Here is a 115,343-nt window from a genome sequence, read left to right on the forward strand (position 1 = left end):
GCGCCGCCAGCATGGTTGCCAGTCTTTCGTTCAGCGATTGCAGCGTGATCTGGTCGAGAAGCTTGCCGGTCAGTTGCATGCGCGCCGTCGGATCAGACAGGACACCGCCCTGCAGCACGGTGGATGTGATGCGGTCTTCCCATTCGGCGAAACTGCGCGCCTCGGCGGCAGCGACATTGCGGGCATTGGCGTCGCGTGCGGCCGCAATGGCCGTGTCGAAATCCGCCTGGGAAATGCCCGAGCGGCGAAGACGCTCCGCCACCTCCAGCAGAATGCCGGCGGCAGCGGCATGATCGCGCGTCCTGCCGTTCAATGCCAGGATCAGCCGCTTCTCCGTCGGCTCCTGCATGACGAAGCTCAGTCCGTCGAGCCTTGCGGCATAGGCGGGTGCAAGCCTCTCCACCTGCTGTCGGACGAGCCGGTTCAGCAGGTATTTTTCAAGATAGGCCATGGCACCTTCATCGGTGTCCCGGTCCGGCATGGGCAGCCGAAAGGCATAGGTCACCTGCGAGGTCGTGCCCTTCTCGTCCTGTACCACACCGCCGCTAAGCCCCTCCTTCAAGGGGAAGGCGAGATAGGGACGAGCCGGCTTCGGCTTGGCCGGCGCATCGCCGAAATGGCGCTCGATCGCCGCTTGCACAGATGGAGCGTCCACCGCGCCGGACACGATCAGCACCATGTTCGAGGCCATATAGTAGCGGGAATAGAAGTCGCGCATATCCCCAACGGTGGTGGCCTCGATCGTCTCGCGCCGTCCGATGGTCGGCCGGTCCACGTAACGCGAACCGGCGCGCAGCACGGCCTTCTTCTGCCTGTTGATGCGCTCGGCCGGCCCCTCGCCGCGTCGCCATTCTTCCAGAATGACCCGTTGCTCCTTCTGCCAGTCCTGCGGGTCGAACCGCGGCCTCAGCACCATGTCGGCCAGCAGGGCAAGCGCAGCATCCATACTGACGGTGTCGCGCGGGCGCGTGCGGATCATGAACTGGGTTTCGGTTTCGCGGGTCATGGCATTGATCTCGCGCCCCGTTCGCCAGCCGATCGTATCGAGATAACGATGAACGGTTTCCGGATGGGAGGCCGTCGACTGAAACACCATGTGCTCGATCATATGCGCGATGCCGCTCGGCCGGTCTTCATCGACGGAGCCGGCGCCGACAATCAGGCGGATGTTGAAGGGATCGGCCGGGTTGCCGCTATCGTGAATGAAATAGCGCAATCCATTGGGCAATTCGCCGCGCACCAGCCGCGGATCCCATTCCAGCGTCTGCGCATGGATAAGGCCAGCAGAGGCAAACAGAACCGCAAACGCAACGACGACCTGGAGGAATTCGGACCGAAGCCGGACGGAAAGGAGGATCGCGCCGACCGAGACCATCAGAAGGTTGCCTTTGCGCCGATCCACACCGTGCGACCGATGATCCAGGGGTGATCATCGCTGGCGGTGGCATTGCCGATCTCGTTGAACAGGTTCTCGACCTTGATATTCACCGAAAAGCTGCGGTCGTCCTTCTTATAGGCGGTGTAGCTCGCGGCCAGATCGAAGGTGAGCAGGCCATCGAAGTCGTAATCCTCATAGATTTCGTGGCTGATCCCGTTCACCGTGATGTTCGTTTCCGTGGATTTTACACCCGTATAGGCAAAGTTGTAGTTGGCGGAGAGGTTCACATTCAGCCGCTCCTCGAACCAGGTGCTGGCAAGCCCCGCCTGCAGGCGCACGGGAATATCCATGTTGCCGGTGACGACGCTAAACCCCTCCTTGGTGTAGGACTGGTTCTTGTACCAGACATATTTGTCGTCCAGATCACTCTCGAAATAACTGTTGTTGGACACCTCGCGCTGCGACCACGTTACCGATGCATTGAAGGCAAGCCCGTCCAGACCGGCAATTCCGGGCGTCGCGAGGTCCCGGGTATATTCCGCCGAGACAGACTGATAGGCGCCGGTCCCATCATTGGTGAGGATGGCCGGACCCGACGAGGTGGGGTTTTGCGTGGCGTACTGGTCCTTCGCGCGGCGGTCGAGATAGCGGATGCGCCAGTCGCCATCCAGAAGCGGCTCCGTGCCGGACAGGGACAGGGTGAACTCGTCGGTATAGGGGGTGTCGAGACCGGAGGCGCTGTTGACGTAATAGGTGGCCGTAGTTGGCCTCCAGGTATCCGGAACCGTCGCACCGGTGCGTGAGCGCGTAAATGTCTGCGGGCGCGGTTGTCCGTCACGGATGGCGAAAGCCAGCGACTTTGCATCGTAGTAGCGGTTGTAACCGGCAGAAACCGCAAAATCCTGCCATGGCGTCACCGTTACGACCGCACGCGGCGCAATGTCGAGGTTTTTCATGTAGTCGTCGTAGGAAAGGCGGGCACCGGCGCGCAGTGTGAACCAGTCCCATTTTTGCTCGACTTCGCCGTAGGTGTTAAAGCTGTTCAGAGAAGCCTTGGTGTTGAAGGCCTTGTAGATCGCCTTGCTTGCAGCAAATTGCTCCGGCGAGCAGGCTTCGGCATTCCCGCAGTTGAACGCGGAGATACCAGTCACCTCGCCAAGCGTGGTGTAATTCTGGAAGTAGACGGCTTCTTCCGGTCGACGGCGATGGGCTGTGACATGCGAATATTCGGCCCCGAGCAGAAACGTGCCATTGCCCACGTCTCCGGTCAGCTCCTGTGACCAGTCCCACCTCTCCTGCCCCTGCTCCAGATCGCCACCAGTGGCACCTTCATAGCAAACCTGCGTGCCGCTCGTCATCGGAAGGCCTGTCTGGCACCAGCTGGACTGTTCGGTTGCCTGCCAAAGCAACTGCCCGGCGCGCCAGTGCGCCTGATCGTATGCGTAACCAATATTGCTGCTTTTATCGTTCAGCGAATTGGATGTGCTGAAGCCGAGCTTGGATTGCAGCTTGACGTTGGAGAGCGCCAGACCGCCCAGTTCCAGATCCTCGAACTCGTAATCGTGCTGCAGCTTTGAGGCGAAGGACCGTTTGCTGAGATCGATCGCCATGTCACGCCAATCGGTGTTTTCCCAGCTCCGGTTATAGCGGGTATAGACCCCTTCCAGCGTGAAATCGCCGAAATCCGTCTCAGCCAGAACCTGACCGCGATAGAATTCATTCTTTGAATTTTCCTCGATGTCGCGGTCCTGGGTATAAATGTAGTTGCGCTCCTTGTTCGTCACGCCGGACGAACGGCTGTATGCGCCGAGCACGGCGATGTTGTCCGTAAGCGGGCCGGTGAGCGTGATGGCGGTACGCCGCTGCAGATATTCGTTCCTGGCCACGTTTGCCGGATTCAGCCCGTCATCGGTGCCGAGGATGAAGCCGCTCCAGTCGCTGGTCGTGAAATCGGTGCTGACGCTGCCGCGCAGCCGGTCCTTGCTGGCATTCTGCAGGTCGTAGGAAACGACACCCCCCTGGAAATTGCCGTATTTTGCCGAGGCATTGCTGTCGATAACCGTCACCTGTTCCACGAAATCGCTCGGCACATAGATCGTCTGCGAATGCAGGTCGAACATGCGGTCGGCATTGGGCGGCGATTTGTCGTCCTCCAGATCAGCGCTGGTTCCATAGCGATCCTGGCTGCCGGTCACGGTGTTGATGTCCATGCCGTTCAGGATGAAATTGTTCTCATAGATGCGTGCGCCGGAAATCGAGACTTCCCGCGGGCGAAGATCGATCACGGTCTGGTCTGTTGCGCCCGCCGTGGTGCTGATGTCGTTCTGATACTGGGCGTTCGGCAGGTTTCTGAGCATGCCGTTTGCGTCACCGCCCTGGCTGCGCAAGGCGATCTGCCCGCCGGACAGCGTACTCGTGCCCGTGTCGGCAAGGCTGTCGGTACCAAGCTTGACGCCATTGCCGTTGGCCTGGACCAGAACCGGATCCAGAAGCGTCGAACCGTCGTCCACCACCGGTGCATTCGCCTGGCTGCCCTGATCGAACAGGATGACCGAATCCGCCCCGGTCAGCCGCATACCGATTCCTGTGCCCTCCAGCAGTATCTGAAGCGCCTGCTGCGGCAGATGCCGCCCGGCAACGGCAGAGGATTGCTTTCCACCTGTCAGGCCCGCCGGATAGCCGATCTGCCAGCCCGTCAGCCGGATGAAGGTCTTCAGCGATTGCTCGAGCGGCTGCGCGGGAATGCGAAACTCCTGCGGGCTTGCCGCGCCGGCCGCCTGCGGCAGCGTCTGGCCGAGCGCCTGCCCTGTCAATCCCATCCCGCCCGTCATTGCCGATGCCCCCAGCAGCGCCGCAATGATCCCCGCGCGTCTGGCGCACATCCCCATGGTCATGTTCGTCTCCTGCATGCCGTCGCCATGATCGTTCATGGCGACGCCCCGTTCCGGTCACCGCCGCGTCATTCGGCGGTGGCGGCAGTTCTCGACTGCCCCCGCAAGCATCGACGTTGGACCTGCTGAAACCTCACAAAGAAAGTTGAGAAATCAGCGAATGATTACGAAGCCGCCCGGCAGCCATGTGGCCTGGCCGCCAGCGGCGGCGGCAATGCCGCGGACGAGGGCATCCGGCCGGTCCAGCCGGAAGTTGCCGCTGATGGCAACGTCGAGCAGCGACCGGTTGAGAACGACGATCCTCTCCGGCACGCTGTCTTCCAGATCCCGCAGCACGTCGCCCAAGCGTTTGCCGGCAAAGGCATAGCGCCCGTCCAGCCAGCCCAGCGCCTCATCGCTGTCGAAGGTGGAAACAGCCGATATGGTCTTGCTGTCGGCTCGCACCATCTGCCCGGGTGCGAGGCGCCTGACGGGCAGCGACGCATCGTGATGCACCGCCTCCACCACGCCCGACTGCAGGGCGATCATGTCATCCTGCGGCTCCAGCTTGACCGCAAACCGCGTTCCGACAACCCATGTATCGCTGAAGCGGCCAGCCACGCGAAACGGATGGGCGGCATCATGCACGACATCGAACCAGGCCTCCCCGTCGAGAAGGGTCACGTCGCGCCGCCCGCCGTCAAAATCGAGCGTCACCGCACTGTTGCCGTTCAGGATCATGCGCGAGCCATCCGGCAGACGGATCTCCGCCCTTTGCCCCACATCGGTGCGATAGTCGGCGCGCATGCGCAGGATCAACGGACCAGCGAATTGCAGCGCGCCGAGGGTCAGCAGAAGGACCGCGGCAACAGCCTGCCAGTGCCGCGCAAGCCCGGCCAGTCTCCAGGCTCTTCGCGGGGGCACGACAGGCCGGGCAGTGGTGGAACAGACCTGCCACTGGCGCGACGCATCGAGAATGACTGGATCCGCCCAGACCGCCTCCACCTCGCGAAAGGCCGCCAGATGCGCCGGGGATTCCGCAAGCCAGGCGCGGAAGGCGCGGCCCAGGCTGTCCGGAACCGTCTCACCGTGGTTCAGCCGCAGATACCAGTCGAGTGCTGCATCCATATCCGGATCGGCATGCCGATAGTCTTCATCCGACCCGAATCCCATGGCCGTTTCCCTCATCATTCAGCCTCCACGCGCAGGAGACGGCAGATCACACGTCTCGTGTAGATGACGTTTCGCACGCGCAATCCACCCAAATTTTTCCCGCCGTGACGGATATCGCCCATCCTAGCCATCCCGCTGCATCCGCCTTTTCAGGTCCACGAACATGCCCATCACCATTTTCATGTCGTTGAAGACGGTGTTGGGCGAGACGTTGAGATGCTGGGCAATCTTCGGATAGGACCATCCCTCCAGCCGGCTGAGCAGCCAGATCTCGCGGGCGCGTGGCGGCAGCTTTTCGAGATGCTGCATGATCAGACGCAGATCGTCCTTCGCATTCAGTTGCTGCTCCGCCGACGGGCCGATGTCGGGAATCGATTCCAGCATCTCGGCCGGAAGATCCGAGGCGAGACGCCGCGACGCCGTCTTGCGGCTGCGCAGATGATCCAGCGCGAGATTGCGGCCGATCTGCCAGAGGAAGGCATCCAGATTGTCGGGCGACGTGGTTTCCAGCGCCTTGCGCGCCCGCAGGTAGACTTCCTGCGTCAGGTCGTCTGCAGCCGCCTGATCCCGGATGATCGCGGCAATACTGCGGGCAAGCCGTCCCCTGAGGGACAGATACACAGCATCGAGCCTATCCATGATGTTTGACGAAGAGCGACACTTCGATCCGTTTTTAACATGACTTCCTTACTCGCCTTTATGCGCCGGACGCGCATCGGTCAATTCTCCGTGCCCGAGATTCGCGACGGATGCGGCATGCCTCCCCTTCGGCACGATCAGCGGCGTGCCGGTGACGGGGTCTGGAATGATGATGGAGGACAGGTCGAAGACCACGTCGACCAGATCTTCGCTGACGATGGCAGACGGCGGCCCCTCGGCAACGACTGCGCCATCCTTCATGGCGATCAGATGCGTGGCATAGCGGCAGGCGTGGTTGAGATCATGCAGCACGGCGACGATGGTGCGGCCTTCCGCATTGAGATCGGCCAGCAGGTCCATCAGCTCGATCTGGTGGGCAATGTCGAGGAAGGTGGTCGGCTCGTCGAGCAGAAGGATCGGTGTCTGCTGCGCCAGCACCATGGCGATCCACACCCTTTGCCGCTGGCCGCCGGAAAGCTCATCCACCAGCCGAGCGGAGATCTCCGTCACACCGGTTGCTTCCATCGCCGAAACCACCGCCTCCTCATCGGCCTTCGACCATTGCCGCAGAAAGGACTGGTGCGGATAGCGCCCGCGCGCCACCAGATCCGCCACCGTGATGCCATCGGGTGCGGTGGAGGACTGCGGCAGAAGGCCAAGCCGGCGGGCGGCCTCTCTCGCCGGGATATCAAGCAGGCTGCGCCCATCGAGGATCACCTGGCCGACCGATGGCACAAGCAGCCGCGACAGGGCTCTGAGCAGGGTGGACTTGCCGCAGGCATTCGGCCCGACAATCACGGTGAAGGCACCATCGGGAATGGCAACAGAGAGATCGCGAGAGATCGTGCGCTCGTCGTAACGCAGCGTCACATTATCGGCGTGCAGGCGCGCGGGTGTGGAGCGGTCGGGCGTGGGTTGAAGATGTGTTTTGGTCATTTGCGACCCTCGCGAATGAGAAGCCAGAGGAAGTAGACCCCGCCGATGCTCACCGTCATGACCCCGACGGGAAGCTGCACGCCCAGCGCATGCTGGGCGGCCCAGTCTGCGGCCAGAAGCATCAGTCCGCCGGTCAGCGCCGAGGGAAGCAGCGCCACACCGGCCGAGCGGGTCATGCGCCGGGCAATCTGCGGGGCGCAGAGCGCGATGAAGGAAATCGGCCCCGCCGATGCGGTCACCAGCGCCGTCAGCGCCACGCCCAGCACCATCAGCAAAAGCCGCGTGCGGCCTGCATCGACGCCAGAGGCCAGCGCCGCATCCTCGCCCAGTTCCAGCTGGCGCATCGGGCGCGACAGAAAAAGCGTCAGCGGCAGCAGCACACAGAGCATCAGTGCAACGGGAAGAAGCTGCTCGGTTCCAAGCCCGTTCAGCGAGCCCGCCCCCCAGATGGCAGCCGCCATCGCCACGGCAAGATCCGCCTCGCGGATCATCCAGGCATTGAAGGCAGACAGCATGGCGGCAACGCCAATGCCGACGACAATCAGCCGAAAACCTTCAACGCCCTGCCGCCAGGCCAGCAGATAGACGGCGGTTGCCGTGATTATACCGCCCGCCAGCGCGCCAAGCGCCGTCTCATAATATCCGCCGGAGAAGATGAGGATCACCATCAGCGCGCCGGTATAGGAGCCTGCGGAAAAGCCGATGATATCCGGGCTTCCCAGCGGATTGCGCGTCAGGCTCTGGAAGATCGCCCCGCTTGTGCCGAGTGCCGCCCCCAGCAGGATGGCCAGCGCCACACGCGGCAGCCGCCATTCCACCACGATCATGCGCACCATATCCTCGCCCTTACCCGCCAGCGCCCAGAGCACCTGGTCGAGCGCAATGGGATATTTGCCGCTCAAGAGCGACAGGCCCGCAAGGGCGGCGGTGAGACCCAGCAGAACCAGCATCAGGATGAGCGCACGGCCATCGAGGCGCCACGATAGGCGGTCAGAGAGCAAACGCACGGTCAAAAAGGCGCGACCGAAGTCGATCTTCGGGGAATGAGGGGGGTGAGAGTGAGGCCGCGAACGCGAAGATGGCACCGTCATAGCCCGCCCGCCTGTCTGCGCCGGGAAAGCGCAATCAGCACCGGCGCGCCGAGAAAGGCGGTGACGATCCCCGCCTCCAGCTCGCCCGGATAAAGCACCAGCCGCCCGGCAATATCGGCAATCAGCAGCAGCACCGGCGCGTAGATCATCGTCATGGGCAGGATCAGGCGCTGGTCCGGACCGGTGAACCAGCGCACCGCATGCGGCACCATCAGGCCGATAAAGCCGATCGGGCCGCAGGCAGCCGTTCCCGCTCCGGCCAGAAGTGTCACGGCAAGGAGCGTCAGGATCCGCGTGCGTACAAGGCTGGCCCCCAGCGCCCGGGCGAGATCCTCACCGAGTGCCACGGCATTCAGCGACCGGGCGCTCAACAGCGCAATCACAAGGCCAATGCCGATCAAGGGGCCAATCGCTATCACCACTGCCATGTTGCGCCCGGCCACCGAGCCGATCGACCACTGGCGCATGGCATCGAAGGCCTGCGGGTTCAACAGCGTGATCGACGAGCCGATGCCGCCCAGCACCGCCGACAGCGCCACACCCGCCAAGACGAGACGCACCGGGGTTGCGCCCCCGCGCCCGGCCATTGTGCCCCCCGCCATGCCCAGCCCATAGACAGCCAACGTCACCAGCACCGCGCCGAGAAGTGCAAACCAGAGATAAGCGTCAATGGACTGAACGCCGAACAGGCCGACCGCAAGCGTCACGAAGAAAGCCGCCCCGGCATTGACGCCGAGGATCCCCGGATCGGCCAGCGGATTGCGCGTCGCCGCCTGGATCAGCGCCCCCGACACCCCGAAGGCTGCCCCGCACAGAAGCGAAAGCAGCGTGCGCGGCAGGCGGTAATCCATCACCACGATATGATCGACCAAGTTACCATCATAGGCAAAAAGCGCATCGACCACCGTGGAAACCGCAACCGGCCTTGCCCCCAGCACAAGGCTTGAGAGCGACAGAACCACCAGCAGAACAAGGCCGAACACGGCCATGGCAAGGCTTCGTGTCTGAACACGTTTGACGGCTGCGGCCCGATCACCGGCATCGACAGACAGGGCCATCATCACACCCCTCATACTGTTCAAACCCGGGCCTGCCCTTCGATCCAGTAGCCGACCGCATCGATGCGGTGCTTGTCGAAACCGAGCGCATCGCGGAAATGCTTGCGGCACTCGGCCACCGCCCTGGCTTCGCCGGCGATATAGATATAGCCCGGCCCTTCCGGCAGCGTGGTGATCTCGCGCGCAATGCGCGGCAATTCCGTATAGCCCGGCCGCTCCGGCTTCAATCCATGGCAGGCGTGCCAGCTCACCTCGACATCGGCCAGCGTGTCGATCATCTGACCGATCTCCTGACGATCGGCATCCGACGGGATCTCCACATGCACCACCGCGCGGAAGCCTTGCGGCAGTTCCTCCAGCACGCGGCCAACGGCGGGAAGGCCGGTGATATCCGTCAGCATCAACAGCCATTGGCTTGCCTTCGGCAACCAGAACCGCCCTTCCGGATTGCAGATGCCGACGATATCCCCCACCTTGGCCTTCATCGCCCAGCCGGCTGCCACACCACCCTCATGCACCACCATGTCGAGCACCATCTCGCATGTTTGCGCATTCCAGCGGCGCACCGTATAGGGCCGGTTCGGCGCATAATCCGCCCCCTCCGGCATCTCCCACCGGCCGTTCTCCTTGAGCACCGGCAGCACCACCGGCGTCGCCTCATCCGCCGGCACCGCCAGACGCACCCACTCATCCGGATGTCCGCTGCCCAGCAACCGCTCCCCACCCTCCAGCTTCAGCACCACGCGGATCATCGACGGCGTCAGGTGCCCGATCGACACCACCGAGGCCAGAAAATTGTCCTCCACATAGGCCGCGTGATCGTGATCCTCGACGCCCGAAAGAGCCTCTGCGTTCGCGTGCATGCTAGTGTGCCTCTGCGTGGGCGGCGGCTTCCATGCGCGGAAGGAAGCCGGGAAATGCGTAAGGAATGGCCAGAACATTCGGCCAGGAGGCGGCCCAGATCTCTGTTGGATCATCGAGCGCGACGTATCGACCTTCGCGCACAGGCGAGAACATCTGGAACAGGCGCTGGCTTTCCAGGGCCGGTCGGGCACCGGGCTCGTACCACATGACCAAGAGATCGGCGGCAACGCTTTCGAGGTCTTCGATGCTGGCATCGGCTGCAACATGTCCGGCGTTTGCCTTGGCAAGCCGACTGACGCCAGGCGACGGCCGCATACCGATTTCAGTCATCCAGTCGACCCGCGTTTCGCCCGGAAGATAGACGACAATCCGGCTGCTGCCTTCAAAATACGAACCGAAGGTGAAGCTCTTGCCCTTGAGAACAGGATAGGTATCGCCAAAGCTACGCAACAGGCCCTGTGTCTCGGCAATAAGCAGCTGCGCCCTGTCCTCCATTCCGAGAATCGCGCCGGCGATTTCCGTCTGCTCACGCCATCCGGCTCGCCATGGCCCGCTGCGATAGGCAATGGTCGGGGCGATTTGGCTCAAACGCCCGTAGGAAACAGCGTCGAGTTGCGAGAAGACGCCGACAATGAGATCTGGCTTCAGACGCGCAACATCTTCAAAATCGATCATGCTGCCATCCAGCAGGTCCGGCTTTTGGCCTCCAAATTTCTGCTCGCACCAGGGTGTCATGCCGCTGGGAAACATGCCGGAATAGACAATTGCTATCGGCTTGTGTCCGAGTGCAAGAAAAGCGGCCTCGTCACCGTAGCCGATCGTGACAAGTCGTGTCGGCCTGGCCTGCAGTTCGGTACGACCGAAGGCATGTTCAATGACCCTTGGATAGGCGCCAGCTTGCGCCCGGCCGAAAGACGGCGGCACCAGCAATGCCGCCGCGCTCATTGTCAATGCGCGTCTTGTGAGGTGCCTCACGATCAGAACTTGAACTTGGTCGAGACGCTGAAGCTCCTTGGCTCGCCATAATAGCCGGTATCGAAATTACCGAGGCTGACGAAGTATTTTTCGTTCAGAAGATTTTTGACATTGAACGTCACGTCGATCTTGTCCGTGACTTTGTATTTTGCCATCAGATCGATCAGAAACACGTTCTTCTGGGATATATTTTCGTAAACATTGGCCGGACTCCAGGCATAGCCATAGATCTTATCCTGCCAGCGCACACCGCCACCGATGGTCAGCCTGTCCCATTCGCCCGGAAGGGTGTAGGTCGTATAGAGCTTGACGACGCTTTCGGGCGCGGCCGTCTGAAGGAAGGTGTAGACCCTTTCACCATTCGCCTTGCGAGCATGGGCATAGGTATAACCGGCATAGATGTTCCAGTCGGGGCGGATCTCGCCGGACGCTTCTAGTTCGAAGCCCTTTGTGGTGACGCCATCGGCAGCCGTGTAATAGTACTCACCCGTATCGGCATCGATTCCGGCCGTCTCTGCGACGTTATCCTGCTTGATCATGAAGACAGCCGCACTTGTGTTCAGCCGGCCATCCAGAAGCGCAGCCTTTACACCCGCTTCGTAGCTATTGCCCTCTTCGGGATCCAGATAGGCGCCGCTGATGGTCTGGTTCTCCTGCGGCTTGAAAATGCTGGTATAGCTCGCATAAACCGAAACGCTTTCAGTCAGGTCGTAAATGACGCCAAGATAGGGCGTAAGTTCGCCTTTGGCCGAATACTGGCTGGCGCCACTCCAACTGGAGGACGCATTGTCGTAAGATCCCTTGTCATCGTAGTCATACCAGCTGATACGGCTGCCCAGAACGAAAGATAGATCATCCGTCGGCCGCAGGCGGGTCGCGGCGTAGGCTCCGTACTGCGTCAGGCTGGTTTCATACCTGCCGGTCAGGTCGAAATCGGGCTCATCCGTGTTTCCGTCCCAAGTGAAGAAGTTCGGCACAGCCGGATCATAGTTCACACCGCCATAGCCATACAGCGGCCCCTTGGTCGTTTTGCGCGATGCCGTTGCCCCGAACATAAAATCATGCTCTCGACCGAACAGCTCGACAGGGCCGGACAACTTGGCGTCGACAGTATCCTGAACCAGTCGGCCGACATATTTCCCGACATATTGGTAGACACCCGCACCCGTTATCGGGTCGGGATAGCCGCTGCCCGCAGAACCCAACACGCTGTCGTGTCCGTTGCGTCGGTGATCATAGGTCAGGCTGGCCTTCCAGCCATTGTCGAATTCATGATCGAGCGTCGCAAAGATGTTGCTGGTGTATGTTTCGCGCCTGCTCCAGTCAGTTGCAGGATTTGTCGATACGTCGAAATCAGTGCGGCTGCCGTCACTGTAAAACATGGGCAGGCCCGTCCAACTGGAACCTCGGGGCCTGGTGCGCTGGTAGTCAGCACCAACCGACAGGGTTGTATCGTCCCCCAGGTCGGCTTCCAGAATACCGTAGAGGGTGAATGATTTCTTCTCGTAATGGTCAAGATAGGATTCAGCATCCTCGAACGAACCTGCCACTCGGCCCCGCAACGTACCGTCCGGATTGATAGGACCCGATAGGTCCAGTTCGGTCCGGTAGGAATTCCAGGACCCGGCAGTTCCGGTCAAAGATCCTTGAAATGTGTCTGTCGGTCGTTTGCGCACCAGATTAACGGCGGCTCCGGGGCTCCCTGCCCCTTGCATAAGACCATTTGCCCCCTTCACGATCTCCACACGGTCATAGATCGTCATGTCGGGATTGCTCAGACCGTAATCATAGACACCCTCATTCTGAATGACGACGCCGTCATACTGGAACTCCCCCACGGTGAACCCGCGAGCGAGATACTCCGTCCGGTCGCTGTCATATTTCTGGATAGCAATGCCGCTTGCCGATTCCAGCGCATCCTGCAGAGTCGTACTCGCCTGATCCTCAAGACGCTGACGCGTCACCACAGTGACTGACTGCGGCGTCTCCCGGATGGAAAGTGGCAAGCCAGTCGCCGTGCTCATCTGCGAGGTCGTATACGATCCCGTCCCCTCCGTTGTCGCCCCCTGCCCCTGCACCAGAACCGTCTCCAGCACCGTCGAGCCATCGGCCGTAACAGCCCCTGCGCTCGCCGCCTGCGGATCGACGAGAGCGGCCGAGCCCGGGCCGCTGATCCGCACCGTGATGCCGGTGCCCTGCACGAGTTGCTGCAGCGCAGCCGCCGGCGTCAGGTTGCCGGAGACGGCGGTCGAGGTTTTGCCAGCGGCGAGTGCCGAGGAATAGCTGATCTGCCAGCCGCTCTGGCGGATGAAAGCGTTGATCGCGGCAGACAGCGGCTGGGCGGGAATCTGGAAGCTGAGGGTTTGCGCGGCGCCTGCAACGGCCTGTGCCTGGGCCTGCGCGGCGTCCGGGGCAAAACCCGCGAGGCAGGCCAGCATGCTGGATGCCAGAAGCACCTTCACCCTGCGGCGGCAAGGCTCGCCATCCATCATCTCAACACGTGAATTTGTCCCCGATACCATACTCATCCAACCCTCTTTCCAGACATCGAGCCGGGCGCGCAGCCGGCGCGTCCACCCCTTCTGTCAGCAAGGACGCAGCAGGGTTTGCAAACCGGCAAAAAAAGATGAGACTTTATCGAAGGATTATCAGGCCGCCGGGAAGCCGGTAAAATCCGACGCCTGCCGCATCGGCAAGCGTCCTGAGCGCGCCCTCGACATTGTCGAGACGATAATTGCCGGTGACCATCAAGCGGTTCACGCGCTCGTCAACCACCATGATCGGCCCGCGATGGTAACGGCGCAGTTCCTGCAGCACCGTGCCGAGAGGGGCGTCTTCGAAGATGATGCGCCCTTCCCGCCAGGCAAGCATGGTGGACGGGTCTGCCGCGTGCACCGGAGATACGGCGGACGCCGTGATGCTGACCGCCTGGCCCGGCGCGAGTTCCGCCCTGTCCCTGTTATCGCACAGACAGAGAACCTCAACGCGGCCCCGTTCCAGCACCACCTCATCCTCGTCATCACCGGTTTTGACGGAAAAGGCCGTGCCCAGCACCTCCACCTCGCCATAATGGCCGCTGACGGTGAAGGGATGGGCGGGATCGTGAACGACATCGAAGAAGGCTTCGCCGCGCAGCAGGCGGATGTGCCGCCGACCGGCCGCAAAATCGAGCGCCACCGCCGTGTCCGTGTTCAGCATCATCGTCGAACCGTCCGGCAACGGAACCGTCGTCTGGCTGCCGGTCGCGGTCAGGTAATCCGCCTCAACGGCAATGGTGAGCGCCGGATACTGCCAGATGCTGACAGAAAGCAGAACCGAGGCGGCGAGTGCTGCGGCGGGCAGCGGCCAGCGCCGGGCTTTCGGCTTGACCAGCACACCCCGATCGACCGGCAGCGTTTTGACCGCGTCGACAAAGGGCTTCGAATTCCATAGGGTCTCGAGACTGCGAAACTCCGCCGCATGCCGGGGATCCTCTGTCAGCCATGCCTCGAACGCCGCTTGTGTCGCCACATCCGGCTCGCCGTTGCGCAACCGGGCGAACCAGTCGAGCGCCTGATCCGCCGGATCTGCAGGGGCGGATCCGGCGTTCGTCCCGTCCGTGTCGTGTGCGTCCTGATGTCCCACTCAGTCGATCCGATCGAAACGTGTTTGCGGGGTCCTGTTACCTAGACGCGCGGAGGTTGCCAATCCGGCAAAATCCGCGGCCGGACAGGAGATCCGGACTGCGCCATCGACTGTGCGGGCGGGCGGGAGGCTCGGTGAGGCTGGCATGGGCTTCTTCACTTTCGGTCCAGACGCGCCATGGCATCCCGGCAATGGGCCATGGCGAGTTTCAGGTCGTTGAAGACGGTGCGTTCGGAAATGCCGAGATGTTCGGCGATCCGGACATTCGACCACTCTTCGATGCGGCTCAGCACCAGCACGGCCTGCGCGCGCTGAGGCAGGCCCGATAACGCCGCCTGGAACGCGCCGAACGCCTGCTTTTCGATCAGCGCCTGCTCAATGGAGGGAATATCAGCCGAAATGTCGGCAAGCAAACGCTCGTCCAGTCCTTCCACCTCGGCGCCGGCCCGGGTCTTTCGCCGTCTGAGATGGTCGAGGGCAAGATTGCGGGCCGTCTGGTGCAGAAAGCCTTCGAGATGTTCGACGCGACCGTTTTCCACGGCCTTTCGCGCGCGCAGATAGGTCTCCTGCGCCAGATCCTCCGCTGTCTGGGGATCGCGCACGATGCGCATCACCGTCCACAGCAAGGAGCGCCGATGCGCTGCAAAAATCGCGTTCAGTACGGCCGGCAAGCGCTCGGCCCCCGGCAGATCGTCGGCACAACAGTGCGCATGGCCGCGCCATTGACGGTTGGATGCGGCAGGCGCCGTTCCCCCTGCTGCGTCCCTGCCCGGTTCACAAGAAGCATCATCTTTTCGACCAAAGCCTTGCTCTTCGCCGACGCCAGGCCATGGCGCCGCCGCGAAGGCGGACAAGGCGACGCTCAAAGCCCTTCATCGCCTACTAGATCAGTTGCAGGACGAGCGCCACAAAAACATGACGGTAAAACACATGTTTCTTGACCCATCTTGACGACGCACCATCAACAATGGTGCAGACCGTTTCGTGCGCCGCATGGCGAAGGCAAGGGAGAAGGCGACCAGTCGCCGTCACTGCCGGCGCCGCACGGCAAAACGGCACGGTGCCAGGAGCACCGTGCCGCCGTAAAAAAACAGGGGATATGCCTTACCAGCAGCAGAACCCGCCGTCGACGAGGAGATCGACGCCGGTGACGAAGCTTGCCGCATCCGAAAGCAGGAAGACGGCCGGCCCGACCATTTCATCCACGCTTGCCATGCGCTGCATCGGGGTCTGTTCTTCAAACAGTTTCGTCTGATGAACCATCTCCGGCCGGGTGTTCATCGGCGTTGCGGTGTAGCCGGGGCTGATCGTGTTGACGCGAATGCCGCGACCGACCCATTCCATCGCCATGGACTTCGACATGTGGATCACGCCCGCCTTGGAGGCGTTATAATGGCACTGGTTCAGGCCGCGATTGACGATGACCCCGGACATGGAGGCGATGTTGATGATGGAGCCGCGACCGTTCTTCAGCATGGCGCGCGCTTCGGCCTGGCAGGACAGGAAGACGCCCTTCAGGTTGATATCCATCATCGTCTGGAACTGGGCCTCCTCCATCTCTTCGGCCGGGTTGGCATTGGCGATGCCGGCGGCATTGACCGCCAGCGTCAACGGGCCCAGTTCCGCTTCGGTCCGCGCCACGGCACCGTTCAGCGCCTCCGCCTGGGTGACATCTGCCGCGATCTCGATGCTGCGGCGGCCGGCGGCCTGCACGAAACGCGCGGTCGTTGCCAGACCGTCGTCAGTACGGCGGTCGAGCAGCGCGATATCCGCGCCGCACTGTGCCAGGCCGATGGCGATCCGCTGGCCAATCCCGCTACCGGCGCCGGTCACCAGTGCCACATTTCCCGACAGATCGAACAGCTTCGGCGCGTTCAAGCTCATTTCCGACATGGATGTTTCTCCTGCAATTCAGATTGTGGCCAGTTCCATGACCGAAACGTCATTTGCGTTTGCGCGGTCCAGGATGCCGGCCTGTTTTCCCTGTGCCATGACCATGATCCTGTTCGAGACCCCGAGAACCTCCTCAAGATCCGAACTGACGACGATGACGGCGATGCCCTGGCGGGCCAGATCCATGATGGTCTCGTAGATCGAGGAGCGGGCGCCGACATCGATACCACGGGTCGGCTCGTCGAGAACCACCACCTTGGGATTTCGCGCCAGCCACTTGGCGAGCACCACCTTCTGCTGGTTGCCGCCCGACAGTTCGCCGGCATTCTGGGTGCCTCGGCCCTTGACGCCGAATCTCCTGATGTAGGTTTCGGCAAAGGCGGCCAGCCGGCCGGCGGGAATCCAGCCCCTGGTGGAAACGGCGTCGAAATTGGCATAGCCGATGTTTTCCTCGATCGAGTGATCGAGGACCAGGCCCTGCAGCTTCCGATCCTCCGGCACGAGAACGAGGCCGTTGCGAATGGCGTCCCGCGGCGAACGGGGCGTGATGGTCCGCCCTTCGAGAACGACCTCCCCGGCAGAAATCGGATCGGCGCCGGTAATCGCCCGGACCAGCTCGGTGCGGCCTGCCCCGACCAGCCCGGCAATGCCGAACACCTCGCCGCGCTTCACCGAGAAGCTGATGTCGGAGAAGGTTCCTGCGGAAGATGCGAGGCCGCGAACCTCCAGCATGTCGTCGCCCGCAGGCTCCGGCACGGCAGGAAACATCCGCTCGAGGGAGCGGCCGACCATTGCCTCGACGATGCTGCGGACGGGCACGTCCCCGCTGTCGAATTCCTGAACCTTGGCGCCATCGCGCATGACGACGATGCGGTCGGCAATCTGGCGGATTTCCTCGAGCCGGTGGGAAATATAGATGATGCCGACCCCATCGGCCTTCAGCCGCTCGATCTGGCGAAACAGCAGCTGCGTTTCCTCGCCGCCGAGTGCAGCCGTCGGCTCGTCGAGAATGAGCAGCCGGGCATTCAGCGTCATGGCCTTGGCGATCTCGATCAGCTGCTGGCGGGCTGTCGACAGGCCATCGACCAGGCGACGGGGAGACACGTCGAGCCCCAGCCGCCGAAGGCCGGCCCGCGCCCGCTCCTCCATGGCCTGCCGGTCAACACGCCCCCCCTTTGTCAGATAACGGCCGACAAAGACGTTTTCGGCAATCGACAATTGCGGCAGGAGCTTCAGTTCCTGATGGATCATCCCGACGCCGGCATCCATCGCCGCACGCGGGGTGGCCGGCGCATAGGGAGCGCCGAGCCACGTCATGTCACCGGATGTCGGCTGGACGGCGCCGGAAATAATCCTCGAAAGGGTTGATTTTCCTGCGCCGTTCTCGCCGAGCAACGCCACGACTTCACCGGCCCTCACATCAAGGTCGATGCCGTGCAGAACCTCCATGGATCCGTAGACCTTACGGATCTGTCGAAGGGATAGGATCGTCGAGGGGCCTTTGGCAGTCATGGCATTGTCTTCCGGTCTTGATCAGGGATGCTCGGCGACAAACTTCGCGGCATTCTTCGGCGTCGTCAGGAAGCCGGGGAGCAGTTGCTCGGCCGGAAGCTTCTCGCCGGCTGCGAGCTTGATGGCGCTGTCGACGGCGAGCCGGCCGATGCCACGCACCTGCTGGGTCGCCGTTGCATCGAAACCGCCTTCGGCGAGGATCGGCAGAGCCGTCGTATCGCCGTCGAAGCCGCCGATATAGACGCGCTGCGAAACGCCGGAAACCTTGACGGCCTGTGCGGCGCCGAGAGCCAGGCCATCAGCCTGCGCGAAGATCAGCGACACATCCGGATGCGCCTGAAGCAGGTTCTGGCCAATGTTCAGCCCCTCGGCCTGCGACCACTGCTCGCTCCACTGTTCCGCGACCAGATTGACGCCGGAATTCTCCTTGATTGCCTTCATGCAGCCCTTGGTGCGCTCGACTTCCGGCGTCGTGCCCTTCTGGCCGTGGATCATCAGCATCTTGCCCTTGCCGCCGGCCAGACCGATGATGTGCTTGCACACTTCGTAGGCCGAGGTGGCGTTGTCGGTTGCGATGAAGGTATCGCCCGGCGCTTCATCGGCATTGCGGTCGACATTGACCACCGGAATGCCGGCCTGCTTTGCAAGGCGCGTGGGAACGGCAGCGGCGGCGGCACCGGCGGGAATGTAGATGAAGGCGTCAATATCCTGCGTCAGCAGGTCCTGAACCTGACTGACCTGGGTTGCGCTGTCGTTCTTGGCGTCGACGGTGACAACCGCGATGCCCTTCTCCTTGGCATAGGATTCGACGCCGATCTTGATCTGGTTGAAATAGTCGGCCTGCAGGTTCGAAACGGCCAGCCCGATCTTCTTCACCTCGGCGGCCGAGGCGCCGAGCGGATTGAGGGCGGTGGTTGCCAGCGCTGCGGCTGCCAGAATCATGCTCTTGATTTTCATGGTAGATCTCCTCCGTATGGTTCGGGCCCCCTGCTACCATCGCAGGGCCGAAGTTGTGCCTGACGATTTGCCTGGCGGTGAACTGGCGGCGCGCCGCCAAACTGGACCGGGGCCGGTGCGTTACCTCCGCTTGACGGCTTCGGCTGCGACTGCAAGAGCGATGACCACGCCGATGACGACGGCCTGCGTGAAGGGCGAGACGCCGAGAAGGTTGAGGCCGTTGCGCAGCACGCCGATGATCAGCACGCCGATGATGGTTCCGAGGATGCCTCCCTTGCCGCCGCTGAGGCTCGTGCCGCCGATGACGACGGCCGCGATGGTGTCGAGTTCATAGGAAACGCCTGCCGTCGGCTGGACGGAGTCGAGGCGCATGGCGAGAACCACGCCCGCCAGACCCGCAAGCAGTCCCGAAACCACGTAGACGCCGATGGTGTAGAGGTTCACATTGATGCCGGCCAGCCGCGCGACTTCCTGGTTGCCGCCGATCGCATAAAGGGAGCGGCCGCCAGACGTGTAGCGCAGATAGACCCAGCCCAGAACGAAAACGACCAGCATCACCGCCACGGTCAGCGTCAGGAAGCCGCCATATCGCGTATAGGCGAGCAGGCTGAACCAGGACGGAAAGCCGACGATCTGCTGGCCGTCGGTGATCATGTTGGCCAGACCGCGCGCAACCGACATCATTGCCAGCGTCGCGATGAAGGCCGGAACGCCAAGCGCCGTGATCAGGATGCCGGAGATCGCGCCGGTCGCCCCCGCAACGGCAAGGGCAATGAGGATGCCGAGCGCAAGCGGCAGACCGACCTGGTTGGCGAGATAGCCCATCACCATCATGGCCAGCGCCAGCACCGAACCGACCGCCAGATCAATGCCGCCGATCAGGATCACCATGGTCATGCCGACCGCCATGATCCCGAGCACGGTGATCTGGTCAAGAACATTGAGCAGATTGCGCACCGACATGAACTTATCGGTGGCAAAGGAGAGGAAAATGCAAAGCACGATGAGGCCGACAAGCGGCCCGGTCGTGCCCCTCAAAGCCGACAGGGCACTCGAGCCCGTGCTGCGATCTTGGTCTGCCGCTGAAGCCGACATCCAGTCCTCCCATGCTGTCGCTGGCCTCGCACTTGCCAGCATAATTATTCAGTAATGTCTGTAAATTCGTAACGCACCGATTGTCCGGCTGTCAACGGGGCTTCGACGCCGCAACAGAACTTTTATTTCGAGCATTCGGCTTGACACTCGCGGATCAAATGCAATTATATAATCGACGGCATATTTATTCACTATGAGGTTTTCATGCACCCGAACGATCTCGACCGCATTGCGAGACAGATACGTCTTCGCGATCTCCAGGCGGTTTATGAAGCGGGCGCCGGCCATATCGGCGGAGAAATGTCCGCAATCGACATTCTGACGGCGCTCTATTTCCGGGTGCTGCGCATCTGGCCCGACCAGCCGAAGCATCCGGACCGCGACCGCTTCGTGCTGTCGAAGGGCCATGTCGCCCTGGCGCTCTACGTGACGCTTGCCAAGCGCGGCTTTCTTCCGGAAGCCGAGATTTCGACATTCCTGAAGCCTCATTCGCGGCTCAACGGACATCCGAACTGCAACAAGGTTCCGGGCGTCGAGACCAATACCGGCCCGCTCGGCCACGGGCTGCCGGTGGCCGTCGGCATGGCGAAGGCCGCCAAGCTCACCGGCGCGAGCTATCACACCTATGTGCTGACCGGTGACGGCGAGATGCAGGAGGGCTCCAACTGGGAGGCGATTTCGTCAGCCGCCCAGTTCGGTCTCGGCAACCTGACGCTGATCATCGACCACAACCGCTTCCAGCAGGGCGCCGCCCTGCGCGACACCAACAACATGGCGCCCTTTGCGGACAAGCTCGCCGCCTTCGGATGGGACGTTTCCGAAATCAACGGCAATGCAATGGCGGAAATCGTGCCCGCCCTGGAACACCGTTCCGATCGCCCGCATTGCATTGTCGCCCACACCAACAAGGGTCACGGGATCTCCTTCATGCAGGACAAGGTCGACTGGCACCACAAGGTTCCGAGTGCCGAACAATACCAGATTGCCCTGGCCGAACTTTCGGAGGTGCTGTGATGAACGCCGCAACGACGTCTGAGAAACTTCACGACTGCCGTGACGCCTTCGTGGCCGTGCTCGAGCGGCTGGGTGCCGAGAATTCAAGGGTGGTTGCCGTGTGCAACGATTCCGTCGGCTCCTCGAAACTCGGCGGCTTCAAGGCGAAATGGCCGGACCGGCTGGTCAATGTCGGCATTGCCGAGCAGAACATGGTCGGTGTCGGCGCCGGGCTTGCAAATGGCGGCCTGCTGCCCTTCGTATGCGGCGCCTCGTGCTTTCTCACCGGCCGCTCGCTGGAGCAGGTGAAGGCGGACATTGCCTATTCCAACGCCAATGTGAAGCTGGTCGGCATTTCCTCGGGGATGGCCTATGGAGAGCTTGGCCCCACCCATCACTCCATCGAGGATTTCGCCTGGATGCGCGTGCTGCCGAACCTTCCGGTGGTTGCGCCCTGTGATTCGATCGAGACCGCGGCAGCTGTCGAATGGGCCGCCCGCCATGAGGGCCCGGTCTTCCTGCGGCTTTCGCGCGTCGGCGTTCCGGACCTGCTGCCCAAGGGGCATGTGTTCGTACCCGGCAAGGCCAACACGTTGCGCGACGGCGACGCCGTGACACTGATTGCCAACGGCACGCTCACTCATCGCATGATGAAGGCCGCCACCCTTCTTGCCGCGCGCGGCATCGAGGCGCGGGTCCTCAACATGGCAACGGTCCGCCCGATCGATGTGGACAGCATCGTGGCGGCCGCGCGCGATACCGGTGCGATCCTCACCGCCGAGGAACATTCCGTCTATGGCGGGCTCGGTTCCGCCGTGGCCGAGGTCGTGGTCGCAGAGGCACCGGTGCCGATGAAGATCCTCGGCGTGCCAGGCATCTTCGCACCCACCGGATCGGCCGAATTCCTGCTCGACGAATTCGGCATGTCGCCTCCGGCCATCGCCGAGGCAGCGGAAGAACTTGTGGCACGAAAGAGCAGCCGCGGGTAACGACCTGATCGAGATTTTCGGGGGTGCCGCCGGACGACACGGCTGCACCCTGCACTGTCCGGAGCCGACATGACAACCGCCATCCTTGCCATCGATCAGGGCACCACCAATTCCAAGGCCGTGCTCGTCTCGTCCGAGGGGGAAATCCTGGCGCGCGGGGCCTCTCCCGTCGGGATTTCGCATCCGCAACCGGGCTGGGTCGAACAGAACCCGCAGCGTATCTGGGCCTCCGTGCTGGAGGCGATCGCCGCATGCCTCGACAGCGCCCCGGCGGCAAGCATCGCAGGCATCGCAATCTCCAACCAGCGGGAATCGGTGACGATCTGGGACGCAGAGACCGGAGAGCCTCTCGGCCCGGTCGTCAGCTGGCAGTGCCGTCGCAGTGCGCCCGTCTGTGCCGAACTCAATGCGGCCGGACATTCCGCACGCGTCGAGGCGCTGACCGGCCTGCCGATCGACCCGATGTTTCCCGGCCCCAAGATGAAATGGCTGCTCGACCGCGCCCCTGCAGGCCGTCCCCTGCGGATCGGCACGATCGATTCCTGGCTGATCCACCGCCTGACCGGTGGGCTCGTGCATGCCTGCGACGCGTCGAACGCGGCCCGCAGCCAGCTTCTCGACCTGAACCGCAATGCCTGGAGCGAGGAGCTTTGCGAGCTTTTCGGCGTGCCGCAGGCGGTGCTGCCGCAGGTGCGCGACAGCGCCTCGCGCTTCGGCGAAACGCTGAACGTGCCCGGTCTGCCGGACGGCATTCCGATCGCCGCGGCAATCGGCGACAGCCACGCCGCCCTGTTCGGCCATGGCGCCTTTGCCCCGGGCGACGGCAAGGTCACCTTCGGCACCGGATCGTCGATCATGACGACCCTGCCGCATTTCATCGCTCCCCGCAACGGCATCACCACCACGGTTGCCTGGTCGCTTGCCGGCCAGCCGACCTATGCCTTCGAAGGCAATATCCTCGTCTGCGCCGCTTCGCTGCCCTGGATGGCGGAGATCCTCGGCCTTGCGGATGTGCAGGCGCTGATCGATCTCGCCGAAACGGCTGAGCCCGAAGGGCCGGGCTTCGTTCCCGCCTTTGTCGGCCTCGGCGCCCCGCACTGGCATGCCGATGCGCGCGCCCTGTTCTCGAACATCAGCTTCAACACCAGCCGCGCACAGATGGCACGCGCGGTCACCGATTCCATCGCCTTCCAGGTTCACGATGTCTTCAAGGCGATGTCGGCGCAGTCACCGGCACCACTTGGCCGGCTCTATGTCGATGGCGGGCCGAGCAGGAACGTCTTCCTGATGCAGTGCGTGGCAGACATGCTCGATCATCCGGTGATCCAGTGCGATGCCGCGGAAGCCTCTGCGCTCGGCGCCGCCTATCTTGCCGGCCTCACACTCGGGCTCTGGCCCGATCTCGATACCGTCTCTGCCCTGCCTCGCAAGACAGTCAGGCTGCAGCCTCGTCCTTCCGATGCAACCGCACGCCTTGCCACGTGGCGCGATGCAATCTTCCGCTCGACCGTTTCCATGACTTCATCTAAGGGTGAATAAAAATTCACCCAGCGGAGGGACCATGGGACGTCTCAACGAGCTTCGACTTATCGCCCGTGTCGCACAGATGTATCACGCCGAAGGGAAGCGGCAGGCAGAGATCGCCGAGATCATGCACATGTCGCAGGCGACGGTCTCGCGCATGCTCAAGCGCGCCGAGATGGAAGGCATTGTGCGCACCACGATCATTCCGCCGCCCGGCACCTTTGCCGATCTGGAGACCGCCCTGCGCGACCGCTACGGCCTCACCGAGGCGATCGTCATCGACTGTTCGGAGGATCGCGACGGGGCGATCATGGCCCGCATCGGCGAGGCGGCGGCACATTTTCTCGAAGTCACCCTGCAGCAGGACGAGATTATCGGCGTCTCCAGCTGGAGCCAGACCATCCTGCGCATGGTGGACAACATCCATCCGCTGAAGACCAGTCGGGCCAAATACATCGTGCAGATCCTGGGTGGCATGGGCGAGGCTTCGGTCCAGACCCATGCCACCCAGCTGACGGCCCGCCTTGCCAAGCTGACCGGCGGCGAGCCACGGCTGCTGCTCGTTCAGGGGATCACCTCCTCACGGGAAGCCAAGCTGGTTATGCTCGCCGACCCGGTGGTGCGCGGCACCATGGATCTCTTCGGACGGCTGACGCTTGCAATCATCGGCATCGGCGCCGTCGAGCCATCGGAATTGCTGGCGCGGTCCGGCAACGTGTTCTCCCGCCAGGAAATGGCCATGCTTCATGAGGCAGGCGCGGTCGGGGAGATCTCCTTCCGCTTCTATGACCGCGACGGCAAGCCGGTCGAGACACCGTTGAACGACCGGGTCATCGGCATTTCGCTCGAGGATCTGAAGAGGGCGGACCGCGTGATGGCGCTGGCTGGCGGGGAATCGAAGACACAGGCAATCGCGGGTGCACTGCGGATGGGCATCATCGACGTCCTCGTCACCGACAAGTTTACCGCGGCCCGGCTGACATCCTGATCCCCCGGAAGGGACGGCGTGTCGGACCGGCTGCATAAAGGAGGAGCAAGACCATGCAGCGTTTTTCCGGCCAGACCGTCTTCGTGACCGGCGGCAACAAGGGGATCGGACTGGGCATCGCCCGGCGTTTCGCGGAAGAGGGAGCCAAGGTGGCGATTGCGGCAATCGACAGCGACACTGCCGAGGCCGCCTTGCGACTGGCGGAGGAAACAGGAGCCGAGACAATCGGCCTCCAGCTCGACGTCACCCAGGCCGAGGCTGTCAGGCAGGCCTATCGCGAGGCGGAGGCGCGGCTTGGCGCGATCAGCGTGTCCGTCCAGAATGCCGGCGTCATCACCATCGCCAGGGTCGAGGCGCTGACAGAGGCGGAATGGGATCTCAATCTCGACGTCAATACCAAGGGCGTCTTCCTGTGCTGCCAGGAGGCTATCGCCCGCTTCCGCGCCAGCGGCACAAAGGGGCGGCTGATCAACACCGCTTCCGGCCAGGCCCGCCAGGGCTTCATCTACACGCCCCATTATGCCGCCTCCAAATTCGGGGTCGTCGGCCTGACACAGAGCCTCGCCAAGGAACTGGCGCGCGAAGGCATTACCGTCAACGCGATCTGCCCCGGGATCATCCACACCGAGATGTGGGACTATAACGACCGCGTCTGGGGCAAGATGCTCGGCGACTACGCTCCCGGCGCCTTGATGGCCGAATGGGTCGAAGGCATCCCGATGGGTCGCGCCGGGACACCGGCCGAAGTCGGCGCCCTCGTTGCCTTTCTCGCGTCCGCCGACGCGGCCTATATCACCGGCCAGACGATCAATGTCGATGGCGGCCTGATCATGTCCTGAATGCCTCGCGGCCGCATCGGCTTGCGCGGCTTGAGGAAGCGTTGCCCACCCGTCAGCCGCCCGTCACTCGACGGACGGCGGAGGAGACACCGGAAGCATCAGGGATGTTCGGGCAAGCCTGCCGAGGGCGGCTCTTCATGACGCATTTCCAGACATCGGCATCGCCCCGGCCGGCCCTGGCACAGGGTGTCTAGGCTTTTCCATCCCGTCGCACGTCTTCGATCTCCGGCCAGGCCCCGGCGGCCGCTGCCATAAGGGCGGGCGTCGCGGCGGCGACCCAGGGAATACCGCTATCGCCACGCGTGCCGATGCGGACGTCAAGACCCGCCTCCCTTGCCAGAACCACGCCGCCGGCAATGTCCCACATCGTCGTGAGTTTCTGCAGATGCCCGTCGAAGATGCCGCGTGCGGCAAAGGCAAGCCCGATCGATGTGGAACGGATGGATTCGACCACCCAGCCCGCATGTCTCAGCCCTACATTGAGCGCCGCCACTTCCCCGGCATCGGCGGCCGCGCTGTCACCAAGCGACATGACCTGCACCGCCTCGAACGGCACGTGGCGGGAAAACGGCTTGCCGTTCACCAGCAGCCCCGTTCCATCGGCCGCGGCATACACATCGCCGAAAACCGGAATGGCAACGATACCGAGATCCGGCCGCCCCTGGCGCACGAAGCCGAGGGAAATGCCCCAGAGCGGCGAGCCGCGCAGGAAATTTGCGGTGCCATCGATCGGATCGATGATCCAGTAGCCCTCGTCGGCCACGCCGCCCATTTCCTCGCCCAGCACGGTTTCGCCGGGAAAGGCTGTCGCCAGCCGCTCCCTGACCAGCCGTTCGACGGCCGTGTCCGCTTCCGAAACGAAATCCTGAAAACCCTTCGCCCGGGTGGCGATGGTATCGCGCGCCTCGAAAAAGCGAAGCGCAAGGCCCATCGCTTCCTCGATGATGGCGGTGGCACGCGCGAGACGCCCGCTTATCGTCTCCATGATCTGCCGCCCTCCGTCTGAACGGTCTTCAGCCAGGCCTTGAAGGCTTCCACCTGATCCGTCTGAATGGCGCCGACGCCGACCTCTGCCAGCGCGCCCCACACGGCTTCGGGATCGGCGAGCGCATGCGTATCGTTGAAATCGAGGCAATGGGAGACGTCGAGCGTGTTGATCCAGAGGCGGATATTCTGACGCTCCAGTTCGGCGCGGCCTTCGGCCAGGTCGGCAATATCGGTGAACTTCACCTCGATCATCGGCGCCCGCAGCGTCTCGATGCGACGCAGATCCTCGGCAAACATGCCCTTTCTGACCCGGAACATCGGCATGTGCGGAATCTTGCCGAACCAATCGGCATCCAGCACCTCGAACGGGCCGGCTTCGGGGTCGATGTCGGTCTTCACCAGCACCTGATCCTCAACGCCGAGCCGAAGCACCGTTTCCATCACCTGAGGCAGGTCACGGGCGAACTTGGTGTCGATATTGACGGTGATCTTGCCGCGCGCCTCTTCCAGCAGTTCTTCCAGCGTCGGCACGCAGGCGTCAGTCACCTCGGCACTCTCGCCGCCCGCGCCGGTCTTCAGCCTTGCGGCGCGAACCACGGCAAAGGGCAGTTCGCTGACGGTGCCCCTGCCCGTCGTCGTGCGATCGAGCGTTTCGTCGTGAATGACGACCAGATGGCCATCGGCGGTGGCCTGCGTGTCGATCTCGATCATTTCGACGCCTGCGGCAACGGCGGCGCGAACGGAGGCGAGCGAATTTTCGGCGGTTGCCGTCCACAGGCCGCGATGGGCAATGGTCAGGATGGCCGGATTGTCGCGCGAGCAGAGGGCAAGGACATCGGGGGAGCGGGAGGGGTCGGCGAAGGCTGCTAAGGTTTGATGCATGGTTTTCACTTTCGGCTGTTGTGTCGATCGGGACGGGTCCCGGATCAGATTTTCCCCATGCCCGCCGCCATCAGGTCGTCGCGCAGAATGCGGCCGGCGACGATGAACACGACAAGTGCAGGAAGAAGCAGGATGAAGGAGACAATCGAGGCGAGCGGAAGCTGCATCGAATAGGGGTCGAGATACATGTAGAGCTTGATCGGCAGCGTCTCGACGACCGGCGCCCCGACGATGAAGGACTTGTCGAATTCCTCGAAGCTGCCGATGAAGGACATGAGCCCTCCGGCGAGCAGTCCGGGCACCGCAAGCGGCAGGATGATGTGGAGGACGATGCCGACCGTTCCCGCCCCCAGCGATCGCGCCGCGTGGATCAGATCGTCCGGAATGGTCTCCAGCGTCGCCGTCATCAGCCGGATCATCAGCGGCAAGGTGCCCACGATCTGCACGAGAATGACGCCCGTCACCGAATAGGCGAGACCGAAGAGAAGGAACACCTGCCCGATGCCGACAGCCACGACCAGGCCCGGAATGATGACCGGCGCCAGGATGAAGATCTCCACAAGTCGTTTCAGCCGGAAGGGAAAGCGGGCCATGGCCCAGGCCGTCGGCAGCGCGATGGCGGCGGTCAGCACGGTGACGACAACGGCAATCAGGATGCTGTTGACGGTCGCGCGGATCAGGCTGCCATCGCCGAGAATGCCGGCCCAGCGCGCCGTGGTGTAATCCTTCGGCACGATGAGCGGCGGAGACCAGCCATCGGCGATGCTCCACAGGAACATCAGGGCCAGCGGCACGGCAATCGCGAGGATCAGTGCGCCATAAAGCCCGATCGTGACAAGGATACGGTCTTCCGGGGTGAAGACACGGCGGCGGGGCATGGAAGCGGTTTCAATGGCAAGCGCGTTCATGATGCATCTCCGCGGTTCTGGCCCGTGCCGATGCGGGACGTCAGCGAGTAGTAGAGAAGAAGCACAGAGACGGCGAAAAGGCTCAGCACCATGCCCATGGCATAGACCTGATTGAAACGGCCCTGGTTGAACTCCTTGACCATGAGAACCGAAAGCGGCCGTGCCGTTGGCGGGCCGACGATATCGGGAATGGCATAGGACCCCATGGAGCCGATGAAGGTCAGCAGGATGGCGGCGGTGATGCCGGGCATGGCGAGCGGAACTTCCACGATGAAAAAGGTCTTCAGCCGCGAGGCGCCGAGCGTGCGGGCAGCGTTGCGGATATCCTCGGGGATTGCGGCAAAGGCGCTGGTAATGATCAGCGTCATGAAGGGAACCTGCTTCCAGACACTGGCGAGAATGACGCCGATGCCCCAGTCGTCCCGAACGAGTTTCGGCAGTCCGAGCCCGAGCGGCGCAACCAGACGGTCAAGGAAACCGCCCCTTTCGAAGACGACGATTACCATCAGGCCGACGATGATGCCCGGCACCGCCATCGGCAACTTGTAAAGCCCGCTGAACAGCTTGCGGCCGAAGAAGCTTCTGCGGATCAGAAGCGCCAGCGGCACGGAGGCCGCAAGCGACACGATCACCGGCATCACGCCGTAATAGATGGAGGTCGAAAGGCCACGCATCATCGAGGCGCGGGTGAAAATCCGCTCGTAGAACACCAGCGTGAAGCTGCCATCATCCTGCCTGAAGCTGCCGATCAGCGCCGACAGCAGCGGGCCTCCGAAGAAGACCAGAAGATAGCCCACTCCCGGCGCGAGGAGGAGGAGAAGCTGCGCGCGCCTGTCGCGAAGGAGCCCACCCATCAGGCCGCCTCCTGTGCCGTGGTGCCGTTGAGACGGTGCACCGGGCCCGGAAACTGCAGGGTAACCCGTCTGCCGGTCTCGATCAGGTGTTCCACGCCGGACTGGCTGACCCTGATCCGGCGACCGCCGATCTCCACCGTATAGAGCGCATTGGCCCCCATGAAGGAAACGGCGCAAACCGTGCCGGAACCGGCCTCGTCGGCGCAGATGTCGATGTTCTCCGGGCGGACCGAAACCTGGATATCACCTGTTGCCGGCGCATCAAGCGCCACGGATTGTCCCCAGGGCAGTTGCGCCTCGGCCCCCCTGGCGACGACCGGCAGAAGATTGGTCTGGCCGAGAAAGGTGGCGGTAAAGACGTGCTTGGGTGCCCGGTAGAGTTCGAGCGGCGTTCCGGTTTCCACCACACGGCCTTCATTCATGACGACGATCCGGTCAGACATGGCCATGGCCTCCGCCTGATCATGCGTCACGTAGAGACTGGTGGCACCGATCCGGCGGTGAAGCTCGGTCAGTTCATGGCGCAGCGTATCGCGCAGCTTGGCATCAAGGTTGGACAGCGGCTCATCGAACAGAAGCAGGCTGGGCTGCATGACAATGGCGCGCGCCAGAGCCACGCGCTGCTGTTGCCCGCCGGACAATTGCCGCGGCATGCGATCCACCAGGCCCGCAAGATTGCAGATCTCCAGCGCATGGGCCATGCGGCGCGCCCGCTCATCCTTGCGAACCTTCTTCATCTTGAGCCCGAAGGCGAGATTTCCGGCCACCGACATGTGCGGAAAAAGCGCGTAGGACTGGAACACCATCGCGACATCGCGCGCTTCCGGCGGCGCCTGATCGATGCGCTTGCCGCCAAGGTGGATCTCGCCGCCGGACGGTTGGGTGATCCCGGTGAGGATGCGCAGCAGCGTTGACTTGCCGCAACCCGACGGGCCGAGAATGGTGACGAATTCGCCGCGTTCCACGGCGATGGATACCGGGTGAAGGGCCCGGCTCGGACCGTAGTCCTTGGTGATATTGCAGATCTCGAGTTCGCTCATGCGAGCGTCCCTCCTGAAGACGGCCGGATTGCCGGACCGCGCCAGGCCCTGCGGCCCGCACGGTCCGGCGATCCGGGTGGCGTTACTGGTTGAGGACCTTTTCATCGAGCGCTTCTGCAAGCGCCGTGGACATATCCCAGAAGGCCGGCAGCGACAGGCGCGGATAGACGCTCTGCGGCAGAACATGTTCCTGCACCGCCTTGGGCATGAGGTCGTTCGTGACATCGGTGCGCGGCGAGCGCGAGGCCTTGGTTTCCAGCTTCCAGAGCTGGAATTCCTTGCTAATCGCCATATCGATCAGAAGCAGGGCCGCAGCGACATGCTTGGCATTGGCAGGCACGAACATGGCATCGCCGGAGCCGACCTGGCCCTTCTCGAGAAGCGTCAGGCGGAAGCTGTCCGGCAGCTGCTTGGTGCCGAGGAAGGTCATGACCTGATCTTCCCAGACGGTGCCCATGTAGAGCTGCTGGTTGTTGATGAGGTTGAGCGTGTCGGCATTGCCGTTGGTCAGTTCGGCCACGGCCAGAAGGCGTCGGTAGTAATCCCAGACCGGATCAAGGCACTTCGATTGCATGGCCCAGTCTTCGGCCTGCTGCAGCGTCTGGTTATAGTCGGTCAGCTGCTTGCGGCAGTCACCGCTCAGATAGTTGAGCGCCACGGAATAGATGAAGCCGCCGCCCGAACCGCCCTTGGCCGGCAGCGTCACGCCGAGGCGCTTGGGGTTCTTTTCAGCCCAGGCAAGAAGCTCCTCGAAGCTTTTGGGAACGTCCTCGGCCTTCACGAATGCGGAATCATAGCCGATTGCCGTCTGGTTGAGATGAACCAGCGGAAAGCTGCCGCCATGCGGCTTGCCGAACACCGTCTTGGCCAGTTCCGGATCGTAATTGGCCATGTTGGGCAGGATGCTGGTCAGCGAGATATTGCCGACCACGCCCTTGGACGAGAGAAGCGGATAGCTTCCGCCGCCGGCGAAATAGGCGTCGACCGGCGAATCCTGCCCTGCCGCCTGCACCGCGATCAGCTGCTGGTTGGCCTGATCGCCCTTCACGTCGCTATAGGCGACCTTGATGCCATACTTGGCCTCGAAGCGGGTAATCAGCTCCTTCCACGTATCGGCGAAACTGCCGGCGAAATTGTACATCGTCACCGAGCCCTCGGCTTTGGCAGCCGGAACGACGATGTCATAGAAATTTTCGCGCGTGACCTTCGACAGATCGAAGTCGAGATTCTTCATGTTGCTGTCGGCAGCAAGGCAAGGCGCCGCCATCGCCGCCAGCGCAAGCGCGGCGGCCGCCAGAAATTTCGTGCTCATGAAATGGTTCCTCCTGCGGACCCGTTGTGATGACCGGATCCAATTAATACACTTTAGGTGTAATATTTGTGACAGTCCAGTGAAATGATGTCTGGGAGCGCACAGACGTGTTGCGGCCCCTCCGCCGAGTCGCTATCGAAAGCCATGATGACCGATGGGACGCCACGCCAGTTTCTTGACCGCCAGCCGCTTGCCAGCGAGAACGAGCGTCTCATTCTGGATATCGTCCGGCGCCATGGGCGCATTCCCCGGGCGGCGATCACCGGCCACACCAACCTCACGCAGCAGTCCGTGCATCGGCTGATCGAAGGGCTTATGGAGCGTGGGCTTCTGCGCACCGGCGCAGCACTGAAAGGCACGCGCGGCCAGCCGAGCCCGACTATCGAACTGGTTCCGGAAGCGGCCTACTCGCTCGGCATCTCCATCAACACCGACTCGGTGGTGATCTGCATCGCCGATTTCCGCTGCAGCCTCCTCTTCGAGGAAAAACTGAAGATACTGCCGAACGACCGGGAGGCGACGCTTGCCGCGCTGTCGCTCGCCCTGGAGCGATTGCTGGCACAGCACGGCATCCCGCGCGAGCAGCTGCTCGGCCTCGGTTTTTCCATGTCCGGTTTCTTTGTGTCGGAAGATCGCGTCTTCAACGCACCGGAACCGCTGCGGGACTGGTCGCTGATCGACCTGAAGCCGATCCTCGAGACACGCTTCCGCCTGCCGGTCTGGCTGGAAAACAATGCCACCACGGGCGCGATCGGCGAAAGCCTTCTCGGCGCGGGTCTGTGGTGCCAGACCTTTGCCTATCTGTCCTTCAATTACGGGTTCGGCGGCGGCCTGATCCTCGGCGGCCAGCCCTTTCACGGCTTTCACGGCAATGCTGGCGAGTTCAGCGGCATCTACAATCCGGATGAGGGACCAAGACGCCCGGCGCTGCAATACCTGATCGCGGCGCTGCAGAGGAACGGCGTCGACATCAACTCGATCGACGCGCTCTACCAGCAGTTCGATCCGGCATGGCCGGGCGTCGAGGAATGGCTTGCCGAGACTATGCCGCAGGTGGACCGTCTGGTGGCCACCCTGATTGCGGTTCTCGATCCACAGGCAATCGTCTTCGGCGGCCAGATCCCACCGGCACTCGGCCAGATGATGATCGACCGCACGCACCTGCCCTCGCAGCGGGACCATCGCTACGGCGTGGGGCCGAAGGAGGCGAAACTCGTTCTCGCGCAGGCGAAGGGCGATGCCTCCGCGATTGGCGCGGCATTGCTGCCGCTGAGACTGCGTTATTTTGTCTAGCACGCCGCACGTTTGATGCGCCGTCCCTCCGGCCTGGCGAAAACTGCGCCGATCCGCCCATAGGGCGTTTGGAAATCGCAGCGCGTCCGACGGAATTCCGGAGACTGTCACAGGCTCCTGCCGGTGATCTGCCCAGGCGGGACCATGAGCTTCGACAAGGCCGCTTCAACCGACGGGAGGATCCTGCGTCCTGTCATGCGCGGGCATGAACCATCCGCAGGCAAGACGAACCCGCCGCGCCGGGCCATCCGTCCCCTTGCTCCCCCTGCAATCGCACGACGGGAAAATCTTGCGATCATATCCATAAACATACCAATCGGTATTGACTTGGATCAAATTCTGCCGTTGATTGGAACAGAGATTTGGGAGGAGGAACCCACTTGTCGCAGATAGCACGGATTGCGCGGACAGTCGCCGCGCATGAGCATCATACTATTGCCGATATTTTCGCTCGATCACTGGAATCCGCTGGAAACCGTCGCTTTGCAAAAAGCAGCGATGCCGACCTGACCTATGAAGAGGCAGCCTTCGCAGCAGGTGCGATCGCTTCTCGACTGGGCAAGGCTGTGGCCGAGCGTCCGGTCGTCATCCTGATGCCGAACAGCGTTTCTTTGCTTGTGACATACCTTGCGGTATTGTCATTGCGTGGAGAACCGGTACTGCTGAACCCGCTTCTGCCGCCCGCCACACGCCATCATCTGATTGCGAAGCTTTCGCCGGCTGCGGTGGTCACCGCGCAGGCGATGGGCGACCAGGACGCGACGTTGCTGGTTGCCGACCGCGATCTTGCCGGACTGGCACAGGAAGGCAGAAGGCTCTGTCTCGATGCACATCCCGATGATGTGGCCGTCAACCTCTACAGCGGCGGAACGACGGGCGTGCCCAAGCGTGTCGTTCACACGCACCGGGGCATGGTGGCAGCCGTCGAGCGGATGGAATGGGGCTGGCCCTCGCGGGATGGCGATGTGTGGCTGCCGATCGCCCCATTTACCCATGTCTACGGTTTCCTCATGGGGGTCACCAACCCGATGCTGAGGGCCGGCAGCATCATCATTCCCGATCGCTTCCACCCGGCGACAATCATCGACCTGATGCGTGAGCATGCGGTCACCGTCTTTGGCGGTGGTCCGCCGGCCATCTATCAGGGCCTGCTGTCGGTTCCGGGCATCGGGCCCGAAAGCCTGCCATCGCTGCGGGTCTGTCCCGGTGGTGGGGCGCCGTTTCCGACGGAACTGCACCGTCGCTGGCAGGACGTAACCGGCCTTGCCATCCACGAAGGCTATGGCATGACCGAGATCGCACCGATTGCGGTCAACACGCAAAGCGAAGGCCTGCGCATCGGTGCCGCCGGCAAGCCTTGCCCCGGAACAGAAGTCGAGATCGTCGATACCGTCGGGGGCACACGGCGTCTCGGCTGTGGCGAACCCGGCGAGATCCGGGTGCGCGGGCCCCATCAGATGACGGGCTATGCGGACAATGCCGAGGAAACCGCATTGATGGTGCGTGACGGCTGGGTCTATACCGGCGACATCGGCGTCATCGACGAGGACGGTTTCCTTACCATCACCGACCGCAAGAAAAACGTGATCTTTCACAAGGGTTTCAACGTTTTTCCGCGCGAGATCGAGGAAGTGCTCGTCTCGCATCCGGCTGTAGCGGCGGCCAGCGTCGTGGGCATTCCCGACGCGCGCTGCGGGGAAATCGCCGTGGCCTTCGTGGTGGCGCGCGATGGCGTGGAGGCTGAAGCACTCACCGCCTTCTGCGCCGAAACGCTGGTGCCCTACAAGCTGCCGAGCCGCATCGTGTTTCTGAAACAGCTGCCTCTGACCCCCGCCGGCAAGCCGGACCGCATGGCCATGCAGGCGTTCGCATCACAGTCCAGTTAACGTCACCACAACGCAGGAGAGGATGCTTGTTCATGACATACTCAAAGGTATTGAATCGTCGTCAGGTGCTGACCGGTGCGGCCGGGGCCGCCGCCATGGTGGCGCTGGGGCGCCCGGCGCGGGCCGAAACGGTGGTGCTTCGCTATAATCAGTGGTTCCCGACGGCGCACTGGTCGCAGTCCGGCGGTCTCTACAAATGGTTCGACAAGATCAAGGAGGTCACCGGCGGCCGGGTGGTTGTCGAACCCTCTGCAAAGCCGCTTGCACCGCCGAACCGCAATTATCAGGCGGTGGTCGATGGCATAGCCGATCTGGCCTGGGGGCCGCATGGTTATGCACCCGGCGTCTTTCCGCTGAGCGAGATGGTGGAACTGCCTTTCATTACCAAAAATGCTGGCATTTCCTCGTCGGCTTACTGGCGGCTCTGGAAGGAGAAGCTGGAACCCACCGGCATGCAGAACAATGTCGTGACGCTGGCCATGCATGTCACCGCGGGCGGCAACATCCATATGAACAACGGCATCATTCGCGCGGCCAGCGATCTGGCCGGAAAGAAGATGCGGGTTCCCACGCCCGTTGTCGGTCGCGTGCTGCAAAAAATGGGCGCGGTTCCCATCAACGGGTCGCTCGGCGAACTGCGCGAAATGATGTCGCGCGGCATCATCGACGGCACGGCCATCTCATCGGAACTGACGGTCGGCTTCAAGGTCGATAAATTCGTCAAGTCGGTCACGGAAGTCCCCGGAGGCATTTTCTCCAGTTCGGCCTTCATCATCGTTTCCAATGCAAAGTGGGCGCAGATTTCGGCCGCCGACCAGAAGGCCATCCTCGATATCTCGGGCGAGCCGCTGAGCCGCTACATGGGTGATCTCTGGCAGACCTTCGACGATGAGGCCAAGGCTGCCTTCCGTAAGGAACTGGGCAGCAACTACATCGATGCCTCCCCGGAGTTCATCAAGACACTTCAGACAGAGTTCGAAGGCGAGCAGAAAGCATGGCTGGATGTGGCCAGCGGCCTTGGCCTCGATGGCAAGGCGGCACTGGATTTCTATCAGGCGCAAATTGCAGCGTTGAGCAATTGAGGGGTGACCGGAATGCGTAACGCCTTCGCCGCCATTGCTGGCGGCTGTCGCATGGTGACACTGGCCAGCCTGTTGCTGCTGGTGGTGGTCACGGCCATCGATGTCGGCGGGCGGGTGCTGTTCGGCAGCCCGCTCGGCTTTGCCTACGAGCTGATCGGCGTGCTGCTCGGCCTGTCCGTCTATGCCGGACTGGTCGAGGCAAACCGGACACGACAGCATATCCGGATCGACCTCGCCGACGGCCTGCTTGCCCGTCACCCAAGGCTGGACCGGGCCGCGGACCGTCTGGTCTGGCTGTTGGAGTTCGGCTTTTCGCTGCTGCTTGCGGTGATGGTCGCGCGTCAGACCATCGTATTATACGGCTATCAGGAGAACTTCATGTTTCTGCCGATGCCGAAGTGGCTGCCGCTGGCAGTCGTCGGCGGCCTGCTGGTAACCTCTCTGGGGTCCTTCGCGGCGCATCTGGGCGGTGACGCCGTCACCGGAAAGGACGGCGCAACATGCTGATCACTCTCTTGAGCTTCATTGCACTGGCCGTTCTGCTTTTCCTGCGCACGCCGATTGCGGTTGCCACCGGCCTTGTCGGCGTTGCAGGGCTTGCCGTTCTGCAAGGCTGGACAGCGGCACTTTCACAGGTTGGCATCATCGCCACCGAGACAGTGTTGACCTACGAGTTTGCGGTCATCCCGCTCTTCATCGTCATGGGTGCCTTCATTGCTCGCTCCGGCATTGCGGAAGAACTGTTCAATGCCTGCTACGCGCTGGTCGGGCACTATCGCGGCGGGCTTGCTCTTTCCACCATCATCGCCTGTGGCGGTTTCGGTGCTGTCTCCGGCTCCAGCCTTGCAACCGCAGCCACCATGTCCGGGATCGCTTATCCGCAGATGAAGCGATACGGCTATGCCGATACACTTTCCACCGGCTCGATTGCCTCCGGCGGCACGCTGGGCATCCTTATTCCGCCCTCCATCGCGCTGGTGTTTTACGGCATCATGACGGAGACGGATATCGGCGAACTGTTCATGGCGGGCGTCGTGCCGGGGCTTGTCGGCATTCTGCTCTACTGCGCGGCCATTCTCTATGTCGTCTATCGCGATCCCTCGGCTGGTCCCGCAGGGGCCGGGCTGAGCTTCAGCCAGCGCCTGCGTGCGCTGGCCGGCATCTGGTCCACCGTCGCGCTGTTCGGTGTGGTCATGGGCGGCATCTATGCGGGTCTTTTCTCGCCGACGGAAAGTGCCGGTATCGGGGCGGCAGGTGCTCTCTTCATCGCCCTTTTGCGCGGCAAGGCCAGCTTCGAGATGGTCGCTGCGTCGCTGCGCGATGCGATGAACACCACCGTTTCGCTGATGATGATCCTGATCGGCTCCTTCATCTTCGCCAATCTGGTGAATGCCGCGCGCCTGCCGCAGGCTCTGGTTGGCTGGGTGGAAGGTCTGGGCGTCGCGCCGATCGTCGTCATCCTGCTGATCGTTGCCATCTATGTCATCCTCGGTTGCGTGCTGGAATCCATCTCCATGATGCTTTTGACGGTGCCGGTCTTCTATCCGCTGGTGGCAAGCCTTGGCTACGACCTCATCTGGTTCGGCATCGTCGTTGTGGTCGTGGTGGAAATCAGCCTGATTACACCGCCCGTCGGGCTCAACGTCTTCGTCCTCAAATCCGTGCTTCCAGAGGTGCGGCTGACGACGATCTTCCGCGGCGTCATGCCATTCGTGATGGCGGATTTCATCCGGGCGGGGCTCATCATCGGCCTGCCCTCCCTTTCACTCATGCTGCCGGCGCTGATGCGCTGAACAACGAGGAAAGCTCATGCTTGACAGAACCAACCACTCCCTGACCGTGATGGCCGCCGGCCATCGGACCAATGTGCACCGCCAGGGCACCGGACGCCCCGTCGCACTTCTCCATGGTTCCGGAGCCGGTGTCTCGGCCTGGGCCAACTGGCGCAAGGTCATCGCCCCGCTCTCGCAGGATTTCGATGTCGTTGCACCCGATATTGCAGGCTTTGGTGCCACAGAACTGAAGCCGGATACCCAATACAATATCATGCTGTGGGTCGAGCATTTCATCGGTATTCTCGATGCCCTGGAGATTGCGAAAATCTCGATCGTCGGCAATTCCTTCGGCGGTGCGCTCGGCCTGATGACGGCGATCAACCACCCGGAGCGGATCGACCGGCTGGTGCTGCTCGGCACCCCCTGCGGCCGGTTCCCCATGACCGACGGACTGAAGGCGCAGGGCGATTTCGACGGCACCATGGAGAGCCTTCGCCACGCGATGAGCTTTTTCCCCTATGACGCTTCGATCCTGACGGAAGACCTGATTGCCGCCCGCTTCGAGGCCGCCACGCGCGATGGCGCGCTGGAAGCCTTCCGCAAGCTGATGCCGCCGCCAAGCGGCGACAACCCGGAAGTGCGCGGCATTCCGGAAAAGCTGCTGCGCCAGGTGAAACACAAGACGCTGATCCTGCACGGCCGCGAGGACCGCGTGGTGCCCTATCAGCGGGCGCTCGACATGCATCAGTGGCTGGAGAACTCCGAACTGCATTCCTTCGGCAAATGCGGCCACTGGGTACAGATCGAGCGCGAGGCGGAATTCATGACATTGGTAACGGCATTCCTGGGAGGAGAGGCATGAGCCGTAATTCACTTGAAAAGGTCCTGTATGACCTGTCCACATCCGGCGCCAACAAGAAGGCCTTCAGCGCCGAGCCGGAAAAATTCCTGTCACGCTACCAGCTGACGGAGGAAGAACGGGCGCTGATTACCGGCTACAAGGTGCGCGAGATCGCCGATCGCGGCGTCAACACCATGCTGACCTGGGGCTTCTGGCTGCAAAGCGGCCGGGCCCAGCGTGACTACATGAAAATCATGAAGCGAGAGGAGGCTTGAGCCATGGCTGAGATCGTCGGCGGTTTCGTCGTTCCCCATAACCCGATCATGTTCTACGAACCGGATGCCCCCAGCGCCGCGCAAAAGCAGGTGGTGCTGGATGCCTATGCGGCAACGGCTGCCCGCATCGCGGAGCTGAAGGCAGACACGGCCATCATCATTGGCTGTGACCACTACATACTCTATGGTACTGAGTGCCTGCCGCGCTATGTCATTTCCACCGGTGAAATGGATGGTCCGGTGGATCAATTGCCGGGCCTCAAGCGCGCACCGATTGCCTGCCATGCGGAGCTAGGCACGCATATCTGCCGCGAAGGATTCGAGAGCGGCTTTGACTGGACCGTCGGGCGTGCCATGGCGGTGGATCATTCGGTGGCCATTCCGCATCATTACATGGTCAAGCCCAATGCCGGCATGAAGTCAGTCGCTGTCATGCTGGCCTGCGGCGTCGATCCCTATCTGCCGATGAAGCGGGCCTGGGAACTGGGCGAACAGATTGCCGCAGCCGTCAAAAGCTTCCCCGGCAATGAGCGCGTGGTCGTTATCGGTTCCGGTGGCATTTCGCATCACGTGGGCGATGAGCGTATGGGCGAGGTCAACCCGGATTTCGACGGGCGCGTTCTGGCCGCCATCACTTCCGGCGACAAGCAGGCCATGCTCGGCTTCACCGATGACATCATCCTTTCGGAAGGCGGCAATGGTGCCATGGAAATCCGCACCTTTGCCTGCGCCATGGCGGCGGTCGGTGCCGCCGGCGGCAAGGTTGTCGCCTATGAGCCGATCACCGAATGGGTGACCGGCATGGGCTTTGCCGAACTGAAGGCAGCTGCGTGATGATGGCGGATGCACTCGACATGGTCCGCATCTGCGACCTTTCCGAGATTGGCGAGGAGATCCTCAAGGTTTCGCTGGAGGGGCACAAGCCCCTCGGCGTCACCTGTCTCGATGGGATCTATTACGTGTTTCCTGACACTTGTCCGCACGCCAATGAATCGTTGTCGAAAGGCTGGATCGAGGATGGCCGCGTCGTCTGTCCCGTGCATTTCGCCGAATTCGAACTCGGCAATGGCGCGGTTCACAACGGCCCGTCCGGCTGCGCCAGGCTCACCTTCTACGAATGCGAAGCCCGCATCGACGGGCTCTACGCCAGACTGACGTCATGAAGCCGAAGGCTGCAAGCAAGGAGCCCATGCCATGTGTGAACACGATCAATGCACCAGCCATGCCGGCCAGAAGCCGGACATGCGCCCGGTTTATCCGAAGGCCGGCAGCTATCCGCACTTTGCCAAACTCGTCGATACGCAGAAGGCGCAGGTGGATCGCAAGGTCTTCCACGACCAGGAGATTTACGAGGCGGAGCTGCGCCAGATTTTCGGGCGCGCCTGGCTGTTTCTGGCGCATGAAAGCCAGATCCCGGAGCCGGGCGACTTCCTGCGCACCTATATGGGCGAGGATAATGTGATTGTGGTGCGTCAGCGCGACCGCTCCGTCAACGCCTTCCTGAATTCCTGCCCGCATCGCGGCAACCGGGTGTGCATGGTGGATGCCGGCAAGAAGGCGCGCGGCTTCATCTGCAACTATCACGGCTGGTCCTTCGGCATCGATGGCGGGCTGCGCGGCACCGATGGCAAGGTCTATGATTCTGATGCGACCTTCGACAAGGGAAGCATCGGCCTCACGCCGGTTGCCCAGATCGCCTCCTACAAGGGCCTGATCTTCGCCACCTTCGACCCTGATGCGCCGAGCCTGGAAGAGTTTCTTGGTGATTTCACCTGGTATCTCGATGTGATGCTCGACAATGACGAGGGCGGCACGGAATTCATTGGTGGGGCCATCAAGTCTGTCATCGACTGCAATTGGAAATTTCCGGCCGAGAACTTCGTCGGCGATATTCTGCACGCCTTCTGGACACACCAGTCCGGTGCGCAGGCCATTCTGGGCGGCGGCGTGGATCTCGGCGCGCGCTATGACGAGCTCGCCTTCCAGGCCTCCGTCTACGGCCACGGCATCGAGACCAATCTCGACAAGGTGGGCAATACCCGCACGCTCGGCTATCCGGAACTGGTGGATTACGTCTTCTCCCGCCAGAAGGCGATGGCCGACAGGTTGGGCGAGGTGCGCGCCCGCATGGTCGGTGCGGTGTCTTCTGCCACCGTCTTTCCCAATTTCTCCTTCCTGCCCGGTCAGGCGACCTTCCGTGTCTGGCACCCACGCGGGCCGGACAAGATAGAGCTGGTGGTCTGGACGCTCGTCAACAAGAACATGCCGGAGCACATCAAGGAGCTTTACCGCAAGGGCGTGATGATGACGTTTTCGCCCGCCGGTGTGTTCGAAATGGATGACGGCGAGAACTGGGAATATTCCACCCGCGTCAATCAGGGTTTCGTCACCCGCCAGCAGCCGTTGCACTATGCGCTGGGCGTCGGCACGCGCGATGACAGCCGCGACCTGCCGGGCATCATCCACAAGGGATCGCTGAACGACGCCAACCAGCGCCTCTTCTATACGCGCTGGGCTGAATTCATGCGTTTTGACAACTGGCACGACCTGCAGAACGGTGAAACCGCTCCGCCGCAGAGAATGGCCCAACGTCAGGCGGCGGAGTGAGACCATGCTGGATATTGCAAGACCTTTTTCCGATTTCACCCGCTATGCCGATGCAGACACCGAACGACAGGTGACGCGCTTCCTTTATGCGGAAGCCCGCACGCTGGACCGTGAAGCCTACGAGGAATGGCTGGATCGCTTCATCGACAAGGATATCCGCTACTGGATGCCGGACATGGAAACCCGCCGTCGCGACGACCGGCGCGGTGCGTTCTGTTATGGCGAGGCGGCCTATTTCGACGACAGCTGGGATGAGCTTCATGTCCGCGTGAAGCGTTACAACGAGCCCTCCGCCTGGGCGGATAATCCGGCCACGCGCCACGCCCATCTCATCAGCAATATCGAAGTGTTCGAGACGGATGATCCGCAATTGGTAGCCGTCTGCTCTGCCTTCACCAATGTGCGCAACCGCAACGAGACGGACCAGGACATCATCCACGGGCGGCGCGAAGACGTGCTTCGACGTCACGGTGACGGCTTCAAGCTTTCACGCCGGCGCATCTTCATCGTGCAGAACGTGCTTCTGTCGAAAAACCTCAACACCTTCCTGTGAGCGTATCATGACCCGAAGATTGGAAGGTTATGGAGCGATCGTCACCGGCGGTGGCAAGGGGATCGGCCGCGCCGTGGTTGACCGGTTCGTGGCGGAAGGTACGCGCGTCGGCGTGCTGCTGCGCTCGCAGGCTGACGCGGATTCCCTGAGAGAGCAACACGGCGACGCGGTTCTGCCGGTGCTGGGCGATGTGCGCAGCTGGGCGGATAATCAACGGCTGGTCACGCAAACCGTCGCAGCATTCGGCAGACTTGACGTGCTGGTGCCGAATGCCGGCGTCTATGATTTCTCCGACCGGTTCGAGACAATCGCGGGTGAGGATCTGGAAGCCCGCTTCCACGAACTCTTTTCCATCAACGTGCAGGGTTATCTGCTGGCGGTGCGGGCCGCGCTGGAGCCTCTGCGTGAAGCGCAAGGCTCGGTGATCTTCACGCTGTCCTCCTCCAGCTTCTATCCCGGCGGCGGCGGCGTGCTCTACGTATCATCGAAGCATGCGCTGGTCGGCACGGTGAAGCAGTTGGCTTTCGAGCTGGCCCCCGACATCCGCATCAATGCGGTTGCACCGGGCGGCACGCGCACCAATCTCGGCGGCCTGGATGCCGCCGGCGACGGCCGTTCGCTGGCCGATATTCCCGGCTTTGATGCCATGGTGGCCAAAACCGTGCCGCTCGGCTTCCTGTCCGAGCCGGAAGACCATGCGAGCCTCTATGTCACGCTCGCCTCCCGCACAGAATCCCGCTTCGTCACGGCCGAAATCATCCGCTCCGATGGCGGCTTGATGGTGCGCGGTGGTGGGCGCAAACGAAAGGAAACTGCATGACCTCGACACGAACGGTCATCACGGCTCTTCAGGGCCGCATGCGACTGCCAGTGATCACCGCCCCGATGTTTCTGGTCTCCGGGCCGGAGCTGGTGATTGCTGCCTGCAAGGCCGGCATCATGGGCGCCATGCCCGGACCCAATGCCCGCACCACGGCTGATCTGCGCCAATGGTTCGAAACGATCACCGCCTCGGTCGGACCGGAAGATGGCCCCTGGGCCTTCAACATGATCACCCATACGAGCTATGGCCGCTTCGATGAGGAGATCGCGCTCGTCGAGGAGTTCCGGCCGAACATCGTCATCACCGCGCTTGGCGGACCGCATCGCGTGACTGAGACGGTGCATGGCTATGGTGGGCTGGTGTTTGCCGATGTCAACTCGCCCACCTATGCTCGCAAGGCGGTCGAAAAGGGGGCCGACGGCCTCGTGCTGGTCTGCTCCGGGGCCGGCGGTCACACCGGTGAATACGCCATGCTGCCCTTCATCGATGAGGTCCGCAGCTTCTTTGATGGCCCACTGATCGTCGGCGGCGGCATCTCGACTGGGCAGGCGGTGCGCGCGGTGGAAAATCTCGGCGTCGACTTTGCCTATGTCGGAACACGCTTCCTGGCGGCGCGCGAAACCATGATTTCCGACGAATACCGCCAGATGGTCGTGGACAGCCGGATGGAAGACCTGATTGCCTCACGCGCCATCACCGGTGCGCTGGGCAACTGGATGAAGGCAAGCGTTGCCCGCGCCGGCATTGCCCTCGATGACATGAAAACTGAAACGAAGATCGATTTTTCCGGCGACATGCATTCCGGCTCGAAGGCCTGGAAACATGTGTGGAGCGCCGGCCAGGGCGTCGGCGTCATCGAGCATGTCGAAACCGTCTCCGACATCGTGGACCACTTGGCGACAGGCTATCTCGCAGCCGTCGATGGCGAGCGCCATCGCACCCGATTTGCCGAGAAGAACAGGCAGAGGAAAGCAGCATGACCATCTATCAGGAAGCCGCCGATCGCATCTGGCAGGCGCGCCAAACCGGCATCCCTTGCGCTCCCATCCGGGACCTCCTGGGCGAAAGCGATGTCGCCGGGGCCTATCGGGTTCAGGAAATCAACACGCTGCGCCGCTTGCAGGAAAGCCGTATCGTCGGCGCCAAGATCGGCCTCACCTCCAGGGTGGTACAGAAGCAGCTTGGCGTACATCAGCCGGATTACGGTCTGTTGTTTGCCGATATGGACGTGCTGAATGGCGGCACCGTTGCCTGGGGCGAACTTCACCAGCCGAAGGTGGAGGCGGAAATCGCCTTCATCATGGCGCGCGACGTGCTCGACGCGGATGCCTCGTCAGGCGAGGTGCTGGCGGCGATCGACTATGTTGTCCCGGCGCTCGAAATCGTCGGCTCGCGCATTGCCGGCTGGGATATCCGCATCACCGATACGGTGGCCGATAATGCCTCCTCCTCGCATTTCGTGCTCGGTCCTTCGGCCCGGCGTGTGAATGAGGTGGACATGCTGAATTGCGCCATGACGCTTTGCTTGAACGGCGAAGAAAAATCGAGCGGCAAGGGTCGCGCCTGCCTTGGCTCGCCTCTTTCCGCCCTCACCTGGCTGGCACGCACCATGGCAGCTCAGGGGCGTCCGCTGAAGGCGGGCCAGGTGGTGCTGTCGGGGGCTCTTGGGCCGATGGTGCCGGTCAATCCGGGTGACCAATGCACCGCGCATATCGAAGGGCTTGGTGAAATCAGCGTGGAATTCGGGGAGAAGTCGGCATGAGCAAGGTCAAATGCGCCATCATCGGCTCCGGCAATATCGGCACGGACCTGATGATCAAGATCATGCGCCTGTCCAAGGTGCTGGAATGCGCCGCCCTCGTCGGCATCGATGCCGCCTCCGACGGTCTGGCGCGCGCGCAGCGTCTGGGCGTCGCGGTGACCCATGAAGGACTGGATGGGCTGCGCGCGCTGCCCGGCTACAAGGATATCGCCATCGTCTTCGACGCCACTTCAGCCGGTGCGCACAAGCGCCACAGCGAGGTGCTGATTGCCGATGGCAAGCAGGTGATCGATCTGACACCCGCCGCCATCGGTCCCTACACCATTCCACCCGTCAATCTGGATGCCAATCTCGATGCGCCGAATGTCAATATGGTCACCTGCGGCGGGCAAGCGACGATCCCGATCGTGGCGGCCATTTCAAAGGTCACGAAAGTGCATTGGGGCGAAATCGTCGCCTCCATCGCCTCGAAATCCGCCGGACCCGGCACGCGCGCCAATATCGACGAATTCACAGAAACGACGGCTGCCGCCATCGAGCAGGTCGGCGGCGCCGAAAAAGGCAAGGCAATCATCATTCTCAATCCGGCGGAGCCACCGCTCATCATGCGCGATACGGTGATCTGCCTGACCGATGACGCGGATCGTGATGCTATACGTGCCTCCATCCTTTCCATGGTGGATCAGGTCAGATCCTATGTTCCGGGCTACCGCCTGAAGCAGGAGGTGCAGTTCGAGCGGATCGGCGGCAATGCACCTTTGTGGATCCCGGAGCTTGGCCGTCATGTCGACGGATTGAAAGTGACCGTGTTCCTCGAAGTGGAGGGTGCCGCCCACTACCTGCCGGCCTATGCCGGCAATCTCGACATCATGACGTCTGCGGCACTCAAGACCGCGGAGCGCATCGCAATCCTGCGCAACTGGTTCAAGGAGGCCGCGTGATGGCAAAGCTCTTCATTCACGACGTGACGCTGCGCGATGGCATGCATGCCATCCGTCACCAATACGATCTTGGCCATATCCGTGACATTGCGCAGGCGCTGGACGAGGCGGGCGTCGATGCGATTTCGGTCGCCCATGGCGACGGGTTGACCGGTTCGACCATGACCTATGGCTTCGGGCGCCATACCGACAGCCAGTGGATCGCCGAGGCTGCCAAGGTGATCAAGCGGGCAAAGCTTGCGACGCTGCTGCTGCCCGGCATCGGCACGATCCATGATCTGAAGAAGGCACATGATCTGGGTGTCACCTCCGTGCGGATCGCCACCCATTCCACCGAAGCCGATGTGTCCGCCCAGCATATCGCAGCCGCCCGTGAGATGGGCATGGATGTTGTCGGCTTCCTGATGATGTCGCACATGACGGCACCCGAAGTTCTGGCCGGTGAGGCACTGAAGATGGAAAGCTACGGTGCCCATTGTGTCTATGTCACAGATTCGGGCGGTGCCATGACCATGCGCGATTATGCCGCCCGGGTTACGGCGCTGCGCGAGGTTCTGAAACCGGAGACGGAGATCGGCGTTCACGCGCACCAGAACCTGTCGCTGGCAGTGGCCAATTCGATCACGGCGATCGAGCATGGGGCAACCCGCGTGGATTGCTCGCTGGCGGGCATGGGGGCTGGTGCCGGCAATACCCCGATCGAGGCCTTCGTGGCGGTTGCCAACAAACTTGGCATGCAGCACGGCTGCGACCTCTTCAAGCTTCAGGATGCCGCCGACAATCTGGTGCGCCCGCTCCAGGACCGCCCGGTCCAGGTGGACCGCCAGACGCTGTCTCTGGGCTATGCCGGTGTCTATTCCAGTTTCCTGCGCCATGCGGAAAAGGCCTCTGCCGATTATGGCGTGGATGCCCGCGACATCCTGATGGAGCTGGGCCGCCGCCGCATGGTGGGCGGCCAGGAAGACATGATCGTGGATGTGGCGCTCGATCTGGCCCGCGCCTCGGCATGATGCATGGCCCCGCCCGGGCAGAAAGCCCGGGCGGGACATAGGTCAGCGGTTGGATTGCTCTTCGGGAGCGCTCAGGATCTGCATCGCCTTTTCAACGAATTCCTTGTCACTCAAAGGCTTCAGCGTCTTATGCAGAATGGAATCGCCCATCATCAGGCAATAGGCGAGATAAGCGCGGGTCCGGGCTTCGGCCTGCGAAAAACCCTCGGCGCGAAAAAGCTCGGCGAAGTATTCCAGGCGAATATGATCGACTTCCTCGACAGCTTCACGCGGCAGGTCCACGCGACGCCCCCAATCGCGAATGCTCATTTCCACCTGAGCAAAGGCTGGCGAACGCGGCATGCGCGGCAGCGCCATCAGGCTGCGCAGGCGGGAAAAGCCCGACTCGTTGATGCGCGATATGTTCTGGATCACGTTCAGCGTCATGCGGCGCTGCCAGCTCTTCAGCATGGCTGCAAGCAGGTCCGCCCGCGTCTTGAAGTGCCAGTAGAAGCTGCCCTTCGTCACACCCAGCTTCTGGCAAAGCGTATCGATGCGGATGCCGCGTACGTTTTCCCGAACGAGAATATCCGTTGCCGCCTCCACCCAGTCACTTTCGGTCAAGGGGCTGTCCTTCAGCCTTCGCGTCCGGCTGCGGGCGGTATTGGCAGGCGGGGCATCAGCGGCATGGCGGGGGGTGTCTTCAAGCGTACCGGATTGCTTGTCTGGGGCGCCTTCACTCACGGCAGAACCTTCATTTGAAATTTCAGCATTCCAAACCTTACGGTATGGATCAATGATATGCGAGGGACTATGACGGAAAAAAACGTGGTTATCGTCGGCGGCGGTCAGGCGGCGGCGGTCTGCGCAATGGCCTTGCGGGAAAAGGAGTTTGCGGGTCGGATCATCATCATAGGAGATGAGCCGCACGCCCCCTATGAACGGCCGGAGCTTTCCAAGAAGCTTGTCAGCGGCGAATGCAGCCTCGAAACCGTCACCATACTGGATGACATCCGCGCCGAGAAACACGGGATCCGGCTGCTGACCGGTTGCGCCGTGCAAGGCATTGACCGAGCCGCCCGAACGGTGCGGACACAAGCGGGAGAATTCGCCTATGACCGGCTTGTGCTGGCGACCGGTGGCCGCGCACGACATCTGGAGCAGGCGGCGGCAACAGGTCTGCCCGTTCTCACCATCCGGACAGCTGCGGATGCTGCGCGGCTGCGGCAGCATTTGGAGCCAGGCCGGCATGTGGCCGTGATCGGCGGCGGATGGCTGGGCCTGGAAGTTGCCGCCAGTTGCCGTCAGGCCGGCTTGCAGGTCGACGTTCTGGAGGCATCGGCGCGTCTTTGCAGCCGCGTGGCTCCCCCTGCCCTGTCGCAGGCCCTGGAAACCTTGCATACGCAAAACGGTGTGCGTCTTCATTGCAATGCGGCCATCGCTTTTCATCCGGGCGGGCTTGTCGTCACCGGGAACACGGAAATCCGGCCGGATTTTCTGGTAACCGCCATCGGCATGGACGCCAATGATGAACTGGCCGCGAGCGCAGGTCTGGCAACAGAACGCGGCATCCTGGTCGATAACCTGTTCCAGACCGAAGATCCCCATATTCTGGCGATTGGCGATTGCGCGGCGCAGCGCGTGCCGGAAGGCGGCACCGTACGTCTGGAATCCTGGCAGAACGCCAATCATTCGGCCCTTGTTGCCGCCTGCCGGATCGCAGGCATAACGCCACCGACAGCCGAGGCACCCTGGTTCTGGTCCGATCAGTTCGGCAAGCGGCTTCAGATGGTCGGCGATCTGCTTGCCGCCGATGACATCGTCGAGCGGGTGACGGGACCGGACGAGCGCATGGGCTTCCATCTGCGGGACGGGATTGTCACGGGTCTTTGGGCACTGGGTTGCGTGCGCGACTTTGCCCAGGCGAGGCGCTGGCTTGCACAGCAGACACGGATTTCCGCCGCGCGACTGTGCGATGCCGGACTGCCATTGAAGGCAGCACTTGCTGCGTAACGACCGGTTCGTCCGTGCGACAGGGGATACGAACCGTAAGTCACGATGCCTGCGACCTCGTCGTCGCCGCGTGTCGGAGAACCGAACCATTTCGAATGTCCTTGCACCAAGCCGGGCCTGGCGTTTCGCCACCGTCTGCACTCTATTTCGAATGCGGGCGGATCATGTTTCGAAGATCGACAAGGCGTTCAAGCGTTTGGAGCGTCGGCTCGGGTTGTGTTGCGCAATAGGCGATGTGCAGCAACTCGATCGCGAAGACGGAGGGGGCATGCAGGGCGACCAGTTCCTTCTTGCTGCGCGGCAGCACCAGCACCTCCGTTGCGTGACCGCGCAGCGGCGTGTCGCTTTTTCCAAGCACCATCATGATGGGGACCTCAAGCCGTTCCGCTTCGGCAATGGCGGCCATTGCCTCCCGGTGAGCCCTGCCGTGCAGAAGCATGACCAGCACGTGTCCCTTGCGCATGGCAAGAATCTGTTCCGCAAGCGCGATGCCGGTTGCATTCAGCGAATAGCTTGGCAATCCGGAGCGCGAAAACAGGCGTGCACCGTAATCCGCGATGATGCCCGATGCCCCGATACCGAAGACGCCCAGTCCTTCGGCGGCCCCCAGATGTTGCGCGATGGCCGCAATGGCACGCCGGTTCTCCGCAGAGGACAGCGCATCCACGGTCGTCGATGTCGCATGGAGCACGAAGTCCAGCGCCTTGTTGACGTGGCCGTCCACATCGCGAAGCGTTGCCGCCATCTTCTCGATGGGCGAATCCGTTTCGCCGAGCCAGGCTTCCAGAACATCCTTCAGTTCGCGCAGCCCGCTGAAGCCCAGTGACTGGATGGCGCGAATAACGGTTGCGTCCGACGCCCCGGTCTCGAAGCCGATCTCGAGTGCGGAAAGTCCGAGGACCCGGTGTCGGTGGGCGTCGATGAACTCGACAACCTTCAGGAGGCTGGGAGACAGGCGCGCGCGGCGCTTTGCAAGCTGGTCTCCGAAGCGGTCCTTGAAGCGAACGGGTCTTTCCTGCGATGACATGGGACGATCCGGTCTTTCACCGCTCCTGCGTTTCACTGTGGCCCGTCATCTAGAACAGACCGCAAAGCCAAGACAAGAGCGAGGTCCGGCAGCCGCTTTCGCCCTGCGCCGTTATCTCGCCGGGATGGCGAGGCCGGTTGGCTCCGGCGCCGTTCGATAGCCCGGCGGCCTTGGGCCAAGCGCCGTCTGCACGATGGCGACCATGCGCGACAGGGCCGCATAGGAGTTCGAAATCGCCTCTTCGCGGGGGATCAGGATATAACGCCCATTGCGGCAGGCGGACAGAAACCTGCAAAAGCCCGGCACCATTCTTTCCATGGCTGCAATCTCTGCCCTGGCGCCCTGTTTGCGGTCGGAGCGGTAGGGGTCAAAAATCACATCGGCATCGAGATCCGGCAGTCGCTCGGTGCTGACGACAATGCTCTGGCCTTCAGGAATGTCATCGATCAGCGGCGGGAAGCGGAAGCCGGCATCGCGCAGCACCTGCCCGATCGCGCGGTAGCTCTGGTAGACATTGAGCTTGCCGCGGAGGGGCTGGAAAACGGAAACCACGTGCTTTTCCGGCTGTACCTCTGCCTTCATCAGGGCGAGCTGCGCGCGGTAACGGCTGTCCAGCCGCTTGAATTCGGCTTCTTTTCCGGTGGCAGCGGCAAGCAGGGCATAGACATGCGGCGCGCCGAGATCGGAATTGATGACAATGGTCGGCGCGAGTTTTTCAAGCTTCTCCACCGGCGTCGCACGGGAAATCTCCGTGACAATCAGATCCGGCTTCAGCGCGGCAACGGCCTCCAGATCGATCTCGGCGGCACCGATGAAGGCAATGTCGCTGTTGTCGAAATCGATTCCCGTCAGGAGTTTCGACGAGCGCAGATAGGGCTTGCCATCGCCGGCAAGCCGCCCGTGGCTGGCAATCGGCATGGCACCGAGTTCGATGAGCGGGATCGTGACGTCGATGTCATAATCCGAGACGATCCTTTCCGCAGGGCGCGTCAGCGTCACCGTGCGCCCGCGGTCGTCGACGATCGTCACTGCCCTTGCGACAGCCGGCGCCATCACCAATGCGGCAAGGATCAACGTAAGGAGGCCGGATCGTATCACAATGTCATATCCTGTTTCGACGAAGCCAGAGGAGAAGGATCAGCACCGGCGCGCCAATCGCTGCCAGAGAAATGCCGACCGGCAGGCGGATGGGGGCGAAGGCGACGTTGCCGGCAAGATCGGCAACCATGACCAGCAGCGCCCCGATAAGTGTGGCACAGATCAATCGACCCGCCAGACCCTGCCTTGGCAGGAAACGAGCCATGTGTGGCGCAACCAGGCCGACAAAGCCGAGCCCGCCCGCGACCGACACGCTGGTTGCCACCAGAAGAACGGCTATTGCAAGGCATGCAACATGCAGCCGTGTCTGATTGATCCCAAGCGCAGACGCGGTGGCCGCCCCGAGGTCCAGAAGCTCTGCCTGCCGGGCAAGGCCAAGGCATGCGATGGCTGTCGGAACGAACACGACCAGGGCAAGGCGCACGGCCGGCCAATCCGCTCCTTCCAGGCTCCCCGCAAGCCACATCATCGCGCGTTGAAGGCTGCGGATATCGGCAGATGCCAGCAGGATGACGAGCGCCGAGGAGAGGCACCAGGAGATGCCAAAGCCGATCATCACGAATTTGAGGGGACTTGCACCACGCGCCAGAAGGCCGACCACCAGCCCGGCAAGCAGGCCGCCGGCAAGGCCAACGACCGGCCGCAATGCGAGCGGCGCCTGCGGCCATGCGAGAATGAGGGCGACGATCAGGAGGGCTGCCGCCGATCGCACGCCGATGAGGCCGGGATCGGCAAGACCGTTGCGCGTCACATGCTGTGTCAAGGCGCCGGACAGCGCCAGCATGGCGCCACTCAGCATGGATAGGCACAGGCGTGGCGCGCGCAGGCTTCCAAGGATGATGCTGTCGGTATCGTTGACCTGCTCCAGCCGCAGCCAGGCAAGAATCGTGGCAAGCGGGATCGGGCGACTGCCGAGCGAGAGGCCGAGCCAGACGACGAGAAGCAGGTAGGATGCAAGGAGAAGGTTCGCCGCAAGCCCCCGAACGGCAAGGCGGGTGGAAAACGGACCGAGGCGCAGGGCAAGGCGTCGTGCATTCCTTGCGGGCGGGGGCATAAGGAAGCGGCTCATGTGAGCCTCCTTGCCACCAGCCAGATGAAAACGGGGGCGCCGGCAAGTCCGGTCAAGGCCCCGGTCGGCAGTTCGGTCGGCGCAAGAAGTCCGAGGGCCAGAATGTCTGCCGCAAGCAGGATCGCGGCTCCTGAACCGGCAACCAGCAGGAAGGCCCCCAATGAGGGACGCTGATGCAGGCGGGGCCAGAGGGCCGGCGCCATCAGGCCGACGAAGCCGATCGGGCCGACAAGGGAAACGGCGGAGCCGCACAGCAACGCCGTCACGACGAGCGCAGCGATGCGAGTTCTGTGCACCGATGCGCCGAGCGCGACGGAAATGCTCTCGCCAAGGCTGAACGTGGCAAGCTGCGGCATCAGCAGGCAGCCCGCCACAAGCCCGAGTGCGACGGCCGGCAAGATCGACCAGACGGCGGCGGCGCCACCGCCGGCAGCGTCTCCCACCAGCCAGAAACGCAACTGCTCCAGCGTGTCCTCGTTGAGGATGAGGATTGCGGAGACAAGCGCACTGGCAAGTGCGGAAAGCGCAATCCCGAAGAAGACCATCCTGACGGGGTCGAACCTGCCTGATCCTAGCGCAGACAGGGCGAGGACAAGACCGAACAGGCCGGCTGCGCCGAGGCTTGCGGCAAACGGCATCAGGATGTCAGGCAGCACGACCGGTTGGTAGGTGGTCACCAGCACCACGGCAAGGCTTGCTCCGGCATTGAGGCCGAGAACATGCGGCTCCGCCAGACGATTGCGCATCGCCACCTGCAGCAGAAAGCCTGCCGCCCCGAACGCTGCTCCCCCAACGATACAGGCGCTTGCGCGCGGCAGTCTGAGGGACAGGATCACGAAATGGTCGAACGCGTCGCGATCAGGGGAAAGGACGGCATCGAGCATGACAGTGGCCGGAATGGGACGCGCACCCTGCTGGATGTGGAGGATGGCCAGCACCGCCAGGACGGACAGCATCAGCAACAAAGCGTGCCTTTCGCGGCTATGACCGGCGCTGCTCATGGCGGTCATGGCCGGGCTTCCGGCTGCCGCGATGCGCAGGGCAGAAAAACCGGCAGCCCGCTTTGCGGGTGCTTCAGGCTAACCACCGGCATCTCGAACACCTCTTCTATGATCCGGCCGTCGCATTGCGACGGGTGCGTCAGGACGTGGCGGATCCTGCCCTCCTTCAAGAAAACCAGCCGGTCGGCATATTGAAGCGCCATGTTTAGGTCGTGCAGGACACAGACCACCGTACGACGGTGACGGCGAACCAGATCGCGCAGCAGATCGAGAATGGCGACCTGATGGGCGGCATCGAGAAAGGTGGTCGGTTCATCGAGCAAAAGCAGCGGGGTTTCCTGAGCAAGCACCATGGCAATCCAGGCCCGCTGCCTTTGCCCGCCGGACAGGGTTTCCACCGGCCGGTCGGCCAGATCGGCGAGAGCGGCAAGGGCGAGCGCTTCGCCAACGGCCGCTTCATCCTGGCGGCTCCACTGGCTGAAAAAGCCCTGATGGGGAAAACGGCCACGGGCAACCAGGTCGAACACGCTGAGGCCTTCCGGAACGGGCGGCTGCTGCGGCAACAGGCCCAGCACGCGCGCCACATGGCGGGTGGGAAACGTTGCGAGGTCGGAACCGTCGAGACGCACACTTCCGCCAAGCGCCGGCAGCAGGCGGGCAAAACCCGCGAGAAGCGTCGATTTTCCAGAGCCGTTGGGGCCCAGAAGGGCCGTCATGCAGCCTTCGAAAATATCAAGTTCGATATCCTGGACCACAGCCTGCCCGCCATGTCCGACGGAAAGCGCTTCTGCCGTAAGCCTGCTTCTGGTCGGTGGATCGGCGGATCTGCTGGTCATGCTCGAAATATGCTCGCGTTGCGGAAGCGGGTTTGTCTGCATAGCTGAATGTAGTAGTCAACTATAAGCGCCCCTACTTTTTGTGTCGGTGCCCATCATCGCCGGCCCGTACTGCCGCGAGCCCGCCCTTTCGATGCGAGGCTGGAAGTGTCGCCTGCCGCGCCCTGCATCCCGTCCTGCAATCGTCTGCCCTGCCCGCCTCCGATTAAGTCTTTTGTTATCATTAGGAAAATCTGTAAATCTGGCCAGTCATCGCACCAGTCTATTCGACAGATCGGGCGCTTTGCCGCCGCCATGCTCGCCTCGCCGTTTCCCCCGGTCGTCGCACACAAAAACTTGACTACTACATTCCACTATCGAATGACCGGCCAGCCCAATTCAAACCACACGTAACTTTTGATGAGAATGCGCAACCATATCGCCCTGCTTTGCACGACACTGTCGCTTGGCCTCACCTTCAATACGTTCGGCCCTGGCGCCCTGGCGCAGGACGGTGCAGCGCTTCAGCTGGACCCGATCCTCATCAATGGCGAGAATGACAACGGAAAGGCGGCATACAAGACCTCCCGCACCGCAACCGCAACCCGCACGCAGACGCCGGTCAAGGACATACCGCAGGCGGTGACTACGGTTGCCCCGCAAGTCATCAAGGACAAGGCGGCCAACAACCTGGACGACGCACTGTCGGATGTCAGCGGCATCACCCAGGGAAACACCATTGCCGGCGCCAACGACGCCATCATCCGCCGCGGATTCGGCGAAAGCCGGGATGGTTCCATCCTGACCGACGGCCTCAACACGGCCCTGCCCCGCAGCTTCAACGCCACGACAGACTATGTCGACGTGCTAAAGGGGCCGGCCTCCACGCTCTACGGCGTGCTTGATCCGGGCGGTATGATCAATGTGGTCACGAAGAAGCCGCAGGACAGCTTTGCCGCCGAAGCCTGGACGAAATTCTCCGCCTATGGCGCCGGGCAATATTCCAAGAAGGCGGGCTTCGACATCACGGGGCCGATCACGGATACCGATCTTTCCTACCGCCTGATCGTCGAGGGCGAGGATGGCGATTACTGGCGCAATTTCGGCAAGAACCGCAACTGGCTCGTCGCACCATCGCTGTCATGGGAAGGCGAGGACACAAAGATCGGCATATCCTACACGCATCAGCACTACCTCAATCCGTATGATCGCGGCACTGTTTACGACACCGCCAACCGGCAGTTCCTCGACATCAGCCGCCGGCAGCGCCTGGACGAAGACTGGTCGGAGGTGGATGGCGATTCCGATCTGTTCAAGCTGTCGCTGGACCGTGAGCTTGGCGACGACTGGAACCTGGCGCTGAACTACGGCTGGGGCAAGGACAGCTTTTCCGCAGACCAGACACGTGCCACCGCCTACAACGCAACGACCGGCGTGCTGACCCGCCGCTCGGACGTGCGCGGCTATTACGATACCACAGTCCACTCGCTGCGGGCGGACCTGACGGGTAGCGAGGAACTTTTCGGCTTCAATAACGAGTTCCTGTTCGGCGCGGCCGTGCGGGACGAGCGCATCTCCCGCGCGGCCCTGCAGCAGTGCAATGCCGGCAACCGTTTCAATGTCAATCAGCCCGTCTACGACGCCATATCGCCCTGCATCTACAATGCGGCGGCCTCGACGCGGGAATATCAGCGCATGCGGACGCAGTCCCTCTACGCCCAGGACCGCATCCATCTTTCGGACGACTGGATCGCCGTTGCCGGCCTGCGCCTTGAACACTATGACGTCGTGGCCGGCAGCGGCAGCACGGTCAACAGCGATACCGACGGGCTGGCGCTGATCCCTAATGCCGGTCTGGTCTGGTCCCTGAGCCCTGAAGCGTCGCTCTACGCCAATGTGGCACGGACCTTCAGGCCCAACAGCTCGATCAACAGCGCCTATGGCAGTCTCGATCCGGAAAAGGGCATTTCCTATGAAATCGGCTCGAAGGTGGATTTCAACAGCTGGCTGAGTGGAACGCTGGCGGTTTACTACGCCGAAAAGAAGAACGTCGCCTATTCGGAAACAGTGAATGGTACGACGGTTTATCGCACCGCCGGGCTGGTCCGCTCCAAGGGCATCGAGCTTGATCTCGCCGGCCAGCTGACGGACGACGTACAACTGGTCGCAAGCTATGGCCTGACCGATGCAGAGGTGATGGACGATCCCGATTACGCCGGCAACAGCTTAGCAAACGTCGCAAGCAACACGGCCGCCCTGCGTCTGGCCTATGATTACGGCGCGGTGTTCGGCGGCCGGGGCAGCCTGCGGTTCGGCGGCGCCCTGCGCGCCGTCGGCCAGCGGGCCGGCGATGCCGCCAACAGCTTCTACCTGCCCGGATACGGCGTCGTCGACCTGTTTGCCACCTATCGGATCGAACGAGACCACCCGGTCGAGATCCAGCTGAACCTCAACAACATCTTCGACAAGACGTATTACACCTCCTCGATCGGCAATTCGGCCTATGGTGTTGCCGTTGGCCAGCCGTTCAATGCAAGCCTGACGGTGCGGGTGGCCTTCTGAGGCAGGGGAAGCGGAGGTTCGGCGGTGGAAGGCCGCCGTGCGGAGCATCCTGGTTTGCGCGCATGCATTGAGGTTGAAGAGCCCCCAGTCTGGCATCATTTGCTGGAGCCGAGGATGAAAGTCGATGATGTCACTGACAGGTTCGTTTCAGGCCCTGGAGGCCTTTGGACGCGACAGCCTCAAGATCGAAGGCCGGTCGCGCCTGCCATCGGACAATTGTCACTCCGACCTCGCCGATCCCGGCCGGTGGCCGAAAAAGAAGCCTGTTGAACACATCCCTCAGGCGCCCTGGCATCGCCATTAGCAGAGCCAGGAAGAAGACCTTCATGGCCAACGCCGCCGAGAAACGCCGATACCTCTTCTACCCGGGCAGTTTCACCACCGCACAACGATGGAGCACGACGGCTCCTGCCGCTGCTAGACGGTCGGCACCGTCCCGCCGTCGATGACATATTCGACGCCGGAGATCGTTCCGGCCCTGTCGGAAGCGAGGAAGGCGATGAGACTGGCAATTTCATCCGGCCTGGAGGGACGCCCGATCGGGATCCCGCCGAGTGAGTCCATGATCAGTCTCTTGCCGCCTTCTAGATCCGTACCCGCCTCCTTCGCCAGCCGCTCGGCCAGATGCAGCGAGGATTCCGTCAGGATCCAGCCAGGCGAGACGCGCAGGACGCGAATGCCCTTCGGCGAAACCTCCTTGGACAGGCTCTTGCTGTACGTGGACAGCGCGGCCTTGGCGGCTGCATAGGCGGTCGTGGCCTCCGGCAGCGGCAGCAAGCGCTGGATCGACGAGACATGGATGACGACGCCGCGGCCCCGGGCGACCATGTCCGGCACCAGCAAACGGTCGAGGCGGACGGCCGGAAACAGGTTCAGGTCCAGTTCCTTGCGCCATTCGTCATCGCTCAGCGCCTGGAAGCCGCCGGCGGGTGCCGAAGATCCGCCAAGCATGTGGACAACAATGTCGATGCCGCCGAGACGTTCCCGCACCGCATCCGCCACGGATAGGCATCCGGCTTGCGTGGTGAGGTCGGCTGCAACAAACTCGCTGTGCGCAAGGTCTTCGGGCCGCGAGCGTGCGGTTGTCAGCACCGTTGCTCCCAGTTGCCGCAAAAGATCAACGGTTGCCGCGCCGGCACCCTTCGTGCCGGCGGTAACGAGTGCGCGCTTGCCCTTCAGGTCGATGAAGTTTGCCATCAGCCGATCTCCAGTCTCGCAATCTTTTCCGCCTCGAGATGAAAACGATAGGTGAGAATAATCGGGCTGCCGGGAAAGCGGCCGGTCACGCGCGCCCGCACGATATATCCCCCATCGGCCTCCTCGGCATCCAGGGGCTCGCTCGTATGCCCGTACCTGTTCTTCGCCGCCGCGCTCCAGGCGATAATGGCGTCGATCCCCTCATGCCTCGTTTTCTCGTCCGAGACCACGGCATCGGCCGCAAACAAGGCGGAGAGGTTATGGGACTGGTCCTGATTGTCGGCTGCGAAATAGCTCTCGATGACGGCGGGTATCTTCATGTTCTTCTCCATCGGCTGTGTGATAGCCGTAGACTTAGCGCGCCGGATAATCCTAAATAAGCCACTCAATTCGGGATGAAATAATGAAGAAATCAGGATAATGGATATGGCAGGCCTGCAGGAACTCGGCGCTGTCCTTGCCATCGCGCGGCGCGGAACGTTCCGGGCGGCGGCCATCGACATGAGCATGTCCACCACCGCGCTCAGCCATATGATCGCGCGGCTCGAAAGTCATCTCGGCGTGCGCCTCTTCAACCGGACGACGCGAAGCGTGTCGCTGACGGATGCTGGAAGGCTGTTCGTGGAGCGGGTCGGACCAGCATTGCAGGATATTCACGGTGCGCTTGATGCCGTGCGCTCCCAGCGGGACAAACCGACCGGCATGATCCGCATCAACGCCGCCCCCTTCGCCGCCCGGCAGATCATTTCGCCGCTGATCGCCACCTTCATGGGCCGCTATCCCGAGGTTCACGTGGATCTCGCGACCGAGGCACGGCTGGTGGATATCGTGGCAGAGGGCTTCGATCTCGGGGTCCGGGTGGCCGCGCTCGTGCCGAGCGACATGATCGCCTTGCCGCTCGGCCGCCCGCAGCGCTACGCCATCGTTGCTTCGGCCGACTATCTGGAGAAAAACGGCAGGCCTGAAGGGCCTTCCGACCTTCTGGGGCATCGGTGCTTACGCGTCCGGCTGCCCGACGGATCCCTGTTGCGCTGGCGCTTCGAGAAGGAGGGTCAGTCCGTGGAACTGGATGTACCCGGCAGTGTGACGCTGGACGAGACAGGCGTCGCCCGTGCGGCGGCCCTGGAAGGCATCGGCATTGGCTGCTTCATGGAAGAAAGCATTGCGGAGGATGTGAAGGCCGGACGACTGGTGCGCCTGCTGGAAGACTGGACCCACGCCTTCGGGGAACTCTGCCTGTATTATCCCGGGCGCCGAAATCTCTCAGCTGCCATGCAGGCCTTCCTTGAAACGGCCCGCGAGCTGGCAAGGGACAGACCCTGAGAGCAGGACAAGCATCCTTGTGAACAGCAGAAGGTCCCGGACCAGTCGAGCGTCTGCGGCGGCCTTTGTGCCGGGTCGGCTCAGCACTGCCTCGCCCCCTGGCGCAGACATGATTGACCAAGGCCCGAAGCCTGATCGGCATTATCGGCGAATGCCGATCCCGCCCATGAAGACGCCCACCAGGTGAGCAATATGGGCTTGCGGTGCGGTGTCCTTCTCCGTAGCGAGCGAAATTGCGGTCGCGATGCAGACGATGTCGTCAAAGCTGATATCGGACCGAATGACGCCCGCCTGCTGTCCACGCTGCAGCAGCCGGACGCCTTCCTCGCTGGTTGCGACACATCCCGGCGTTCCGATCTGCAAGACGGTTCCGAGCGACGCCGCAACGCCGCGATACATGTTCGTGTACTCGACGAGTTCCTGAAGATAGAGCCGCAAGGCTTTCAGCGGATCAACCTCCTCTCCTCTGTTCCGGGAGGCTTCGGCAAACCTCAGGAAACGGGCGCTGTATGCCGCAGCGAGCAGGTCTTCCCGTGTCGGAAAGCGACGGTAGAGCGTGCCGATGCCAACACCAGCGCGCTTGGCAACGTCGTCCAGCGAGACGCGAGCACCGCGCTCCAGAAAGACTTCTTCGGCAGCAGCAAGAATCTGATCCCGGTTTCGCTGCGCGTCAGCCCGCAGTGGAATGTCGTCGACCAAAATTTTCGCCTCATCATGACTTGTTAAGTGGAGGGTATCTCCATATAAAAAGTGGAGCAATCCTCCACTTATCGAAGGCAAGAGGGATATGATGAAACGGTTTGACAACAAGGTGGTGGTGATCACGGGTGGAACGGACGGTATAGGCCTGACCACGGCCAGAGCGTTTGTGGCTGAAGGCGCGCAGGTTTACATCACGGGCCGACGGCAAGACCGTCTGGATGAAGCGGTTGCTGACATCGGCCACGGCGCCGTTGGCGTCCAGGGCGATGTCAGCAACCTTGCCGACCTCGACAGGCTGTATGCGCAGGTCAAGCGCGATCATGATCGTGTGGATGTGGTGTTCGCCAATGCCGGCGTGTCTGAGTCCGCAACCATTGGCGCCATTGAGGAAGAGCATGTCGACCGCGTCTTCGGCATCAACGTCAAAGGCATGATCTTCACTGTGCAAAAGGCACTGCCGCTGATGTCTGCGGGCGGCGCCGTCGTGTTGACGGGATCGGGCGCGGGCAGCAAGGGCTTTGCCAACCTGTCGATCTACAGTGCGACCAAGGCAGCGATCCGCTCCTTCGCACGAACTTGGACAACCGATCTGAAAAGCCTGGGCATCCGTGTGAATGTCGTTTCCCCCGGCATGGTCCTCACACCGGCCATGCAGACCTATCTGCAGGACAATGCCGGCGCCGAGGCATGGATGCAGCAGGCAATTCCGTTTGGCAGGCTCGCTCAAACCGAAGAAATCGCCAGGGCGGTGCTATTCCTCGCATCGGACGAAGCCAGCTTCATTGGTGGCGAGGAACTGCTTGTCGATGGCGGCTTCGTCGCGGTCTGACGGCTTTTCGAACGCGGCTGAAGCGACGATGCCGCAGGTCAATCGTTCGGTTGCGCGGTTCTCCGTGGCGATCATCCGTGGCAGTTCCACGGATGATCGCGGCCGCCTTATGCCGTTCAAATCTCAGCCGGCATTGCCGGCGGCCGCCTCGATGCGGTCGATGACAGACAGAAGCTCCAGCGGCGCATGCACCACGAAGTCTGGCTTGTCCTCGGCGCAAACGAGGCTCTTGTCATAACCGTCCTGCCGGTCGATCCAGACCGAGGTCAATCCGAGCGCATTGGCACCGCGGATATCACGTTTGATGTTGTTGCCGAACATCACGATGCCGGCAGCATCCTCATCGCGCAGTCCGAGCTTCAGCATGGCATCGCGGAAGATTAATGGCTCCGGTTTGGCCACCCCGCAGACTTCCGAAATCGCCCGCGCATCGAACAGATCCCAGAAGCCAAGAGCCGAATGGACATTTCGAAAGCTCTGTTCGCGCCCATCGGCAACCAGTGCCACCACATAACCACGGGCCTTGAGTTCGCCGACCAGCCGATCGCCGCCATCAAGGGCTGCAGCGGAGAGAACCAGATCCGCCTCAGCCTGGCAAAATACCTGGCTTGCTTCATCGATCAGTGTCGCGCCGCTATCGAGGAAGACGGCCTTCACGCCCTTGCGGTTGGCGCGCAGCTGTTCCAGTTGATCGCGGATGAACACCGGTACGTGGTTGGCAAGTTCCGACCAGCTTGCGAAGCGCATCTGGGCAAGATCGAAGCGCAGCGAAAAATCATAGGTCGGGGCAAAACACAGCGACTTCAGATAGGCACGCCCGAGAAACTGGTCATACGGCGAAAGAAAGGCCAGCGCATCGCAGAACATGTCGTTGATCATGATGCCGCGCAGATCCTCGCCGCTCTGGCAGGCATGATCAAGCGCCTGCCTGCGAGCCAGAATGGCGGCCGCATCGGCGCTGTGAGCGTGCTTGCCCGGCTCACAATAGAGCACCACCCTGCCGTCCTCGCGCGCCGCCTGCGACATGTCGAAAAGCCCGCCATGCGCACTGGCGCATACGCCAAGCGCCACCCCATCGGCATTCAGAGCCACCCAGACATGCTCCAGTTCGTAGAGATGCTGAATATCGCCATCCCACCAGATCGCATATTCCAGCACATGCACCGTCCCCTCCGGTGCCGGAGGCGTATGCCGGCAGCTTGGCGATTGCTCGCCGGCCGTCAGCCGCGTTATCCCGATCGTCTGTGGCCGGAAAGGCTCCCTGGCGTCGCACAGCAGAATGGGCGCATGCTGCCGCGCCAATCGGGCAACCTCAGCCGTCAGGGCATGGCTGTGTCGCGCTTCGCTGCTATAATTCATGATTATCCTCAATACTGGATGCTACGGGAATGGGAGTGCGGCGCACCGCTTTCGCGCAGCGTCAGCCGCGGCTGCAGAACAATCTGGCAGGGCCGTTTCATCCTGCCGGTCATATGATCGATAAGAAGACGCGCGGCCGTCTGGCCCATCATCTCAATTCTCTGGCTCATGGTGGACAAAGCGGGAAGAGCCATTTCTCCGAGCGGCAAACCATCAAAGCTCAGCACGGACATGTCGCGGGGCACATCCATGCCCTCTTCATGCAGGCAGGAAATCGCGCCGAGCCCGATCATATCCGTCGTCGCAAACACGGCCGTCAGTCCGCGCGTGTCGATCAGCAACTGCCGCATGGCGCGCCGGCCGAAATCGAAACGCTCGCCGGGCATATCGCTGGATATGGCAATGCGGTCCGCAATACCGAGGTCGCGGGCGGCATCGAGGGCGCCGCTCACGCGCATGAAGCCGGGCCGACCGCCATGTGCCCGCTGATCCCAGCCCTTCACCAGAATTCCGATATTACGGTGGCCGAGATCGTAGAGATGCTGGATCGCCTCGCGTCCGCCGGCATAATTGTCCGTCGTCACCTGGGAGCATTTGCCCGTCGGCGGCGCAGTCTCGACGAAGACGACCGGCACGCCCGCCCGCTCGAAACGCGCCGCATTGCGGGCGGCAAGCGCCAGGGACGACGATGGACGAATGATGACACCGCCGAGTTCGATGTCGAGCAGCCGCCGCACATAGGCATTCTCTCGCTCCGGCTCGGTATGGGTGGAGCAGACCATGGCGAGATAACCCTCGGCGGCCAAAGTTGCCTCGATCGCACGGTGCAGGGTTGCGCCGAAAGGTGAGCCTTGCCGCGCCAGCAGCACGCCGACGGTCTTGTCGCGTTTGCGGGGTACAGCCGTGCTGACGGCATCCGGACGATAACCGAGCGATTCAGCGGCCTGCAGCACCGCGGCCCGTTTGGCCGGGCTGATGTGCAAATGCCCGTTCAGCGCGCGCGAGGCTGTTGCCGGCGACACACCCGCCCGGGCAGCGACATCCTTGATGCCAACCATTTCAGGCCGGCTCCAGGAGGCGTACCGGCACCGCGGCAGGCAGCGGGTGGAAGCAGGCCACATCCCGGCCCGATCCGCTTGCGGCAAGCGGTGGCGGCGTGCGCCGACATTCGTCGCTCGCCAAGGAACAGCGGGGGTGAAAGCGGCAGCCCTCCGGGAAGGCTGCGGGGTCGGGCACGCTGCCGGCCAGCCGTTGACGCTCCGTGCGGCGAGCCACCGTCGGCTCCAGGACCGAATTCAACAGCGCCCGCGTATAAGGATGCCGCGGAGCAGAAAACAGTTCCTCGGTCGGAGCAAGCTCGACCACCTGACCCGCATACATGACCGCAACCCGGTCGCTGATGTGGCGGACGACAGAAAGGTCGTGCGAGATGAACAGATAAGAGAGGCCGAGCTCTGCCTGCAGGTCGCGCAGGAGGTTGAGGATCTGTGCCTGTACCGAGACATCCAGCGCCGAAACCGGTTCATCGGCAATAATCAGCCGCGGCCTGCTGGCCAGAGCCCGGGCAATCCCGATGCGCTGACGCTGTCCACCTGAAAACGCATGCGCATGGCGATCGAGATAAGCGGTATCGAGCCCCACCATCCGCATGACCTCGTGGACACGCGACGCGATGGCCGGACGGCTTTCGCCGGCCACCGACAGCACTTCGGCAAGGATGTCATACACCGTCAGGCGCGGATTGAACGAGCCGTTCGGGTCCTGGAACACCATGCGGATATCGCGCCAATGGCGTCGCCGGGCGGCCGGCGGCAGGGCCGCCAGATCGACATCATGGCCCTTGTTCGACAAAAAGACCTTGCCTTCGCTTGGCTTGTGCAGGCCGATCACCGTTTGTCCCAGGGTGGATTTTCCGCAGCCAGATTCGCCAACGAGCCCGAGCGTCTCGCCGGGCCAGATATCGAAGGAGACACCGTCGAGCGACCGGACGCGGCGTGGCTTGGTGAAGAGACCGCCACCTTGCAGGAAATGCTTCTTCAGTCCGCGCACCTTCAAGAGCGGCGGGCAAGTGTAATCCGGTTTGCGTCTGGCCACAGCGGGTGCATGTGTTTCGGCAGCTTGCAGATGGCCTTCATCATCAAGCGCCCAGCACGCGGCCTGCCGCGCCTCAGCCAGCTGGCGTGGCGGTGGCGCCTGGCGATCACATTCGCCGGGGCGGCGATGGCCACACCGGGCAAAGAAGGCGCAGCCCGACGGCCGGTTGTGCAGATGCGGAACCGTACCGGGGATGGTCTCCAGGCGGTCGCGGCGCCGGCCGGTCACCGAGGGCCTGGAGGCGAGCAGTCCGCGGGTATAGGGATGACGCGGGTCGGAGAGCACCTCAGCCACCGGACCACTTTCGACGATCCGCCCCATATACATCACCGCAACATCATCGGCGACTTCGGAGACCACGCCGAGATCATGGGTGATGAAGAGCATCGCCATGCCCTGCGCCTGCTGACGTTCACGCAGAAGATCCAGGATCACGGCCTGCGTCGTCACATCAAGTGCCGTCGTCGGCTCGTCGGCGATCAAAAGCTGCGGGCGGCCGACAAGTGCCATGGCAATCATCGCACGCTGACGCTGGCCGCCGGAGAGTTCGAAGGAATAGGCGTCGAAACGCTTTTCCGGCGCGGGCATTCCGACGGCCCTCAGCACCGCAATCGCCTCCTCACGCGCCTCGCTGCGGCTGGTGTTTCCGTGCCAGCGAAGAACCTCAGAGATCTGGTCGCCGATCGTGTAAAGCGGCGAGAGCGCGCTCATCGGCTCCTGATAGATCATCGCAATGTCATTGCCGCGAATGCTGCGTATGGCAGATCCACGCGGGTCGAGCGCGGCAATGTCGATACTCTCCCTGCCATCGCGGCAAAGCCATATGCCGCCCTGCCCGATGCGGGCATTATCACCCATCACCTGCAAAATGGCCTTGGCAGTCAGCGACTTGCCGCAGCCGGATTCCCCGACGAGACACAATGTCCTGCCGCGGCGCACCTGGAACGAGACCCCGTCAAGGGCGGTAAACTGTCGATCACCCTCCGCAAAACTGACATGCAGATCGCGAACCTCCAGGAAGGGCGTGTCGTGCAAAACCTCGGCCATGGTTCAACTCCCGTGAGGATCGGCGGCATCGCGCAGTCCGTCGCCCAGGAAATTCAGGGCAAGGACAGCGAAAACGACGACCGCGCCCGGCAGGAACAGCCAGGGAGCGGTGTACATCGACCGGATGTTCTGGATTTCCTGGAGCAGGACGCCCCAGCTGATGACTGGCGCCTTCAGCCCGATCCCAAGGAAACTGAGGCTCGTTTCCGCGAGAATCATGGCTGGAATGGCCAGCGTGATCACCGCGATGATGTGCGAATAGAAACAGGGCAGCATATGACGGAAGAGGATGCGCATCGTGGAGCACCCGTCGAGTTTTGCCGCCTTGATGAACTCCTCTTCCTTCATCGCCAGGAAACGACCACGAACGACACGCGCAAGCCCCGTCCAGCCGAGCATCGACAGAACAAGGGAGATGAGGAAATAGGTCTGCAGCGGCGGCGTATCCTTTGGAATGGCCGCCGCAAAGCCGATCCAGAGAGGGATAGACGGGAGGGATTGCAGGAATTCGATGAAACGCTGGATGACCTGATCGGTCATGCCTCCGGCATAACCGGAAATTCCGCCGATCGCCACGCCGAGCACAAGCGACAGCGCCACCCCTGCCAGCCCGATCGTCATGGAAACCCGCGCTGCATAGATGGTGCGCGACAGGACGTCACGGCCAAGCCGATCCGCACCGGCAAAAAAGACGCGTTGGCGCGGATCAACCGGTCCCAACAGATGCCGATTGGCAGGGATCAGGCCGAGCCAGCGATATTCATCGCCCTTCACCCAGAGGCCAAGCGGCACCACGGCGCGCGGATCGGCGACAAAACTGCGCGTGCCGGACGCATAATCGAACTGCACCTTGTAGCCCAGCACATGCGGCTCAAATCGCCCGTCGCGAAACAGATGGATGGCCTGCGGCGGATAATAGGCATACCGTGTCGAATAGGCGTCGGGTGCCTGGGGCGAGAGAATTTCGACGAATATCGTTGCCACATATAACAGGACGGTGATCCACAATCCGGCAAGGCCGAGCCGGTGACGGCGGAACCTGCGCCAGACAGCAGAGGCCGGGCTTTGTGCCGGCGGAGCGACATCGGCAGACAAGGCGTCGATGGCAACCATCAGGCTCTCCTTTCGACAAGGGTGAACTGACGACGAATGCGCGGATCAAGCCAGGCCAGAAGCACATCCGAAAACAGGGTTCCGATCATGCCGAGAATGCCGAGAAACATGATGAGCGTGGCGGCGAGGAACATGTCCTGGTTTCGCAAGGCATCGAACAGAAGCGGGCCGGTGGTTTCCAGACCCAGCACGATCGCGACAATGGTTTCGCCCGAGATGATGTGCACGAAGACATCATTGAGACCGGAAACAAACGGGTTCATTGCATGGCGGACGGGATATTTCAGAAGCGCCCAGGTTTCCGGCAAGCCCTTGGCCCGCGCCGCCGACAGATAGGGAGCACGCAACTCATCCAGCAGGTTGGCACGAATGGTGCGGATGATCGAGGCCATGCCGGATATGCCGAGAACCAGGATCGGTATCCACAAATGCGCCAGAAGATCGAGCACCTTGCCGAGGCTCCAGGGCGCATCGGCATATTGCGAGGAAAAGAGCCCGCCGACACTCTGGCCGGTAAACACGAACAGCGCATACATCAGTGCCAGCGCCAACAGAAAGTTCGGCAAAGCCAGCCCGAAAAAGCCGAGTGATGTAAAAACGTAATCGGCAATCGAATATCGGCGGACGGCCGAATAGATGCCGATCGGTATGGCGATCATCCAGGTCACGGTCAGCGTGACAATGGAGAGGATGGCGGTCAGTCCCAGCCGTTCGCCGATCACTTCAGCGACTGGACGGGAGTGCTGGAAGGACCAACCGAAATTGCCGTGCAACAACATGTCCGACATCCAGCGCACATATTGAACCGGAATCGGCGCATCGAGACCATAGGTGATGCGCAATGCCTCTTTCTGCGCCTCCGTCATCACATCGCCCTGGGCGGCGGCCTGAAGTGCATAGCGATCGACATAATCACCCGGCGGAAGATTGATGATGGCGAAGGCGACAACGGAGATGGCGATCAGGGTTGGCGGAACCCAGAGCAACCGCTGCAGGATGAAGCGCAGCATGGCGTGTCCTTTCATAACCTATCGCGCAGGACGGCAGAGCCGTTCTGCGCGATAGCCAAGACGGTCTGAGGCTTACTTTTTGACGAACCAGGCTTCCATGTTGCTGGGAGCCGGACCCGGATACAGCCAGCCTTCGATGATCGGCTCATGCACGCCGCCCAGGCGGTTCGATACGACCCGGTAGTTGCCCTCCGGCAGAACCGTGCCGATGTTGACGAAGCTGTCAGCCATCTGGTCCATGAACTTCTTGACCAGTTCATCACTGGCCTTGCCGGTCTTGGTCGGGATCTCCGCTTCCATGCGGAACAGGTCCTTGATGTCCTGCGGCGGCTCGATCGGCTCTGCACCCGCAACAGTTTCCGTCTGCGGCGCGATGTTCTTGTCGATCCAGTTGATCCAGTTGTCCCAGTTCGACTGATAACGGATCATGCGGGCGAGGCTGGAAAGCGGAAGCTGTCCGCAACCATTTTCGCCAGCCCAGACAAGACCTTCGCGATCACGAGCTTTGCGACGGGTCTCATAGACCTCGCCCGAGGCGATATCCGGCTTCATCTCCACACCGATATCGGCCCAGTTCTGCGCAATGATCTGCAGGACATCACCCCATTCGGCGCGGAAGTCGCCTTCTGCCGATATGGTGAAGCTGACACGCTGTCCGTCCTCGGTCAGGCGGAAACCCTGCGCGTCTTTTTTCGGGTAATATTTGTCGAGCAGCGCATTGGCCCTGGCCGGATCAAACTCGGTATATTGCTTCGCCAGCCGCTCATTGTAGTAGGGCGAACCCGGACGAGGAGCCGCCTGATAGGGCTCACCCTGACCAAGATAGACGGTATCGATGATGCCGGGCCGGTCGATCGCGATCGACAGGGCAATCCGGACATCCTTGTTCTGGAGGAAGCTCTGCTGCCAGGCCTTCGGGCTGTTGAAGGGCAGCTCGATGAACATGGTGTTGTAGTCGCAGCTTTCCGCCTTTGCGAAACGATAATTGCCCTTCTGCTGGTTCTCGAAGAAGACGCCCTTGTTCTGCGGCACGGAAATGCCCGGCAGCGAATAGTCGAAATCGCCGGCCATGGTCTTCAACAGCTGGACCTCGGAATCCTTGGCAAGGTCATAGGAGCGGGCATCGATATACGGCAGCTGATTGCAGTTCTGATCCACCTTGAAGTAGTAGGGATTGCGCTCCAGCACGAAATGCGTCTTGCCGAGCACCGGCTCCACGGTGCGCCAGGCCAGCATGGTCGGCCGCTTCGGGTCATTCTGCTCGGAGAGCTGACCATAGGTGCCAACGCGGCCCGCCCACCACTTAGCATAGTCCTTCTCACCGCTGGCGGCCATCATTTGCGCAACGCCGTCCGGATTGAGCTCCTTGTCGAACTGCCGGACGTAATGGGCCGGAAACTGGACGACGCGCTGACCATAAGGGCCGGCAAGATCGAGAAGGAAGCGGCCGTTCGGCTTCGACCAGCTGATGCGCACCGTCAGGTCGTCAATCTTCTCCACCTTTGCGACTTCATTTTCGACCGTGAAGGTGCGGTACGGTCCCTTGGGAGATACGGCGCGATTGTTCTCCACCCGGTCCCACCAGAAAACGATATCATCGGCGGAGAAGGGCACGCCGTCCGACCACTTCAGGCCGGCGCGGATATGGAACGTATAACTCTTGGCGTCCTCGGAAACCTCCCAGCTGGAGGCAATGTTCGGCAGGATCTGCGTGCCGTCCGGGCTCCAGCGCACCAGCGGCTCGTACCCATAGTGGCGATAATCCGCCAGGCGCCCGCCGCTGAAGGGCTCCTTCAGCATGCCGCCATAGGTGCCCACTTCGTCCACCTGCACGACGAGGGGATCTTTCGGCAGGCGATCGCCTACAGCCGGCAGCGTTTTCGCCGCGACGGCGGCATCGAGCTGCGGCGACTGATGAAACACCTGACAGGCGCCGGCAGCAACGGCCGGGCCGGCCAACGCGGCCAAAGCCGCGGAGAGCATGAGGGTTCTGGTATTCATCTGCGCTTCCTCTGAAACGTCCCCTGCCGGGGCAGGCGTTGAAAACTGTTTCAGAGGTAACCGGGCGAGGCGTCAGTTATGTGAATGTCGCCGCATTGCAACATGGCTTTGCACGGCTTGCGTCATGACCGTCATATCTTTGACAATAAATGATAAAATCGGCTGGCTCGACAATCATGAAAGGGAGCATGGTGGCCACTGCGACAGGAGCCGCGGCGGCGGATTGACTGAAAAAAACTGAAACATTTTCAAGACGCAGAAATTGCGGCGGTTGTGTCCCCCTCGGCAAGACGACCACGCAGGATCACCGTGCGTGGCGAACTTGCGCCGTCCTGTACGAGGGCAAGCAATTGCCGGGCGCAGATGCCGCCAAGTTCTGAAAAGGGGATCGCAACCGATGTGATGCGCGGGGAAACCATGCGGGCAAAATCGGTTCCGCCGAGGCTGAGCACCGAAAGCGTGCCAGGCACCGCGATCCGTCTTTCGCGCAGCACCCGCAGCACGGTGCAGGCGATCTGTTCATTGCTGCAGAAAACGGCCGTTGGCCAGGTGGCGGATGGTAGGTCCAGGTGGTCACTCAACAAGCCGGCCGCATCGAAAGGTTCGGTGGCCTCGGCGTCCGGCAGAATGCCATCGCCCTCCTCCAGCCAGGACCGTTCGGCAGGTCCGACCAGCGCAAGCACGCGCTGATGGCCGAGACCGGCAAGGTAGTCCATGCCAAAACGCCAGCATTGCAGCGGATCGACCGCAACGGCACTGACATCCGGCACCTGCACCAAGGCGTCCAGAATGATCGGCACGATGCCGGCACTTTCCAGTTCATGCGCGGCCGCCAGAGCCCGGGCGGGATAACCTTGCGGCGCAAGGATGCAACCGGCCACGCCTCTTTTGATCATCGAGTCCAGATAGAACCGCTCGCGGGCGCGATCGCCGTCGGCGTTGCAGACGAAGGTCTTGTATCCGGCATCGAAAAGAATGGTCTCGGCAGCCTCTGCCATGCGCCCGTCCTTCAGGCCGGGCACGCCGAACTGAAGGTAACCGATCACATCGGAACTGGCAGCCAGGTGGCCAGGCGCCGTGCGCTGAGGCTTGTAGTTCTCACGTCGGGCGATGCTGAGAATATGTTGGCGAAGCGCCTCTCGCACATGCGGATGCCCGTTCATGGTCCGCGAGACGGTGGCAGGCGATACACCCGCCAGACGCGCAATCCGTCTTATATCCGACATCCGACCTGTTCCAACTTCAGTTCCGTGCTGCCGCGACAGGCATACAATAGCATAGCTCCAGTGGTCGCGGCGGCAAGAGCCCTGTCGAATCGATGCTCCGCACGGAAACGTCCGAGAACCGGTTTTCCTCCTCAAGACTTCCCGAGAATTGACGGGCACCGGACGGCATGAGCGCTTGACCCGGCGCCCGCCGACCAGCCGAGCGTCACGGCCGTCAGCAACCCGTTGCCGGACAGGTATCCGGAGGCCGCGTTGCCCGAGACGCCGCAGGCCGCGCCGCCAGCCGCATGGAGATTGGGAAGCGGCGTGCCATCCGGGCGCAGAACACGGGCTGCTGTATCCACGACCAGCCCACCTTGGGTGTGGAACAGCGCACCGGTCACGCGCACGGCGCAAAACGGTGCAGACAATTGTGGCGAACCGGCGAAATTGCGGCCGAAGGGATCGCTGGCCTCACCCCGTTTGCAGGCCGCCACCTGCTCTTCGATCTGCCGAAGGGCGTCTTCCGGCACGTTCATCCGTGCCGCCAGTTGAGACAGGTCGTCCGCCGTCACGACCACGCCCATTGCCTCGGCCCGCCGGAAATCCTCGAACTGCCGGGCGATTGCGGCAATCCGGACATCAAAGATGCTCCAGGCAAGTCCCTCCGGTTGTTTGAGGACGTCGGCGGCCTGCTCCGAATAACCTTTCGCCTCGTCCGAGAAACGTTCCCCGTCCATGTTCACCTGGAAACCACCCTCGGTGATGGTGGCCCAGGAAATCAGGATGCCGGCCGGATGAGCGACCGATCCGTGCCCCTGGTGGCCGTTGAGGTGCCGGGTAGAAGCGCCCAGCGCCTCGCCCCACAAAAGCGCATCTCCTTGATTGCCGGCATGGCCGAAATAGGTCGCCTCCGCCAGTGACGGAATGTGCGCGGAAACGAGCGATCTGTTGCCGCCATATCCGTTGCAGGCCAGGATCAAACGATCGCAGCCAACCTCCTCCACGGCCCCATCCGGGCGGGTAAAGGCAAGGCCCAGAACATGGTCGGCATCATCAGCAAAAAGCGTCGTCACATGCGCGTCGCAGATCACCGGGATGTCGCTGCCTTCCACCGCCGCGCGCAAGGCATCGATCAATTCCTCCCCGGAACGGGAGGCAAGCCCGTGCATGCGGCGGGCCGAGTGACCCGGATAGCTGAAATCCTCGATGACGGAAAAGTTGAGGCCATGACGGTCCGCCAGCCATTCGAGCGTCGGTCCGGCCAGGCGCGTGACGTGATCCACGATCAGGGCATCGGGCTCCTGATGCGCCTTCCGGAGTATATCGCCGGCAAACTGTTCCGGTGTGTCGGCGATCCCTGCAGCACGCTGCCAGCGCGTTGCAGCCGCGGGTATGAGCCCGGCCGATAGCGCGGTCGATCCGCGTGGCAGGGGATCGCGCTCGAGAACCAGAACGTCTTCGCCCTGTTCGTGCGCGGCAAGTGCAGCAACGAGACCTGCGGCACCAGCCCCGATGATGGCAAGCGGAACATGATAGTCGAAGGTTTTTCCATTGGCTCGCACCAGCTGAGACACACGCAGCTCCCTTCCCCATACCAGACAGCATTCTGCCGTTTTCACAAAACAATAATCTGTATTATTTTTAAAACAACATTTGATTTCGGCTCCGGCCCATGCCTAAATTCCGTCACCCATCGAGGAAGGCATGAATGGTTCACTCAGCCGAGGCGGGTCCGCGGACCCTGTTCGACAAGATTTTCGATCAGCATGTCGTCACCGCGCGGGAAGACGGACAGTGTCTTCTCTTCATTGACCGGCATCTGCTGCACGAAGGCTCCTTCCACGCCTTCGACAAGTTGAAGGCGCGCAACGCCTCCGTCTTGCGGCCAGACCTGACATTCGGCATCGAAGACCACTACGTCCCGACCCGCACGCGCGATCTTGCCGCCATCGATCCTGCGATTGCGCACATGATCCGCCAACTGCGCGACAACACGACCCGGCACGGACTTCGCCTGTTCGGTCTCTCCGATCCGGCGCAGGGCATCGTGCATGTGCTGGGGCCGGAACAGGGCCTGACACTGCCTGGCCTCACCATCGTGTGCGGAGACAGCCATACGGCAACCCATGGCGCCTTCGGTGCGATCGCCTTCGGCATTGGGGCTTCGGAAGTCGCTCACGTCCTGATGACGCAGACGCTCTGGCAGAAGAGGCCGAAACGCATGCGTATCCGTGTGGAGGGCAGGCTGGGTCCCGGCGTCTTTGCCAAGGATATGGCGCTGTCGATCATCGCGATGATCGGCGCCGATGGCGCGGCGGGCCATGCGATCGAATATGCGGGCAGCGCGGTTCGCGCGCTCTCCATGGAGGGACGGCTGACTCTCTGCAACCTGTCGATCGAGGCGGGAGGCCGTTGCGGCATGGTCGCTCCGGACGAGATGACCCTCGCCTATCTGAGGGAGCGGCCCTACGCTCCGTCCGGAACCGACTTCGAGCGGGCTGCCGACCATTGGCTGGCACTGCGCGGTGAGCCGGATGCCGCTTTCGATCGTGAGGTTGTTCTGGACGCCGCCGAGATCGCGCCGATCGTGACCTGGGGCATCAGCCCGGAGGATGCCGCCCCCATCACCGCAAGCGCGCCGGACCCCGACCGTATGACCGATCACGCCCGGGCAGCGCATGTTCGCGAGGCCCTGGATTATATGGGAATCCGCCCGGGCCAGCCGCTGACCGAAATCGCCATCGACCGCGTATTCATCGGCTCCTGCACGAACAGCCGCATTGAGGATCTGCGCGCCGCGGCAGCAATCCTCGCCGGACGGCGCGCCCGCGTGCCGGGGCTGGTCTCGCCAGGATCCGCAGTGGTGAAGCGGCAGGCCGAAGAGGAAGGCCTCCACCGGATTTTCACGGAAGCCGGGCTCGACTGGGTCGATGCCGGCTGTTCGATGTGTGTTGGCATGAACGGCGATCTGGTGCCGCCCGGCGAACGTTGCGCCTCCACGACCAATCGCAATTTCCGGGGACGCCAGGGACCGGGAAGCCGGACACATCTGATGTCGCCGGCGATGGCTGCAGCGGCGGCCATAACCGGACATCTGACAGACATGCGCCCGCTCCTCCAGGGCCGGGAGTCCGGTCTGACGAAAGGACGATGAATGGACGTCTTCAAGGTTCTTGATGCGCTCGCCTGTCCGCTGCCGCTCTCCGGCATCGACACGGACCAACTCATCCCGGCCCGCTTCATGAAGCGATCACGCGCAGATGGTTACGGCAATTTTCTGCTGTATGACCTGCGCTTTGACGAAAACGGTCAGCGACACCCAGACTGCCCGCTGAATGCTCCCAGATGGCAGGGCGCGAAGATCCTTGTAACGCGGCGCAATTTCGGCAGCGGTTCCTCGCGGGAAGCGGCGGTCTACGCGCTGGCGGATTACGGTTTTACCTGTGTCATCGCCCCCTCTTTCGGGGACATCTTTGCCAGCAACGCCGTCAACAACGGGCTTCTGCCGGCCACCGTCTCAGAGGAAGATGCAGAGGCGCTTCTGGCGGCACTGGAGAGCAGTGACGGCAGCGCCCGCGTCGATCTCGAAACCTGCGAAATCCGCGCCGCCAATCTCGTCATTCCGTTCCGCATCGATCCCGTCTGGCGTACGAAGCTGCTGAACGGCTGGGACGATATAGACCTGACGCTGAGCCATTCCGCAGCCATCGAAGCTTTCCAGGTCAACGACGCCAAGACCCGTCCCTGGCTTGTACCGAAATCGCGGCCCGCTTGACGGCACGCGACATGAAATCCGATTGACAAGACAGAAATCTGTATCTTTTATAGGACAGATAGATGTCTTCGAGGAAAGACAGACCATGACCCGAAGCGTTGCCACCGCAGAGCCCATGAAGGCCCACAGGCTTTACCTCCTGCTTCGGGAACAGATCCTGAGCGGCGAGGTGCCGGATTCGGCAAAGCTGCCGAGCGAACCGCAACTCGCGCAGGAACACAGGGTCTCGCGGGTGACGGTGCGCCGGGCGCTCGACAAGCTGGCAAGCGATGGCATGATCGAACGGCGACCGGGTTCCGGCACCTTCGTCAGCGGCGGGCAGACCCGCATGCCGGTCGTGGCCGATCTCGCCAATGCACTGACCCATCTTGTGGAAATGGGCCGCAAGACGGGCGTGCGCCTGATCGCGTTCTCCTATGTCAACGCCACACCGGCGCTGGCCGAAGAACTGAAACTCGAGCCCGGCGAGCGGCTGCAGCGTTCCGTTCGCGTGCGTCTGATCGATGGCCAGCCCTTTTCCTATCTTGTGACCCATGTCCCGGAACGCATCGGCATTTCCTATTCGGAGGCCGATCTCGCCTCTACGCCGCTTCTGGAGCTTCTGGAACGAACGGGCCTCGTGGCCGACAAGGCCCAGCAGATCATCGGTGCGACACTGGCAAGCCCGGATGTCGCCGCCGCCCTCGATGTCGAGATCGGGGCAGCCCTCCTCTCCATGACACGCGTGGTCTACGAAGCGTCGGGCCGAGGTATCGAGCACCTGCAGGCGCTCTACCGCCCCGACCGTTATTCCTTCCACATGGAACTTGCCCGCACAGGCGATCGCGGCGCCCGCCGCTGGACGGCTGCCGACAGCCGCAGCCTGACCGAGGCCAATGAAAACAACAACAAGAAGAATGCCCGCGAGAAGCGGCCACCCCTCAAGAGGAGAACAACACATGAAACTGGTCGAGACCCATCTGAAACGTAGAACCATCCTCAAGGGCGGCGCCGCAGCCCTTGCAACGCTCTCTGCACCCGCCGTGTTGCGTGCTGCAGAACCCGCTCCGATCAAGGTCGGAATTCTTCAGCCGGTCACTGGCGCCCTGGCACAGGATGGCGAGTATGGCCGTCTGGGAGCCGAGCTTGCCATCGAAGACATCAACAAGGCCGGCGGCATCAAGTCGCTGGGCGGCGCCAAGCTGCAGATGGTCTTCGGCGACGCCCGCTCCAATCCGGAGGCAGGCACGCAGGAAGTGGAGCGCATGCAGGAAGAGGGCGTCGTCGCCATCGTCGGCGGCTTTGCGAGCCCCATCTGCCTTGCCGCCTCGCAGGCAGCTTCCCGTTACGACCTGCCCTACCTGGTCGATGTCGGTGTTTCCGACCAGATCACCGGCCGCGGCCTGAAGAATACCTTCCGCTTTGCGCCCGGCTTCTCCATCTGCACCGCTGCGGCGATCCAGAACCTCGTGCGCATCAACGAGGCTGCAGGCAAACCGGCAAAGACCGTCGTTCTCGTGCATGAAGACGGACTGTTCGGCTCGGGCCTTGCCAAGCTGATGGCGACGGAACTGCCGAAACATGGCTTTGAAATCCTGGAGCAGATCGCGGTTCCGACACCCTCACGCGACCTTTCCAACGTCACGCTTCGGCTGCGTAGCCTGAACCCGGACCTGATCATCCCGAGCACCTATTACGGTGAGACGGTCCTGTTGGCGCGCACCATGCAGCAGCAGCGCGTTCGTCCGAAGGCCGTTTATGCGGTCTTGAACGGTGCCGCCTCCAATCGCCGTTTCGTCGCCGAATTCCCGGAAGCTGCAGAAGGCGTGATGGACTGCAATCACTGGTACGATCCGCGCAACGAAAAGTCCAAGGCGGTTCAGGCGCGTGTCGAGGCGACCGGCAAGCCGTACAACTACAACATCCCGCTGAACTATTCCTCCGTCGCTCTTCTGGCGGATGCCCTGGAGCGTGCGGGCGCCGCCGAGCGTGGCAAGGTCATCGAGGCGCTGAACACCTCTACCTTCAAGGACCATCTGATGCCCTATGGCGAGACCAAGTTCGTCAATGGCCAGAACACCGGCGCCGCACCCGTGTCGACGCAGGTTCAGAAGGGCCAGATCAAGGTTGTCTACCCCGGCGTTTTTGCCGACGCGAAACCGATGTTCCCGGCCAACGGCTGAGGTTGCCGATCCGCGGCAGATCCCGTTTCGGCGGGATCTGCCCCACCTGCACCCCAACCATCCGGACTGGACGATGTATTCCCCCACCATCCTCATCGAGGCGATGATCAACGGTCTGTTGACCGGCGCGATCTACGCGCTGATCGCGCTCGGCCTCACGCTCGTCTACGGCGTGCTGCACATCATCAACTTTGCCCATGGGGCCATCCTCGCCAGCGCCATGTTCGCCGTCTGGGGGCTGAACGTGCTGGCCGGGATTGACCCTTACCTGTCAATCCTTGTGGTGACGCCCATCTTTTTCGGTCTCGGCTACGGTGTGCAGAGGCTCGTCATCGGGCCGGCCGCCAAGGGCGACGACGGCAATATCCTGCTGATCACGCTCGGCATCTCGATCTTCATCGAGAATGCGCTCCTGGCCGGCTTCGGATCGGATACGCGCTCGATCAGCTCGGACTTTTCCTTCTCTGTGATCGAAGCCGGGCCTTTTCTGATTTCGTCCCCGCGGCTTGTCGGTTTTGCCGGTTCGCTCGTTGTCACGGCCCTCCTCTGGTTCATCATGAGCCGGACCGATGCCGGCAAGGCGATCCGCGCGGTAGCAAAAGAAAAGCTTGGAGCGAGCCTGATGGGCATCGACGTCGGGCATGTCTATGCGCTGACCTTCGGGCTTGGCTGTGCAGCACTCGCGGTTGCGGCCGGCCTCCTGATGCCGACCTTCTACGTCAATCCGAGGGTGGGGGGCGCCTTCGTCAACATCGCCTTCACTATCGTCGTGCTCGGCGGCATGGGCTCCATTCCCGGCGCGATGATCGGCGGTCTGCTGATCGGTCTCGTGGAAAGCCTGAGCGGGCTGCTGCTGGGTGAAAGCCTCGGCCAGATCGGCATTTTTGTCATCTTCATCCTGGTTCTGCTCCTGAAGCCAACCGGCCTGTTCGGAGCAAAGGCATGAGGATCAACGGTTACATTCCCATCATCCTTGTGACGGCAGCGCTCGCGGTCGTTCCGCTCGTGTCTTCGTCGAACACGCTCTTCAACTTCATGGTCATGTCGCTGATCATCACGCTCGCAGCGCAGGGCTGGAATATCCTCGGTGGCGTTGCAGGCCAGACGTCCTTCGGCCATGCGTTGTTCTTCGGCGTTGGCTGTTACACCGCGGCGATGCTGCAGTTCCACTTCGGCGTCAATGCCTGGGTTGCCTTCTTCCTGGCGCTTCTGGCCGGCGCCGCGGCCGGCTTCATTCTCGGCTTTCTCAGCTTCCGTGCCGGGCTGCGGGGATCCTATTTTGCCCTGATCACGCTCGCCTTCGCCGAACTGATGCGCATTCTTGCCAATGCCTCGGAATGGACCGGCGGGGCCGCTGGACTGCTGCTCAAGCTCGATCCCGGCCTGGCGAACATGCAGTTCGAAAGCCGCGCTTCCTTCCTCTGGCTGGCGCTCGCCTTTGTCTTCGTCGGTCTCGTGATCAGCCGTGCCATTGCCGGCTCTCGGTTCGGCGCGCATCTTGTCGCCGTGCGGGAAAACGAAGATGCCGCCCGCGCACTTGGCGTCGATGTGCTCTCCGTCAAGCTGAAGGCGATCAGCCTGTCGGGTGCCATGACGGCTGCGGCTGGCGTCCTCTACGTGCAGAACTTTCTCTACATCGATGCCAATATAGGCTTCGGCGTCTGGATCTCGGTCGAAGCGCTGCTGGCACCGTTGGTCGGTGGTCGCGGCCTCGTGCTTGGCCCGCTGATCGGCACCTTTACGCTGCATGGGCTGGGGGAACTGACCAAGAGTTTTGCCGGACGCATTCCTGGCATCGACCTGATGGTCTTTGCCGTGGTCCTGATCGGTGTCGTCGCCTTTGCGTCCGGCGGCGTGCTTGGCCTATTGCGCCGGTTTGCTCCGCGCCTTGCCCGGAGGATCGCCGTATGATGCTCAGCACCCAGACCATCACCATGCGCTTCGGCGGCCTGACCGCCGTCGACCAGGCGTCCCTCCGCGTCCGCGAAGGGTCGATCACCGGACTGATCGGCCCGAACGGGGCCGGCAAGACCACGCTTTTTGCCGTGATCGCCGGGTTCCTGCAACCGACCGGCGGGCAGGTTCTCTGGCAAGGCCGCGATATCACGGGCCTCAAGCCACATCAGCGCGCGCAACTGGGCATTGCCCGTACCTTCCAGATCGTCCAACCCTTCCAGGGATTGAACGTGCTGGAGAACATCACGATCGGCAGCTATCTCCGTCACCCCAAGACGGACGAGGCGATTGCCAAAGCACGCGCCGTCGCCGAACGGGTCGGCCTTGGCAGGGAGTTGGAACAGCAGGCATCCAGCCTGACGGTTGCCGGGCGCAAGCGCCTGGAGCTTGCACGCGCATTGGCGACGGAACCGAAACTGCTTCTGCTTGATGAAGTGCTCGCCGGTCTCAACCCCTCCGAGATCCGCGACATCATTCCGGTCATCCGGGCCATTCGCGACGACGGCGTGACGATCTTCATGATCGAACACGTGATGCAGGCGGTGATGAACCTCTGCGAGGAGGTCTATGTGCTGGCGCAAGGCCAGATGATTGCGGAAGGAACGCCCGCCTCGGTCTGCAACGATCCGGCGGTCATCGAAGCCTATCTCGGCAAGGGAGCTGCCACCCGCATCGCCAATCTCGGAGGTGCCCATGCTTGAGGTTAAGAACATCCGCACCGGTTATGGTGGCGTCGAAGTGTTGCGCGGCATTGATCTTTCGGTCGCAAGCGGCGAGATCGTCGCGGTTCTGGGTGCCAACGGCGTCGGCAAGACGACGCTCAACAAGGCGCTTTCGGGCCTCCTGAGCCTGACCTCCGGTTCGATCATCTTCGACGGCAGGGAACTCGCAGGCTCGCCGATTGCCGCCGTGGAGGCTGGTCTGATCCATGTGCCGGAAGGCCGCAAGATCTTCCCCAACATGAGCGTGCACGAGAATCTGGAACTTGGCAGCTATCGACGCGGACGGGCGGGCCGCGCCCGCAATATCGAGCGCGTCTATGAGACGTTTCCAAAGCTGAGGCAGCGCACGACCCAGATGGCCGGCACCTTGTCGGGCGGCGAGCAGCAGATGCTGGCAATCGGACGCGGCATGATGGCTGAACCGAAGCTCCTGATCCTGGACGAACCCTCGCTTGGGCTCTCCCCGCTGCTGGTGGAGGAAATGTTCGATCTGGTGAAGCGACTGAATGGAGAGGGCCTGCCAATCATGCTGGTCGAGCAGAATGTGGTGCAATCACTCGAGATCGCCCATCGCGCCTACATCATCGAAAACGGGCAGGTCACCATGTCGGGATCGGCCGCAGAGATCTCCGGAAATCCGGAACTCAAGCGCGCTTATCTCGGGCTTTGAGGAGGATGCCATACTGATGCGCCCGCCCCTACACCCGCTCCGCCGTCTTCGTTCGGAACCTCTGCCGGAGGACGATGCCATGCAGCGCGAGCAGATATCGAACGCAGTCGCGACGAACGCGGCTGCCGCCAATCCGTCGGGCCGATCCTGCCTGCAGGTTACCCCCGCGATGAAGGACAAGACATGACGAGCCTCAAGAACCATCTCTCCGACGGCAGAACGATCGTTGCGCCCGGCGTGTTCGATGCCCTGACCGCATCGATCGCCACGAATGCCGGTTTTTCAGCGCTCTATCTTTCGGGTGCAGCGATCGCCTATACCCGGCTCGGTCGCCCCGATATCGGTCTTGTTTCGATGACCGAAGTGGCCGATGTCATCGGCCTCGTCCGCCAGCGGGTGGAGACGCCGCTGATCGTGGACGCCGACAATGGCTACGGCAATGCGCTCAACGTGCAGCGCACCGTGAAGGCCTTCGAGCGGGCAGGCGCGAGCGCCATCCAGCTGGAAGACCAGACACTGCCGAAGCGCTGCGGCCACCTGCAGGATAAGAGCATCATCTCGGCCGCCGAGATGGCTGGCAAGGTGAAGGCTGCCGTGGATGCACGCGCCTCGGAGGACACGCTGATCATCGCCCGCACCGATGCGGTCGCCATCGAGGGGCTGGAGGCCGCGATCGACCGTGCGGCGCTCTATGCGGAGGCCGGTGCGGACATTCTGTTCGTCGAGGCGCCGCGCTCCGCCGAACAACTGACCGCAGTCAGCACCGCGCTTGCCGCGCAGCGTCCGCTGCTGGCCAACATGGTGGAGGGTGGCAACACCCCGATGTTCTCTGCCGATGAACTCGGCCAGATGGGCTACAGCATCGTGATCTTCCCGGGCGGCATTGTCCGCGCGCTGGCCCGCACCGCTCAGGACTATTACGCCTCGTTGCGGGAGCACGGCACCAATACGCCCTTCTCCGGCCGTATGTTCGATTTCGGCGCGCTGAACGAGCTGATCGGCACTCCGCAGATGCTCGATCTCGGCCGGCGTTACGAGCAGTACGAAACCGAGAACCAAGCCTCCTCCCCAGCAAAGGGCAACACGAAGGATGACGCTGCATGAAAAGCGCCCTTGATCCCGTCACGCTTGCCATTCTGAACGGCCGGCTGGAACAGATCGCCGACGAGATGGACGCCACGCTCTACCGCTCGGCCTTCAACCCGATCATTGCCGAAGCGCGCGATGCCTGCCACGGCCTTTATCATGCCGAAACCGGCGCAACGCTGGTCCAGGGCACCCGCGGCCTGCCGATCTTCGTCGGCGCCATGGCCTTTGCCGTCAAGGCCGTCATCGACAAGGTGGCAATCGACGGCGACCTCAATCCCGGCGACACCTATCTCTTCAACGATCCTTACGCCGGCGGCACGCATCTCAACGATTTCCGCCTGGTGCGCCCGGTCTTCCGCGGTGGCACGCTCTATTGCTGGATCGCCTCCGTCGGCCATTGGCTGGACATCGGTGGCAATGTGCCGGGCGGCTTCAATGCAAAGGCCACCGAAAGCTTTCAGGAAGGCGTTCGCATTCCACCGGTCAAGCTGGTCTCGAAAGGCGTGATGAACCGCGACCTGCTCGATATTCTGGCCGCCAATTCCCGCGTCCCGACCTCCAATTACGGCGATCTGAACGGACAGCTGAATGCACTTGATCTCGGCGAGCGGCGGCTTTCGGAACTGCTCGACGCTTATGGAGACACAACGGTCGCCCAGGCTTTCGACGTCTTCTCAGACCGGGCCGATGCCATGATGCGCGACGCCATCCGCGCGCTGCCGGACGGCACCTACAGCTTCGAGGACTACCTCGACAATGACGGGATTACCCCGGAGCGTCTGACCATCGCACTCGACCTCACCATCAAGGGCGACGAGATGGTGCTCGATTTCTCGCGGTCGTCGGCACCGTGCGCCGGGCCGCTGAACATTGCCTATTCGACGGCTGCTGCCTGCTGCTACGTGGCACTGAAGCATGTCTTTACCGCGGTGCCGGCCAATGCGGGCTGCCTGCGCCCGATCACCTTCGTGATCCCGGAGACCACGCTGCTTGGCGTGAAGCCGCCGAAGCCGGTCGGCGGTTACACCGAAACCATCCTGCGCGTCATCGGCGTCGTCTTCGGCGCTCTGGCCAAGGCCGATCCGGCGCGGGCGACGGCTGCCCCCTTCGGCACGATCAACGCCCTGTCGATTGCCGGCTATCGCGGCGACGGCTCTCGTTACGTGATGTTCTCTTTCTTCGGCGGCGGGCTCGGCGGCAATCCGGAAAGCGACGGATTGAACCATGCCAACAACCCGATCTCGATGGCAACAATCCCGCCGGCCGAAATCCTGGAGGCATCATACCCCGTCGTCTTTACCCAATGGGCGCTGCGTCCCGATTCTGCCGGCGCCGGCTACCATCGCGGCGGCGTCGGCTCCGTCTACGAGTTGGAGACGCTGACCGATGCCGATGTGTTCCTGCTTGGGGAACGCGGCATCTATGCGCCGCCCGGTGTAGCCGGCGGCATGGAAGGCGGCCTCAACCGCTTCATCTGGGACAGCGACGAGGGCGAACGCTCGCCGCCGCTCGCCTCCAAGGTCACCGATGTGAGGGTGCGGGCCGGACAGAAGATCCGCATCGAATCGCCCGGCGGCGGCGGTTACGGCAATCCGCGGACAAGGCCGCCGGAAAAGGTGGCTCGCGACGTGCGCCTTGGATTCGTCAGCCGGGAAACCGCCCGCACTCTCTACGGCGTCGAGATCGACAGGGACGGACAGATCGACATGAAGGCGACCGACATTCTGCGTGAAGGAAAAGCGGCATGAACAGCCATATCAAGAGCCTCAAGGGGGCGGTCGTCGGCGTCGACGTCGGCGGCACCTTCACCGATCTCTTTTATTTCGAGGAGGCAACCGGCAGGTTCCGGACGGCCAAGGTCTCCTCCAATCGCGGCGACGAGGCAGTCGGCTTCATCGACGGTCTGAAATCATTCGGTGCCATAGCTGATCTCGGCTCCATCGTGCACGGCACGACGGTCGGTACCAACGCGCTTCTGGAGCGCAAGGGTGCCCGCACCGCACTGATCACGACCAAGGGTTTTCGCGACGTTCTGGAAATGCGCCGCCGCGACCGGTTGAACACCTGGGGCCTGTGGGGCGATTTCACCCCTGTGATCGAACGTGACATGCGCTTCGAGGTGAACGAGCGTGTGCTGGCGGATGGAACGGTGCGGCAGCCTCTTGATCCCGACGAGGTTCGTGCCGCTGCGTTGAAGGCACTCGCTGCGGGTGCAGAGGCGCTCGCCATCTGCTTCATCAATGCCTATGCCAACCCGGTCAACGAACTGGCTGCGCTGGATGCGGCTCGCTCGGTCTGGCCGAACGACAATCTTGCCGCCTCCGCCCAGATTCTGCCGGAAATCCGCGAGTTCGAGCGCACCTCCACCACGGCGCTGAATGCCTATCTGCAGCCTGTCGTCGGCGGTTATCTCGGCAAGCTGCAGGCCGCCCTGAAGGAAGAAACCTTTGCCGGACCCTTCCACATCGTCCAGTCGAATGGCGGAGTGATGTCGACGGAGACCGCAAGCCGGCTTCCGGTGCGCACCGCACTGTCCGGCCCGGCCGCCGGCGTGATTGCAGCAGCGGCAATCTCCAGAGCGGCAGGTTTTCCCAACATCATCACCGGCGATCTCGGCGGAACCTCCTTTGACGTGTCGCTGGTCGTTGACGGCCAGACCTCGCTCGCCGCCCAGACGACGATCGATTTCGGCCTCGTCGTGCGAACGCCGATGATCGAGATCACCACGATCGGTGCCGGTGGTGGCTCCATCGCCCATGTGGATGCCGGCCGCCTGCTGCAGGTCGGGCCGGAAAGCGCCGGCTCACGCCCCGGCCCGGTCGCCTACGGACAGGGCAATACCCGCCCCACGCTAACAGACGCCAATATCGTTCTCGGCCGCATCAATGCCGAACGTCCGATCGGAGGCAAGCTTCAGCGACTGGACGTGGAAGCGGCCAAGGCCGCCATCGCCGAGCATGTGGCCGCACCTTGCGGCCTTGGTGTCATGGAAGCGGCGGAAGCGATCGTTCGCGTGGCGGACGGGCGCATGGCGGGTGCCATCCGCCTGGTGTCCATTGAGCGCGGGCACGACCCGGCAAAATTCGTCGCGGTCCCCTTCGGTGGCGGCGGTGCGCTTCATGCCGGTGCGCTCATCAAGGATGTCGGCCTGCAGGCCGCACTCGTGCCGCGTTATCCGGGAGTCACCTCGGCACTCGGCTGCGTGATCGCCGATATCCGCCATGACCAGGTGCAGACGGTGAACCTCACCGTCGATGCGCTGGACGAAGCCGTGCTCGACGCCCGTATGGTGGCAGAAGCCGAGGCCGCGGGCCAAGTGGTGGAAGAGGCCGGACTGCAGATGCAGCAGGTCGATATCCTGTTCGAACTCGACATGCATTATGTCGGCCAGACGCATACGGTTTCCGTGCCGCTGCCGGTGACCGTTGCCAAGGGATCGACAGGCGTAACCCGCCAGATCGTGCAGGACGCTTTCGACACAGCCTATCGCGCCTCGTTCAGCCGCCTGCTGCCTGGGCTGCAGGCAAAGATCGTCAACCTGCGGACGGCAGCGATCGGGCGACGCCCGCATTTCAGCCTGAAAGCGCTTGCGCCCGATGCCGGATGCTCCCTTGAAAAGGCCGCCCGCGGCCATCGTCCCGTCTGGTTCGATGGTGCGTGGCATGACACCGCGATCTATGCGCGGCTGGAATTGCCGGTCGGTGCGCAGATCCATGGCCCGGCCATTCTCGAACAGCCGGATGCCACCGTGCTGGTTGATCCGGACCTGACCGCACGGGTTGATGAACTTGGCAACGTGATCATCGAGAGGCTCTGATGCATGACACCGTAAGCCCGGCGCAGACCGGCCTCCTGATCGTCGATCTGCAGAACGATTTCCTCCACCCGGACGGTGCTTACGGGCGGGCCGGGCAAACTGCTGCAGGGATTGCCGCGTTGCCCGAAAAACTGGCCCCGCTTGCCGAGCGCATCAGGGAGGCCGGCGGCTGGATCATCTCCACCCAGTTCACGCTGGTACCGCTGAAAGGAGGCGAACCGCTGATCTCGCCGCACCTGAAGACGCTGCGCCCCTTCCTGGCGAAGGGCGATTTCCTGCCCGGATCCTGGGGTCACAGCCTCGTTGACCGGTTGGCGCCGGCCGACATCAGCATCGAGAAGGTTGCCTATTCCGCCTTCTATATGACCCGTCTGGAGTGGGTGCTGCGCAAATGCGACATTCGCAAGCTCATCGTCTGCGGCATCGTCACCAATGGTGGCGTCGCCTCCACGGTGCGCGATGCGCATGTGCGCGATTTCGACGTGACCGTGCTGTCCGATGGCTGTGCCGCCTTTTCGCCCGAGGTACACGAGACCGCAATTGCCGCGCTGAAGCCGGTCTGCCGTGTGGCGACGATTGCCGAAACAATGGTGGCCTGACACTCGGCATGGGCTCTTTCTTGGCTCCGGAACCCATCAATGGTTTCGGAAGAAGGGCAATTGGCGCCGTTCCGATGATTGCAGTTCAGTCCCTTCGCTGCGAATGGACAGCAGATTTCATCGCGTGACGCCTACACACATCAATAGATGTATTTTTGGAAAAATGCCCCCCTTGGGTGCAGCGACAGATCCCGGGCAATAGACTACATTGCCGGTGAACCGCCGGACAAGCTGGCCTTCGGAGGGTGGCAGACGGCAGGCGATTTGAGGGGGAAAGGCGCCCTGCGATACGGCGAGCCGTCCGGCAGGGAGCCTCACGAGGGGAGGCAAGCCTCCCGTTCAAGTCCGCCCAGAAGCGCATCCCGAGCGCAAAGGAGACCTTGATGCCGTCGCATTTTTCGTTGCGCGGCATCGAAAGGGCTGGGTCGGACTGGCGATCCTCGCCAGTCATCGGTCCTTCTAGCGTTGGGCGAAGCGTTCCGGCCGGAAGGTTGCCAGCATGGGATGCTCGCTGCCCGTTGCGATTTCGTAGGCAAGCAACTCCCCGACGATCAGGCCAAGCGTGGCGCCGCTGTGGCTGAAGGCGACATAGTAGCCTGGGATGGCCTTGAGAGCGCCGATCACCGGTTCCCCATCGCCGGGGATCGGTTTGCCGCCAACGCCGATGGAGGCAATCTCGAGCTTCGGATTGCCGTCCATCACCCGGCTTGCCTCGGCCATCAGTGCCTCCACCACCGCATCGTTAACTGCATAGCTGCCATCGGGGCGCTGCGTCACGCCCTCGTCGGCGGCCCAGTCGGCATCCAGCGAGAAGGTTCCCCCCGGCGCCGGGCGAACCGCGACGCGCGGCGTGTTGAGAACCGCGCGCAGCGGATGATCGAGTGGCTTCGTCTGCACCAGAAGCGCAATCGGCGTTCCATCGCCAATGGTCTCGCCGCTCTCCGCCACCATCTTCGGCACCGCCGGCCCCGTGGCGACCACCACGGCTTCGGCCTCGAAACGATTGCCGCTTGCGGTCAGCGCACCGGTGGCCCGGCCATTCTCGAGGATGACCCGTGCCGCCCCCTGATCGGTCACCAGCACGCCACCCAGCGCGGAAAACTCCTGCAGAAGCAGACCGATCAGCACCGGCAGGTCAACCCAGCCCTCGCCGGGATTGAAGATTGCGCCCTGCGGGGTAATCGCGCGCGCGTCAACGCCTGGCGTGACGCCCACGACGGCCCCCGCGGCCAGATGTTGTGCATCATAAGCGAGCGAAACCTCGTGGCGATAGGCAGCGACGATCTCGTTGCCCGCATCATCCGCATCCCAGGTGAGGCCCCCGTCGAAGCGCAGCCAGTCGGTATCGGGATATTGCGCAAACAGCGTGCGGTAGCGGTCGATGCCGGCCATGCGCAGGCGGTGATAGGGCTCGGAACGCATGCGTGCCGAGTTCAGCCAGGAAAGCGAGCGGCCAGATGCGCCATTGGCCGGTGCGCCATCGTTGAGAATGGTCACCCGGATGCCGCGCCTGGCAAGCTGAACGCCGGTCGAAACGCCGAAGATGCCGGCGCCGATGATCACGGCCGAGGAGATGGTCTTGTCTGTCATGGTCTGTCTTTCAGTCGGTTTGTCATGTTTCATCAGGTGTGGCAGCTGTTGGGCGGGTCAGGGCTCTTCCCAGCGACCGCTAGCGGCAGAGCGGAAGAGCGCATCGATCACCTTCATGTTGGCGATCGCATCCTCCAGCCCCGTCGCAGGCGGCGTGCCGAAGAGCACGGCCTCGCAGAAGGCATCGGCCTGTTCGCGATACTGGTCGACCGCCTCCACGGCGATTTCGATGCGCCCGCCACCGTCGAGATCGCGACCGTCATCGACAACGAGCCGGGTCGGCAGATCGGCAGGCGCATTGAACGGAACGGGAATTTCGAGACGCCCGCGGGTGCCTAGCACCGTGATCTTCTGCGTCAGCGCCAGCTGTGTGGAACAGGTGAAGGCAAGCTGGCGGCCCTGCGGAAAGGCCAGCAGGCCGCTCGCCAGACGGTCCGTGCCGAAGACCGGATCCCGTTCGATCAGCGCAATCGCCCGCAGCGGTTCGGCCTCGAAAAGATAGCGGGCGGTGTTGATGGCATAGCAGCCGACATCGAACAGGCCGCCTCCGCCGATCTCCGCCTGATTGCGAACATTGCCGGGGTCGTCGAGATAGTAGGAAAAGATCGTCTGTATGGCGCCGACTTCCCCGAGCCGGCCTTCGGCAATCAGCGCTTTCGCCTGTTTCCACTGCGGGTGATGGCGCACCATGAAGGCTTCCGCCACCGGCAGGCCGGCAGCCTTCTGTGCCTCCAGAAGCCTCGTCGCCTCCTGCGCGTCGAGCGCGATCGGCTTCTCGCAGAGCACCGGCTTCCCCTGTTGCAACGCCCTGATCGTCAGGGGCACATGCAGATGGTTGGGCAGGGGATTGTAGATCGCATCGATCTCGGGATCGGCCAGCAGGTCGTCATAGGATCCATAGGCCCTGGCGATACCGAAACGGCCCGCCATGTCTTCAGCCTTGCCCAGGTCGCGCGAGGCGATGGCCGCAACCCGGCCGAGACGGCTGGACTGGATGGCGGGAATGACCGCCTTGGCGGCAATGCCGGCGCAGCCCAGCACGCCCCATCTGATCTTCGCTGTCATCGTCGTTCTCCTGTCTGCTTCAAAGCACTTCCGCGAGAAAGCGCTGAAGCCTCGGGCTCTGCGGGTTATCGAAGATTGCTTCGGGCGAACCGGCCTCCACCACGCGGCCCTCGTCCATGAACACCACCTGATCGGCGACACGGCGGGCAAAGCCCATCTCATGTGTGACGACGACCATGGTCATGCCGCGCCGGCCGAGATCGGCCATCAGGTTCAGCACGCCCTTGACCAGTTCCGGATCGAGCGCGCTGGTCACCTCGTCGAAGAGAATGACCTCCGGCTCCATGGCGAGCGCCCGGGCAATGGCCACGCGCTGCTGCTGGCCGCCCGAAAGCCCGCCCGGACGGTGATGTTGCCGGCTGGCCAGACCGACATCGGCGAGGCGTGCCCTGGCAATGCGCTCGGCTTCCGCCTTCGGCAGCCCCTTGATCTTCGTCAGCGACAGCATGACGTTTTCGAGTGCGGTATGGTCCGGGAAGAGATTGAAGTGCTGGAACACCATGCCGACCCGCCGGCGTAGCCTCTCCGGCTTCATGGCCAGAATGCTTTCGCCATCAATGAGGATCTCGCCGCTCTTCGGTTCCACGAGGCGGTTGAGCCCGCGCAGCAGCGTCGACTTGCCGGAGCCGGACGGACCGATGATACAGGTGACGCTGCCCGGCCTGACGGAAAGATCGACGCCCTTCAGCACCTCGAGATCGCCATAGGCCATGCCGAGATTGCGCACCTCCAGGCTGCCACCCTTGAAGTCGATGCCGGAAGCGTTCGCCGCACCCTCCAGTTCGCCGACCTCCTCCAGCCCGCTGGTCACCATCGCCGGACGTTGCTTGCCGAGCCGCAGGCGGGTGTCGATGGCATTGACCACATGGGTGAGCGGCACGGTGACGACGAGATAGAAGATGCCGGCCAGCAGCAGCGGCGAAAGATTGCCTGTTACCACCGCCTGATCCTGTCCGACGCGAAAGATCTCGCGCTCGGAGGCCAGCAGGCCGAGAAAGTAGACGAGACTCGAATCCTTCACATTGCCGATGAACTGGTTGACGAGGGCCGGCAGAACCCGACGCACGCCCTGCGGCACCACGATCAGCCGCATGCCCTGCCCATAGCTCATCGAGAGCGCCCGGCAGGCCTCCATCTGGCCGCGATCGACACTCTGGATGCCGGACCGGAAGATCTCGCCGATATAGGCGCCGGCAATCAGGCTGAGCGCGAGGATGCCCAGCGGATAGGGAGACGGCCCGAACAGTTCGCGCCCGATGCGCGCAAAACCCTGGCCGATCAGCAGGATGGTGACGATGGCCGGAAGGCCGCGAAAGATGTCGGTATAGAGCCGCGCCGGAATGCGCAGCCAGGGCGAGCGCGAAATACCCATGATCGCCAGCACCATGCCGATGATGACGCCCAGCACCGTGGAGGCCGATGCGAGGATCAGCGTGTTCTTCAGGCCGACCGTGATCATGGTCGGCAGCACTTCGGCCATCGCATTCCAGTCCAGGAAGCTGCGACGCAGATTTTCAAGCCAGTTCATCAGAAGGTCCCTTGAGAGAAGGACCGGCCCGACGGCAGGCGCCGGACCGGCAAGGCGGCATCACGGCTTGGGAAGATAGGCCGCCGGCATCGGCGTGCCGGGGAACCACTTTTCGTGCAGCTTCTTCCAGGTGCCGTCCTGCATGGCTTCGTGCAGACCCTTGTTCAGCGCCTCGCGCAGCGCATCATTGCCCTTGCGCACAACGAAGCCGGCCGGCGCATCGAAGCTCGGGATATTGATCGCCACCTTCAGGGCGGGATAGCGGCCGGCATAATCCTTGGCTGCCTCGTAATCGAGGAAGTGGGCATCCACCGTACCGTTATTGAGGGCGGAAATGGCGGAATTGTTGTCCGGGAACTTGACCAGATCGGCGCCGGTGAAATTCTTCTCCGCGTAGATTTCCTGCAGCGTGCCCTGCACGACCCCAAGACGCTTGCCCTTGAGGGCGGCTGCGTCACTGATGCCCGTCTCCGGCGTCAGAACGGTGAGGAAGCCAGCAAGGTAGCCGTCCGAGAAATCGACGGTCTGCTTGCGCTTGTCGGTCGTGCCGATTGCGGCGGCCGCCACGTCAAAGCGGCCATTGGCGACCGACGGCATGAGTGCGGAGAATTCCTGGCCGGTGAAGATCACCTGATCCTTCTTGAAGCCGAGACGCCCGGCGACATTCAGGAAAAGCTCGATGTCGAAGCCGGTGAAGGTGCCGTCGGCCGTGGTGAAGGCATAGGGCTTGGCATCCCCCATCGTGCCGACGCTGATGACGGCGGGATCGATGAGGCCGAGCGGGTTGTCCTTGGCATGGCTCGCCGGTGCGGTGCCTGCCAGCATGCCGAGCGCCAGCATGACTGCCGCGACCTGCAGGCGGGCGAAGAGGGCGGTAAAAGCTTTTTTCATGCGCATTGCGTTCGTCTCCTCTGGTGGTGTTCTTGAGCTGCATTCGAGGCACACCGGCACGAGTCCGACCGACGGCAGGAGCCGCAGATCGGGCCGAGGCAGTGAGCGTACCGGATCGTGTCTTTTATTATTGAGACCGGTCTCTTTACGCATTGAGACCGGTCTCTTTAACATTTGTCAAGAGACAACTTGGCATTTGCCAATCATTGGCATCTCTTGTAAGGCTACCGCTCATGGACCCGACCCCGCCCCGGAACAGCTCCGTCACAGTGGCCGATGTCGCACGCATGGCGGGCGTCTCGAAGGCAACGGCCGCACGCGTCCTGGGTGGCTACGGAACCGTCAGCGACCGGGTGCGCGACGCCGTGACCCTTGCCGCGCGCAACCTGAACTATCGGCCGAACGAGCTGGCCCGTTCGATGACGACCGGCCGCTCCGGCACGATCGGCGTGGTGGTCGGAGACATCGAGAACCCATTCTTCAGCCTGGCGGTCAGAGGCATCACCGACATTGCCCGGCAGGCGGGCTTCACCGTCATCCTCACCAATTCCGGTGAGAACACCGAGACGGAGAAAGCCGCGATCCGCACCCTGCTTGCCAAGCGCGTGGACGGACTGATCGTTTCGCCGGCGAAGGAAAGCGATGTCGATCATCTAAAGGACGCGATCCGCTCCGGTTGCCCGATGGTGCTGCTCGACCGCGGCAGCAGGGCGCTGGGCGTCGACACGGTCGTGGCCGATGACGGCCAGGCGGCCGAGGGCATCACGCGCCGGCTGATTGCCGGCGGCCATCGGCGCATTGCCTATCTCACCGCCTGCGATACGCCGGACCATTGCTTCCGCACCTCCTCCGACATCAGCACCGGTTCGGTGCGCAGGCGCATCGAAGGCTTTCTGCGCGCCTGTCGCGAAGCGGGTCTCGCGGGAATGGAGGCGTGGGTACGGCTCGGCGCGCTGGCGCCGGAGGAGACACAGCGGATCGCCACCGCCATGCTGACTGCCAAACACGCTCCGACGGCCATCATCGCCTCTGACAGCGTGATCGGACTCGATGTCTTCAAGGTCTGCCGCACGCTTGGCCTCGACATTCCTCGGGACCTGTCGCTTGTCTCGTTTCATGATGCGGACTGGACAGCGGTGACGACCCCGCCCGTCACCGTCGTGCGCCAGCCGGTCTATCAGCTCGGCGAAACGGCAGCCAGGCTGCTGGTCGAGCGGCTGAACGGCGACGGCGGCCCGGCAAGCCGCGTCGTGTTGCAGACCGAACTCGTCGAACGCGCCTCCGTCGCCGATCTCTCCACGGAAGAGATGCCTAGGGCTTCGGAATGACGGTGGCCAGCTTGCGGAACGGCGAGAGGATTTCGAGGCGGCTGGGCACGCCTCGACCGATGCTGACGATTGCACCGGGACCGATCGTCACGGGTGCTGCATCCGCCTGCGAATAGATCGCCTCGCCTTCAACGACGACGAAGGTTTCCTCAAGATCGCGGCCTGGATAGGTGTAGATGCCGGGCTCCGCCTTCCATACGGCGACGATCGTGCCGTTGTCCACCGGATCCTGCCAGATCAGGCGGCGGTAGGACCCGCTGTCACGACCCTCTGCAGGCATGGCGGGCGTCAGGTCGATGTCATCGGCGATGTTGTAGATCGGCATGGTCATGGCAGTCTCCTTGGGGTTCATGAAGGCGCGCATCGGTCGCACGTCTGGACGCATGAGGTCAGGCATGTGGCGGCAGGGGCGCGCCGGAAAGGCGGGTGACGAAATTGTCGCGCAGACGGTGGTAGCGCAGCGTCAGCGCCGGGCCGAAGGTCATGTAGAAGGGCGCTGCCTTCAGGGGCTCCAGCTTCAGCGCCAGTTCGCATTCCGGTCTGCCCAGCGCCCATTCCGACAGGATGGAGCCCAGCATGGAACCGGTCGGCACGCCGCGTCCGGAAAGTCCGGTCAGCGCCACCACGCCGGGTGCAAGATCATAGAAGCGCGGCACGGTGCGATACTGCATGTCGAGTTCGCCGAACCAGACATAGTCCCAGCGGATCTCCTCGCGGATATCAGGATGCAGCCATTTTCAGCCGCTCGCTCATCACTTGCCGCGTATAGGCCATGTCGCGTCCACGCCGTCCCATGGGGAACATCGAGGCGACGATGCGGCCCTCGGCGTTGTATTTGTAGACATAGATATCGCCGCGACCATCGTGGATCGTGGTGTTGTTCGGCAGCACGCGGGCGCGCGTCTCCGGCGACAGCACCTGGGTGGCAGCCACGAAGACGCGCTGGATCTTGAAGGTGCGGTCGAGTTTCGGCCAGCCGCCGACGGTATAGGCGCCGGTCGTGAAGATCACCTTGTCGGCGATCACATGGCCCGCGGCGGCTGCAACCCTCCAGCCGCCACCCGCATCACGCTCGCAGGAGGTCGCGGCCGAGCCCGTGAACAACTTTGCGCCTTCCTGAAGAACGGCACGCGCCAGCCCCCGCGCATAGCCGAGCGGATTGAGATGCCCCGCCTCCTCATGAAACCAGCCGCCGTGAAAGCGGGGGCTGCCGGTGAGATCGGCCACTTCGTCGCGATCGATGAAGCGGGTGCGCGCACCGACGGCATTATAGGTTTCGACCTTCTGACGGATCGTGTCGAGGGCGCGTCGGTGCGGAGCGCCCATCACATAGCCGTTCTGAACCCATTCGCAGTCGATCTGGTAGTCGCGGATCATGGTCGCGACGCGATCATTGGCGCGCGTCTGCCGCTCGATCAGCCGTTCCGCCCAGGGCTCGCCCAGCATCCGCCTGAGCTCCGGCAGGCTGTAATGGGTGAAGGTGGGCGTGCAATGGCCGGCATTACGGCCCGAACCGCCGAAGCCCGCCTCCTCGCGTTCCAGGACAACGACATTGACACCGGCCCTTGCCAGCTCCAGTGCCGTCGTGAGCCCCGTATAGCCGGCACCGACGATGCAGACATCGGCCCGAACGCTGCCTTGAAGCCGTTCGGTGTTCGGGGCCGGCGCGGCGGTCGCATACCAGAGGGTGATATCGAAGGGGGAAAAGACGGTCATGGCACCCTCCCCTCAGTTCAGGTCGCTGCGGGCGTCGAGCGCATCGCGCAGGCCATCGCCGATGAAGTTGAAGCTGGTGACCGCAAGAGTGATTGCCACCCCCGGCACGATGGCGAGCCAGGGTGCCTTGTCGAGATATTGCTGGGCGCCGTTCAGCATGTTGCCCCAGCTCGGCAGCGGCGGCTGAATGCCATAGCCGAGAAAGCTGATATAGGCTTCCAGCAGGATGGCGCGCGCCACCGTCAGCGTGGCCGCCACGATGATCGGGCCAACCGCATTGGGCAGGATCTCCCGGAACATGATCCAGGCGTTCGGAAGCCCCAGCATGCGCGCGGCCAGAACGAAATCGCGCTCACGCAGCGAGCGCACCTCCGCCTCCACCAGCCGGGCAATTTCCATCCAGCTGGTAACCGCGATGATCACCGTGATCATGAAGGGGCTCGGCTTGATGAAAGCGGCGAGCGCCAGAAGCAGAAAGATGCTCGGGAAGGACAGAAACGCATCGACGAAGCGCATCAGCACCGCACCGAGGCGCCCGCCGTAATAGCCGGCCACCACGCCGATCACCGTGCCGATCAGCGTCGAGAGCACCATGGCGAAAAAGCCGACCAGCAGCGAAATGCGACCGGCGTTGAACAGACGCGCCGCGATATCCCTGCCCAGCGGATCGGTGCCGAAGATATGCGCACCGGTGAGCGGCGGCGCAAAGCGGGCGCGAAGATCGATGAAGAGCTCGTCATAGGGCAGAAGATGCGGACCGACGACGCAGGCGAAGATCATGATCGAGATCATCACGAGGCCGAGGACGGCGAGCCGGTGGCGCATGAAGCGCCGGATCGTGCGGCTGCGCCACCAGTGGGTGCCGGCGACGGCGGCGGAAGGGGAGAGCATTGCGGCAGACATGGTCTATCCTTTCGGGAACGACGGCTGTTGCGGGCACGGCATCATCCGAGCCGGATGCGGGGATCAACGAGAGCGACCAGAAGGTCGGCAATCAGGCTGCCGAGCAGCACAAGGATGGCGGAAAACATCAAAAGCCCCATCACGACCGGGTAATCGTGATAGCCGAGACTATCGAGGAAGAGCCGCCCCATGCCGGGCCAGGTAAAGACCGTCTCGGTCACCAGTGCACCGCCGAGAATGGTCGGCAGCTGCAGGCCGGCAAGCGTTATCATCGGCAAGAGCGCATTGCCCACCACATGCTTCATCAGAACCCGGCGTGGCGTTAGCCCCTTGGCGCGGGCGGTGCGCACGAAATCCTGGTTGATCACATCAAGCGTCGCGGTGCGCATGTATCGGCTCCACACGGCAATATTGACGAGCGCCAGAACGAGGCTCGGCATGACCAGGTGGATGGCATAGTCGTAAAGGGACTGATCGCCGATCGTGTACATATTGCCGGCCGGCAGCCATTTTAGCTTCAGCGCAAAGACATAGATGGCGACGAGACCGAACCAGAAGGTCGGGATCGACAGTGCCACCATGGCGCCCACCGTCGCGGTGTAGTCGAACAGCGAGTAGCGCTTCGTCGCGCCCTTGATGCCGATCCAGGTGCCGATCAGGATCGAGACCAGTGTCGAGGAGACCATCAGCAGCAGCGTTGCGAACAGATGCCCGGAAATGATGTCGAGCACGGGTCGCTGGTCGCGGTAGGATTTGCCCCAGTCTCCCTGCAGCAGGCGCCAGACCCAGTCGAGATACTGGATGGGCAAGGGCCGATCGAGTCCCATCTGATGGGCGATGCGATCGAGCGCCTCGCGCGTCATGCCGGGGGTCAGGGCGAACTGCGACAACGGCCCGCCGGGCGCAAGATTGAGGATCGCAAAGCCGATAATCGACACCAGCACCAGCAGGATGAGGCTCTGCCAGAGGCGATTGAGAAGATAGGCGAACATACAGGGTCAGCTCCGGTTCGACCCGAGGCGCGTTCCAGAAGAAACGGGTCTCGGGCAGGCCTTCGGGATCGTCGGCGACGGCCGGCGTCAGACACGCCCCCTGCGGAGCCCGCCTTCCTATCCGGTCGTCGCGACGCGACGGGCCGGGCCTGGATGCGCGTTTGCCTTGGCCCGGCCTTTGCTGCGATCAGCTGAGGCTCCAGCTTCCGACGTTCCAGGTGTCGATGCGAGTGTTGATGTTGAACACGACGTTCTCAACGCCCTGCTTGTGGCCGCGCACCGTGGCATACTGGAACAGCGGCAGGAACGGCAGTTCCTTGCGCATGATCTCCTGGATCTTCAGATAGGCGGCCTTGCGTTCCTCCGGCACGAACAGGCTGCCGCCCTTGGCCAGCAATTCGTCCACCTCCTTATTGGCGAATTGCCAGGTGTTCTGGCCGGAACCGCCCTTGGCCGGGCTGGAGGTCGAGCGGAAGAAATCCGACGTATCGGGATCGGGGCCGGTCAGGAAGTCGAGGCCGACGATCACGGTATCGAACTGCGACAGCATCCAGTAATCGCCCCACATGACGGCCGGCGGAAGGTTGGAAATGGTCATCTCCACGCCCAGTTCCTTGAAGGACTGCTGCATGTACTGCTGCACCTGCTCACGAATGTGGTTGCCCGCCGTGGTCGAGCAGGTGAAGGAGAGCTTCACGCCATCCTTGGCGCGAATGCCGTCCGCTCCCGGCTTCCAGCCGGCCTCATCAAGCAGTTTCTTGGCCTTCTCCATCGAGTATTCGTGCTTCGGCAGATCGGGATTATAGTAGAAGGACTGCTGCGGCACATAGCTTTCGGTCGGCGTCGGCAGACCATAATACAGCGCCTCGATGATCGATTGCTTGTCGATGGCGTGGTAGAGCGCCTCGCGCACCTTCGGGTCCTTGAACTGCGGGCGCTCCATGTTGAAGGTAAAGGATTCGACCGTAGAGCCCGGCACGACCGTCACCACCTTGCCCGGCAGCGCCTTTGCTTCGTCATAGTGATCGGGCGTGATCCACTGCAGGCCGACGACATCGATGTCACCGGTCTTGAACTGCGTGTACATGACATTGAGATCCGGCACGTATTTGTAGATCAGCCGCTGCAGGTGCGGGCCATCGGCAAAATAGTCGGCATTGGCCTCGAGCAGGATGTAATCGCCAGCCACGCGCTCCTTCCACTTGAACGGACCGGTGCCGACCGGCGCATTGTTGTAGGGCGCGGTATTCTTGTCGGCGGCAGCACCCAGGATATGCTTCGGCGTGATGAAGGTGGAGGCGAGGATGGATGGGTAGGGCGCGAAGGGTTTCTCCATCTTCCAGGTGATCTCGGTGGGCGATACCACGGTCAGATCGCGGACATATTCGTGGCCGGTCTTGCGCCAGGACCGGAAGTTCGGATCGACCAGCAGTTCGAGCGTGAACTTGACGTCTTCCGCCGTGAAAGGCTTTCCATCATGCCACGTTACGTCATCGCGCAGCTTGATCTTCCAGGTGAGACCATCGGCGGAAATGCCGCCATTCTCGACCGTCGGCACCTCGGCAGCGAGCGCTGCGACGAAGGCACCCTTCTCGTCCACATAGAACAGCGGATCGAAGATGCTGAAGTGGATGCCTTCATCCACCTCGATATGCGGCATGTGCGGGTTGAAGACGGTCGGTTCCTGCGAAAAGCCGACGGTCAGTTGGCCCTTGGGCGTCTTGGCCTCCTTGGCGAACGCGGCAGAGAGACCGGGAAGGCCACTCAGCACGGCGCCGGATGCGCCGAGCGCGAGAAGGCCGAGCGCCTGGCGGCGCGTGGTGGCAGTGAACGGCCTGGATTGATCGGACATGGTCAGTTCCCCTTTTGTCGATGGATGGTCTTTGATGTCACGTCGTTGCATCCGCCTCTGCGGGCGGTAAGCCTCCCGCCGGCAGTCACCTGCCGGTCTGCAAGGGCGACAGGCGGCAGAGCCGCCGGCCACAGGGCGCGTCAGAAGCCGCTGATCAGCTCGATCTTCGAGCCATCGGAAAAGCGGCTGAAACGGAAATCGCGGCGCTCAACGATCGGGCTGCGACCGGTGACGATGTCGGCCATAAGGCGACCGGCACCGGGGCCGATACCGAAGCCATGGCCGGAAAAGCCGGTGGCGACATGGAAGCCGGGGATCGCGTCGATGGCATCGATGACCGGCACCGCATCCGGCGTCACGTCGATCATGCCGCCCCAGCGCTGGGCGATCTCGGCATTCCTGAAGACCGGAAAAGCCTCCGACAGGCGCTTCAACGCCGCATCCGACATGGCCTTGGACGGGATGGGATCGAGCACGCGGTTGTATTCGAAGGGCGAGGCTTCATCCAGCGCCCAGCGCCTCGGAATGCGCGCTTCATCGATGAAGCGGCCCGCAAGTCGGAACCGGAGCGAGCGCCATTCATGGGCAAAGGCCGGCATGAACTTCATCGCGTAACGGAAGGAGGCCGGCACGAGATCGACGATGTTCTGCGTGCCGTCGGCGATCGTATAGCCGCCATCCTGACGCTTGCGCAGCGCAAAGCCGCTGGCCCATATCGCCTCTTCCGGCCCGCCTTCCAGCGGCTTGGTGCGCAGCACGGAATTCAGCACCTTCAACTGCGGCAGGTCGAGGCCATTATTGCCCATGAACAGGCTGGACCAGGCGCCGCCGGCCAGCACCACAGCCTGACAGGCGATCTCGCCACGCTCGGTAACGACACCGGACACACGACCGCCGGACAATTGCAGGCCGCGCACCGCGCATTCGGTGAGGATATGCGCGCCCCGATCACGCGCGGCTTCCGCAATCGCAGGAGCGGCCCTCTGCGGTTCGGCGCGGCAATCGCCGGCGGTATAAAGCGCACCGGCAATCTTCATGCGGTTGCCGGGATACTTCTCGTTGAATTCAGCAGCACTCAGCATGCGGCTTTCGATCTGGTATCCTTCGAGATTGCGGTTCCAGCGTTCGTGCTCGTCGAACTGTTTCTCGTCGGCGCAGGTGAAGACGATGCCGGAGCGCTTGAAGCCGGTCTCGCGGCCGGTCCGGCGGTTGAGATCGGCCCAGATGCGCAGTGATTCCGCCATCAGCGGCACTTCGCGCGGATCGCGGCGCGAGATGCGCACCCAGCCCCAGTTTCGGCTGGACTGCTCGTGACCGATGCCGCCCTTTTCGCACAGCGCGACACGCAGGCCACCATCGGCAAGTTCCAGCGCCGTCGAGGTTCCTATGATCCCACCGCCGATGACGACGACGTCCACCTGTTGCGGCAGTTCGGCATCGCCATGGACGGGAACGACAAATGGACCGGGCATATCAGAAGAACTCCTCGAGTTGGCAATTCACGGCGAATTCGGCGACGGAGGCCTCGTTCGGCAGGGCAAGCAGCATGGCGACGACACGGGCAAGATCCTCCGGCTGCGTCAGACGGTCGGCGGGCCGATCGGTCAGAGTCGCGGCCATGTCGGTGGCGACAAAGCCGGGGCAGACGGCGGTGGCGCGCACGCCCTGTTCGAAGCCTGTCTGGCGGATGGCATGGGCAAGGGCCACGGCGGCGAACTTCGACAGTGAATAGCTGCCGGCGCCAGCCGATTTGACCCTCTTGCCGGAGAGCGAGGCGAGGATGATGACCCTGCCGCGCCCCGTGGCGCAGAGCGCCGCCCAGGCCGCCTTCGCCAGCCGGCGCGGCGCCTTGACGTTGACCGCCATCATGGCCTCGATATCGTCGTCATCGGCCTCGATCACCGTCTTCGGGATCATGATGCCGGCATTGGCAACCAATGCGTCGATGCGGCCGAAGCGGGAAAGCGCTGCCTTCACCCATCGCTGCTCCCCGCCGGCATCCTCGGCATCATAGGCCATCAGATGCACGCGCTCCTCGCGACCTGCCGCCCAATCGGGCAGAACCGGCTGGCGCATGCCGAGCGACACGGACCATCCCTGCTCCAGAAGTTCCAGCGCCACATGCTGGCCGATGCCGCGGCTTGCCCCGGAAATCAGCGCGACGGATCCTTGGGGAGACCTCATCATGGCAGCCCCACAATCCGCCGATAGGCGCGTCTGAGAATGTCCATCACCAGCCTCTGTTCGTCTTCGGGAATGAAGGAGAAGAAATCGCGCGACTGTTTCGGCACGATCTCGCGGATCTTCACCGCAAGTGCCGCTCCCGCCTCGGTTATGTAGAGTTCCTGTGCACGGCTGTCGTCGGGCGAGATTTCGCGCCGGAGAAGCCCGTGCCCCTCCATCTGATCGATCAGCCGCCCCATTGCCGATCGATCCTTCAGGATCAGATGGGCAATGACGGAGGGCCGGATGCCAGGATAATCATCGACCAGAAGCAGGGTGGTGATCTTCCCAGTTCCCTTGGCCACATCCAGCCCCTCCAGCCGCTCGTCCAGATCGCGAGAGACGGCAAGGTTGATACTGCGGATGTAAAAGCTCAGCGTATCCTCGAGGACATCGATGTTGATGTCCTCAGGGATGATGGGCGGTTTTGCAGGCGGTTTGCGCATGAAGGTTCCGTTCGCATGGACAAAAGGGGATCGGTTCGCCGACGCCGTGTGCGTGCGTCACCGTTTCGATCTTCCATCCATGCCGTAATGCAATTTCGTGCCTCCATGAAAGGGCAATTGGTGGATAATAGCAACTAATTTTTCGAGCCTGAATCGTATATTTTTCAGTTATTTCAATAACTTGTTTCACAAAACGGAGAAAGCGCCGGCATCACGGGATGCCAGCGAAACAGGCAGGATATCCAGACGAACACCGTCTTAAAGGGCATGGCCCCTGGGCGGCCCGTTTTCCTGATCAGACGGCGGCTGCCACCGGCTCCCAGTCCGCACCGGGAATTGCGGCAACGAGTTTGCGGGTGTAATCATGCTGCGGATGCCGGAAGATCCGTGTCGGCGGTCCCTCTTCCACCACGACGCCCTTGTGCATGACCAGCACCTCGTCGCAGATCTGGCTCGCGACCCTGAGATCATGCGTGATGAAGATCATCGCGATCTTCATCTCCTTCTGCACCCGGGCCAGAAGCTCGAGGATCTGCGCCTGGATCGAAACGTCGAGGGCCGAGACCGCCTCATCCGCCACCAGCACCACCGGATCGAACATCAGCGCCCTGGCAATGCCGATACGCTGACGCTGGCCGCCGGAAAACTCGTGCGGAAAGCGGTCATAAGCCTGCTCGTCGAGACCGACCAGTGCGAGAAGCCGGAGCGCCTTTGCCCGCGCCTCCTGCGCAGAAAGGCCATGCGCGACCGGCCCGACCGTCAGGATCCGGCCGATCGTATGACGGGGATTGAGGGAGGCGAAGGGATCCTGAAAGATCATCTGGATATAGGGTCGGATCGAGCGGAAGCTTTCCTCCGCCATGCCGGCGATGTCGCGACCGTCGAAGCGGATCTGACCGCCATCCGGCTCCAGAAGCTTGAGAAGCACCTTCCCCAGCGAGGATTTGCCGGAACCGCTTTCGCCGACGACTCCGAGCGTCCGGCCCTTGCGCAGCCGGAAACTTACCCCGTTGACCGCCTTGACCGTCCGCGCCCTCGCAAACAGGGAGCCGGTGCCGCGATATTCCTTCTCCAGGTTTTCCACCTCCAGCACCACCGGAGGCTCATCGCTGACGGCGTCCGCGCTGGCGCGCATGCGCGGCACGGCCGCCACCAACCGCTGCGTATAGGGATGGGAGGGATGGACCAGAACCTGATCGGCCCTGCCCTGCTCCACCAGATGCCCCTTTTCCATCACCACGACACGGTCGGCGATCTCGGCAACCACACCGAAATCATGGGTGATGAACATCACGCTCATCCCCTTGCGCTTCTGGATGCGACGGATGAGATCGAGGATCTGCGCCTGGGTGGTGACATCAAGCGCCGTCGTCGGCTCGTCGGCGATCAGCACCTCGGGATCGAGCGCCAGCGCCATGGCGATCATCACGCGCTGGCGCTGACCGCCGGAGAGGCGGAAAGGATATTGCAGCCGCATCAGCGAAGGATCCGGCAGCCCCACCTCTTCCAGCAGGTCCAGAACCTTCGCCTTTCGCATCTCCGCGGTTCCCACCCCGTGCGCCGCGAGAACCTCGGCGATCTGGTCGCCAACCGTCATCAGCGGATTGAGGGCCGAGAGGGGATCCTGAAAGATGATCGAGACGGCCCGGCCGCGCAGCGGCCGGATTTCCTCATCCCGGACCGCAAGAATGTTGATGCCCTTGAAATGGATCTCGCCGGCGCTGACTTTGATCGCCGGCGACAGGAGGCCCATGATGGTGTTGGCGGTGACGGATTTTCCTGACCCGGATTCACCGATGATGCAGAGGATTTCTCCGGCATGGAGATCGAAGGATATGTCCTTGACCGCGTGGGTCCGTTCCATCCCTGGCGGCAGATCCACCGTGAGATTGCGAACGGACAACACCACGTCGGCCGACGTGGAGATTTGCGACATAAGTTCCCCTTGTTTGTTGTTAACTATGTTCGCCTGGGTCCGCACGTATCGTGCAGGAGGATATAGTGGATTGTGTCCACTAATTTGTCCAGCGGTCGAAACCGCAAACGTGCCCCGACTTGATTGTGACGGAGAACTTACCGGGCATGAAATTGCCCCAGGAAGGTGTTGCGGGTGCAGCACGCCGCCCTGTCACCGGGACGGTTCGGCATGAGGAGTGGATCGGCCCTGTCGGCGATCGAAAGCTCCAGTCGGGTACAAAAAAGAGCCGCGTGAAAACGCCGGCCCTTTTCCATTCCAGAATTTTGCCGCGTCCCATCCATCGCGGCATGTCCCGGCCTTTAGGCCGGGACCATCTTCGGAGATCAGCTGCGAACGCGCTCGTTCTTCGGATCATACCAGGCGCCCAGCTGGACGGCGACCGGATAGCGCTTCAGCGCGACCTCGACTTCCCAGGTCCCGGTCGACAGCCAATCCTTGGTGACGCCGCCATCGCACTCGACATAACCGAGGCCAAGCGAGGCCTTGATGCGGTGACCGTAGGCGCCGGACATGATGGAGCCGACGATCACGCCGTCGCGCAGCAGGGGCTCATAGTGATAGAGCATCGGCACATCGCCCTCGACTTCGACCTTCGCCTGCACCAGGCGCTTTTTCAGTGTGCCTTCCGCCTTCTGACGGACCAACACGTCGCGGCCAATGAAGCCGCCGGGCTTGTCCAGTGCGACGGTGAAGCCGACGCCGCCTTCCAGCGGCGTATCCTCCTCGCCAATATCGTGGCCCCAGTGGCGGTAACCCTTTTCCATGCGCATCGAGTTAAGCGCGAAGAAGCCGGCATTCTTCAGGCCGAGATCCCGGCCCGCCTCCATCAGCACGTCATAGACATGGGCGGCCATTTCCGTGGCAATGTAGAGCTCGAAGCCGAGTTCGCCGACAAAGGTCAGGCGGCTTGCCCGCACCCGCGCATAACCGAGATCGATCTCGCGGCTGGTGCCGAAGGGAAAAGCCTCATTCGAGAGGTCATCCGGCGACACACGCGCCATCAGTTGGCGCGATTTCGGTCCCCAGAGAGCAAGCATCGCAAGGCCCGAGGTGATGTCGGTGATATAGACCTGTGCACCTTCGGGAGCGCGACGCTTGAACCATGCCAGGTCGCGTCGCTGCGACACGGCCACGGTCACCACCATGTAGGATTGCTCTGCCAGGCGCGTGATGGTGACATCCGCCTCAATGCCACCGTTTTCGTTCAGCCACTGGGTATAGACCACCTTGCCGACGGGCACGTCGCATTCGGCGGCGCTGATCCAGTTGAGGGTCTTCAGTGCATCCGGCCCCTCCACGAGATATTTGACGAAGCAGCTGTGATCGAAGAGCGAGACATTTTCGGCCGTGTTGGCACATTCTGCCGCGACATTGGCGAACCAGCTCGGCTTCCCATAGGAATATTCGATATTGGCAACCTCGTCCGCCGTGCCGTAGAAGCCAGGCCGCTCCCAACCAACCAGTTCGGTCATGAAGGCGCCGGCGGCAACGAGGCGGTCGTGGAATGGCGAGCGACGAACGCCGCGCGCGGTCTCGAACCGCAATTGATGTGCGAGTAGGTTCACCCTGCGATATGGCATCAACAATCCGCTGGTGAAGGTCCAAAGAATAGGCGCGAGCCATGCAAGACCTCCTGCCATGTTGGATTATGAAATCCCAGACAAGGGGATCACCGGATTCACAGAAAGTGCCCGACGCTCCCAGCGACTGCGGGACGCCTCATTTACACAGAGATCTTCTGTCACAACGCGATGGACAAATGGTGCGGTGACCGTCGATCCCGATCGCTCGGGATCCACTGAATGTGTTTTGTGGAAGCGGTTGAATTAACCGCCATAGCTCCCGGTTTGCGTCGGAACATGGACATAGTTCCGATCGAAATAGAGAAGCGCGTGCCCATCACGCCGGCACCGTATGTCGATGACTTCGCCGATGAAGATGTTGTGTGTTCCGACCAGACGCGCCTCGATCAGGCGGCAGTCGAACGAGACGATGGCGTCTGCCAATGCCTGGTTGCCGGAGGGAAGGTTGGTCCAGTCGGCGGCGGCATAACGAGCCTCCATGTCGCTCTGTTGGCCGGCGAAGAGACCGGCGAGGTCGCGGTGTTCCTGGGTCAGCACGTTGACGCAGAACTGGCGGTTCTCGACAAACAGACCGGTCTGCGAAGACCGTGAATTCATGCAGACGAGAAGCGTTGGCGGCTCGTCTGTAACCGAGCACATCGCAGTGGCGGTGAACCCGCCGCGCCCGGCGGGTCCATTGGTGGTGATCACGTTGACCGGGGCACAGACCCTGGCCATGGCGTTGCGAAACTCGGTCTTCGAAACGGAAGCTGTCATGGTCGCCCCCTATTCGGCCGCGTCGCGCAGGGCGCGCAGGTCGTCCTGCGGCGGCATCCAGGTGTCACCGGTCCAGCCGTTCTCGTCATAGTCGGCCATGCACTGGTCGACGAGAGCCTCCATTTCCTTGAGACGCCCGCCGCGTTCGGCACCTTTGAGCACCTGCAGGCGAACTTCTTCAGGAGCGCCGGCATAATTCAGCTCGTAGAGCGCATGGCGCCCCCCAAATTCGGTTCCCGTCGCATCCCACAGAAGTTTCATGATCTTGATGCGCTCGATATGGCCCATGTCGTTCGAGCCGCGGACATATTGTGCGAGATAACGGTCAATATCGGGGTTCTGGAAGTCCTTGGCCGACGACGGCAGGTAGATCAGGCCGGAAGCGACGGTCCGGCGCACGATGTCGATGACCTTCGGATAGGCCTCCGACATGAAGGTACGATAGCAGAGTGCCGCCTCAAGGTTCGGCAGGACCGCACCATTCGCCCACGGGATCGGGTTGTGCGCCATGGCATTGGAGAAGGTCCAGAACTGGTGGCGGATCGCGATGACCTCGCCCAGCATTGCCTGATTGCCCCGGAAGGCATCGCCGCCTGTGGCGCGCAGCGCCTTGGCGAGAAGCCCGGCCAGGAAATCCAGCTTGACCGCCAGTCGGGTGCAGCCCTGGAAGCAATAACCGTGCATGAAGCCGGAGGCCGGGTGGAAGGACAGGATCTTCGCCGCATCGCGCAGCACGAGTACATCTTCCCAGGGCACAAACACATTATCGAGCACAAGGATGGCGTCGTTTTCGTCGAAACGTGATGACAGCGGATAATCGAAGGGCTGCGCGGACGCGCTTGCGGTCTGCTCATAGGAGACGCGGCAGAACATCTTTATGCCGGGCGCATTCATCGGAACGATGAACATGACGGAAAGCGACGGATCTTCCGTCACGGTCGCCGAACTTTGGGCGAGGAAGTTGTAATGGGTCAGGGCCGAGGATGTGGCGACGACCTTGGCACCCGAGACATAGATGCCAGCATCCGTCTCCTTGGTGATGTGGACGAAGACGTCCTTCACCGCATCCGCCGGCTTGTGGCGGTCAATCGGTGGATTGACGATCGCGTGGTTCATGAATAGCACGGATTCCTGGGCGCGTTTGTGCCACGAAAGCGCATTGTCCTTGAACGGACCGTACCAGTCGGCATTGGCGCCGAGCGTGTTCATCAATGCAGCCTTATAATCGGCGGTGCGCCCCATCCAGCCATAGGACATGCGCGCCCAGTCGGCGATTGCACCCTGCTGCGCGACCAGCTCTTCCGAAGACCTGGCGACGCGGAAATATTTGTGTGTATAGCCACCCGAACCGGTGTCGGTCGGAGAGGTCAGACGCGCCTTGGTCTTTTCCTCATGCAAGGCGTCATACATACGCGCAATGGAGCGCGCCGAATTGCGCATGGAGGGATGTGACGTGACGTCGGCGACACGCTCGCCGTTGATATAGACCTCACGACCATCCCTCAGGCTCTCCAGGTATTCGGCGCCAGTGAACGGGCGCCTTTTGTCTTTCCGATAGTCCTCTGCACGCATCTGCGATCCTCCCTTTAGTTCTAACAAAAGTTAAATCCGCCACCGGTTCCGGACCATGGACAAAGGGCACAATTCGCTGGTACTTTTTCCGGCATGACAGACAGACAAGACGTGCCGACCTACTTCGTCTATGGCGAACCGACCCGCGCGCTGGATGTCGGATTTTTCCACGTGGAAACGGTTATGGAGCGCAGAAGCGTGCATTTCGGCCATGTTTCGCCGCACAAGCATCCACAAATGGGACAAATCACCTACTGGTTCAAAGGTGGAGGGACCTATAGGATCGAAGATCGGACTTGGAATTTTTCGGCTCCGACCGTCAGCTTCGTGCCATCGAGCGTCGTCCATGGCTTCGATGTCGAAGAGCATTCGGATGCGGTGGTCATTTCCATTTCCGACGACCAGCTTCGTTCACTGGCATCGAGCGTCGATCTGCCGCTTGATACCCCCTGCCTCCTCGAAGGCAGCCCGGGAGATCCGGCCTGGATCCGGCTTGACCATCTTTCAGACATGGTCGTCGACGAGTATCTCGGCACGACCACGACCAGTCCCCGGCTGCTTGCGGGCCTGATCGGCGTCATGCTGTCCCAGATCGCCCGACTTGGCGGTGGCGGCGACGTCACCGAAGCCTCGCCTTCGAAACGGCTGGCGAACAACCTGCGCCGTGCGATCGATCAGCATTACCGCGAGGACTGGACCGTCGCCCGCTACGTGACCCTGCTCTCCACGACGCCGCACTTGCTCGACAAGGCAGCAAAAGAGACTTTCGGGCAATCCATCAAGGAGATGCTGATGGAGCGACGCCTTCTCGAAGCCAAGCGACTGCTGATGTTCACCATCCGCTCGGTGGAAGATATCGCCCGTGAAATCGGCTTCGACGACCCCGCCTATTTTTCCCGCTTTTTCCGCAAGCGAACGGGCATCTCCCCGGCCGCGTGGCGACAGAACCGTATCAAGTCTTCTCGACCAGACGGAGATGCCGACCCCACGGATGTTCGCATTCAGGCCAGATAGGCCTTATGCAGGATGTCGGGCTCCGAGATCAGGCGCTGGGGTTCGCCGGAATAGGCGAACCGCCCGCGCGACATGACGATGGCGTGATCGGCGAGCGACAGGGCCACGGCGGTGAACTGCTCGATCAGCAGTATGCCGGTGCCTTCGCGAGCAAGCCGTTCCACCACGCCCATCAGCCGCTTGACGATCAGCGGCGCCAGCCCGAGGGACATTTCGTCCGCGAGCACGAATTTCGGCCGGCAGATCAGCGCCTGCCCGAGTGCCAGCATCTGCTGCTGTCCACCAGACATGGAGCCGGCACGCTGGCTCTTCCTCTCCGCCAATTCCCCGAAAATCGAATAGATCTCATCAAGCGCACGCTCCAGCTCGGCGCGAGAGTGGGCATGCCCGGCGGTGCGCAGATTGTCGTCGACGGAAAGCCCCGCCAATACCCGGTGCCCCTCGGGAACGGCCGCCACACCAGCAGCCCGAACCGCCTCAGTCCCCAGGCCGGAGAGGCGCCGCCCCCCCATCAGGATGGATCCGGCTTCAAGCGGGAGGACGCCGGCCAAGGCCAGCACCAGCGAACTCTTGCCCGCACCATTCGGCCCCAGAAGTGCCGTGACCGTACCCGGGTTGAGGCTCATCGACACGCCGTCCACCACGCACTTGACGCCCCGCCGGACGGTCAGCCCCTCGATCTCAAGAGCCTGCATCACGTTTCCTCCATGCCAAGATAGACCGCCCGCACCTTCGGATCGGCCAACACCGAGGCTGTCTCGCCATAGGTGACGAGCGAACCGAAATCGAGAACTATGGTGCGCTGACAGGTGGCCTGGATCAGATCGACATCGTGATCAATCAGGAAAGTCCGCGCGCCGATCGTTTCGGCAATCCCGTTGATTACAGACCGCAGCGTCGCGACCTCGCTCTGCGAGAAACCGGCTCCCGGCTCGTCCAGCAGAATGAGTTTGGGTGAACCCGCGACGCAGCGCGCCAGTTCCGTCATGCGCCGTTCAAAGGCATTGAGGCCGGCTACAGAGCGGCGGCGGATGGCGCTGATCCCCGTGAATTCCAGGGCTCCGGTCAACGCATCCTCCACCACGTCGCGCGACAGAGGCAGTGAATCGAGCACCACCCGGACATTGTCTTCCACCGTCAATTCGTCGACCGCCTGTTCCTTCTGAAAGGATCGGCGCAGCCCCCATTGCGCCCTCTGATGGGGCTGCATTCCCGTGAGTTCCCGGCCAAAGGCATGGATTCGCCCTGAATTCGGCCTGACGAAACCGGACAACACGTTGAGAAACGTCGTCTTACCCGCGCCGTTCGGCCCGATGATGCCGACGACCGGCGCATCGAGCTGCACGGTGAGCGTGTTCAGCGCCGTCACGCCGCCGAAGGAAACGGTCACTGCGTCGATCTCGATCATCTGGTGTTCCCTCCGTTCGATCTGCCGAACAGTCGGGACGCGAGATCCTCGAGCTGGCCGGCAATGCCTCTGGGAGCAGTGGCAAGTGCGTGGATCAGGGCTGCACCGAAAATGATGTAGGCGGCATCGCCGTTGACGCCGAAGTCGTTCAGCAACGCGGGAACGAGGCGGTAGAGCGCGGCAGCGATCAACGCTCCGACCGGGTTCCAGGCGCCACCGACGATGGTCAGGGCAAAGATCATCACGGATTCGGCCGCGGGAAAACTGCGCGCATCAAGCATCTGCAGATTGCCGGCAAGCAACACGCCGGCAATTCCGGCGAGGAAGCCCGACAAGGCAAAGGCCCAGACCTTGTAGAAAGGCACATCGACCCCGCTGGACATCGCAGCCGCCTCGGAGCGGCGGATCAGTGCCCAGGCCCGACCAGCTTTCCCGATCTCATGCCAGTGAATGAGAGCCATGCCGAGTGCCGTCACGACGACACAATAGGCGTAATAGCCTACGTCACTGGTGGCGATGGCCGGGCGCGGCATGTATCCCGCAGACTTCACGGCAAAACCGGACCATCCACCGCCGCCATTGGGAAACTGCAGAACATTCACGATGATGGCAAAGGCGCCGGCGATCATCAATGTGACCAGGGCCAGATAGAGCCCGCGCATGCGCAGTGCCGGGTAGGCGAAGACCATGCCGAGCCCGGCAGCGGCAATCCCGCCGGCCAGCATGTTGACCTCGAACGGCGTGCCGAGACCATAGGCGAGCCTCAACCCGACCCAACCGCCGGCCCCCATCAGCGCGACATGGGCAAGCGACACCAGGCCGAGACGTCGATAGAGCAGCGCGATGGCCGCAGCCGTCAGCGTGTAAATCGCCACCCCCGTCAGGACCTTCAGCCAGAGCGATGCTAAAAGCAGCGGCGGCAGGAACGCGAGAGCTGCAACGAGCAACAGGAGGCCGATCGAACGCGATCGCCAGACGGCCAGCGCAGGCGTGGAAACCACCGGAGGATCCGATGCCATCATCTCAATCCTCTCCCGCGAATGTCAGTCGTCGGCCGCGCTGCAGCCACATCAGAGCCAGCGTTGCGATGACGAAGGGAGCGGCCACGCGGAATGGAGCGAGCGGCTTTACCAGGGTCAGCATGCTTTCGGTCACTCCGATCAGAAGCCCGGCCACGAAAGTGACGGGAATGGATTTCAGTCGTCCGATGATGGTCGTGGCGATCACCGGGATGACGAGAAAGGTAAGAACTGCCGGATCGAGCCGTACCAGCCCTCCGAACAGGAGGCCCGTGAAGCCGGCCAGCACGCCCGAGATGCCCCAGGCGATGGCCTCGACGCGGCGAACAGGGACACCGAGAATGGCCGCCACCTCACGGTTGTCGGCGAGCGCCCGCATCAGCAGACCCGTGCGGGTTCTCGACAGATAGATCCCCATCGCGATCGTGGCGGTCACCCCGCCGGCCAGCGCGATCAACCGGGTGCCATTGATGCGGACCCCGATGATGGAAAAACCGAGACTGTCTGAGAACAAGCCGAGCTTTCGCGACGTCACCATCCAGATGAGGTTCATCAGGCCGAGCAGACACAGCGCAAAGCCGAGTGTGGCCACCGCCTTGATGACCGGCTCCCGGTGGGCGAGTTGCGGAGCGACCAGCAGGCCGAAGCCAAGCGAAAGAGCGAGGCTCACCCCCATGGCGGCCGCCCAGGCAAGAGGCTCCGGCAGGTGCCATTCCAGCACCTGCCAGGCGGTCATGGCGCCCACGGCACCAATGGCACCATAAGCAAAGTTGAGTACACCGGTGGCGCGGTTGAGGATCACAAGCCCCACCCCACCCAGCGCATAGAGGGCGCCGACGGCGAGCCCCGAAACGAGGAACATTCCATAGGTGCCCAGCATGACCGCGACCGCCTCAGTTCACGATGCCGAGCGCTTTTTCATTGGCGCGGTAGGGATCGAGATAGGCACTGTCCACGTCCATGCACTCACCGACGACCTTGTAGCCACCCTCGACCATCTCGACCATCATGTTGGCGTGGTTGGGCATGTGGCGATCGCCTGGGCCGACGTAATACGGGCCGCACAGCAGGTCGGAGGTGTAGTTCTTGATGTTGCGGATCGCCTCGGTCACCGTGGCACGGTCGAGCTTTGCCGGGTCCTGTTGCAGGATGGCAGCGACGAAGAAGCGGGCAGAGAGGTATCCGGCCTGGCTGAACGTGTCACGCGGATCATCGGCAGTGCCAAACGCGTCGAGAACCGCGCGCCAGTTGCTCGCATCCGGACCTTTCCCGTCGATTGGTGTCAGCTCGATGTTGACATACATGACGCCGGACCAGTCGGTGCCGAGCATGGCTGGAACATCACGATCATAAAGCGGCGTGGAGGAGATCCATTTGTAGCTGTCACGCTGGCCGGACTCGAGAGCCGCCTTGAGGAACGCTGCAGCCATGCCTGCGGGCAGATTAACGAGCACCGTATCTGCACCAGAGGCCACGGCTTCGAGAAAGGCCGAGTTCATATCCGCCGCCGAGGGATCGAGCAGTACGCTTGTGCCTGCCAGATTCTTCGACTGCATGTATTTCTCGACCCAGCCGCAGGAATACGGGCCGACGCTCGGAATGGTCAGACCGATGCACACGACATTGGTCGAGCCGAGATTGGCGACTGCCCATTGTGCCGCGCCGACGGAAGAGGGCAGCGGACCCTCGTTGGTGGAAACGATGTTCTTCGATTCGAAGCATTCGGCCACGGCACAACCCGAGGCCATGGCCATCACGCCCTCTTCCTCGTAGAGCTTGGCATTGACGCCCATCTCGACGAAGGAGGCGTTGCCGACGAGCGCAACCACATCTTCGTCCTTGACCAGCTTGGTCGCGACCTGCGCGGCAACTTCCGGGTTCCATTGGTCATCCTCGACGAGATATTCGATCGGGCGGCCATGGATCCCGCCATTGGCGTTCACGCAGTCGAAATAGGCCTTCGCCGCACGCGAGGCCGATGAGAAATCGTCGGGGCCCGTCCGACCGACGATGGCCCCGACCTTGATCGGTTCACCGGTCGCCGCCTGACCGTTGTTCAAGCCGCAGCTTGGCGCGGCGGCGGCGGAGCCCGCCGAGAGCAGGAGCAGGACGGCAATGGCGGCAGATCCGCCCCAAAGATGCGATTTCATAATTTCCTCCCAATCTGCCGGAACCCGGCCTCGTGGCCCAAAGGCCGGTTTTGATCGCGCGATCTCCTCAGGCCGCCCGATCCCTACCCAAGATGAAGCGGCTGGCGCGCTCCCCGATCATGATGGTTGGTGCATTGGTGTTGCCCGAGACGAGCGTCGGCATGATCGAAGCATCCGCCACCCGCAGCCGGTCGACGCCGAAGACCTTGAGCTCCTCGTCGACGACGGCCATCCGATCTTCCCGGACGCCCATCTTGGCCGTACCGGAGGGATGAAAGACGGTTTTCGAGACACCGCGGATGTAATCGCGCAGGGCTTCCGGATCCTTCTCGATGCCGGGTGCCGGCAGCACGCGCCGCTTGATGATCTTCGCCAGGGACGGTGCCTCCGTGATCTTGATAGCCAGCTCCACACCACGGACCAAGGTCTCCAGATCCGCCGGATTAGCGAAGGAATTGGCGTGGAAGAGTGCGGGATCCCGGGGATTGGCCGAACGAAGCTTGACGGTGCCGCGCGACTGCGGCCGCAGGAAGCAAGGACCAATCGAGATGCCGTGCCCCGGCTCGGCCATCCGCTCTCCGAAGCCGTTGAAGCTCGGCAGCACATGGAATTGGATGTCAGGCTGGCCAAGGCCCGCAGTGTCCACGAAACCACCGGATTCCACGACGGTCGAGGTCAGCAGACCTGTCTTCGTCAGCATGTATTGCAGCATGTGGCTGACGGCTGCGAGGCCCTTGTCCTGGCCGAACAGCGACATAATGCTGACTTCGGCCTGAACCGTCGCCTCCAGATGATCCTGGTAGTTCTCCCCGACGCCCGGCAAATCTGCCACAACCTCGATCCCATGCGAGCGCAGGTGCTCGGCAGCACCAATGCCGGACAATTGCAGGATCTTGGGCGTGGCAACCGCGCCCGCCGTCAGCACGATCTCGCCACGTGCCTTCACCCTTTCGCCGGACGAGAGTTGCACGCCGATTGCGGTGCACCCTTCGAACAGGATCTTTTCGACTTTGATGCCGGTCATGATCTCAAGATTGTCGCGACCTTCGGCTTCCCGCAGGAATGCCTGTGCGGCGCTCCAGCGGCGACCATTGTTCGTCGTCGTCTGGTAAAAGCCGACGCCTTCCTGCTCGGCACCGTTGAAGTCTTCATTATACTTGATCCCAGCCTCCTGGGCGGCACGGATGAAGGCCCAGGACAAGGGATGGCCATAGCGGCGATCCGACACTTTCAATTGGCCGTCCGCGCCGTGAAACTCTCCCGAAAGCCGTTGATTGCCCTCAAGATCGCGGAAGACGGGAAGCACCTTCTCATAGGACCAGGACCGGCATCCCATCTGCGCCCAGGTCTCGTAGTCCTGGCGCTGGCCACGGATATAGATCATCGCATTGACCGAACTACCGCCACCGAGAACATTGCCCTGCGGCACGACATTCGGCTTGCCCTTGATGCCGGGATCCGGTTCGGACATGTAGAATTGCACGTCCCTACCCTTCTCGATCACCTTGAAGAAGGTGGCGGGGATATGAATGAACTTTGCAGTGTCCTTCTGCCCGCTCTCGATCAGCAGGACCGTGTTGGCCGGATTTTCCGAAAGACGTGCGGCCACCACGGAACCCGAGGATCCGCCGCCAACAACGATGTAATCAAACTCACGCATTTGAGCCTCCTGCGCGGCGTCAACAGCCGCGCCTTGAACAAAGCCTGACGGAACGGTTCAGGAAAAAACGGTCTGGATGGTGGTGAATTCCTTCAGCCCGTCGACGCCGAACTCGACGCCGATCCCGGACTGTTTCACACCTCCGAAGGGCGCATTGGGCTGGATCGCACCATGCTTGTTGATCCAGACCGAACCGCATTCGAGCCGCGCCGCAATCTGCTTGGCCTTGGCGACATCGCCCGACCAGACCGAGCCGCCGAGGCCGCTCGGATTGTCGTTGGCCTTGGCAATTGCCTCTTCGATGTCGTGGTAGCGGATGATCGGCAGGGCCGGACCGAACTGCTCGAGGTCGACGAGCTTGGCACCGTGATCGACATCGGCGACAAGGGTGATGGGATAGAAGTAACCGGGTCCGCCCTGTGGCGCACCACCCGTCAGTACCCGACCGCCCTTGGCAACCGCATCTTCGACGAAGGCCGAGACGATGTCGAACTGAGCCGAATTCTGAAGCGGGCCGAGAACAACCTCCTCTGCCAGGCCGTCACCCACCTTGATGGCGGACGCATAGGCAGCGAGCGCATCGCACACCGCATCGTAGATGCTGTCATGCACATAGAGGCGCTTCAGGCAGGCGCAGGTCTGGCCGCTGTTGATGAACGCGCCCCAGAACAGACCTTCGGCGATCGCCTTCGGATCGGCATCGGGCAGGACGATACCGGCATCGTTACCGCCAAGCTCGAGCGTCAACCGCTTCAGCGTGTCGGCGGCGGATGCCATCACGCGACGTCCCGTGGCGGTCGACCCGGTGAAGGTGATCTTGGCGATATCCGGATGGGAAGTGAGAGCAGCACCCAGATCGTTGTCATCGGCGATGACGTTGACGACGCCGGCCGGCAGCACCTCGTTCATCAGTTCCACGAGACGGATGGTCGTCAGTGGCGTGTTCGGCGACGGCTTGATGACCACGGTATTGCCGGTGCGGATAGCCGGGATGATATGCCAGCAGGCGATCATGACCGGCCAGTTCCACGGCGTGATGGCGGCAACGACGCCGATCGGCTTGCGATGCAATTCCACCCGGCCCTCCGGTCTGTCCTGGACCACCTCGATCGGCAGATCCAAGGACGCCGTATGGCGGGTCCAGGCAACGGCACCGCCGATCTCGAAGCGCGAACCGAGCCCGTTGAGCGGCTTGCCCTGCTCCAATGTCAGAAGCCGTGCCAGTTCCTCCGCATTCGCCTCGATCGTCTCCGCCACACACGCGCAGAGCGCGGCACGCTCGGAGGAGGACCGGCCGGCCCAGGCAGGGAAGGCAGATTTGGCGGCGGATACGGCAGTGTTGAGATCGTCGATGGTGGCCAGTGGCGACATGCCCACGACCGCGCCCGAGGAGGGGCTCCTGACTTCTTTGTGACGCGTGGTCGCAACCGCCTTGCCACCGATGACAAGCGTAAATTCCTGCATGATACATCCTCCCATGCACTGCGATGGAAGGAGACTAGCCAATGCTCGTCGGTAATTCTTGGATCACGGCGCGGCATGAATTGGACAAAAGCGCGGCAACCGCCTCAAGCCATCACCACATCCTTGGGCGAGCAATCGAACAGCTTGCGGAAGCTGCGATTGAAGTAGGAAATGTCATTGAAACCGACCGAATAGGCGACGTCCGCAATGGCGCCCGGATGATGCGCGCCCCGCAGTCTTTCGAGCCTCGCCCGGGCAAGGTGCAGGCGCTTGAGCTTGATCATGCCGGTCACCGTCATGCCCTGCGAACTTAGGTCCTCCTGAAGGGTCCGCAACGAAACGCCAACGCGGTTGGCAAGCCATTGCGGCGTCAGATATTCCTCGGTGAGGTTCTCGTCGATCAGCACCTGGACAACCTCAAGCCGTCCCGTGCCGCTATCACCACGGACGAAGAATTCTTCGCCCGGATCGGACGCGAAGGCCTGTCGCGTCGTGTTGAACAGCAGCTCCCTGAGATGCGGCGCCCGGTTGTCGTCGCTTGACGTGCTCATCATCTTGGCGACAAGCGCACCCAGCATGATCGACATCGGATCATCCGCCCTGATCTTGCGCGTCACCGAAATCCGCACGGCCCGATCCGACAACAGCATCTGCCTGGGCAGGTGGACGGACAGGTGATTGGAAAACGAGCCGCCGAAATAAAAGACGGACGGTCTCGTGGAGTCGACGAGGATGCACTCGCCTGGATGTAGCTGCTCCTGGCGGCCTGACTGTTCGACCCCACAGGAGCCTTCCAGCTGCAACAGCAGGAACAGGTTGTCGCCCTGATCGGCCCGGATGTCATCGGGATCACGGCGGATGTAGTCGAGATCGTTCGCCACCTGGGCCAGTTCAACACCCGCGGCGTAAGACAGGGCGGCACAGCCGCGTACCGCATTCGATCCGTCGTATCGGGTGGGATTGAAATGGCCGCAGATCGATTTGAGGTCCGACGTCCAGGCGTCGAACTCACGCGTCACCCAATGCGTCGGAACGCAACGTTCCAAGCTCCCCAAGTGCATGTCCGCCTCCTCCCAAAGTCGGTCACCCAGTTACTGAGCATGTTAACAAAACTGGCTTTTGTCAAATACCGGGGCCAGCCACCTTGCCGCTCAGTAGACCTTCACACCCGCCGTCGGCTGCGTCGGCTTTGCATCGTTGAAATCCTTGAGCAATCGGGAAGCAGAATTACTGAGCAGTCCGACATCGTTGCCGATCCCCACGAATGTGGCTCCAAGTTCAGCATAGCGTTTCGCGAGCCCGAGATCGCCGATCAGGATACCGGCGGCCTTGCCGGAGGCGAGGATACGGGCAATGGATCGCTCCACCACATCCTGGACTTCGGGAGCACCCGGCCGGCCGAGATAGCCCATGTCGGCAGCAAGGTCAGAAGGTCCGATGAACACGCCATCGACACCATCGACGGCGCAGATCGCATCGAGATTGTCGATCGCGACACGGCTCTCCACTTGCACCAGCAGGCAGATCTCATCGTTCGCAGTCTGCAGATAGTCGCCGATACGGTTGAAGTCAGAGGCACGCGCCAAGGCTGCGCCGACGCCGCGAACGCCCAGCGGCGGGTAACGCACCGCCTTGACCATTTCGGTCGCGAGTGCCGCATCGTGCACCATGGGCACGAGGATGGTCTGGGCGCCGATGTCGAGCATCTGCTTGATCACCCAGGTCTCGCCTATGGGTGG

At 62.5% G+C, this 115,343-nt stretch carries 103 protein-coding genes and 1 pseudogene (2 of these 104 cut by a window edge); 40 read left to right on the forward strand and 64 right to left on the reverse strand.

Features of this window, described 5'->3' with window-relative positions; translation table 11 throughout:
- The 16 genes from KLP42_RS08250 to KLP42_RS08325 form a co-directional block, all read right to left on the reverse strand.
- Positions 1–1,402, reverse strand: the beginning of a protein-coding gene (locus tag KLP42_RS08250; protein WP_215565726.1) for an insulinase family protein. It extends 1,415 nt beyond the left edge of the window; 1,402 of the gene's 2,817 nt are visible here — the first part of the coding sequence; it begins with the start codon at positions 1,400–1,402; the stop codon falls past the left edge of the window.
- Entirely contained in the window at positions 1,375–4,308 is a 2,934-nt protein-coding gene (locus tag KLP42_RS08255; protein WP_215565727.1) for a TonB-dependent receptor, read from the reverse strand. The genes KLP42_RS08250 and KLP42_RS08255 overlap by 28 nt, the downstream gene beginning before the upstream one ends.
- 114 nt (positions 4,309–4,422) lie before the next feature.
- Entirely contained in the window at positions 4,423–5,439 is a 1,017-nt protein-coding gene (locus tag KLP42_RS08260) for a FecR family protein (protein WP_215565728.1), read from the reverse strand.
- Positions 5,440–5,544: 105 nt separating this feature from the next.
- Positions 5,545–6,060, reverse strand: coding sequence for an RNA polymerase sigma factor (locus KLP42_RS08265; RefSeq protein ID WP_215565729.1), 516 nt, complete (start codon positions 6,058–6,060; stop codon positions 5,545–5,547).
- A 48-nt stretch (positions 6,061–6,108) separates the two neighbouring features.
- Complete coding sequence (locus KLP42_RS08270) at positions 6,109–6,996, reverse strand: ABC transporter ATP-binding protein (RefSeq protein ID WP_215565730.1); 888 nt, start codon at positions 6,994–6,996, stop codon at positions 6,109–6,111.
- Positions 6,993–8,003, reverse strand: a complete 1,011-nt coding sequence (locus KLP42_RS08275; RefSeq protein WP_353844838.1) for a FecCD family ABC transporter permease — start codon at positions 8,001–8,003, stop codon at positions 6,993–6,995. Before KLP42_RS08275 ends, KLP42_RS08270 begins: the two co-directional genes overlap by 4 nt.
- Before the next feature lie 80 nt (positions 8,004–8,083).
- A complete protein-coding gene (locus tag KLP42_RS08280) occupies positions 8,084–9,148 on the reverse strand; it encodes a FecCD family ABC transporter permease (protein WP_215565732.1) in 1,065 nt (354 codons plus the stop codon).
- Positions 9,149–9,165: 17 nt separating this feature from the next.
- Positions 9,166–10,008, reverse strand: a complete 843-nt coding sequence (locus KLP42_RS08285; protein ID WP_215565733.1) for a siderophore-interacting protein — start codon at positions 10,006–10,008, stop codon at positions 9,166–9,168.
- A gap of 1 nt (position 10,009) precedes the next feature.
- A complete protein-coding gene (locus KLP42_RS08290; RefSeq protein ID WP_215565734.1) occupies positions 10,010–10,954 on the reverse strand; it encodes an ABC transporter substrate-binding protein in 945 nt (314 codons plus the stop codon).
- Between the two features lie 32 nt (positions 10,955–10,986).
- Positions 10,987–13,512 carry a TonB-dependent siderophore receptor gene (locus KLP42_RS08295; RefSeq protein ID WP_215565735.1) on the reverse strand — a complete coding sequence of 842 codons (2,526 nt, stop codon included), beginning with the start codon at positions 13,510–13,512 and terminating at the stop codon, positions 10,987–10,989.
- Positions 13,513–13,618: 106 nt separating this feature from the next.
- Positions 13,619–14,608 (reverse strand): FecR family protein, encoded by a 990-nt coding sequence (locus tag KLP42_RS08300; protein ID WP_215565736.1) that lies wholly within the window; start codon positions 14,606–14,608, stop codon positions 13,619–13,621.
- 155 nt (positions 14,609–14,763) lie between these two features.
- Complete coding sequence (locus KLP42_RS08305; RefSeq protein WP_215565737.1) at positions 14,764–15,279, reverse strand: RNA polymerase sigma factor; 516 nt, start codon at positions 15,277–15,279, stop codon at positions 14,764–14,766.
- Positions 15,280–15,712: 433 nt separating this feature from the next.
- Positions 15,713–16,501 (reverse strand): SDR family oxidoreductase, encoded by a 789-nt coding sequence (locus KLP42_RS08310; RefSeq protein ID WP_215565738.1) that lies wholly within the window; start codon positions 16,499–16,501, stop codon positions 15,713–15,715.
- Between the two features lie 18 nt (positions 16,502–16,519).
- On the reverse strand, positions 16,520–18,013 hold the full coding sequence (locus tag KLP42_RS08315; RefSeq protein WP_215565739.1) for a sugar ABC transporter ATP-binding protein: 1,494 nt from the start codon (positions 18,011–18,013) through the stop codon (positions 16,520–16,522).
- Positions 18,014–18,034: 21 nt separating this feature from the next.
- Positions 18,035–18,970 (reverse strand): substrate-binding domain-containing protein, encoded by a 936-nt coding sequence (locus KLP42_RS08320; RefSeq protein WP_215565740.1) that lies wholly within the window; start codon positions 18,968–18,970, stop codon positions 18,035–18,037.
- Between the two features lie 120 nt (positions 18,971–19,090).
- Positions 19,091–20,065: an ABC transporter permease gene (locus tag KLP42_RS08325; RefSeq protein WP_215565741.1), complete on the reverse strand. Its 975-nt coding sequence runs from the start codon at positions 20,063–20,065 to the stop codon at positions 19,091–19,093.
- A gap of 204 nt (positions 20,066–20,269) precedes the next feature.
- On the opposite strand from KLP42_RS08325, the gene KLP42_RS08330 reads away from it, so the two are divergent.
- From KLP42_RS08330 to KLP42_RS08350, 5 genes are all read left to right on the forward strand, one after another.
- Positions 20,270–21,079 (forward strand): transketolase, encoded by an 810-nt coding sequence (locus KLP42_RS08330; RefSeq protein ID WP_215565742.1) that lies wholly within the window; start codon positions 20,270–20,272, stop codon positions 21,077–21,079.
- Positions 21,079–22,047 carry a transketolase family protein gene (locus KLP42_RS08335; RefSeq protein WP_215565743.1) on the forward strand — a complete coding sequence of 323 codons (969 nt, stop codon included), beginning with the start codon at positions 21,079–21,081 and terminating at the stop codon, positions 22,045–22,047. The genes KLP42_RS08330 and KLP42_RS08335 overlap by 1 nt, the downstream gene beginning before the upstream one ends.
- 69 nt (positions 22,048–22,116) lie before the next feature.
- Positions 22,117–23,586: an FGGY family carbohydrate kinase gene (locus KLP42_RS08340; protein WP_215565744.1), complete on the forward strand. Its 1,470-nt coding sequence runs from the start codon at positions 22,117–22,119 to the stop codon at positions 23,584–23,586.
- A 22-nt stretch (positions 23,587–23,608) separates the two neighbouring features.
- Complete coding sequence (locus KLP42_RS08345) at positions 23,609–24,559, forward strand: sugar-binding transcriptional regulator (protein WP_215565745.1); 951 nt, start codon at positions 23,609–23,611, stop codon at positions 24,557–24,559.
- Positions 24,560–24,612: 53 nt separating this feature from the next.
- Positions 24,613–25,398: an SDR family oxidoreductase gene (locus KLP42_RS08350; RefSeq protein WP_215565746.1), complete on the forward strand. Its 786-nt coding sequence runs from the start codon at positions 24,613–24,615 to the stop codon at positions 25,396–25,398.
- A gap of 190 nt (positions 25,399–25,588) precedes the next feature.
- On the opposite strand, the gene KLP42_RS08355 is transcribed toward KLP42_RS08350, so the two are convergent.
- From KLP42_RS08355 to KLP42_RS08380, 6 genes are all read right to left on the reverse strand, one after another.
- Positions 25,589–26,383 (reverse strand): inositol monophosphatase family protein, encoded by a 795-nt coding sequence (locus KLP42_RS08355; protein ID WP_215565747.1) that lies wholly within the window; start codon positions 26,381–26,383, stop codon positions 25,589–25,591.
- A complete protein-coding gene (locus KLP42_RS08360) occupies positions 26,371–27,267 on the reverse strand; it encodes a glycerophosphodiester phosphodiesterase family protein (protein ID WP_215565748.1) in 897 nt (298 codons plus the stop codon). The genes KLP42_RS08355 and KLP42_RS08360 overlap by 13 nt, the downstream gene beginning before the upstream one ends.
- 44 nt (positions 27,268–27,311) lie before the next feature.
- Positions 27,312–28,175, reverse strand: coding sequence for an ABC transporter permease (locus KLP42_RS08365; RefSeq protein ID WP_215565749.1), 864 nt, complete (start codon positions 28,173–28,175; stop codon positions 27,312–27,314).
- Positions 28,172–29,029, reverse strand: coding sequence for an ABC transporter permease (locus KLP42_RS08370; RefSeq protein WP_215565750.1), 858 nt, complete (start codon positions 29,027–29,029; stop codon positions 28,172–28,174). Before KLP42_RS08370 ends, KLP42_RS08365 begins: the two co-directional genes overlap by 4 nt.
- Entirely contained in the window at positions 29,029–30,069 is a 1,041-nt protein-coding gene (locus KLP42_RS08375; RefSeq protein ID WP_215565751.1) for an ABC transporter ATP-binding protein, read from the reverse strand. The genes KLP42_RS08370 and KLP42_RS08375 overlap by 1 nt, the downstream gene beginning before the upstream one ends.
- Positions 30,070–30,151: 82 nt before the next feature.
- Positions 30,152–31,381 (reverse strand): ABC transporter substrate-binding protein, encoded by a 1,230-nt coding sequence (locus KLP42_RS08380; protein ID WP_215565752.1) that lies wholly within the window; start codon positions 31,379–31,381, stop codon positions 30,152–30,154.
- Between the two features lie 144 nt (positions 31,382–31,525).
- Here KLP42_RS08380 and KLP42_RS08385 point away from each other — a divergent pair, with 144 nt between their 5' ends.
- From KLP42_RS08385 to dmpG, 16 genes are all read left to right on the forward strand, one after another.
- Positions 31,526–32,674 carry an ROK family transcriptional regulator gene (locus tag KLP42_RS08385; protein ID WP_215565753.1) on the forward strand — a complete coding sequence of 383 codons (1,149 nt, stop codon included), beginning with the start codon at positions 31,526–31,528 and terminating at the stop codon, positions 32,672–32,674.
- Between the two features lie 380 nt (positions 32,675–33,054).
- Positions 33,055–34,560 (forward strand): class I adenylate-forming enzyme family protein, encoded by a 1,506-nt coding sequence (locus tag KLP42_RS08390; RefSeq protein WP_252192851.1) that lies wholly within the window; start codon positions 33,055–33,057, stop codon positions 34,558–34,560.
- Between the two features lie 32 nt (positions 34,561–34,592).
- On the forward strand, positions 34,593–35,642 hold the full coding sequence (locus tag KLP42_RS08395; RefSeq protein ID WP_215565754.1) for a TRAP transporter substrate-binding protein: 1,050 nt from the start codon (positions 34,593–34,595) through the stop codon (positions 35,640–35,642).
- Positions 35,643–35,654: 12 nt separating this feature from the next.
- Entirely contained in the window at positions 35,655–36,149 is a 495-nt protein-coding gene (locus KLP42_RS08400; protein ID WP_215565755.1) for a TRAP transporter small permease, read from the forward strand.
- Positions 36,143–37,435 carry a TRAP transporter large permease gene (locus KLP42_RS08405; RefSeq protein WP_215565756.1) on the forward strand — a complete coding sequence of 431 codons (1,293 nt, stop codon included), beginning with the start codon at positions 36,143–36,145 and terminating at the stop codon, positions 37,433–37,435. Before KLP42_RS08400 ends, KLP42_RS08405 begins: the two co-directional genes overlap by 7 nt.
- Before the next feature lie 16 nt (positions 37,436–37,451).
- Entirely contained in the window at positions 37,452–38,279 is an 828-nt protein-coding gene (locus KLP42_RS08410) for an alpha/beta fold hydrolase (RefSeq protein ID WP_215565757.1), read from the forward strand.
- Positions 38,276–38,533, forward strand: a complete 258-nt coding sequence (locus tag KLP42_RS08415; protein WP_215565758.1) for a hypothetical protein — start codon at positions 38,276–38,278, stop codon at positions 38,531–38,533. Before KLP42_RS08410 ends, KLP42_RS08415 begins: the two co-directional genes overlap by 4 nt.
- A 3-nt stretch (positions 38,534–38,536) precedes the next feature.
- Positions 38,537–39,367, forward strand: a complete 831-nt coding sequence (locus tag KLP42_RS08420; RefSeq protein WP_215565759.1) for a DODA-type extradiol aromatic ring-opening family dioxygenase — start codon at positions 38,537–38,539, stop codon at positions 39,365–39,367.
- Positions 39,367–39,696: a Rieske (2Fe-2S) protein gene (locus KLP42_RS08425; RefSeq protein ID WP_215565760.1), complete on the forward strand. Its 330-nt coding sequence runs from the start codon at positions 39,367–39,369 to the stop codon at positions 39,694–39,696. The genes KLP42_RS08420 and KLP42_RS08425 overlap by 1 nt, the downstream gene beginning before the upstream one ends.
- 31 nt (positions 39,697–39,727) lie before the next feature.
- Positions 39,728–41,140, forward strand: a complete 1,413-nt coding sequence (locus KLP42_RS08430; RefSeq protein ID WP_215565761.1) for an aromatic ring-hydroxylating oxygenase subunit alpha — start codon at positions 39,728–39,730, stop codon at positions 41,138–41,140.
- A gap of 4 nt (positions 41,141–41,144) precedes the next feature.
- Positions 41,145–41,693: a 3-phenylpropionate/cinnamic acid dioxygenase subunit beta gene (locus KLP42_RS08435; RefSeq protein WP_215565762.1), complete on the forward strand. Its 549-nt coding sequence runs from the start codon at positions 41,145–41,147 to the stop codon at positions 41,691–41,693.
- A gap of 7 nt (positions 41,694–41,700) precedes the next feature.
- Positions 41,701–42,513: a 3-(cis-5,6-dihydroxycyclohexa-1,3-dien-1-yl)propanoate dehydrogenase gene (gene hcaB / locus KLP42_RS08440; protein ID WP_215565763.1), complete on the forward strand. Its 813-nt coding sequence runs from the start codon at positions 41,701–41,703 to the stop codon at positions 42,511–42,513.
- Positions 42,510–43,496: an NAD(P)H-dependent flavin oxidoreductase gene (locus KLP42_RS08445; RefSeq protein WP_215565764.1), complete on the forward strand. Its 987-nt coding sequence runs from the start codon at positions 42,510–42,512 to the stop codon at positions 43,494–43,496. Before hcaB ends, KLP42_RS08445 begins: the two co-directional genes overlap by 4 nt.
- Positions 43,493–44,278 (forward strand): 2-keto-4-pentenoate hydratase, encoded by a 786-nt coding sequence (locus KLP42_RS08450; protein WP_215565765.1) that lies wholly within the window; start codon positions 43,493–43,495, stop codon positions 44,276–44,278. The genes KLP42_RS08445 and KLP42_RS08450 overlap by 4 nt, the downstream gene beginning before the upstream one ends.
- The gene (locus KLP42_RS08455) at positions 44,275–45,219 is read left to right on the forward strand and encodes an acetaldehyde dehydrogenase (acetylating) (protein WP_215565766.1); all 945 of its coding nucleotides are present in this window, start codon (positions 44,275–44,277) and stop codon (positions 45,217–45,219) included. The genes KLP42_RS08450 and KLP42_RS08455 overlap by 4 nt, the downstream gene beginning before the upstream one ends.
- Positions 45,219–46,229, forward strand: coding sequence for a 4-hydroxy-2-oxovalerate aldolase (gene dmpG, locus KLP42_RS08460; protein WP_215565767.1), 1,011 nt, complete (start codon positions 45,219–45,221; stop codon positions 46,227–46,229). The genes KLP42_RS08455 and dmpG overlap by 1 nt, the downstream gene beginning before the upstream one ends.
- A 42-nt stretch (positions 46,230–46,271) precedes the next feature.
- On the opposite strand, the gene KLP42_RS27255 is transcribed toward dmpG, so the two are convergent.
- Positions 46,272–47,138 (reverse strand): TetR/AcrR family transcriptional regulator, encoded by an 867-nt coding sequence (locus tag KLP42_RS27255; protein ID WP_353844839.1) that lies wholly within the window; start codon positions 47,136–47,138, stop codon positions 46,272–46,274.
- On the opposite strand from KLP42_RS27255, the gene KLP42_RS08470 reads away from it, so the two are divergent.
- On the forward strand, positions 47,079–48,221 hold the full coding sequence (locus tag KLP42_RS08470; protein WP_252192880.1) for an NAD(P)/FAD-dependent oxidoreductase: 1,143 nt from the start codon (positions 47,079–47,081) through the stop codon (positions 48,219–48,221). The genes KLP42_RS27255 and KLP42_RS08470 overlap by 60 nt on opposite strands.
- 142 nt (positions 48,222–48,363) lie before the next feature.
- Here KLP42_RS08470 and KLP42_RS08475 read toward each other — a convergent pair whose 3' ends face one another.
- The 5 genes from KLP42_RS08475 to KLP42_RS08495 all read right to left on the reverse strand — a co-directional run bounded on the left by KLP42_RS08475 (position 48,364) and on the right by KLP42_RS08495 (position 53,252).
- Positions 48,364–49,248, reverse strand: coding sequence for a MurR/RpiR family transcriptional regulator (locus tag KLP42_RS08475; RefSeq protein ID WP_215565770.1), 885 nt, complete (start codon positions 49,246–49,248; stop codon positions 48,364–48,366).
- 111 nt (positions 49,249–49,359) lie between these two features.
- Entirely contained in the window at positions 49,360–50,346 is a 987-nt protein-coding gene (locus KLP42_RS08480) for an ABC transporter substrate-binding protein (protein WP_502941279.1), read from the reverse strand.
- Between the two features lie 4 nt (positions 50,347–50,350).
- Positions 50,351–51,415 carry a FecCD family ABC transporter permease gene (locus tag KLP42_RS08485; protein ID WP_215565771.1) on the reverse strand — a complete coding sequence of 355 codons (1,065 nt, stop codon included), beginning with the start codon at positions 51,413–51,415 and terminating at the stop codon, positions 50,351–50,353.
- The gene (locus KLP42_RS08490) at positions 51,412–52,425 is read right to left on the reverse strand and encodes a FecCD family ABC transporter permease (RefSeq protein ID WP_215565772.1); all 1,014 of its coding nucleotides are present in this window, start codon (positions 52,423–52,425) and stop codon (positions 51,412–51,414) included. Before KLP42_RS08490 ends, KLP42_RS08485 begins: the two co-directional genes overlap by 4 nt.
- Positions 52,422–53,252 (reverse strand): ABC transporter ATP-binding protein, encoded by an 831-nt coding sequence (locus KLP42_RS08495; protein ID WP_215565773.1) that lies wholly within the window; start codon positions 53,250–53,252, stop codon positions 52,422–52,424. The genes KLP42_RS08490 and KLP42_RS08495 overlap by 4 nt, the downstream gene beginning before the upstream one ends.
- Positions 53,253–53,651: 399 nt before the next feature.
- Here KLP42_RS08495 and KLP42_RS08500 point away from each other — a divergent pair, with 399 nt between their 5' ends.
- Together KLP42_RS08500 and KLP42_RS08505 are read left to right on the forward strand one after the other, a co-directional pair.
- Entirely contained in the window at positions 53,652–55,793 is a 2,142-nt protein-coding gene (locus KLP42_RS08500; RefSeq protein ID WP_215565774.1) for a TonB-dependent siderophore receptor, read from the forward strand.
- Between the two features lie 124 nt (positions 55,794–55,917).
- Positions 55,918–56,097, forward strand: a complete 180-nt coding sequence (locus tag KLP42_RS08505) for a hypothetical protein (protein WP_215565775.1) — start codon at positions 55,918–55,920, stop codon at positions 56,095–56,097.
- A 113-nt stretch (positions 56,098–56,210) separates the two neighbouring features.
- Here the strand turns inward: KLP42_RS08505 and KLP42_RS08510 are convergent, their stop codons facing one another.
- Entirely contained in the window at positions 56,211–56,990 is a 780-nt protein-coding gene (locus KLP42_RS08510) for an SDR family oxidoreductase (RefSeq protein WP_215565776.1), read from the reverse strand.
- Positions 56,990–57,322: a nuclear transport factor 2 family protein gene (locus KLP42_RS08515; RefSeq protein ID WP_215565777.1), complete on the reverse strand. Its 333-nt coding sequence runs from the start codon at positions 57,320–57,322 to the stop codon at positions 56,990–56,992. The genes KLP42_RS08510 and KLP42_RS08515 overlap by 1 nt, the downstream gene beginning before the upstream one ends.
- 88 nt (positions 57,323–57,410) lie before the next feature.
- Here KLP42_RS08515 and KLP42_RS08520 point away from each other — a divergent pair, with 88 nt between their 5' ends.
- Positions 57,411–58,313 (forward strand): LysR family transcriptional regulator, encoded by a 903-nt coding sequence (locus tag KLP42_RS08520; RefSeq protein ID WP_215565778.1) that lies wholly within the window; start codon positions 57,411–57,413, stop codon positions 58,311–58,313.
- Positions 58,314–58,454: 141 nt separating this feature from the next.
- Here KLP42_RS08520 and KLP42_RS08525 read toward each other — a convergent pair whose 3' ends face one another.
- Entirely contained in the window at positions 58,455–59,012 is a 558-nt protein-coding gene (locus KLP42_RS08525; RefSeq protein WP_215565779.1) for a TetR/AcrR family transcriptional regulator, read from the reverse strand.
- An 88-nt stretch (positions 59,013–59,100) separates the two neighbouring features.
- Between KLP42_RS08525 and KLP42_RS08530 the strand changes: the two genes are divergently transcribed.
- Positions 59,101–59,844 (forward strand): SDR family NAD(P)-dependent oxidoreductase, encoded by a 744-nt coding sequence (locus tag KLP42_RS08530; protein ID WP_215565780.1) that lies wholly within the window; start codon positions 59,101–59,103, stop codon positions 59,842–59,844.
- A 123-nt stretch (positions 59,845–59,967) separates the two neighbouring features.
- On the opposite strand, the gene KLP42_RS08535 is transcribed toward KLP42_RS08530, so the two are convergent.
- From KLP42_RS08535 to KLP42_RS08570, 8 genes are all read right to left on the reverse strand, one after another.
- Complete coding sequence (locus KLP42_RS08535; protein ID WP_215565781.1) at positions 59,968–61,203, reverse strand: HAD family hydrolase; 1,236 nt, start codon at positions 61,201–61,203, stop codon at positions 59,968–59,970.
- A gap of 8 nt (positions 61,204–61,211) precedes the next feature.
- The gene (locus KLP42_RS08540; protein WP_215565782.1) at positions 61,212–62,261 is read right to left on the reverse strand and encodes a LacI family DNA-binding transcriptional regulator; all 1,050 of its coding nucleotides are present in this window, start codon (positions 62,259–62,261) and stop codon (positions 61,212–61,214) included.
- Between the two features lies 1 nt (position 62,262).
- Entirely contained in the window at positions 62,263–64,344 is a 2,082-nt protein-coding gene (locus KLP42_RS08545; protein WP_215565783.1) for an ABC transporter ATP-binding protein, read from the reverse strand.
- 3 nt (positions 64,345–64,347) lie between these two features.
- Positions 64,348–65,457: an ABC transporter permease gene (locus KLP42_RS08550; RefSeq protein WP_215565784.1), complete on the reverse strand. Its 1,110-nt coding sequence runs from the start codon at positions 65,455–65,457 to the stop codon at positions 64,348–64,350.
- Positions 65,457–66,467, reverse strand: a complete 1,011-nt coding sequence (locus tag KLP42_RS08555) for an ABC transporter permease (RefSeq protein ID WP_215565785.1) — start codon at positions 66,465–66,467, stop codon at positions 65,457–65,459. Before KLP42_RS08555 ends, KLP42_RS08550 begins: the two co-directional genes overlap by 1 nt.
- A gap of 72 nt (positions 66,468–66,539) precedes the next feature.
- A complete protein-coding gene (locus tag KLP42_RS08560) occupies positions 66,540–68,468 on the reverse strand; it encodes an ABC transporter substrate-binding protein (protein ID WP_215565786.1) in 1,929 nt (642 codons plus the stop codon).
- Between the two features lie 248 nt (positions 68,469–68,716).
- A complete protein-coding gene (locus tag KLP42_RS08565; protein ID WP_353844840.1) occupies positions 68,717–69,853 on the reverse strand; it encodes a LacI family DNA-binding transcriptional regulator in 1,137 nt (378 codons plus the stop codon).
- On the reverse strand, positions 69,826–71,250 hold the full coding sequence (locus KLP42_RS08570) for an FAD-dependent oxidoreductase (protein WP_502941280.1): 1,425 nt from the start codon (positions 71,248–71,250) through the stop codon (positions 69,826–69,828). Before KLP42_RS08570 ends, KLP42_RS08565 begins: the two co-directional genes overlap by 28 nt.
- A gap of 134 nt (positions 71,251–71,384) precedes the next feature.
- On the opposite strand from KLP42_RS08570, the gene leuC reads away from it, so the two are divergent.
- The 12 genes from leuC to KLP42_RS08630 all read left to right on the forward strand — a co-directional run bounded on the left by leuC (position 71,385) and on the right by KLP42_RS08630 (position 84,466).
- Entirely contained in the window at positions 71,385–72,830 is a 1,446-nt protein-coding gene (leuC, locus tag KLP42_RS08575) for a 3-isopropylmalate dehydratase large subunit (RefSeq protein WP_215565788.1), read from the forward strand.
- Complete coding sequence (leuD, locus tag KLP42_RS08580) at positions 72,831–73,451, forward strand: 3-isopropylmalate dehydratase small subunit (protein WP_215565789.1); 621 nt, start codon at positions 72,831–72,833, stop codon at positions 73,449–73,451.
- Between the two features lie 85 nt (positions 73,452–73,536).
- Complete coding sequence (locus KLP42_RS08585; protein WP_252192853.1) at positions 73,537–74,421, forward strand: GntR family transcriptional regulator; 885 nt, start codon at positions 73,537–73,539, stop codon at positions 74,419–74,421.
- Complete coding sequence (locus KLP42_RS08590) at positions 74,390–75,613, forward strand: ABC transporter substrate-binding protein (protein ID WP_215565790.1); 1,224 nt, start codon at positions 74,390–74,392, stop codon at positions 75,611–75,613. Before KLP42_RS08585 ends, KLP42_RS08590 begins: the two co-directional genes overlap by 32 nt.
- A 73-nt stretch (positions 75,614–75,686) precedes the next feature.
- Positions 75,687–76,559 (forward strand): branched-chain amino acid ABC transporter permease, encoded by an 873-nt coding sequence (locus tag KLP42_RS08595; protein ID WP_215565791.1) that lies wholly within the window; start codon positions 75,687–75,689, stop codon positions 76,557–76,559.
- Complete coding sequence (locus KLP42_RS08600; protein WP_215565792.1) at positions 76,556–77,524, forward strand: branched-chain amino acid ABC transporter permease; 969 nt, start codon at positions 76,556–76,558, stop codon at positions 77,522–77,524. The genes KLP42_RS08595 and KLP42_RS08600 overlap by 4 nt, the downstream gene beginning before the upstream one ends.
- A complete protein-coding gene (locus KLP42_RS08605) occupies positions 77,524–78,270 on the forward strand; it encodes an ABC transporter ATP-binding protein (RefSeq protein ID WP_215565917.1) in 747 nt (248 codons plus the stop codon). Before KLP42_RS08600 ends, KLP42_RS08605 begins: the two co-directional genes overlap by 1 nt.
- Positions 78,263–78,961, forward strand: a complete 699-nt coding sequence (locus tag KLP42_RS08610) for an ABC transporter ATP-binding protein (RefSeq protein WP_215565793.1) — start codon at positions 78,263–78,265, stop codon at positions 78,959–78,961. The genes KLP42_RS08605 and KLP42_RS08610 overlap by 8 nt, the downstream gene beginning before the upstream one ends.
- Positions 78,962–79,144: 183 nt before the next feature.
- On the forward strand, positions 79,145–80,065 hold the full coding sequence (locus KLP42_RS08615) for an isocitrate lyase/PEP mutase family protein (RefSeq protein WP_215565794.1): 921 nt from the start codon (positions 79,145–79,147) through the stop codon (positions 80,063–80,065).
- Positions 80,062–81,798 (forward strand): hydantoinase B/oxoprolinase family protein, encoded by a 1,737-nt coding sequence (locus tag KLP42_RS08620; RefSeq protein WP_215565795.1) that lies wholly within the window; start codon positions 80,062–80,064, stop codon positions 81,796–81,798. The genes KLP42_RS08615 and KLP42_RS08620 overlap by 4 nt, the downstream gene beginning before the upstream one ends.
- Positions 81,795–83,867: a hydantoinase/oxoprolinase family protein gene (locus KLP42_RS08625; RefSeq protein WP_215565796.1), complete on the forward strand. Its 2,073-nt coding sequence runs from the start codon at positions 81,795–81,797 to the stop codon at positions 83,865–83,867. Before KLP42_RS08620 ends, KLP42_RS08625 begins: the two co-directional genes overlap by 4 nt.
- Positions 83,867–84,466 carry a cysteine hydrolase family protein gene (locus KLP42_RS08630; RefSeq protein WP_215565797.1) on the forward strand — a complete coding sequence of 200 codons (600 nt, stop codon included), beginning with the start codon at positions 83,867–83,869 and terminating at the stop codon, positions 84,464–84,466. Before KLP42_RS08625 ends, KLP42_RS08630 begins: the two co-directional genes overlap by 1 nt.
- A 459-nt stretch (positions 84,467–84,925) precedes the next feature.
- Here the strand turns inward: KLP42_RS08630 and KLP42_RS08635 are convergent, their stop codons facing one another.
- The 4 genes from KLP42_RS08635 to KLP42_RS08650 are packed head-to-tail and all read right to left on the reverse strand — an operon-like array spanning position 84,926 to position 89,546.
- The gene (locus tag KLP42_RS08635) at positions 84,926–86,056 is read right to left on the reverse strand and encodes an NAD(P)/FAD-dependent oxidoreductase (protein WP_215565798.1); all 1,131 of its coding nucleotides are present in this window, start codon (positions 86,054–86,056) and stop codon (positions 84,926–84,928) included.
- A 57-nt stretch (positions 86,057–86,113) separates the two neighbouring features.
- Positions 86,114–87,121 carry a Gfo/Idh/MocA family protein gene (locus KLP42_RS08640; RefSeq protein WP_215565799.1) on the reverse strand — a complete coding sequence of 336 codons (1,008 nt, stop codon included), beginning with the start codon at positions 87,119–87,121 and terminating at the stop codon, positions 86,114–86,116.
- Positions 87,122–87,140: 19 nt separating this feature from the next.
- Positions 87,141–88,649, reverse strand: a complete 1,509-nt coding sequence (locus tag KLP42_RS27115) for an amino acid ABC transporter permease/ATP-binding protein (protein ID WP_215565800.1) — start codon at positions 88,647–88,649, stop codon at positions 87,141–87,143.
- A 60-nt stretch (positions 88,650–88,709) separates the two neighbouring features.
- A complete protein-coding gene (locus KLP42_RS08650; protein ID WP_215565801.1) occupies positions 88,710–89,546 on the reverse strand; it encodes an ABC transporter substrate-binding protein in 837 nt (278 codons plus the stop codon).
- Between the two features lie 227 nt (positions 89,547–89,773).
- On the opposite strand from KLP42_RS08650, the gene KLP42_RS08655 reads away from it, so the two are divergent.
- Positions 89,774–90,868 (forward strand): LacI family DNA-binding transcriptional regulator, encoded by a 1,095-nt coding sequence (locus KLP42_RS08655; protein WP_215565802.1) that lies wholly within the window; start codon positions 89,774–89,776, stop codon positions 90,866–90,868.
- Here the strand turns inward: KLP42_RS08655 and KLP42_RS08660 are convergent.
- The 12 genes and pseudogenes from KLP42_RS08660 to KLP42_RS08715 form a co-directional block, all read right to left on the reverse strand.
- Positions 90,852–91,199 carry a cupin domain-containing protein gene (locus KLP42_RS08660; protein WP_215565803.1) on the reverse strand — a complete coding sequence of 116 codons (348 nt, stop codon included), beginning with the start codon at positions 91,197–91,199 and terminating at the stop codon, positions 90,852–90,854. The genes KLP42_RS08655 and KLP42_RS08660 overlap by 17 nt on opposite strands.
- Before the next feature lie 58 nt (positions 91,200–91,257).
- Positions 91,258–92,584: pseudogene (locus KLP42_RS08665) on the reverse strand (NAD(P)/FAD-dependent oxidoreductase).
- A gap of 12 nt (positions 92,585–92,596) precedes the next feature.
- Positions 92,597–93,487 carry an ABC transporter permease gene (locus tag KLP42_RS08670; RefSeq protein WP_215565804.1) on the reverse strand — a complete coding sequence of 297 codons (891 nt, stop codon included), beginning with the start codon at positions 93,485–93,487 and terminating at the stop codon, positions 92,597–92,599.
- 41 nt (positions 93,488–93,528) lie between these two features.
- Positions 93,529–94,479, reverse strand: coding sequence for an ABC transporter permease (locus KLP42_RS08675; protein ID WP_215565805.1), 951 nt, complete (start codon positions 94,477–94,479; stop codon positions 93,529–93,531).
- A gap of 187 nt (positions 94,480–94,666) precedes the next feature.
- Entirely contained in the window at positions 94,667–96,331 is a 1,665-nt protein-coding gene (locus KLP42_RS08680; protein ID WP_215565806.1) for a peptide ABC transporter substrate-binding protein, read from the reverse strand.
- Positions 96,332–96,471: 140 nt separating this feature from the next.
- On the reverse strand, positions 96,472–97,803 hold the full coding sequence (locus KLP42_RS08685; protein WP_215565807.1) for an NAD(P)/FAD-dependent oxidoreductase: 1,332 nt from the start codon (positions 97,801–97,803) through the stop codon (positions 96,472–96,474).
- 1 nt (position 97,804) lies between these two features.
- Entirely contained in the window at positions 97,805–98,515 is a 711-nt protein-coding gene (locus KLP42_RS08690; protein WP_215565918.1) for an SDR family NAD(P)-dependent oxidoreductase, read from the reverse strand.
- On the reverse strand, positions 98,515–99,000 hold the full coding sequence (locus tag KLP42_RS08695; RefSeq protein WP_215565808.1) for a MarR family winged helix-turn-helix transcriptional regulator: 486 nt from the start codon (positions 98,998–99,000) through the stop codon (positions 98,515–98,517). The genes KLP42_RS08690 and KLP42_RS08695 overlap by 1 nt, the downstream gene beginning before the upstream one ends.
- 295 nt (positions 99,001–99,295) lie before the next feature.
- Positions 99,296–100,936: an ABC transporter ATP-binding protein gene (locus KLP42_RS08700; RefSeq protein WP_215565809.1), complete on the reverse strand. Its 1,641-nt coding sequence runs from the start codon at positions 100,934–100,936 to the stop codon at positions 99,296–99,298.
- Positions 100,937–101,301: 365 nt separating this feature from the next.
- On the reverse strand, positions 101,302–102,522 hold the full coding sequence (locus tag KLP42_RS08705; RefSeq protein ID WP_252192856.1) for an aminomethyl transferase family protein: 1,221 nt from the start codon (positions 102,520–102,522) through the stop codon (positions 101,302–101,304).
- A 282-nt stretch (positions 102,523–102,804) separates the two neighbouring features.
- On the reverse strand, positions 102,805–103,317 hold the full coding sequence (locus tag KLP42_RS08710) for a flavin reductase (protein WP_215565810.1): 513 nt from the start codon (positions 103,315–103,317) through the stop codon (positions 102,805–102,807).
- 9 nt (positions 103,318–103,326) lie between these two features.
- Positions 103,327–104,889, reverse strand: a complete 1,563-nt coding sequence (locus tag KLP42_RS08715) for a 4-hydroxyphenylacetate 3-hydroxylase N-terminal domain-containing protein (RefSeq protein ID WP_215565811.1) — start codon at positions 104,887–104,889, stop codon at positions 103,327–103,329.
- A 93-nt stretch (positions 104,890–104,982) separates the two neighbouring features.
- On the opposite strand from KLP42_RS08715, the gene KLP42_RS08720 reads away from it, so the two are divergent.
- Positions 104,983–105,903, forward strand: a complete 921-nt coding sequence (locus KLP42_RS08720; protein ID WP_215565812.1) for a helix-turn-helix domain-containing protein — start codon at positions 104,983–104,985, stop codon at positions 105,901–105,903.
- On the opposite strand, the gene KLP42_RS08725 is transcribed toward KLP42_RS08720, so the two are convergent.
- From KLP42_RS08725 to hpaI, 9 genes are all read right to left on the reverse strand, one after another.
- Positions 105,891–106,598 (reverse strand): ABC transporter ATP-binding protein, encoded by a 708-nt coding sequence (locus tag KLP42_RS08725; RefSeq protein ID WP_215565920.1) that lies wholly within the window; start codon positions 106,596–106,598, stop codon positions 105,891–105,893. The two genes, KLP42_RS08720 and KLP42_RS08725, sit on opposite strands and share 13 nt — an antisense overlap.
- Positions 106,598–107,311, reverse strand: coding sequence for an ABC transporter ATP-binding protein (locus KLP42_RS08730; RefSeq protein ID WP_215565813.1), 714 nt, complete (start codon positions 107,309–107,311; stop codon positions 106,598–106,600). The genes KLP42_RS08725 and KLP42_RS08730 overlap by 1 nt, the downstream gene beginning before the upstream one ends.
- A complete protein-coding gene (locus KLP42_RS08735) occupies positions 107,308–108,330 on the reverse strand; it encodes a branched-chain amino acid ABC transporter permease (RefSeq protein ID WP_215565814.1) in 1,023 nt (340 codons plus the stop codon). The genes KLP42_RS08730 and KLP42_RS08735 overlap by 4 nt, the downstream gene beginning before the upstream one ends.
- 4 nt (positions 108,331–108,334) lie before the next feature.
- A complete protein-coding gene (locus KLP42_RS08740) occupies positions 108,335–109,210 on the reverse strand; it encodes a branched-chain amino acid ABC transporter permease (RefSeq protein WP_215565815.1) in 876 nt (291 codons plus the stop codon).
- Positions 109,211–109,223: 13 nt separating this feature from the next.
- Complete coding sequence (locus tag KLP42_RS08745) at positions 109,224–110,480, reverse strand: ABC transporter substrate-binding protein (protein WP_215565816.1); 1,257 nt, start codon at positions 110,478–110,480, stop codon at positions 109,224–109,226.
- A gap of 67 nt (positions 110,481–110,547) precedes the next feature.
- Positions 110,548–112,140 carry a GMC family oxidoreductase gene (locus KLP42_RS08750; RefSeq protein ID WP_215565817.1) on the reverse strand — a complete coding sequence of 531 codons (1,593 nt, stop codon included), beginning with the start codon at positions 112,138–112,140 and terminating at the stop codon, positions 110,548–110,550.
- Positions 112,141–112,197: 57 nt separating this feature from the next.
- On the reverse strand, positions 112,198–113,604 hold the full coding sequence (locus KLP42_RS08755) for an aldehyde dehydrogenase family protein (protein WP_215565818.1): 1,407 nt from the start codon (positions 113,602–113,604) through the stop codon (positions 112,198–112,200).
- Positions 113,605–113,708: 104 nt separating this feature from the next.
- Positions 113,709–114,665, reverse strand: coding sequence for a helix-turn-helix domain-containing protein (locus KLP42_RS08760; RefSeq protein ID WP_215565819.1), 957 nt, complete (start codon positions 114,663–114,665; stop codon positions 113,709–113,711).
- Between the two features lie 90 nt (positions 114,666–114,755).
- A protein-coding gene (gene hpaI / locus KLP42_RS08765; RefSeq protein WP_215565820.1) for a 4-hydroxy-2-oxoheptanedioate aldolase crosses the window boundary here: on the reverse strand, positions 114,756–115,343 show its 3' portion. The gene runs 219 nt beyond the window's last position; the window shows 588 of its 807 coding nt (coding positions 220–807); its start codon lies off the right edge, out of view — the gene reads right to left on this strand; the stop codon is at positions 114,756–114,758.

It is taken from the genome of Rhizobium sp. CSW-27, assembly GCF_018760785.1.
Lineage (GTDB): Bacteria > Pseudomonadota > Alphaproteobacteria > Rhizobiales > Rhizobiaceae > Neorhizobium.

Coding starts and splice junctions, on each gene's coding strand:
- KLP42_RS08725 (WP_215565920.1), bottom strand. CDS start 106,598: ATGCAGGCTCTTGAGATCGAGGGGCTGACCGTCCGGCGGGGCGTCAAG.
- KLP42_RS08520 (WP_215565778.1), top strand. CDS start 57,411: ATGGATATGGCAGGCCTGCAGGAACTCGGCGCTGTCCTTGCCATCGCG.
- KLP42_RS08315 (WP_215565739.1), bottom strand. CDS start 18,013: ATGACTGCCAAAGGCCCCTCGACGATCCTATCCCTTCGACAGATCCGT.
- KLP42_RS08745 (WP_215565816.1), bottom strand. CDS start 110,480: ATGAAATCGCATCTTTGGGGCGGATCTGCCGCCATTGCCGTCCTGCTC.
- KLP42_RS08415 (WP_215565758.1), top strand. CDS start 38,276: ATGAGCCGTAATTCACTTGAAAAGGTCCTGTATGACCTGTCCACATCC.
- KLP42_RS08385 (WP_215565753.1), top strand. CDS start 31,526: ATGATGACCGATGGGACGCCACGCCAGTTTCTTGACCGCCAGCCGCTT.
- KLP42_RS08740 (WP_215565815.1), bottom strand. CDS start 109,210: ATGCTGGGCACCTATGGAATGTTCCTCGTTTCGGGGCTCGCCGTCGGC.
- KLP42_RS08320 (WP_215565740.1), bottom strand. CDS start 18,970: ATGAAAATCAAGAGCATGATTCTGGCAGCCGCAGCGCTGGCAACCACC.
- KLP42_RS08455 (WP_215565766.1), top strand. CDS start 44,275: ATGAGCAAGGTCAAATGCGCCATCATCGGCTCCGGCAATATCGGCACG.
- KLP42_RS08605 (WP_215565917.1), top strand. CDS start 77,524: ATGCTCAGCACCCAGACCATCACCATGCGCTTCGGCGGCCTGACCGCC.
- KLP42_RS08375 (WP_215565751.1), bottom strand. CDS start 30,069: ATGAGCGAACTCGAGATCTGCAATATCACCAAGGACTACGGTCCGAGC.
- hcaB (WP_215565763.1), top strand. CDS start 41,701: ATGACCCGAAGATTGGAAGGTTATGGAGCGATCGTCACCGGCGGTGGC.
- KLP42_RS08435 (WP_215565762.1), top strand. CDS start 41,145: ATGCTGGATATTGCAAGACCTTTTTCCGATTTCACCCGCTATGCCGAT.
- KLP42_RS08260 (WP_215565728.1), bottom strand. CDS start 5,439: ATGATGAGGGAAACGGCCATGGGATTCGGGTCGGATGAAGACTATCGG.
- KLP42_RS08735 (WP_215565814.1), bottom strand. CDS start 108,330: ATGGCATCGGATCCTCCGGTGGTTTCCACGCCTGCGCTGGCCGTCTGG.
- KLP42_RS08505 (WP_215565775.1), top strand. CDS start 55,918: ATGATGTCACTGACAGGTTCGTTTCAGGCCCTGGAGGCCTTTGGACGC.
- KLP42_RS08630 (WP_215565797.1), top strand. CDS start 83,867: ATGCATGACACCGTAAGCCCGGCGCAGACCGGCCTCCTGATCGTCGAT.
- KLP42_RS08585 (WP_252192853.1), top strand. CDS start 73,537: ATGACCCGAAGCGTTGCCACCGCAGAGCCCATGAAGGCCCACAGGCTT.
- KLP42_RS08470 (WP_252192880.1), top strand. CDS start 47,079: ATGGCCTTGCGGGAAAAGGAGTTTGCGGGTCGGATCATCATCATAGGA.
- leuD (WP_215565789.1), top strand. CDS start 72,831: ATGGACGTCTTCAAGGTTCTTGATGCGCTCGCCTGTCCGCTGCCGCTC.
- KLP42_RS08365 (WP_215565749.1), bottom strand. CDS start 28,175: ATGAACGCGCTTGCCATTGAAACCGCTTCCATGCCCCGCCGCCGTGTC.
- KLP42_RS08530 (WP_215565780.1), top strand. CDS start 59,101: ATGATGAAACGGTTTGACAACAAGGTGGTGGTGATCACGGGTGGAACG.
- KLP42_RS08720 (WP_215565812.1), top strand. CDS start 104,983: ATGACAGACAGACAAGACGTGCCGACCTACTTCGTCTATGGCGAACCG.
- KLP42_RS08555 (WP_215565785.1), bottom strand. CDS start 66,467: ATGCTGCGCTTCATCCTGCAGCGGTTGCTCTGGGTTCCGCCAACCCTG.
- KLP42_RS08550 (WP_215565784.1), bottom strand. CDS start 65,457: ATGGTTGCCATCGACGCCTTGTCTGCCGATGTCGCTCCGCCGGCACAA.
- leuC (WP_215565788.1), top strand. CDS start 71,385: ATGGTTCACTCAGCCGAGGCGGGTCCGCGGACCCTGTTCGACAAGATT.
- KLP42_RS08290 (WP_215565734.1), bottom strand. CDS start 10,954: ATGAGCGCGGCGGCATTGCTGGTGCCGCCGTCTTTCGGCCGGGCGCAA.
- KLP42_RS08660 (WP_215565803.1), bottom strand. CDS start 91,199: ATGACCATGCCGATCTACAACATCGCCGATGACATCGACCTGACGCCC.
- KLP42_RS08425 (WP_215565760.1), top strand. CDS start 39,367: ATGATGGCGGATGCACTCGACATGGTCCGCATCTGCGACCTTTCCGAG.
- KLP42_RS08335 (WP_215565743.1), top strand. CDS start 21,079: ATGAACGCCGCAACGACGTCTGAGAAACTTCACGACTGCCGTGACGCC.
- KLP42_RS08510 (WP_215565776.1), bottom strand. CDS start 56,990: ATGGCAAACTTCATCGACCTGAAGGGCAAGCGCGCACTCGTTACCGCC.
- KLP42_RS08285 (WP_215565733.1), bottom strand. CDS start 10,008: ATGCACGCGAACGCAGAGGCTCTTTCGGGCGTCGAGGATCACGATCAC.
- KLP42_RS08590 (WP_215565790.1), top strand. CDS start 74,390: ATGAAACTGGTCGAGACCCATCTGAAACGTAGAACCATCCTCAAGGGC.
- KLP42_RS08255 (WP_215565727.1), bottom strand. CDS start 4,308: ATGAACGATCATGGCGACGGCATGCAGGAGACGAACATGACCATGGGG.
- KLP42_RS08620 (WP_215565795.1), top strand. CDS start 80,062: ATGAAAAGCGCCCTTGATCCCGTCACGCTTGCCATTCTGAACGGCCGG.
- KLP42_RS08650 (WP_215565801.1), bottom strand. CDS start 89,546: ATGCGCATGAAAAAAGCTTTTACCGCCCTCTTCGCCCGCCTGCAGGTC.
- KLP42_RS08695 (WP_215565808.1), bottom strand. CDS start 99,000: ATGCGCAAACCGCCTGCAAAACCGCCCATCATCCCTGAGGACATCAAC.
- KLP42_RS08560 (WP_215565786.1), bottom strand. CDS start 68,468: ATGAATACCAGAACCCTCATGCTCTCCGCGGCTTTGGCCGCGTTGGCC.
- KLP42_RS08310 (WP_215565738.1), bottom strand. CDS start 16,501: ATGTCGGAAATGAGCTTGAACGCGCCGAAGCTGTTCGATCTGTCGGGA.
- KLP42_RS08755 (WP_215565818.1), bottom strand. CDS start 113,604: ATGCAGGAATTTACGCTTGTCATCGGTGGCAAGGCGGTTGCGACCACG.
- KLP42_RS08655 (WP_215565802.1), top strand. CDS start 89,774: ATGGACCCGACCCCGCCCCGGAACAGCTCCGTCACAGTGGCCGATGTC.
- KLP42_RS08690 (WP_215565918.1), bottom strand. CDS start 98,515: ATGAGGTCTCCCCAAGGATCCGTCGCGCTGATTTCCGGGGCAAGCCGC.
- KLP42_RS08750 (WP_215565817.1), bottom strand. CDS start 112,140: ATGCGTGAGTTTGATTACATCGTTGTTGGCGGCGGATCCTCGGGTTCC.
- KLP42_RS08610 (WP_215565793.1), top strand. CDS start 78,263: ATGCTTGAGGTTAAGAACATCCGCACCGGTTATGGTGGCGTCGAAGTG.
- KLP42_RS08515 (WP_215565777.1), bottom strand. CDS start 57,322: ATGGAGAAGAACATGAAGATACCCGCCGTCATCGAGAGCTATTTCGCA.
- KLP42_RS08535 (WP_215565781.1), bottom strand. CDS start 61,203: ATGAATTATAGCAGCGAAGCGCGACACAGCCATGCCCTGACGGCTGAG.
- KLP42_RS08670 (WP_215565804.1), bottom strand. CDS start 93,487: ATGTCTGCCGCAATGCTCTCCCCTTCCGCCGCCGTCGCCGGCACCCAC.
- KLP42_RS08370 (WP_215565750.1), bottom strand. CDS start 29,029: ATGGGTGGGCTCCTTCGCGACAGGCGCGCGCAGCTTCTCCTCCTCCTC.
- KLP42_RS08485 (WP_215565771.1), bottom strand. CDS start 51,415: ATGAGCCGCTTCCTTATGCCCCCGCCCGCAAGGAATGCACGACGCCTT.
- dmpG (WP_215565767.1), top strand. CDS start 45,219: ATGGCAAAGCTCTTCATTCACGACGTGACGCTGCGCGATGGCATGCAT.
- KLP42_RS08710 (WP_215565810.1), bottom strand. CDS start 103,317: ATGACAGCTTCCGTTTCGAAGACCGAGTTTCGCAACGCCATGGCCAGG.
- KLP42_RS08410 (WP_215565757.1), top strand. CDS start 37,452: ATGCTTGACAGAACCAACCACTCCCTGACCGTGATGGCCGCCGGCCAT.
- KLP42_RS08595 (WP_215565791.1), top strand. CDS start 75,687: ATGTATTCCCCCACCATCCTCATCGAGGCGATGATCAACGGTCTGTTG.
- KLP42_RS08730 (WP_215565813.1), bottom strand. CDS start 107,311: ATGATCGAGATCGACGCAGTGACCGTTTCCTTCGGCGGCGTGACGGCG.
- KLP42_RS08405 (WP_215565756.1), top strand. CDS start 36,143: ATGCTGATCACTCTCTTGAGCTTCATTGCACTGGCCGTTCTGCTTTTC.
- KLP42_RS08700 (WP_215565809.1), bottom strand. CDS start 100,936: ATGTCGCAAATCTCCACGTCGGCCGACGTGGTGTTGTCCGTTCGCAAT.
- KLP42_RS08640 (WP_215565799.1), bottom strand. CDS start 87,121: ATGACAGCGAAGATCAGATGGGGCGTGCTGGGCTGCGCCGGCATTGCC.
- KLP42_RS08500 (WP_215565774.1), top strand. CDS start 53,652: ATGAGAATGCGCAACCATATCGCCCTGCTTTGCACGACACTGTCGCTT.
- KLP42_RS08345 (WP_215565745.1), top strand. CDS start 23,609: ATGGGACGTCTCAACGAGCTTCGACTTATCGCCCGTGTCGCACAGATG.
- KLP42_RS08615 (WP_215565794.1), top strand. CDS start 79,145: ATGACGAGCCTCAAGAACCATCTCTCCGACGGCAGAACGATCGTTGCG.
- KLP42_RS08270 (WP_215565730.1), bottom strand. CDS start 6,996: ATGACCAAAACACATCTTCAACCCACGCCCGACCGCTCCACACCCGCG.
- KLP42_RS08715 (WP_215565811.1), bottom strand. CDS start 104,889: ATGCGTGCAGAGGACTATCGGAAAGACAAAAGGCGCCCGTTCACTGGC.
- KLP42_RS08340 (WP_215565744.1), top strand. CDS start 22,117: ATGACAACCGCCATCCTTGCCATCGATCAGGGCACCACCAATTCCAAG.
- KLP42_RS08430 (WP_215565761.1), top strand. CDS start 39,728: ATGTGTGAACACGATCAATGCACCAGCCATGCCGGCCAGAAGCCGGAC.
- KLP42_RS08265 (WP_215565729.1), bottom strand. CDS start 6,060: ATGGATAGGCTCGATGCTGTGTATCTGTCCCTCAGGGGACGGCTTGCC.
- KLP42_RS08625 (WP_215565796.1), top strand. CDS start 81,795: ATGAACAGCCATATCAAGAGCCTCAAGGGGGCGGTCGTCGGCGTCGAC.
- KLP42_RS08330 (WP_215565742.1), top strand. CDS start 20,270: ATGCACCCGAACGATCTCGACCGCATTGCGAGACAGATACGTCTTCGC.
- KLP42_RS08450 (WP_215565765.1), top strand. CDS start 43,493: ATGACCATCTATCAGGAAGCCGCCGATCGCATCTGGCAGGCGCGCCAA.
- KLP42_RS08490 (WP_215565772.1), bottom strand. CDS start 52,425: ATGACCGCCATGAGCAGCGCCGGTCATAGCCGCGAAAGGCACGCTTTG.
- KLP42_RS08350 (WP_215565746.1), top strand. CDS start 24,613: ATGCAGCGTTTTTCCGGCCAGACCGTCTTCGTGACCGGCGGCAACAAG.
- KLP42_RS08495 (WP_215565773.1), bottom strand. CDS start 53,252: ATGACCAGCAGATCCGCCGATCCACCGACCAGAAGCAGGCTTACGGCA.
- KLP42_RS08280 (WP_215565732.1), bottom strand. CDS start 9,148: ATGATGGCCCTGTCTGTCGATGCCGGTGATCGGGCCGCAGCCGTCAAA.
- KLP42_RS08600 (WP_215565792.1), top strand. CDS start 76,556: ATGAGGATCAACGGTTACATTCCCATCATCCTTGTGACGGCAGCGCTC.
- KLP42_RS08420 (WP_215565759.1), top strand. CDS start 38,537: ATGGCTGAGATCGTCGGCGGTTTCGTCGTTCCCCATAACCCGATCATG.
- KLP42_RS08400 (WP_215565755.1), top strand. CDS start 35,655: ATGCGTAACGCCTTCGCCGCCATTGCTGGCGGCTGTCGCATGGTGACA.
- KLP42_RS08680 (WP_215565806.1), bottom strand. CDS start 96,331: ATGTCCGATCAATCCAGGCCGTTCACTGCCACCACGCGCCGCCAGGCG.
- KLP42_RS08635 (WP_215565798.1), bottom strand. CDS start 86,056: ATGACAGACAAGACCATCTCCTCGGCCGTGATCATCGGCGCCGGCATC.
- KLP42_RS08395 (WP_215565754.1), top strand. CDS start 34,593: ATGACATACTCAAAGGTATTGAATCGTCGTCAGGTGCTGACCGGTGCG.
- KLP42_RS08325 (WP_215565741.1), bottom strand. CDS start 20,065: ATGTCGGCTTCAGCGGCAGACCAAGATCGCAGCACGGGCTCGAGTGCC.
- KLP42_RS08355 (WP_215565747.1), bottom strand. CDS start 26,383: ATGGAGACGATAAGCGGGCGTCTCGCGCGTGCCACCGCCATCATCGAG.
- KLP42_RS08360 (WP_215565748.1), bottom strand. CDS start 27,267: ATGCATCAAACCTTAGCAGCCTTCGCCGACCCCTCCCGCTCCCCCGAT.
- KLP42_RS08545 (WP_215565783.1), bottom strand. CDS start 64,344: ATGGCCGAGGTTTTGCACGACACGCCCTTCCTGGAGGTTCGCGATCTG.
- KLP42_RS08475 (WP_215565770.1), bottom strand. CDS start 49,248: ATGTCATCGCAGGAAAGACCCGTTCGCTTCAAGGACCGCTTCGGAGAC.
- KLP42_RS08295 (WP_215565735.1), bottom strand. CDS start 13,512: ATGAGTATGGTATCGGGGACAAATTCACGTGTTGAGATGATGGATGGC.
- KLP42_RS08445 (WP_215565764.1), top strand. CDS start 42,510: ATGACCTCGACACGAACGGTCATCACGGCTCTTCAGGGCCGCATGCGA.
- KLP42_RS08675 (WP_215565805.1), bottom strand. CDS start 94,479: ATGTTCGCCTATCTTCTCAATCGCCTCTGGCAGAGCCTCATCCTGCTG.
- KLP42_RS08380 (WP_215565752.1), bottom strand. CDS start 31,381: ATGAGCACGAAATTTCTGGCGGCCGCCGCGCTTGCGCTGGCGGCGATG.
- KLP42_RS27115 (WP_215565800.1), bottom strand. CDS start 88,649: ATGAACTGGCTTGAAAATCTGCGTCGCAGCTTCCTGGACTGGAATGCG.
- KLP42_RS08685 (WP_215565807.1), bottom strand. CDS start 97,803: ATGCCCGGTCCATTTGTCGTTCCCGTCCATGGCGATGCCGAACTGCCG.
- KLP42_RS08540 (WP_215565782.1), bottom strand. CDS start 62,261: ATGGTTGGCATCAAGGATGTCGCTGCCCGGGCGGGTGTGTCGCCGGCA.
- KLP42_RS08760 (WP_215565819.1), bottom strand. CDS start 114,665: ATGCACTTGGGGAGCTTGGAACGTTGCGTTCCGACGCATTGGGTGACG.